We start from the raw sequence: 113580 nt of genomic DNA on the forward strand, positions 1-113580 counted from the left end.
AGCGGACGGCTTCTTCCAGCGTTTCGGCACTGAGATGGGTGTCGGGGAAGGACAGGACATTGGTCGGTTTGTCCTTACCGCGATATTCCCGATTGAGGTCCTGTATCTGGGGATCGTCTGTCAGCAGGATGCTGATCTCGACGGTTGCTTTCTCCATCGGTTCAGCGGCAAGAATGTCCGGCAAGGCCTGTGTCAGGCATGATTGGACAATCGTCTGGACACGGTGTTCGTCGGCAGCGCTGTCCTGTTCCCAGTTGCCCTGCTCCACTGCAATGGCAATGTCACAGGTGAAGGGTAAGTCGGCCAACCCGGTTGGCGCAGGGTCTTGATGTGTCAAAGTCGTATCAAATACTGTGAGATCATATCAGGGTAAATGAGGGGCGTTGCCCCCCGGTTCAAGAGGTCGGGTGCGGAATTCAGCCGGATTTGGTTTTCAAATTCAGCTTTTTCTCCCGTTCATGCTCGCCGTAAGCGCGGACAATGCGGGTTACCAGCGGGTGTCGGACTACGTCGGTTTCGCCGAAATTGATGAAGTCCACGCCTTTCACGCCTTTCAGGATTGTCACCGCTTCCTGCAGGCCGGAGCGAACGCCCAGCGGCAGGTCCACCTGTGACAGGTCACCGGTAACCGCCATGCGGGAATTCTCGCCCATTCTGGTCAGCAGCATTTTCATCTGGACCGGGGTCGTGTTCTGGGCCTCGTCCAGAATGATGGCGGAGTTGGCCAGTGTCCGGCCCCGCATGAAGGCCAGTGCGGCCACTTCAATCTCGCCATTTTCAAGGCGTTTGACCACTTCCTCGGCGGGCAGCATGTCATAAAGGGCGTCATAGAGCGGGCGAAGATACGGGTCGATCTTGTCGCGCATGTCACCGGGCAGGAAGCCCAGCTTTTCCCCCGCTTCGACGGCCGGGCGGGCCAGAATGATCCGGTCCACCTGATTCTGGATCAGCATGGAGACGGCCACGGCGACGGCCAGATAGGTCTTGCCTGTACCCGCCGGGCCAAGACCGAAGACCAGTTCATGTGTCTGCAGGGAATTGACGTAATAGGCCTGATTGCTGGAACGCGGGGTGATCCGGCGTTTCTTGGTAACAATCATTGTGCCGGTTTCCGCAACCGATCCCCGCTTGCCGTCAGAGGCAGGCCCGCCGCGCACCATGCGAATGGCCGCATCCACTTCCGCCTCGGTCACATCCAGACCCTTTTGCAGACGCTCGTAGAGATCTTCAAGAACCTGACGGGTCATGACTTGCGCGTCGGCATTGCCGGCGATGGCAAGTTTGTTGCCCCGCGGTGTAACCGATACCTCAAGCCCCTGTTCGATGCGGGCAAGGTATCTGTCATGCTCTCCGACCACCTGTGCCAGCAGGTGATTGTCTTCAAATTCTATAACGGTCTGTTGATCGTCTTTTTCTGAAGCGGCCTTCTTGTTCGGGCGAGGGGGTTGTTGCGACACTTCTGCTCCTGTGTTCACGCGGCGTCGGCTACGCCACCGGATTTAAGTTTTCCGCGCAGGGAATTGGCGTTGCCTTCCTCGATAATGACCGTGGCGACGCGTCCGATCCTGTGCGGCGGGGACTGAAGGTAGACGGACTGCATATACGGGCTGCGCCCGATAAGCTGGCCTTCCTTTTTCCCTTCCCGTTCCAGAAGTACAGGGATTTCTTTACCCTTAAATGACTGGTTGAAGGCAAGTTGCTGTTCGTTCAGCAGGGCCTGCAGGCGGGCCAACCGTTCGGACTTCACATCCTCGGGGATCATCTGGCCTTCCAGTGCCGCCGCCGGGGTTCCGGGGCGCGGGCTGTATTTGAAGCTGTAGGCCTGGGCATAATTGACATCCCGGACAAGCTGCAGGGTGTCTTCGAAATCCTGATCCGTTTCACCGGGGAAGCCGACAATAAAGTCCCCGGACAGGGCCAGATCGGGACGATAGCTTCTCAGTTTCTCGATAATGCGGCGATATTCCGCGCCGGTGTGGCGACGGTTCATGGCTTCGAGGATACGGTCTGAACCGGCCTGAACGGGCAAGTGCAGATAGGGCATCAGGATATCCACATCCCGATGGGCCCGGCACAGATCCTCTGTCATTTCCAGCGGGTGCGACGTGGTGTAGCGGAGGCGCTCAAGGCCGTCTATCTCGGCCAGCATCTGGATCAGCTCGGCCAGCGAGGCGGCCTTTCCGTCTTTCCGAAGCCCGTGATAGGCATTGACGTTCTGACCCAGCAGGGTGATTTCACGGGTGCCGCCCGCGACCATGCGTTTTGCTTCGGAAAGGATGTCGTCGGTGGCGCGGGAAAATTCGGCGCCGCGTGTATAGGGAACCACACAGAAGGCGCAGAACTTGTCGCAGCCTTCCTGAACGGTGAGGAAGGCGCTCAGTTTGGTGTCGATGGCTTCTGCCGGAAGATGGTCAAACTTGGGTTCAACCGGGAAATCCGTATCCAGAACCTGTCCGGCCCCGCGGCTTGCCGCCGCCAGCATCTCGGGCAGTTTGTGATAGGATTGCGGGCCAAAAACCATGTCCACAAAGGGCGCCCGTTTCATGATTTCCTCGCCTTCGGCCTGCGCAACGCAGCCCGCAACAGCAATGATCATGTCCCCGTCGCCGGTTTTCTTGCGCTCTTCCCGCATTTTCCGCAGCACGCCCAGTTCGGAAAATGTCTTTTCCGAGGCTTTCTCGCGAATATGGCAGGTGTTCAGGATCGCCATGTCCGCAGATTGGGGCTTATCGGTCAGGTCATATCCAAGGGGGGAAAGGATATCGGCCATACGGTCAGAGTCATAGACATTCATCTGGCAACCGTATGTTGAAATATAAAGTTTCTTGGTCACAATTCCTCGCTGACCACTGTAAATACCAACTGGGTTTTTTGTCCGCAAACCCTCAGAAAAGCGGACGCAGCGCCTCTCCTATCAGGTTTCTATGCAAGAATGAAGAAATAGATGGGGAAAGTCAATCTGATGACAACCCCGCATGTTTCCGGCTTCCGCCCTGATTACTGTTTTTCCGGTCGTCCTGTCAATGCGCGGGCCAGTCCCTCGGACACCGTGTTCTGGCAATCCCGCGCCATTTCCTTGCGCGACGCATACTGGTCAATGGTGACCGGCTCATGGAAGCGCAGTTCCGCCGTTACCCGTCCGGCATTCAGGAATTGCCAGACATGGCTGATCAGTTCCTCGTCGCCAACCCACGCCACAATCCCCATGGTGCTGCGGGTCATCATCAGGTTGTCCATCTGGGAAAAGGCAAGGGTAACGGGCTGCACCGTCAGCGGCATATCCCCGTTATGGCCTTCGGCAAGGGCAAAATAGGCGCTTTTGAAATTCTGCAGGACAATACCGTTTGAAGAGGTGCCTTCGGGAAACAGGAAGATGCTGTCGCCCTGCTCCAGATGGATCTGCATGTCGTCCTTGTGGTTTTTCACCGCCGGGCGGGTGCGGGCAATGAAAATGGTCTGCTGCAGTTTGGCGAGCCAGCCGATAGCGGGATAGCCAGCCACTTCCTTCTTGGCCACAAAGCTGCCCTTCAGGGCCTTGCCGATGACGGGAATGTCCAGCCACGAGATATGGTTGAAGACAAACAGGGTCGGGTGCTTTTGCGAGGGTGTCCCATGAATGACCAGCTTGACCCGGAACAGGCGGCACAGGCCGCTATGGAACAGTTGCGGCAGCACATAACGGTGCCGCGGCGCGACCGTCAGCATGACAACCTGCAGCGGAGCCATGATCAGGACCCAGCCAAACAGGCAGAGCAATGTAAAGGTTGAACGAAGTGCGCGCATGTTACCGAAGGCTTGAAAAATGCGGGAATGTCACTCTAGAAGTCCCGCTTGTGCAGCCCTGTCTGGTGAATGTTTACGACGGATTCTTCCGGGCAAACGGCTTTCTGCTTGTGGCCTTCAATGGGCTTTCCATACAGTTCCAACCGGTGATCAACCAGTTCAAAGCCCAGTTCCTCGGCAATCTGCTTTTGCAGTTCCTCGATCTTGTCGCTGGTGAATTCAATGACCTGTCCGGTCTGGACGTTGATCAGGTGGTCATGATGCTGGTCGGAGACTTCCTCGTAACGGGCGCGTCCGTCACCAAAGTCATGGCGTTCCAGAATGCCGTTTTCCTCAAACATGCGCACGGTCCGGTAGACCGTTGAAATGCTGATCGTTTCATCTGCTTCAGAGGCGCGTTTGTAGACAAGCTCAACGTCAGGATGATCATGAGATTCGGACAACACGCGGGCAATGACCCGGCGCTGTTCAGTCATCCGAAGTCCCTTTTCAACACAGAGTTCTTCCAAACGTGATGGCATTCTGGCCTCTATATATACGCAATTGAAGGATTAACCGGCCCGGAGTCTAGACGAAATTGTCTGGGGGAACCAGTAAAAGAAACAATTACTTGGAGGCTGCCTTTTTCCGTCGGGTCCCGAGACCGATTTTCTTGGCCAGGTTCCGCCGCTGCGCCGCATAGTTGGGCGCAACCATGGGATAATCGGACGGCAGGCCCCAGCGTTGGCGGTATTCTTCCGGTGTCATGTTATAGGCTGTTTTCAGGTGCCGTTTCAGCATCTTCAGCTTTTTGCCATCCTCAAGGCAGACGATGTAATCCGGGTGAACGGATTTGCGGACAGAGATGGCAGGCTGCGGCCGATCTGTGACCGGTTCGGAGGTTCCAACGGTCGACAGCGTGGAATACACTTCGCGGATCAGGTTGGAAATCTCGCTGGCTTCGACAGCATTTCGGGACAGATGTGACGTGACAATGTCTGTCGTGAGAGCAAGAAGTTCCATTTTCTCGATTTTGTCAGACACTTTATCCAGTCCTCCGTCAATTAATTTCGCTGTCTTAATAGTGTATGTTGGTTATATGTGCAATAGATGTGTAAGAATAAAGGGGCTAGCCGAAAAAATTACTCATTTTTTAAAGCATGAATACACAAGTTGTTGCTTGAATACCTGCAAAGAGTGAGGGTGGGGACTGTATAGGACAGAGTGCCGCCTCCCTGAACGAGACCGGCGAAGAGGCAGGTCAGGCGCCGGTTTCAGGCTGCCCGGTTTTTCGTTCCATGATCAGGGCATTGACGGGCTGTCCGTCCTCCCGATAGTAATTCTTTCGTCTGCCAATAATGCTGAACCCCCTGCGAAGATAGAGATTTTGCGCCGGGATATTGGTCTCGGAAACCTCCAGAAACAGGGTTTCGGCCTGTTGCTGGCGAAGATAGCCCAGGGCTGATAGCAGCATGAAGTCCCCCGCACCGGTGCCCCGGTTGCCGGGCAGCACCCCAAGGGTCAGGATTTCCGCCTCGTCGATACAGACCCGGTAGACACCGAAGGCGACGGGCCGGGGATCGGGACCGCCGGTTTCAATAATCTGGGCGATGGTGCCGGGCACGGTCAGCAGTTGCCTGAAATCCTGTTCATTCCACGGCGTGGGAAAGCAGGGGCTGTGCATGTCCGCCAACAGGCGGGCCGGGGACGGGTCGGAAAAGAAGCGGCTTTCAAAGCTTGTCATGAAGCTTTTACCGGGTCTTTGCCGCCGGGCAGCTTGGCATCCGGCGCACGCAGATATACGGGCATGGGCGGGGCGACCGGGGCTTGGGGAATGCCGCGATGTTCGGCGATGCGGGCAATGATGCGGGCATCGGGATCAGGGTCGGTGTCCAGAATGTCCATATGGGGCGGAATTTCACCGGCTGATGCCAATAACGGCGCGCCGCCGCCGATGATGACACCGGGGCCGTCCGCAAACAGGGATGCGGCGCCCTTGATCGGGGTTGCAACCGCCGGGCCGCAAGGCGTCGGCAGAAGGGCGCCCGCCTCATATCGGAACGGCTGGGCATAGACTTCCTTGCGGCGGGCATCGGCTGTTGCCCACACGGTTTTTCCATCAAGGCTTGCGGCGGGGACAGCGGCGGCCAGTGCCTCAAGGGTGGTAATGCCAAGGGCGGGTTTGCCTGCTGCCAGCGCAATGCCACGGGCGGCGGCCAGCCCAATGCGAAGCCCGGTGAATGTACCGGGGCCGACCGAAACGGCAATCAGGTCCAGATCCGCGAAGGAAAGGCCGGCTTCCTGCATCAGGGAGCGGATCATGGGCAGAAGGGTTTCCGCATGGCCGCGGGCCCGCTTTTCATGAACATGCGCAAGTAGTGCCCCTTCGCCCGTAATGGCGACGGAGCAGGCATTCAGGGCAGTGTCCAATGCAAGTATCTTCATTGCTTTCCATAAACTGTCGCGGTACGCTCTCGGCTCTGGCAGAGGTACGATGGATGGCATGTATTTTCAAGCAATCTGTGCCTTCTGCCTGTGATAAAAGCAGAATTCACAGAAGTGCAGGGTATGAATCTCGTAGAAATCAGTCCGGGGGACTTCGACGTTGAGCTGGATATCCGGTATGCGTCAGACAACAATTTTACCGGTGCCCCCGTTTATGGTCGGGCTGCCTGTTTCCTGAACGAAGAAGCGGCAGAGCTTCTGGCGGAGGCCATCAGACTGGCCGCAGCACAAGGATACCGGTTGCGGCTGTTTGACGGGTTTCGTCCAACCGAGGCCGTGCAGAAATTGTGGGATCACACACCCAACCCGGATTATCTGGCACCGCCCAGCAGCGGATCACCCCATGCCCGGGGCGCCGCCATTGACCTGACCTTGCTGGATGAGCAGGGACAAGAGCTGGACATGGGAACCGGATTTGATGACATGACGGTTCTGTCCCATCACGGTGTCACGGATATTTCCGCAGAGGCACAAAAAAATCGGGCGATCCTGCTGGGCATCATGACGGCAGCGGGATGGGATTTTTACCGGAATGAGTGGTGGCATTACCAGTTGTTCCGCCCCCGCCGATACCCGACCCTGTCTGATCAGGCGGCGGGAACCCGGATGATGGATCCTGAAGAATTTCAATCGTAACTGACAAGTCGAACAAGTGATTTACAAAATGAGACAGATGAAGGGAATTTTGGCCCGTATTGCAGGAAAATGTGCCGGATCGGCACGCCTGTTCCTGACCGGGGCTCTGGTTGCGTCCGCCGTTCTGGCCGTGCGTCCGGCCGTGGCGGCAGACTGGGCCAGTGTCATGATGTATCACCGGTTTGGTGAGAATAAATATCCCCAGACCAATATTCGCATTGAGCAGTTCCAGGCCCATATCGACGAACTCAAGAACGGGGGCTATTCGGTGTGGCCCCTTGGCAAGATCGTCGATTATCTTGCAAGCGGGACACCGCTTCCAGACAAGACCGTGGCCATCACTGTGGATGATGCCTACAAGTCGGTTTATGAAAATGCCTTTCCCATGCTGAAGGAAGCCGGGTTCCCGTTCACGGTCTTTGTTGCGACCAACAATGTGGACAGGCGCCTGCCCGATTACATGACATGGGATCAGATCCGCGAGATCGTGGCCGGCGGGGGCTATATCGGCCACCACACGGCCAGCCACGCCCACCTTCCGGCGCTCGGCGAGGATCGCATCCGTCAGGAAATTGCCACGGCCAGCGACAGGTTTCAGGCCGAGCTGGGATTTGTGCCGGGTATTTTCGCCTACCCCTATGGGGAATACGGGGCGGATATCAAGCGGTTGGTTGCCGAGGCCGGTTTCAAGGCGGCCTTTGGCCAGCAATCCGGCGTCGCCTATTCCGGGCATGACCGTTACTCGCTGCCGCGCTTTGCCATGAACGAAAATTACGGGGCGATCGGGCGGTTGCGCCTTGCGGCCAACGCCATGCCGCTGCGGGTGCGGAATGTGACCCCATCGGACAATATTCTGGATCGCAACCCGCCAGCCTTCGGGTTTTCGCTGGATGAGGACTATCCCAATGCGAAGCAGTTGGCCTGCTACGCGTCAAACCAGACGGGCGGCGCGGTGCCCATTGAATGGATCGGGGAACGGCGTGTTGAAATTCGCCTGAATACGGCCTTCAATCCGGGACGGGGACGTATCAACTGCACCCTGCCGGGGCCGGAGGGACGGTTCCGCTGGTTCGGTAATCTGTTTTATATTCCAGGGAGGTAAGCAGGATGAAGGCAACTGGACGATTGGCTGAAACCCTTGCCCGGGGCGGCAAGGCCACAGGCTGCTGGCTGTTTTCCGGATCGGCAGAAGCCGCCGATATTCTGGGGGCCAGTGGTTTCGACATGATCCTGATCGATCATGAACACGGGACCGGCACCTTGCCGGAGGCCATCAACCAGTTGCGTGCGGTGCGGGCCGCAGGCGATTCCAGTGCCCTGATCCGGTTGACCTCTCACGATCCGGCGGATGTGAAGCGGGCGCTGGATGCGGGGATGGAGGGGATCATGTTCCCCTGCGTCAATACCGCGGCGGAAGCCCGCGCCATTGTCGATGCCTGCTATTTCCCGCCAAAGGGCAAGCGCGGCGCCGGTATGGGGGCAACACGGGCCAGCGGGTTTGGCCTTTGGACACAGGAATATCTGTCCGGGTTCGAACAGAAGCTGTTTGTGATCTGCCAGATCGAAAGCGCCGAGGCGGTGGGAAATATCGAGGAAATTGCTGCCGTTGACGGCGTCGATATGCTGTTTATCGGTCCGGCGGACCTGTCCGGCAGTATCGGAAAGCTGGGGCAGTTTGACGACCCCGAGGTCAAGGCCCTGTTCGAGGAGGCGCGAGACCGCATCCGGGCCACGGGCAAGCCGCTTGGCTGTGTGTCAAAGGGGCCGGAAAACACCTTGCAGATGTTTGCGGAAGGCTTCGATCTTCTGCTCTGTGCGTCGGATACAGGCTTTATGGCTGACGGCGCGGGGCGTCTGCTGGATCAGTTGAAGACCTGAACCACCTGTTCCGGGGCCAGTTCGGCATCATCGAACTGGGTCAGGCGGTTGACCTCCATGAGGGAGCGGATGGTCTCCACATAATCCTCTCCCCGTTCTGAGTAGGAGAGGAGCGAGTCGGCCAGTTCATAGCCGCTGGCCGTATCATTCCCGATCAGAAGACGGCTGCGTTCATCCCGGAATTCCGCATAGGCGGGATGACTGTTCAGGTTGTGGACATATTCACGAATGGATTGTTCCAGTGTGGCGAAGGTCTTGACCTCGTATTTCTGGCCATCGGCGCGTCCGTGCGGAACAATACCGTTGCCTTGTGCCCAGACACGCTGTCCGAACAGGGCGTTGCCTTCCCGCGCAAAGCGAGACGTTCCCCACCCGGATTCCTCGATACTCTGGGCAAGGGCGAGAGAGACGGGCACGGGCTGAATGCGTTCCAGAAGCTCTGCGGTTTTGGTGGGGGAGGTTTCGTAGTAACTGGCGGTGTTCTTGAGCCAGCTTGCGTCCCCTTCCGACAATTCATGCCCTGCGATTCTGGCGCGGACAATCTGGACAAGGCGGTTGCGGCGGCTGGTGATTTCCTCATTGACCTTCAGCACCAGTGGCAGGGCCACGGACAGGAACAGCCGCTTTTTCTCTTTCACATCGGTCAGGTCAAGAATGCCGACCGGAATATGTTCAACAAAATATCGGGGAACAGGGGCCCCGGCCCGGATGTCCGCAAGGTCAAAGGACGCATCATCAAGGCTGTCTGCCAGCGAGGCGACGTTTACATGATGGGGTTGCTCGATATAAGGCAGGTCATCCGGCCGAAGCAGCGGCAGGGGAATACCCGCAAGGCTGTTCCGTTCTGTCTGTGCCCGACCCGAAATTTCGCTGTCCGACAAGGCGGCGGTGGCCGTCATGGTGTCGTGGGTACCGAATTCCGTGATTGCATAAAGGCCGGCCATTCCAAGGGCAAGAAGGGTTGCTACCTTGCTGGAGCCGAGAGCATTTGTAATCTGACGCATTTCCTGTTTTGAGCAACACCGGTGCCAATTCTTTGGCGACTCTGATCGTTTTACGACATACAGTGTCTTTTGCCCACTCCACATACCATATACTGTGTGTTTTTGCCGTGATTATCACTTTTACCACGGTCAGAGAGACGGACTATGTATTAAAGAAAGGTTAATTGCAAGTCCTGATTGAAAACCAAAAAAATATATAATTTTCAACAATTTATATCTTTTTTTGCGGGACTGAGAAGGCAGGGGTGGCCGGGAAAGGGAGAATCTCCGTTTCCCTAGCTGACAGCATCAAGTTGCTGGTCATTCAGGTTGCCCGGGACAACCGTTATGGGGATGGCGAAGGTGCCGGACATTTCCCCGACAAGGCTCTTGACCAGCGGGCCGGGCCCCCCGGTATCGGGTGAAGCGGCCAGAACCAGAATACGGATATCCGGGTCTTCCTCGATCAGTTGAAGAAGCTGTTCCTTTGTATTGCCTTCGCGGATGGCAAATTCGGGAATGATGTTGGTGTCTTTGCGGATTTGCTCGGCCAGGGATTGCAGCAATTCTTCCGCGGCTTCACGGGCTTCGTCCCGCATGACCTGTTCGACCCCCATCCAGTGCTGGAAGTCCGGCGGCTCGATCACATTGAGAAGCGTAACGCCGCCGCCCACATGCCACGCCCGGCGGCAGGCAAAGCGGATTGCCGTTTTACATTCGGGTGTATCGTCAACAACCACCAGGAACTTGTTTCGACGCTTGGAACCGTTGTTCTGTTCGGTCATGCACGCTCCGTCATTCGTTGTATCCGTCGATTATCCTGCCACCGAATGGTGACTTATTTCAAGAGAATGTTGCTGATCTCGCGAAGCTGGGTGCGGGCACGCAGCAAATAGAACCCTTGCGCGGTCAGGTGATTGGGGAACAGCTGGCCATCGGTTTTTGCATTGGAAATGACCATCGGATCCAGTTCCACAACGGACCGGAAGCTGTCCAGCATCTGGGACCAGGCATTGCCCAGTTCCCGCTCGCGGATCAGCCCTTCATAGTCCTGTGACAGGCCCTGCAGGATCATGTAGTAGGCATAGCCCTGCCCCTTGAAGCCGTAAAACAGGTCATCGGCCTGAAAATCGATATAGGCGCCGGAGGTTTCGGCAATATGCTTGTCGATGGTAGCGGTGGAGGACCCGATATCAAGGGCAATCCGGTCCAGCGTGGCCAGCAGGTTATCCCCGCGCTTTTCGAAAACGGCGCGGCCTTCGGCAAGGCGCCGGTTGTAACTGTTCAGCGAGACGCGGGCCTTTTCATACTGCTTTTCCGAGGCGGCTGTCGGCAGCAGGGAAACCGTCGGGTCCCAAACCCATTTGGTGCCGGAATATTGCAGCAGCCCGGCGGCTTCCTGCAGGTCCGGGTCGGTCTGGCTGGAACCACGGGTCCGGCCGATCTGGTCGGTCAGTTCAAAGGTGAAGCGGGCCAGCGCGGACACAATGCCCTGCTGGTAGTTGGGCATGTTGTCCAGCAGTGCGGCAGGCATGAAGAAAGGATCGTTCGCCGTCCAGCGGTTGTCATTGATTTCCCGGTCGATCAGGCCGGCCACCATGGCAACGGTCTGGCTTCCCCCGGCGACCCGGTTTTCTTCAGACGGGGTGAATTTCAGGTCGTCGTCGATCTTGTGAATCCAGATCATTCCGCCGACATAATACAGCAGGATTGCCAGCACCAGACCGTAGGCGATCTTGCGACCGCCCCGGCCCAATCGGGTGCCTCTTGTCTTGACGGGAGAACCGCCTGTTCCGATTTCACTCATATCCCATGCTCTTTCATTTGCCGGACAAACCTTGATGTATGGTCAATTCTGGATCGTTACAAGCGGTACCCGCCAATCCCGGTGTCAGGGAACGATAAAGCCGACCGTTTCCTTGACTTCCCGAATGATCGGGGCAGCGATGGCCGCAGCCCGTTCCGCACCGTCCTTCAGGATGGCATCCACCTGTGCCTTGTCATCCATCAGGCGTTTCATTTCCTCGCCGATGGGGCCAAACTGTTCAACCGCAAGGTCGGTCAGGGCCGGCTTGAAGGTGGAGAACTGGGACCCGGCATATTCCTTCAGGACATCCGCCTTGCTGACATTGGCCAGCGCGGCATAAATCCCGACCAGATTGTCCGCTTCCGGGCGGTCTTTCAGGTCGGCCGGATCTTCGGGAAGGGGATCGGCATCGGTCCGGGCCTTTTTCAGTTTCTTCGCGATGTCGTCACGGGAATCCATCAGGGTGATCCGGGAATAGTCGCTGGGATCAGACTTGGACATTTTCTTGGAGCCGTCCCGCAGGGACATGACGCGGGTGGCCTCTCCAAAGATCAGCGGCTCCACCAGCGGGAATGTTTCGGTGCCGTAATCATTGTTGAATTTCTGGGCAATGTCGCGGGTCAGTTCCAGATGCTGTTTCTGATCTTCGCCGACCGGTACGTGGGTCGCTTTATAGGTCAGGATATCGGCGGCCATCAGGGACGGGTAGGCATACAGGCCAAGAGACGCGTTTTCGCGGTTCTTACCGGCCTTTTCCTTGAACTGTGTCATGCGGTTCATCCAGCCGATCCGGGCGACGCAGTTGAAAATCCACGCCAGTTCGGCATGGGCGCTGACGCTGCTTTGGGAAAAGATAATGGACCGTTTCGGGTCGACACCGGATGCAAGATAGGCGGCGGCCACCTCGCGGATATTGTTCCGAAGCTGCTCCGGCTCTTGCCAGACGGTAATGGCATGCATGTCAACGGCGCAATAGATGCATTCATAGTCTTCCTGAAGACCCACGAAGTTGCGGATTGCACCCAGATAGTTGCCAAGATGAAGGTTACCGGACGGCTGTACACCGGAGAAAATACGAGACATAAAACGCTCCTCACGCTTTGGACACGGGCCCGGCACGAACCGGGGACGGGGTGCGCGGGCGGCGATAATTCTAAGAGATCAAGTCCGGGATTTATTGCAAGGCAGCCTTGCCCCGTCAACTTATTATACCGTTATCAGGTGGTTTTGCGCCTTAGCAGCAGGGATTTGACCTCGCGGATGCGGGCCGCCCCCAAAACGAACGCCGCACAGAAAAACAGGGTCGCCCCCCCGACCACAAGCCCCCCAAGGGCCAGCACCCGTTGGGTGAGGGACCCGGACAGCCAGCCGGCCAGATACTGTTCGCCAAGATAGAGGCCCGCCGCCATGATGGCCGAGGCCAGAAGCATCGCGGCAACCCGCAGGAACAGACGGCGGTCCGCCTTGTAATGGCCCTTTCGGGACAGCAGAAACCACAGCATCGCCGCATTGGCCCACGCCGACAGCGAGGTGGCAAGGGCAATGCCTACATGATTGAGGCTGCCGATCAGCAGCAGGCTGAGCGCCACATTGAGCAGCATGGACAGGATGCCGATAACCACCGGTGTGGTGGTATCTTCGCGGGCGAAAAAGCCGGGGGCATAGACCTTGGTCAGTACATAGGCGGGCAGGCCGCTGGCAAAGGCCACAAGGGCGGCGGCGGTGGTCTGGCTGGCCGCCGCGTCAAAGGCGCCGCGCTGGAACAGGACCGAAATCACCGGCAGCGAGATGGTCATCAGGGCCGCCGCAGCCGGCAGGGTGAACAGCATGGAGAGTTCCACCGCCCGGTTCATGGTGTGGGCGGCGGGGCCTTCTTCTCCGGCCCGTAACTGGCGGGACAACAGGGGCAGTAGAGCGGTGCCCATGGCAATCCCGATCACCCCAAGCGGCAACTGATAAACCCGGTCGGCATAATAGAGATAGGAAATGGAGCCGGTGGCCAGAAGCGAGGCGATAATGGTGCCAACCAGAATATTGATCTGCAACACCCCGGCCCCCAGAAGACCCGGCAGCATCAATTTGAACAGGCGGCGGATTTTGGGGGTCAGGCGGGGCCGCTGCAGGGGCAGGCTGACACCGGCCCGGCGGCAGGCAACAATCAGGAACAGGACCTGGGCAACACCGGCTGCGGCAACCCCCCAGGACAGGATCAACCCTGCGTCCGTATCCGCCCCGGACAGGGAATAGACAAGACAGCCGATCAGGATGATGTTCAGCAGGATCGGGGCCGCCGACATGGCGGCAAACTTGTAATAGGCGTTGAGGACCCCGCCCAGCAAGGCAACCACCGCCATGCAGGCCAGATAGGGAAAGGTGATCCGGGTATAGTCCACCGCCAGTTCAAACCGCAGGCCGCCCGGCTCGAAACCGGGGGCAAGATACTGCATCAAAAAGGGCATGAAGATCATGAACAGGGCGGAAAAAAGAAACAGGAACCCGGTCAGGAACCCAAGGGCGTGAGAGGCAAAATCAAGGGCTTCCTTTTCGCTTTTGCCTTCAAGCTGGCGGGCAAACATGGGAACGAACGCCGCTGAAAACGCGCCTTCAGCCACCAGTCTGCGAAACATGTTGGGAATTCGGAAGGCCACAAAAAAGGCGTCGGAGATAGGGCCTGCCCCGATCACGGCGGCCACAAGAATGTCGCGCACGAAACCGAGAATACGGCTGATCATGGTAAACCCGCCGACGGTAGCAACTGATCTGAACAAGCTCACTGTGTTTTTTCCACCTGTGATTTTTTCGATTTGGCGGACTTTTTGCGGGGTTTTTCCGGCTCGCTCAAGACCTCAATCAACTTTTCCTCAATACTTCTTAACTTCACATCATTGGTGATTTTAAGGCCGAACATGTCTTTGACATAAAAAACGTCAACGGCCCGCTCTCCATAGGTGGCGATATGGGCGGATGAAATGGACAGGGACAGGGTGAACAGGGCGCGGGTCAGTTCCGCCAGCAGGCCGACCCGGTCGCGGCCATGCACCTCGATCACCGTATGGATGTTGGATGCCTTGTTGTCGATCATGACAGCCGGTTCCACCTTGAAGACCCGGGTTCTGCTGGGCAGGCTGGAATGTTCGCGGGTGGTCAGTTCGATATGGGCCTTGCGCTTGCCCTTGAGGGTGTCCTCAATGGTGGCCCGCAGCCGTTTCATGCGGTCCCCCTGATCGAACACGTTGCCCTCCATGTCCTGAATGACAAAGCTGTCAAGGGCCATGCCGTCAACGGTGGTGTGGATTTTGGCATCCACGATACTGGCACCGGACAGGGACATGGCGGCGGCAATGCGGGCAAACAGGCCGGGATGGTCGGGGGTATAGACGGTGACCTCGGTGACCGACTGGAACTGGTCACTGACGGCCTCGATGGTCAGGGTGTCATCCGTGCGGTCGGCAGCCCGCATCAGTTCGGCATGATGCTTGTGGATTTCCAGACTGTTGGACACCCAGTAGGATTCGTAGAACCGGGCCAGATGGGCGTCCCGTTCCTCGTCCGACCAGTCGGTCAGGGTTTCGGCAAGGCGCCCCTTGTTGTAATCGGCCCGCTTGGTGCGGCCATCGGAAATGTGACCGCCCGTCAGCGCCGTTTCACTGGCATAATAAAGATCCCGCAGCAATTGCCCTTTCCAGCCGTTCCAGACATTGGGCCCGACCGCCCGGATATCCACCACCGTCAGGATCAGCAGCAGTTTCAGACGGACCGGGCTTTGGATGATCTGGACAAAATCGGCAACGGTCTTGGGGTCGCTGATATCCCGCTTGAAGGCAAAATTGCTGAACAACAGATGGTATCGCACAAGCCAGGCGACGGTTTCCGTTTCGGATGCGGTCAAGCCCAGCCGGGGACACAGCCGTTTGGCAACATCCGCGCCCAGAACCGAATGATCGCCGCCGCGCCCCTTGGCAATGTCATGCAGCAGCACAGCCGTATACAGAACACGCCGCGAGACAATCTTTGGCATGATCCGGTGACTGAGGGGATGTTCCTCGGACAGCAGGCCATCCTCGATATGGGACAGGATGCCAATGGCCCGGATGGTATGCTCGTCCACGGTATAGACATGATACATGTCATGCTGCATCTGGGCGACAACGCGTCCGAAATCGGGGATGAATTTGCCAAATACGCCCGCCTCGTTCAGGCGGCGCAGGGTGGTTTCCGGGTCCTTGCGGCTGGTCAGCATTTCCATGAAAAGGCGGTTGGCCTCTTCATTCTGGCGGAGCTTGCGATTGATGAGCTTGAGGTTGCGGCGGATCAGGCGAAGCGCGTTCGGGTGAACGTCAAGCCCCCGGTTCTGGGCCACATGAAACAGGCCAAGGATCTTGACCGGGTCGGAAAAAATATCTTCTTCAGAGAGGAAATCAAGTCGCCCGCCTTCGGCGCGAAAGCCGTCCACTTTTCGTTTCAGAAGGCCGATGCGGGGCAGGGACAGCCGGCTTTTCTTCTGGTGCATGGCTTCCAGATTGGCGCAGAAAATTCGGGTCAGGTCGCCGATATCCTTGGCAATCAGGAAGTAATGCTTCATGAACCGTTCGACGCCAAGGGTGCCCGCGTGATCCGTATATCCAAGCCGGGCGGCCAGTTCCCCCTGTACATCGAAGGTCAGCCGTTCCTCGGGCCGGTTGGTCAGGTAATGCAGGTGACAGCGCACGGTGCGCAGGAAGTTTGACGCCTTGGTCAGGCGTTGCCGTTCCGAGCGGGTGAAAACCCCGCGCCGCTCCAGTTCCGACACCTCGGTGGTGCTGTACAGGAACTTGGCAAGCCAGAACAGGGTTTGCAAGTCGCGAAGGCCGCCCTTGCCTTCCTTCAGGTTGGGTTCCACCACATAGCGGGAATTGCCGTATTTCTTGTGCCGTTCGTCCCGTTCATGCAGCTTGGCCTCGATGAACTGCTTGCCGTTCCCGGCGACGATCTCCTTCATGAACTTGTTTCTGAGCTCCGTCGCCAGTTCCTTGTCGCCCCACAGATAGCGGGCTTCCAGCAGAGCGGTCTGGATGGTGATGTCCTGACGGGACAGCCGGATACATTCATCCGTGGTGCGGGTGGCATGGCCGACCTTCAGCCCCAGATCCCACAGCATATAGAGGGTGAATTCAACGACTTGCTCACTCCAGGCGGTTTGCTTGTAGGGGAACAGGAACAAGAGGTCCACATCCGAGTGGGGGGCCAGTTCGCCGCGTCCGTACCCGCCAACCGCCAGCAGGGAGAGTTTTTCCGATGGTGTCGGGTTGCTGAGGGGATAGATATATTCGGTGGCCACGTCGTAGATGACCCGGATGATCTGGTCCATGAGGAAACTGGCCGCATGCATGGACGGGCGACCCTTGTTGTTTTCCATGAAGCGCCGCTTGATTTCGTCCTGTCCGCTGGCCAGAGCCTGTTTCAGCTTTTTCAGGACGGCATTGCGAAATTCCATGCTGGTCGGGGCAAAGTCATCCACCAGCAAGGCGAGATCGGAGACCAGTGTCTTGCGGTCTATGATGTCACGTTGGTTGGGGACTTTTGCCATGCCAGTATTCCCGTATTCCTTGCCAGAAGAAAGATAATCATCCGCTACAGGGATGTTATAGCACAAGAAAGTGGTTTGGCAGCATTCCCGTATGGTCTTGGCGGAATTATCCGGGGGATGGGCGGATGGGCCCGGCAGTGCCGGGCCGCTTCGGCAGCAGGTCAGGTGATGGTCTGGCCACCATCAATGGTCAGGGTCTGACCGGTCATGAAGGTGCCGGCGCTGGACGCCAGGAACACGGCAGCACCGGCGATTTCCTCTGGCTGGCCAATCCGTTGCAGCGGAGCGCGGGAAGTGGCGCGTTTCAGGATTTCCGGGTTTTCCCACAGGGCCTTGGCGAAATCGGTCTGGATCAGGCCGGGGGCGATGGCGTTGACGCGGATGTTGTCCGGGCCATGTTCCACGGCCAGATTGCGGGCCAACTGCATGTCCGCAGCCTTGGAAATGCTGTAGGCACCCAGAACCGGGGACCCCCGCAGACCGCCAATGGAGGAAACGATGATGATCGCGCCATCCTTGCGGGCCTTCATTTCCGGCAGGACCATGTTGCACAGCCAGTGGTTGGACTTGATGTTGGCATCCATGATCTTGTCAAAGGCATCATCCGGGATATCCATGGAAGAGCCGAAGAACGGGTTCAGGGCCGCGTTACAGACCAGAATATCAATCTGTCCCAGCTTTTCATGGGCTTCATCGACCAGATTCTGAAGGGATTCCTTGGAATTGATGTTGCAGGGGATGACGATTGCCTTTCCGGCGCAGCCTTCCGGCAGGCTGTCATTGATTTCCTTGGCAACCTCTTCGCACACTTCGGCCTTGCGGCTGGAAATGGTGACTTTTGCACCGGCCAGTGCCATCTGATGGGCAATCGCCTTGCCAATTCCCTTGCTGGAACCGGTAATGATGGCGTTTTTTCCTGACAGATCAAACATTAGGGACGCTCCTCTTTTTCTTTTTTATTTCTGCTTTTCGGCAAAAGATTAATCTTCTGCCGAAAGTTTGTCACGTCCCTGTTGCAGGGGCAGGCTGTTATTCGTCAGGCAGCAGGCCTTTCAGTTCATACAGCAGGGCCAGCGCATCGCGGGGTGTCATGTCATCCACATCGACGCCGCGCAGCCGGGTTTCCGCCTCGGACGGGATGGCGATAGCCTCGGGCTCGGGGGTTTCCTCGACCACACTGGCGAACAGCGGCAGGTCATTGGCGATGCGGTTGGTCTTGGCGTTCTGGCCGTTTTCCTCCAGATGGGACAGGACACTTTCCGCCCGCTTGATAACGGCCTTCGGAAGACCCGCCAGTTTGGCGACCTGAATACCGTAGGACCGGTCCGCCGATCCTTCTCCGACCTCATGCAGGAAAATCACGTCACCTTTCCATTCTCGAACCTTCATGCTGTGGTTCGACAAGGACCCCAGTTTTGTCGAGAGAACGGTCAGTTCGTGATAGTGGGTGGCAAACAGCCCCCGGCAGCGGTTGATGTCGTGCAGATTTTCCACGGTCGCCCACGCGATGGACAGACCGTCGAACGTGGCGGTACCGCGGCCGATTTCGTCCAGAATGACCAGGGCCCGCTCTCCCGCCTGATTGAGGATCGAAGCGGTTTCCACCATTTCCACCATGAAGGTGGACCGGCCCCGGGCCAGATCGTCCGCCGCGCCAACGCGGCTGAACAGGCGATCGACAATGCCGATATGGGCCCGGACCGCAGGCACATAGGCGCCCATTTGCGCCATGACCGTGATCAGGGCATTCTGGCGCAGGAAGGTACTTTTACCGGCCATGTTGGGACCGGTCAGCAGCCACAGCCGGTTGTCCCCGCCAAGGGAACAGCTATTGGCCACAAAGGTTCCGTCGCCACTGGCTTCAAGGGCGGCTTCCACCACGGGGTGACGCCCGCCTTCAATATGGAATTGCAGGCTGTCATCCACCTCGGGACGGCAATAGTTCCGCTCCTTGGCGATTTCCGCATGACTGGCGGCAACGTCAAGGGCGGCCATGGCCTCGGCCGCCTGCAGGATGTTGCGGCCCCATTCGGTGACCCGACCAACCAGAATGTCATAAAGTTCCAGTTCAAGCGCCAACGCCCGGTCGGCCGCACGGGAAATCTTGTCTTCCAGTTCACCCAGTTCCACAGTGGAATAGCGGATCGCATTGGCCATGGTCTGGCGGTGGATGAAATCCTCGCCCATATTATCGGCGAAACGGGGGGTGACCTCGATGAAATAGCCCAGCACATTGTTGTGCTTGACCTTCAGCGAGGGGACCTTTGTCATCTCCGCATATTTGGCTTGCAGGTTGGCGATATGCCGGCGGCTTTCATCCCGCAGGGTTTTCAATTCGTCCAGTTCAGGGCGATATTCGCGGGCAATAAAGCCGCCATCGCGGGCCTGAAGCGGCAGTTCCGGGGACAGGGCGCGGAACAGTTCATCAACCAGTTCGGCGTGAAAACCCAACCGGTCCGCCGCATGATCGATCCCCGGAACATCCGACGCATCGGTCAGGCAGGCGCGCAGATTGGCGGTTTCGGCCAGTGCATCCCGAATGGCCGCAAGGTCGCGGGGGCCGCCGCGACCAAGGGTGATCCGGGTCAGGGCCCGTTCCATGTCGGGACAGCGGCGCAGGATGTCGCGCAGGGTTTCGCGGCGGGCATCATCGGCAAAGAAATAGTCCGTCATTTCCAGACGGTAATGGATGTCGGCGGGGCGGGTCAGGGGGCTGGCGATATCCGCCGCCAGACGCCGGGCGCCTGCGCCGGTGATGGTGCGGTCCAGCGTGGCCAGCAGGCTGCCCTGCCTGTCGCCGCCCATGGTCCGGGTCAGTTCAAGGTTGCGGCGGGTGGCGGCATCAATGGCCATCACATCGCCGCTGGCCTGCTGCAGGGGCGGCTTGATCATGGGGAACTTGCCCTTCTGGGTCAGTTCCACATAATCGACAAGGGCCCCGCAGGCCGCCAGTTCAGACCGGCTAAACTGGCCGAAGGCGTCCAGTGCGGACACTTCAAACAGGTCTTTCAGGCGCTTTTCGCCGTTCTGGCTGTCAAACCGGACGGAGGGAAGCGGGGTCAGTTGGCTGCCCCAGTCGGTGAACAGATCCTCCATGCCTTCCTCGTCCATCCATCTGTCAGAGACAAGGATTTCGCCAGGATGCAGACGGGACAGATGGGTGGCGATATCCTCGAACCCTGCCGGGCTTGAGAAAAACTCGCCCGTCGACATGTCGAGCCATGCGAGCGCATAGTCCTTTCCGGCCCGTGCCACCGCCACCAGAAAGTTGTGGGAGCGGGCATCCAGCAGGCTGTCTTCGGTGATGGTACCGGGGGTGACCAGTCGCACCACATCCCGCGCCACCACGGACTTGTGACCGCGCTTCTTGGCTTCGGCGGGACTTTCGGTCTGTTCCGCGACCGCGACCCGGTGACCCTTGCGGATCAGGCGCAGCAAATACCCTTCGGCAGAATGAACCGGAACGCCGCACATGGGGATATCTTCCCCTTCGTGCTTGCCCCGTTTCGTCAGGGCAATATCCAGCGAGGCGGCGGCGATTTCCGCATCCTGAAAAAACAGCTCGTAGAAGTCCCCCATCCGGTAAAATAGTAGACTGTCCGGATGGTCCGCCTTGATGGCCAGATACTGCGCCATCATTGGGGTTACTGACTTATTCTGTTGCGACTTGGTTTTTACTACTGTAGGCATGGATGAAAACTATCATAGCATCCGGTTTTGCCAACCGGTTTGTCAGAAATTATTTTGAAAGTGCCGGGTCGGGCGCGAGAAGAGTATTTGGCGAGGAATTATTAAAATGAGCGACAATCGGGAATCCAGTCAATATGACGAGGCATTACGATATCATGCACAAGGCAAACCCGGAAAGATGGAGATTGTAGCGACCAAGGCTGTCGCGACGCAACAGGATCTCAGTCTGGCCTATTCTCCCGGTGTGGCGGCGCCCTGTCTTGCCATCGCCGAGGACCCGGATGCTGTTTATGATTTTACCACCAAGGGCAACCGGGTGGCCGTCATTTCCAACGGGACGGCAGTTCTGGGACTTGGCAACCTTGGGGCGCTGGGATCGAAGCCGGTGATGGAAGGCAAGGCGGTCCTGTTCAAGCGGTTCGCCGACCTGGACTGCTTCGACCTGGAACTGGATACCGAGGATGTGGACGAATTCGTCAACTGCGTCCGCTTTATGGGGCCCAGCTTCGGCGGGATTAACCTTGAGGATATCAAGGCGCCGGAATGCTTCATCATCGAACAGCGCCTGCGCGAGGAAATGGATATTCCCGTTTTCCATGATGACCAGCATGGCACGGCCATCATTTGCGCCGCAGGTGTAATCAACGCGCTGGACCTGACCGGCCGGGATATCAAGAACACCAAAGTCGTCGTCAATGGTGCGGGTGCCGCCGCCATCGCCTGTCTCGAACTGATCAAGGCCATGGGCCTGCCGCACGAAAATGCGATCCTGTGTGATACCAAGGGTGTGATCTACAAGGGCCGTGAAGATGGCATGAACCAGTGGAAATCCGCCCATGCGGTGGAGACCGAGCACCGGACACTGGAAGAAGCCATGGTGGGCGCCGATGTGTTCCTTGGCCTGTCCGTCAAGGGGGCCGTGACCAAGCAGATGGTCAAGGAAATGGCTGCCAAGCCGATCATTTTCGCCATGGCAAACCCGGACCCGGAAATCCGCCCTGAGGATATCGCCGATGTGCGCGGGGATGCCATTGTGGCCACCGGCCGCTCCGACTATCCGAACCAGGTCAACAACGTCCTTGGTTTTCCGTATATTTTCCGGGGGGCGCTGGACGTTCGGGCCACGACCATTAACGAGGAAATGAAGATCGCCGCCGCCGAGGCGCTGGCCGAACTGGCGCGCGAAGACGTGCCGGACGAGGTGGCCGCAGCTTACAAGGGCAACCGCCCGGTCTATGGCCCGGATTATATCATCCCGGTTCCGTTTGATCCGCGCCTGATCAGCCATGTTCCAACTGCGGTTGCCAAGGCCGCCATGGAAACCGGTGTGGCCCGCAAGCCCATCGTTGATGAAATGGCCTATCGGAATGAACTCAGGGCCCGTCTGGACCCGACCGCCGGTTCTCTGCAGATGATCATGGACGAGGTTCGCGCCGCACCGCGCCGCGTTGTTTTCGCAGAAGGCGAGGAAGAAAAAGTCATCCGCGCCGCCGTCGAGTTCCGCAAGGCCGGTTACGGCGTTCCGGTTCTGATCGGTCGCAAGGACATCATCGAGGAAACGATGACATCCCTTGGTATCGACACCCTTGACGGGATCGAGATTTATAACGCCCGCGAAATGGAAGACCGAGAGAAGTATCACAACTTCCTCTATGAGCGGCTGCAGCGCAAAGGCTATCTGTTCCGGGATTGTGTCCGGCTTGCCAATCAGGACCGGAATATCTTCGCGTCCTGTATGGTGGCGCTGGGCGATGCGGATGCCATGGTTACAGGCGTGACCCGGCGTTTCTCCGTTGCTTACAAGGATGTGCGCAAGGTCATCGATTCCAAGGAAGGCCAGAAGACAATCGGTGTGTCCATTGCCGTTGGGCGCGGCCGGACGGTGTTTATTGCCGATACGGCCGTTACCACCATGCCCGACGCCGAGGATCTGGTAAGCATCACCAAGGAAGCCGCAGAAGTTGCCCGCCGCCTTGGTCATGAGCCGCGTGTGGCCCTGTTGTCCTACTCCAACTTCGGCAATCCGGCCCATGTCACATCCGAGCGGATCCGCGAAGCGGTGCGCCTGCTGGATGCGGAAGAGCAGGATTTCGAGTATGATGGCGACATGTCTGCGGATGTGGCCCTGAACTCGGATATCATGGCGCTGTATCCGTTCTGCCGCCTGTCCGGTCCGGCCAACGTTCTGGTCATGCCGGGCCTGCATTCTGCCCATATTTCTTCCAAGCTGGTACCGGTTCTGGGCGAAACACGGGTCATCGGCCCGCTGCTGGTCGGACTGGAAAAACCGGTTCAGATCGTGCCGATCGGGGCAACCGTTTCCGATCTGGTCAACATGGCGGCGCTGGCTGCCCACGAAGCCGGACAGTAAACCGCTTCGGCCTTGGCCGATCGTTTCTGACACCTGTGAAACAGCCGCTTCCCTTGGGGGCGGCTGTTTTTCGTTGTGGCTCCCACCACTTTTCCGAATTGGCCCTTTCAGATGGCCGTCTTTGCCGCCAAAAAAGGTGCCACTGAATTTCTTTTTCAAGGATAGGCCATGACCTGGATTGCACCGGTAACCCTTTCTGATGATCGGGTTGAACTGATCCCCCTGTCTGCCGACCATGCGCCTGAATTGCGTCTGGCGGTCCGGGACGGGGACCTTTGGACCCTCTGGTATACGTCGGTTCCCGACGAGGCCGGGATGGATGCCGAGATTGCCCGCCGCCTGCGCTTGCAGGAAGAGGGGACCATGTTGCCCTTCGCGGTTCGGGATAAAAAGACGGGTACCCTTGTGGGCATGACCACCTTCATGAATATCGAGGCGGACAAGCAACGGGTTGAGATCGGATCAACATGGTATGCCAGATCGGTACAGCGAACCGGCCTCAACACCCATTGTAAGCTTTTGCTGCTGGAGCATGCCTTCGAGGCGCTGGACTGTATTGCGGTCGAGTTTCGCACCAATTTCTTCAACCGTCAGAGCCGCACCGCCATTGAGCGGCTGGGGGCCAAGCTGGACGGGATTTTAAGGGCCCATCAGAAGATGGCCGACGGGGCCCTTCGGGATACCTGTGTCTACAGCATCGTGGCCAGCGAATGGCCCGCTGTCCGAACCCATCTGCGCTACCAGATATCCCGTTATCCGGCCTGACCGTTACCCGGCCTGATCGGTTTCCAGACGACGGCGTAATTCCGTCTTCAGAACCTTGCCATAGTTGTTCTTGGGCAGTTCGGTCAGGAAGATATAATCCTTGGGGCGCTTGAACCTTGCCATATGGGTCAGGCAGAAGCTGTCCAGATCAGCCGGTGAGGGCGGCGAGGCGGGATTGGTGCCAACCACGAAGGCAACGGCCTCCTCGCCCCAGTCGGGATGGTAGCGGCCGACAACGGATACTTCCGCAACGGACGCGTGGGTCAGCAGCACTTCCTCGATTTCACGGGGATAGATATTGGTGCCGCCGGAAATGATCAGGTCTTTTGAGCGGTCTTTCAGGGTCAGGAAACCATCCGCATCGAAACAGCCCATATCGCCCGTGTAAAGCCAGCCGTCCCGGATGGTGTCGTGGGTGGCGGCCTCGTTCTTCCAATAACCCATCATGACCACATCACCCCGGACAACAATTTCCCCGACCTCACCGACCGGGCAGGGAGTGCCCGCATCATCCACGACCCGAACCTCGACGTCTGTGCGTTCCGTTCCAACAGATGCCAGCCGTTCCGAGCGGCGGGGATGATCCGTGTTGCCCAGTTCCCAGTTGCTGAGGGCGGTGATGGTCATGGGGGCCTCGCCCTGTCCGTAAATCTGGCAGAAGCGGTTGCCGATGGCATCAAGGGCTTTTCGGATATCGGCCTCGTACATGGGGCCGCCGCCATAAACGATCATCTTGATGTTGCTGGTATCAGCCCCCTTGAAGGCGTCGCTGCCGATCAGGCGGTGGATCATGGTCGGGGCAAAGAAGAAGCAACAGTTGGTGTAATGTTGGATCAGCTCCAGCGTTTCCGCCGGGTCGAACCCGCCGCTATCCGGTGTGACCTGAATGCCGCCCTTGGCAAGAACCGGCAGGCCATAGAGGCCGGAGCCGTGGGTTTGCGGCGCCGCGTGAATAATGGCATCACCGGGATTATGGCCGGTGACATCCGCAAAATAGCTGAGCGTGGCCGCCAGAAGATTGCGGTGGCTGAGCATGGCGCCCTTCGGCTTGCCGGTGGTCCCTGACGTATAGAACAGCCAGGCCAGATCGTCCGGGGCGGTATCGGCCAGCGGCTGCGGGGCCTGCTGCTTCATGCGCTCAAAGGCGGCGCTGGTGATATCCACAATGCGGGGGGCGGATGTCAGGCCAGCCAGTTCCTTGGCCAGTTCCGGTGTGGCAAAGCACAGGCGGCTGTCCGAATTTTGCAGGATATAGTCAAATTCCGTCAGATGCAGTTTGGCATTGACGGGAACGGCCACCAGACCGGCCCGCCAGATGGCGAACAGGGCGATCCAGTATTGCGGGTGGTTCTTCATGATCAGGGCCACCCGGTCCCCCGGCTGCAATCCGCATTCTGTCAGCAGCGCCCCGGCAAGCCCGGCCGAGGCGGCCTCAAATTCCCTGTAGGTGGCGACGGTGGATGTACCGTGGGCCAGTGCCGGATAAGTCGGGTAGTTCCGCGCTGTGCGGGTCAGCAGGTTTGCAATATTCATGGGTCTCTCCTCCCGGACCGTTTTTCGGCCTCTTGTTATGGAGACGTTCCCGCGGGCTGTTCCACCTCTTCGGGACGCGTCCTGTTTCCTTTTCTTGTCAATATCCATAGTAACAGAAGTCCGGGTATTGCCGCTACGGTTGTGAGGAGGAAAAATTCGATCCAGCCCAAATTTTCCGCCAGCCACCCGCCGGGGGATGAAAACCAGATACGGGCCGTTGCCATGAAGGAGGAAAGCAGCGCGTATTGGGTGGCCGTATAGGAAATGTTACACAGGCTGGACAGATAAGCGACAAAGGCCGCAGTTCCCATACCACCCGCCAGATTTTCAACACCGACGGTCACGGCAAGGACGCTGATATCATTGCCGGCGAGGGCCTGAACCGCAAACATCAGGTTGGACCCAAGTTGCAGGAAGCCGCAAATCCACAGGGTCCGATACAGCCCGCTGGCCGCCATGAGCCAGCCACCGATCGCCAGTCCGATGAAGGTCGCCGCCGTGCCGTACACCTTGCTGACATTGGCGATATCGATCTTGGTAAAGCCCAGATCATAGAAGAACGGTGTGCTCATCACTCCGGCCAGACTGTCGCCGAATTTATAGAACATGACGAACAGCAGGACCGTCAGCCAACCGGGACGGCTGATGAATTCCGTCAGCGGATGGATCACCGCATCCTTGATCCAGTGGATATAGGCATCCAGACGATTGGCCCCTTGCGGCAGCGGGGTCTGGGTGATGTCTTTATGCTCTGCCGGTTCTCTTGAGGCCAGAATGGTAATCACGCCCACAAGCACACATCCCGACATCAGGGCATAGGTCATGTCCCAACTGACGAAGGTGGCCAGATAAAGGGCCCCGGCCCCGGATACCAGCATGCCGATCCGGTATCCGAACACAATGGCGGCGGCCCCGGCGGCCATGCTGCGTTCATCACAGATTTCAACCCGGTAGGCATCAATCACGATATCCTGACTGGCCGAAAAGAACGCCACCAGAAAGGCAAACAGGACCGTCAGTTCAATGGACCGGGTGGGGTTTGCCATCCCGAGCCCGATGATGGACAGCATCAGCCCCACCTGTGTCAGGATCATCCAGCCTCGCCTGCGCCCCAGAAGCCGGTGCAGCACCGGCAGTTTCAGTTTGTCAATCAGCGGCGCCCACAGGAATTTGAGGGCATAGGGCGTCGCCACATTGGCCAGCAACCCGATAGAGGTGAGGGAGATCCCTTCCTCGCGCAGCCACAGGGACAGGGTGGTGCCGGTCAGGGCAAGGGGCAGGCCGGATGAAAAGCCAAGGAACAGGATTGCGAGAACACGGGGGTCTCGATAGATGGACGCGGCCTCAAGCCAACGGGATACGTGCACGGGAATTAGGCTTTCTTCAGGTAATCGGGGGCCGGGACATGGTCCCGCTTTTGAACGCGGGCGGCTTCGTCATGGGTCAGGATGCCATTGATACAGGTAAGTCCCCGCGCCAGCCAGCCATTGCGGCGGCAAGCCTCAAGAGGGCCGTGTTCGGCAATGGCCCTGATATGGGGCAGCAGCGCAGCGGCATATCCGGCAGAGGAGGTCGCCGGAACCGCCCCCGGAATATTGTCGACGCAGAAATGACGGATACCATCGACGCTGTAGACCGGATCGGCCCAGCTTGTCGGGCGGCTGGTTTCAACGGCCCCGGCCTCGTCACAGGAAATATCGACAATCACGGCGGTGGGTTTCATGCGGGCAAGATCGGCGCGGCTGATCAGGTGGTCATCGCGATGCTTGGGCCACAGGACACAGTTGACCACCAGATCCATGTCAGGCAGCAGGTCCGGCAGGTCACTGATCTCGCCGGATCGATAGGTGGCATGATGCCAGTCCAGTTCCGCCTGTTTGCGGGCACCGGGGTGGATATCAAGGCCCGTTACATCCAGCCCGAGCGATATCAGGGTGCGAAGGGCCCCCCGTCCCACCTGCCCAAGGCCAAGGACCACGGCCTTCGTTGCCGGGGCGCCGAAATGGGCCATGAAATGGCGACCGGTTCCGCCATGGGGGGCCAGTGTGAGGCGCACCCCTTCAAAAGCCCCGACCTCACCGGCAAGGGGACAGTTGGGAGAGCCAAATTCGTGGGTATCCTCGGCGGCGATGGCGATCAGGCCAACCTCCAGAAGCCGATCCAGTTGAGGACGGTCATTGGCGGAATGAATATTGGTCAGAAGGATGTGGCGTTTTTCCAGAAAGGGGAATTCCGGGGGCAGGATTTCCTTGACCTTGACGATCAGGTCCGCCTGTTTGAAAACCTCTTCACCGCTCTCCAGTATTTGCGCGCCGGCGGATTGGTAATCCGCGTCATTTGCGCCGGAAAGCCTGCCTGCGCCTGCCTGAACATACAGATCATGACCCCGCGCCGTCAGGTCTGAAACCTGCGGGGGAAGAAGGGCGACCCGCCCTTCCTGCGATTTTATTTCCGTCGGAACACCGATTTTCATGCAACATACCTGATCAAGCAAGAAGACTGTCCATGACCTTAGAACATGTTTTTCTGAAATGGAACCTTTCGGCGAAACCTGTTCACGGGAAAGTCCGCTCCAGCGTCTAGCTGTCAGATTTTTGCAGGCTTTCCTTTGCCTTCTGCAACTCTTCGGTGGTTCGGACCAGTCGTTCGGCCAGAACCCGCATCATTTCGATGGACATTTCCGGGAATTCGCGGATCAGGCGCAGGAACAAATCCTTGGTAATGCGCAAGGTTGTCAGTTCTGTGGCGGCCTGAATGGTTGCCGTGCGGGGAATGTTGATCAGGATGGCAATCTCGCCCACCACATCATTCTTGGACAGGGTGGCCACTGTCATCCTGCCGGACGGGGTGTTGACCTGAACGTCGGCCTTGCCACTGATGATGACATAGGCGGCGTCGCCCATGGTGCCCTGCTCGCAGACCAGATCGCCGGGTTGGAAGGTGACCCGTTCGGACGTGAAGGCCAGAAGTTTGACTTTCGACGGATCCACCTTGGCAAACAGGGGAATCTGGCGCAGGGTTTCGACTTCTTCTCTCAAAGTCACGATGGTGTCTCCTTCCCCGGTAATCAGCTACGCGGTTAGTTTTTGAAAGGCGGGATTTCCGGCTTTCAGGTCTTCATAAGACCCGGAGTCGATTATTTTTCCGCCGCCTATAATTAATATATGGTCGAAAAGATAGGCCATTTCAGGTTTTTCAAGGGACCACAAAACAGTCCGTCCCTCAAATTCATTGAGGATATTCTCAAGAATTTTCTGCTGGGTCCGGGCATCGAAAGAGGCGGTGGACTGGCTCATGATCAGCAGGTCCGGCCGCTTGATGATGGCCCGAGCGATACAGAGCTTCTGCCGCTGGTTTTCATTCAGGCGGCTGCCCGCCGCCCCGACATTGTAATTCAACCCCACCCGGATGATGGTTTTCTTCAGGTCCAGTTCGTTGACAACCGAGGAAAGCAGGGCGCCGATTTTCTCGGCCGCCTGGGCAAAGCCGAAAGCGATCTTGCCGAACAGGATATTGTCCTGAATGTTCGCTGCCAGATTGTAGGCATTGGCATCAAAGAAGGCGACGCTGTCCTTCAGGTGGTCCGGCAGGTTTTCGGCAAACAGTTTGCGGGCGGCAATGATGCTGTCCTGCACCTCGTCTGTCACGACGCCAAGGCGGTGGCGGGACGGAATGACCTTGAAGGGAAGCGACAGGAATTTCAGCCGGTCTTCCTCGCGCATATGCGAGATGTCTTCCAGACTGGTCCGGTTGAGGATGGCCTGATATTCCGGCAGTTCCTCGGAGGAAATGAAGCTGTAGAGCTGGAAAAACTCGTGGTCCGGGGGCAGGTCGGCAAACAGTTCGACCATCAGGCTGGCCACCTGATACCCCATTTTCAGGAAGGTATCTGTCAGGTTACTACGATCGAGGATTTTCTGGACATAGGCATTTTCCGCCAGTCGCTCCAGATCGAAGGCATTGCCGACCGGGGTGCCGAACAACAGGTTTTCCCCGATGGTGGCGTTGGTGTTGTATTTATCCGGCTGGAACGCCTCGACAAGGTCTTTCAGGCCGGGGTCGGCCTCCAGTTTCTCGTAAAATAACCGGCGGGCCGCCAATATCTGCCCGGCGGTCTCGTGGTCTTCGTCCGGGTCCAGTGAACTGCGGAGGCCGAACTGATAGACATCATTATCCAGTTCCACCATGGACAGGACCTCGATGGCCTTGTGATCAAGCGCGTGTTTGTCTGTCACACCGGCACTTTCGTAATCGATCCAGTCCGCGCCGTAATCGTCGGTCGAGTTTCCGGTGATCCGGACTTCTTGACGGTCTTTCTCCCGGAATTCCGCTTCCTCCTCGTCATGATCAAGCTCTTGCTCATGCAGGGGGCGGTGCTTCAGGCCAAAGAACAGGTTCTCTCCAAGGGTGGTGTTGAACACATAACCGCTTTGCCCCACATAGGAAATCCGGCGTCCGGTAACGGCCTCGGGTGCGGCGCGCAGGTCCACTTCACCGGCCCGGATGGTTCCCCGGTGCGGGTCGATCAGGCGTGCCAGAACCTGTGTCAGGGCCTCCCGGCCGGAACCGGCAGAGCCCACAAGGGCGACCCGTTTGCCAAGCGGAAAGCGAACGTTCAATCCTTCCAGTTGCGGAGAGCCCGTGTCATCGGACAGGACAATATTGTGGGCAGCAAGCTCGCCGGTGAGGTGGGGGATGGTCTCCGGCTCGTTGGTCTGGTGGGTTTCCTCGCGCATGCCGGCGGGTTCGAACTGTTCGACGACCTGTTCATACTTGATGCGGGCATCTTCCCGGCGCTGGTAATAGGCCAGCAGTTCCTTCCACGGGGCGGCCATTTCCTTGTGGGCCGAAATGGCCGCCACAAGGGTCCCGATTTCCAGATTGCCCTGAATGACCATGGTGCCGCCAAAGGCATAGAAGAAGAACGGTCCCAGCTGCTGGATGAAGTTGTTGAGAAACTTGATGATGAATTTCAGGACATAAATCCGGTAGCGCACATTGAACACAAGGCCAAGCTGGCGGGTGAACAGGGCCCGGAAATAGTTGGATGTGTCATGGACGTGAACTTCCTGAACGCCGGAGACTGTCTCCCCGATCCGGTCCGACATGATCCGCACCAACCGGACCCGTTCCTTGCCCAGCAGGTTCACCTTCTTCTGCATTTTCGGAATGAAATAGGCCTGCAACGGATAGAGCGCAATGGCCGCAAGGGCCATATAGACATTCTGGACAAGCAGGAAACTCATGATCACGATCAGATATCCGCCCTGAAAGGCCGGAAGGGCGAAGGCTTCGCCGATGAACCCGCCAAGGGGTTCAACCTCGGCCGTGATCATGGGGATGATTTCGCCGGGGCTTTTCTTGCGGAATGTGGGCAGGGGAAAGCGCAGGATACGGCTGTACAGTTCGTAGCGCAGCCGCCGCAGCATTCTTTCGCCGGAAATCCCCTGATAGACATTGATGATATATTTGAAGGTCTGGTTGATGATCACCAGCACCAGAAACAGGCCGACCGAGGCATACAGAAACTCGGTCTGGTCCAGTTCAACGCCGTAATATTCAATGGGAAAGATGATGTCCTTGGCCTGAATGGCCTGATCAATGATGATCTTGGGAAGTTCCAGATAGTAATACAGAAAGGGAAAGGAGGCGCAGGAAAGAAGGGTCAGGATGATTTGCTGCTTTTTACTGTGGCGCAGAATATATTTGTAGATACTGTGTTCCATCCAAAGATATCCGTTCCTGTTGCGCGTGCGCCGGGTTTCTCCCCACCTTTACTGGAAGAGATACTTTTCCATAAATACCACCGCCCCAGCAAGCGGCAAATGTATAACGGTGGACACAAACAGGCAAACCAGCGAGCGGAACCGGAAAAAGGCCGGTTATTGCCGGTTGAATTTCCGGCCCCGTGCCCTTACTAGAGGAAGCAGAGGAATTGGAGCAAAGCGGAACAGGACCCGGAATGGTATGAAAACGAAATCAGTGATTGCGGTTGTCCTGAAAGGCTATCCCCGCCTGTCGGAAACATTCATTGCCCAGGAATTGCTGGCGCTTGAGAAGCGGGGGCACCGTCTGCAACTGGTGTCGCTGCGACATCCGACGGATACGACAACCCACCCTGTCCATGACGAGATTACGGCCCCGGTCAATTACCTGCCGGAATATCTGTATCAGGAACCCTTGCGGGTCCTGAAGGCGTGGTGGAAAGTGCGCCGCTATCCCGGATATAAAAAGGCCTTTCGCACCTGGAAGCAGGATTTTCGGCGGGACCGGACCTCCAACCGGGGGCGTCGCTTCGGTCAGGCGCTGGTTCTGGCGGCGGAACTGCCGGAAGAAACGGGGCTTATCTATGCCCATTTCCTGCACACACCGGCCTCGGTTGCCCGCTATGCCAGCATGATCCGGGAGGTGCCGTGGACCTGCTCGGCTCATGCCAAGGACATCTGGACCTCACCGGAATGGGAATTGTCGGAAAAGCTGGACGATCTGGACTGGCTGGTGACCTGCACCTCGACCAATGTGACGTATCTGAAAGGACTGGCCAGCGACCCGGCGAAGGTTGAGCTGCTGTATCATGGACTGGATCTCAGCCGGTTTGACCGGCACGTGGAGCGCGTTCACCAGCGGGATGGCAGTGGCCCTGACCAGACGGTTCAGATTTTATCCGTGGGGCGGGCCGTGGCCAAGAAGGGATATGATGATCTGCTTGTTGCGCTGAGCCGGTTGCCGGACAGCCTGTCCTGGCATTTTACCCATATTGGCGGCGGGACGCTGCTCGCGGCCCTTCAGAAGCAAGCCGCCGACCTTGGCCTTGCGGAGCGGATCACATGGAGCGGATCGCAACCCCAGCACGCGGTTCTGGACGCCCTGAAAGGGTCCGATATTTTTGTTCTGGCCAGCCGGATTGCCGAGGATGGTGATCGGGACGGGTTGCCAAATGTGTTAATGGAGGCGCAAAGTCAGGGGGTTGCCGTGGTGTCCACACGGGTATCGGCGATCCCGGAACTGATTACCAGCGGCGAACAGGGCCTTCTGGTGGAACAAAGGCAACCGGAGCAGTTGTCCGAAGCACTGGAAACCCTGATCCGTGACCCGGAAATGCGGGATCGGTTCGCCCGGTCCGGCGAGGCCCGTTTGCGGGAACATTTTGACGCGTCAAAGCTGGTTGTTAAACTGTCTGACAAATTGAAAGAGCATCCATCTGTCAACTAAGGGGCGGGTTCTTGAAAATTGCCTTCTATGCGCCTTTGAAATCACCGCGGCATCCACAGCCGTCCGGGGACAGGCGTGTGGCCCGGTTGATATCTGCCGCGCTGGAGGAGGCCGGCTTTGACGTGGAGCTTGCGTCCGAGCTGCGCACCTTTGATCGGCAGGGGGATGGTGCCTTTCAGCAGGCGATACGGGAGAAAAGCCGGATTGAGGCGGAACGCCTGATTGCCCGGTGGTCGGGCGCCGGGGCGGCGGACCGACCGGGGGCGTGGTTTACCTATCATCTGTATCACAAGGCACCGGACTGGATTGGCCCGGCGGTGGCGGCCGCCCTTGATATTCCCTATCTGGTGGCGGAGGCGAGCGACGCCCCGAAACAGGAAAACGGTCCCTGGCATCTGAACTATGAGGCGGCCCGGTCGGCACTTTTGCAGGCCAGCCGGGTGTTCCACATGACCCGGCATGACCGGGCCTGTCTTGAGCCGGTGGTGGGGGCGGATGCCGGGAAACTGGTCTTTCTGCCGCCCTTTCTGGGGACGGAAACGGGGGATGAAGGCGGACCGGACCTGCAACGGGACGGGGTCAAGCCCGCCGCGGGACGCTTTGATCCGGCCCGCAAGACGCTGCTGTCCGTGGCCATGATGCGGCCGGGGGATAAAATGGTGTCTTACCAGCAACTGGCGGAAAGCCTGCAGTTGCTTGACCGCACGGACTGGCAAATCCTGATCATCGGGGACGGCGAGAAGGAACAGGAAGTCCGTACGTTGTTTGAACCCGTTCGGGATCATGTGGTCTGGATCGGCAAGGTGGAACGGAACCTGTCCGCCTGGTACCGGTTGGCCGATCTTTATGTCTGGCCCGCCCATGGGGAAGCCTATGGCATGGCCTTTCTGGAAGCCCAGCGGCAGGGCCTGCCGGTGGTCGCGGGGGCGATCCGGGGTGTTCCCGATGTGGTGAAGGGGGGCGAAACCGGCTTGTTGACACCGCCGGGTGATCTGCCGGCCTTTGCCGCGGCGATTTCCCGAATGCTGTCCGATGACGCGCTGCGGACCCGTATGGGGCAGGCGGCGCGCCGGTTCGTCCGGGAAGAGCGGACAATCCAACAGGCGGCGTATTTGCTGAAAACAGAAATAACCGAGGTGCTGTCATGATCCCCCTGCTTTTGGTGCGGCACGGAAAAACGGCGTGGAACCTGCAGAAAAAACTTCAGGGGCGGCGGGATATTCCCCTGTGCCCGGAGGGGATGCAGGAGTTGTCGCGGCGCGGCCTCCCCGCCGGTTTCGAGGCTTATAACTGGGTTTCCAGCCCGCTTGTCCGGGCGCAGGAGACAGCGGTTCTGCTGGGGGGACGGGATATTCGGGTGGAGCCGACGCTGATTGAAATGGATTGGGGGGACTGGGAAGGCTTTACCATCCCCACCCTTCGGGAGCGCCTTGGCGACGCCATGGAGCAGAACGAGGCGCGGGGGCTGGATATGCAACCCACGGGCGGCGAAAGCCCCCGTATGGTGCAGGAACGGTTGCGGCCGTGGCTTGCCGCGCTGGACGCCCCCACCGTCGCCGTAACCCATAAGGGTGTAATCCGGGCCATTAAATCGCTTGCATATCAATGGGATATGAAGGACAAATTTCCCTTGGAATTTGACTGGAGCGCGGCTCATCTTTTTGACATTGACGGAAAGGGTGAGGTGCATCCGGTCCGTCTCAATATCAGTCTGGAAAATACATGACCGAACCAGCCGAGCGCCCCAAAATCCTGTTTTATGTACAGCATCTGCTGGGCATTGGTCACCTGCGCCGCACGGCCACCCTGTCCCGCACATTGGTACAGGCCGGGTTTGATGTGACGGTGGTGTCCGGGGGGCACAAGATCGGTGTCGATCTTGGCGGGGCACGCCTTGTCCAGCTTCCGGCCACCCGCGCCACGGACCTGTATTTCAAGCAACTGGTGGACGAGGAGGGCAACGACATTGATGACGGTTGGCGGGAAAACCGCGCCCGTCTGTTGTTGCAGACATGGCAGGACCTGCAACCGGATGTCCTGATTACCGAACTGTTTCCGTTCGGTCGCCGCCAGATGCGGTTTGAACTGCTGCCCCTGCTGGATGCGGCGAAGGCGGCTGCGCGGCCGCCGCTGATCATTTCGTCGGTCCGGGATATTCTGGTGGCCCAGACCAAGCCGGGACGCAATGATGAAATGCTGGGGCTGGTAGAGCGCTATTTCGATCATGTTCTGGTGCACGGCGATCCCGACCTGATTTCACTGGACCGGACCTTCCCCCATACGGAACGGATCCGGGACCGGATCGCCTATACGGGATATGTGGTGGACCAGAGCGGCGTGAAGGGCGGCGATGATGCCCCCGGTGCGGGAGAGGTGATTGTTTCAAGCGGCGGCGGGGCTGTCGGGGAGACATTGCTGAAAACCGCCATGGCCGCACGGCACCTGACGGCGGCTCGGGATCGGGTCTGGCGGGTGATGGTCGGGACAACGGTCGATCAGGCAACGTTTGATGATATCGCCGGGCAGGCCCCGGAAGGTGTGATTGTCGAGCGGGCGCGCCCCGATTTCACCACCCTGCTGATGAATTGTGCCCTGTCGATCAGTCAGGGCGGTTATAATACGGTCATGGAAATTCTGCATGCCGAGTGTCGGTCGGTGATTGTTCCCTATGCCGGCGGGCTGGAAACGGAACAGACCCTGCGGGCTGAACTGCTGGCCGCCAAGGGGGTGCTGCATGTGGCCGATGAAACAGGTTTGACACCTGAAATACTGGCTGCCCGGGTGGATGAGGCGTTGCAGGGCCCACCCACCAGCGCCCGGATTGATGTGGGCGGCGCGGCCCGGACAGTTGACCTTCTGAACCACTGGCTGGATAAGCGCCCATGAACTACTGGACCGCCCTTGAGGAAGAACTCAACCGTTGGGAGGAAGAAGGGCGGGTCGCCACCTTCTGGTGGCGGGATGATGACCTGAACGAGCCGACAGAGGCGCTGGATCGTCTGTTGTCCTTGCGGTCCCATTTCGGCATTCCCCTGACGCTGGCGGTAATCCCGGACCGGGTGGACCCGGTGCTGGCTGACCTTGTGGACGGGTGCCATGTGGTGCAGCATGGCGTTTTCCATCGGAATTTCGCCGAAGAGGGCGAGAAAAAATCTGAATTTCCGCCGTCCCGCGATGATGAGGAGGTGCTGGAGGATATCCTGCAAGGACAGGCCCGCCTCAAGGATGTGTTCGAGGAAGATTTCCTGCCGGTTTTTGTCCCGCCGTGGAACCGCATTGATGATGCCTATCTGGCGGGGCTGACGCAGCATGGATTTGTCGGCCTGTCCCGGTATAAAAGCCGCCGTTTCCCGTTGCCGGTCCCCGGTCTGGCCGAGGTGAATACCCATGTTGATCCCATCTTCTGGAAAGGCGATCGGGGGGCTGTGCCGGAACAGGATGTCCTGCGGCTGGTGACCGAGCATCTGATGGCCCGCCGTCAGGGGCTGGCGGACCCGTGGGAGCCGACCGGCCTTTTGACCCATCATCTTGTCCATAACGAGGATGTCTGGACGCTGTGCTTCAAGCTTCTTGATTTTCTGAACGCACGCCGCGCTGTCCGCTGGCTGACCCTGCCGGGAGCCATGGCGCTGATCGATGATTTTCCCGGCGTTCTTCCCGATAAAGGATAGGATGGATGGCCCTGTCTGAAGCCGGATCACCGCATCCGGAAGAGAAGGTGTTCAGGTATTCTCCGCAAGAAATCCGGAAAGAATATATTCGGATGGGCGGCGGAATTATTGCCACATTACTTCCCCTCTTGTTGTTGGGGCCGTCATCTGTCATTCTTTACCTGTTGGGAAGTATGTTCTGCCTGTTTGTGGTCTATGGAATTCGAACGTTTTTCCGTAGCCGGGCCCGGATCAGGATTACGGCGCAGGCTGTTGTCTGGGACGGGGTGCAGGTCAGATCATTGAATTGGGAGGCACTTGAGGCTGTCAGGCTACGCTATTTTTCGACACGCAAAGATGGGGAAAAAGGCTGGTTTGATCTCAGGTTGAGCGGGAATGGCGTCCGTTTGAAGCTGGAATCCGGGATTGAAGACTTCGATGAACTTGCGGTGATCTGCCTGCGAGCAGCGCGACAGAAGGGGCTGAGCTTTGATCCGGTCACGGCGCGCAACGCGGCGGCGCTCGGATTTATGGATCACAACGCCGAGGCGGCCTCTGGATCATCAGAAGGTTTTCAGGTGGAAAAGAGTAACTGATGTCAAATGTGTTGCTTGTTCGTGATTTGAAGGTCGAGTTTCGGGTCGCTGAAGGAACCGTAAAGGCTGTCGACGGCGTCAGCTTCCGTGTGCCGGAAGGCAAGACGGTGGCGCTGGTCGGGGAATCCGGCTCGGGCAAGTCGGTGATCAGTCAGGCCATCATGTCCATCCTGCCGCGCACCGCCCATATCACCAAGGGCGAGATCATCTTCTTTGATCCCATGAAGCCCGGCAACTTCTACGATATCGCCAAGTTGAAACCGGACAGCCGGGAAATGCGCAGCATTCGGGGCGGGCGGATCACCATTATCTTTCAGGAGCCGATGACCTCCCTGTCGCCGTTGCATACCATCGGCAACCAGATTTCCGAAGCCCTGCATCTGCATCACCGCAAGACGAAAGAGGAAGGGCTGGAACTGACGCGGGACATGCTGCGCCTTGTCGGTTTCCCCAATCCGGAAGAAGCCGTTCACAGTTACCCGTTTGAACTGTCCGGCGGGCTGCGCCAACGGGCCATGATTGCCATGGCGATGATCTGCCATCCGGCGCTTCTTATCGCCGACGAGCCGACCACAGCCCTTGACGTGACCATTCAGGCGCAAATTCTGGACCTGATGCAATCCCTGCAGAAACGTCTGAAAATGGCCATTCTGCTGATTACCCATGATCTTGGGGTGGTGGCCAGCATGGCCGATGAAGTGGTGGTCATGTATCATGGCAAGGTCATGGAACAGGGGGCGCTGGAAGATATCTTCAAGGACCCCCGGCACCCGTATCTGAAGGCCCTGCTGAAGGCGGTGCCCCGCTTCCACATGAAGGAGGGGGAGCGCCTGACCCCGATCCGCGAGATCATGCGCGATCGTAACAGCCGCTTTCTGGAGCAGGCCAATCCCCGCGGGGCGATTGGCAAGGAAGAAAAACCCATTCTGGAGGTCAGCAAGCTGACCAAGACCTTCGAGACCCGTAAGGGAACCTTCTTTGGCAGCGGCAAGAAGCAGACCGTGACCGCGGTGGATCAGGTCAGTTTTTTCATCAAGACCGGCGAATGCCTTGGGCTGGTGGGCGAATCCGGCTGCGGAAAGACGACCCTGTCCAAGATGATCATGCGGGCCATTTCCGCCACCGATGGGTCCATTGCCTATAATGACCGGGGGCGGGATCTGGACGTGTTGTCCCTGGAAGGGCAGGACCTGTTCGATTATCGCAACAAGGTTCAGTTCATTTTTCAGGACCCGTTTTCGTCGCTTAATCCGCGCATGACCGTCTTCGATATCATTTCGGAACCACTGGTAATTCACAATATCGGCACCCAGCGGGAGCGGGAGGAAACGGTCAAGGAACTGATGAACCTTGTCGGGTTGGATGTCCGCTTCCTGCGGCGGTATCCGCATTCTTTCTCGGGGGGGCAGCGGCAACGGATCGGCATTGCCCGGGCGCTGGCCCTGAAACCGGATCTGCTGATCTGTGACGAGCCGGTATCCGCGCTCGATGTGTCCATTCAGGCGCAGATCCTCAACCTGTTGAAGGATTTGCAAAAGGAACTGGGGCTGACCTATCTGTTCATTTCCCATAATCTGGCCGTGGTGGACTATATCGCCGACCGGATTGCGGTCATGTGTCAGGGCCGTCTTGTGGAAACGGCACCCCGTGATGAGCTGTTCCGCAATCCCGTGCATCCCTATACCAAGCGGCTGCTTGCCGCCGTGCCGGAGCCGGACCCCAATTACAGACTGGATTTTTCCCATCTGGTGTCGGAAAAAGCCTCCAATCCCGGCTTGTGGCCCCATCCCTTTACGGTGGATCAGGATCGCAGTCCTGTTATGATGGATATCGGGGAAGGGCATTTCGTCCGTGTCGAGGAAGGAACATCGATTTCGGAGCTGCAGGCATCATGATCAGGCTTTTATTGGGCATTTCACTCTTGATTGGCGGGGGGCTCCCGGCCGGCGCCGCCATGGCGCAGGAGCCTGCCAGTATTCCCTTTTTCCAGCAGGCCGTGGCTGACGGCACGTTGCCGCCCATGCAGGACCGCCTGCCCGAGACCCCGCTGGTTGTTCCCCTTCTGGACGGACAGACCATTGGCCGGTATGGGGGCGAGCTGCGATCCCTGATCGACCGGCCAGCCGATGTCAAACTGATGTTTGTCTACGGCTACGCCCGGCTGGTGGGTTATAATACGGCGCTGGAAATCGAGCCGGATATCGTTGAAAAACTGGATGTGGAGGAAGGGCGCATCTTTACCTTCACCCTGCGGCGTGGGCATCGCTGGTCCGACGGCGCCCCGTTCACGTCCGAGGATTTCCGCTACTGGTGGGAAGATGTGGCCAATAACCGGAAACTGTCACCGGCCGGGCCGCCCGCGGCCCTTCTGGTGGATGGGGAAATGCCGGTGGTGACCTTCCCGGACGAGGTGACGGTGCGCTATGAATGGTCCATGCCGAACCCCAATTTCCTGCCCCATCTTGCGGGTGCGGCGCCGCTGGTGATCTACCGCCCCGCCCACTATCTGAAACCCTTCCATGAAGAGTATGTTGACCTGTCGGGCATGAACAAGGTGCAGCGGATCAAGTTCAAGGCCTGGGCGTCCAAGCATAACCGGCTGGACAATGTCTACAAGTTCGACAACCCGGACCTGCCGACTCTGCAACCCTGGCAGAACACAACCTCGGCCCCGGCCAACCGGTTCGTCGGGGAGAGAAACCCCTATTTCCACCGGGTCGATGCGGAGGGGAAGCAGCTTCCCTATATTGACCGGATGATCCTGTCCGTTTCGGAAGGCAAGCTGATTTCCGCCAAGGCCGCCGCCGGGGACAGTGACCTGCAGGCGCGGGCCCTGAACCTGAAGGACGCCACCTTCCTGAAAGAGAATGAAAAGCGTTCCGACTACAAAATTTTGCTGTGGCCGACTGTGCGGGGGTCTCATATCGCCCTCTATCCGAACCTGAATGCCAGTGATCCCATGTGGCGGGACCTGATGCGGGATGTGCGGTTCCGGCGGGCCCTGTCGCTGGCCATTGACCGCGAAGAGATTAACGATGTTCTGTTTTTCGGGCTGGCGTCGGAAGGCAATAATGCGGTCCAGAAACAAAGCGTGTTCTACAGTGAGGATCTCAGGACACGCTGGTCCGGTCTGGATCTTGAGAAGGCCAGTGCCCTGTTGGACGAGATTGGCCTGACGGCAAGAAACAAGGAAGGCATTCGCCTGCTGCCGAACGGGGAGCCGTTGGCCATTATTGTGGAGACTGCCGGCGAAAGTACCGAGCAGACGGACGTTCTGGAACTGATCCGGGATTCCTGGCGCGAGGTGGGGGTGAAGCTTTATACCAAGCCGTCGCAGCGTTCCGTCTTCCGAAACCGCATCTTTTCCGGGGAAACCATCATGTCCGTCTGGTCCGGGTATGAGAACGGCGCCCCCACACCGCGGTCCAGCCCGGCCATTCTGGCACCGACCAGCCAGCAAAGTTATCAATGGCCGAAATGGGGCCAGTTCTTTGAAACAAAGGGGCGGTCCGGTGAGGCACCGGATATGCCGGCGGCCATTCGGTTAAATGAGCTGTATGCGGAATGGCTTTATGCCGGAACGGATGAGGCGCGATCCAGAATTTGGCGGGAAATGCTGGATATCCATGTGGATCAGCAATTCAGCATCGGGCTGGTCGGGGGCATCCTGCAACCGATCGTGGTCAAAAATCATCTGAAAAATGTCCCGGAAAAGGCCATTTTCAACTGGGATCCGGGGGCGCATTTCGGCATCTATCATCCTGACCTGTTCTGGTTTGATACGCAGGCGGAATGAAATTTGGGGGCTATGCGGGGGTAACCCTTGCGGGCAAAAAGGGAAAGCAGGGGCTGCGGGGATTGGCCGGGCTGATCGCGAATAGGGGAAGGCACTGAATGTTCACGTATTTTGTACAAAGGGTATTGGTCATGATCCCCACATTGTTGGTGATCAGTATCCTGACATTTGTGATTATCCAGCTTCCGCCCGGGGATTATCTTTCCAACCAGTTGCAGGAGTTGAAGGCGCAAGGGGAATCCGCGTCCGCCGTTGCCAAGATCGCCTTCTATCGGGAGCAATACTCTCTCGACAAGCCCATGATCGAGCAATATGCCATCTGGATGGGCTTCTGGCCCGGCCCGAACGGCTTTTCCGGCCTTTTGCAAGGGGACTGGGGGCATTCCTTTGCCTATGACCTGCCGGTCAGCGAGGTTCTGGGGGACCGGATGCTGCTGTCCTTCGTGGTCAATTTCTCGACGGTTATCTTCATCTATCTGGTGGCTTTTCCCATTGGGGTCTATTCGGCAACCCGACAATATTCCATCGGCGACTATGGTTTTACCCTGATCGGGTATCTGGGGCTGGCAACGCCGAACTTCCTGTTGGCCATGGTGCTGCTCTATTATTTCAACGTCTATTTCGGCATCTCGATCGGCGGGTTGATGGACGAGGAATATATCGATCAGCCGTGGTCCATGGACAAGATCATGTCGGTGCTGGATCACATGATCATTCCGGTGATCGTGATCGGGACCAGCGGTACGGCGGCCATGATCCGGCGCTTGCGGGCCAACCTGCTGGATGAACTGCAGAAACAGTATGTGACGACCGCCAAGGCCAAGGGCGTGCCGCGCATTCGGGCCCTGGTCAAGTATCCGATCCGCATGTCCCTGAACCCGTTCATCGCCGATATCGGCAACCTGTTGCCCGATGTTATTTCCGGCTCGGTGATCGTGAGTGCGGTGCTCAGCCTGCCGACGGCGGGCCCCATGTTGTTGGAGGCGCTTCGCAATCAGGATCAGTATCTGGCCGGATCGTTCCTGATGTTTTTGGCGCTTCTGACGGTGATCGGCATGTTTATTTCCGATCTGTTGCTGGCGGCCCTTGATCCGCGCATCCGTCTTTCCGGGGGGGCGACGAAATGAGCGAGATTCCAAGCCGCGACAGAAACGGAAAGCTGGAACACTGGCATTCAAATGCCCCGTTCGATCCCTATTCGGTCGAAAAGCTTTCGCCTGAGCAGGAGAAATTCTACATGGCGTCCCAGTGGCGCATGATGTGGTGGAAGTTTTGTCGGCACCGGGTGGCCGTGATCAGCGGGATCATTCTGCTGCTGTTCTATGTGTCGATCCTGTTTTCCGAATTTTTGGCGCCCTATAACCTGCATTCGCGGGATACCAAGCATATCTTTGCGCCGCCCCAGTCGATCCATATCTTCCATGAGGGCGAATTACGGGCGCCGTTTGTGTACGGGTATCGCCAGAAGCTGAATCTTGACACCCTGCGGCGGGAATACCGGGAAGATACCAGCCGGATTTATACGCTGCGGTATTTCTGCCGGGGCGACAGTTACAAATTCTGGGGGATGTTCGAAACCAACGTCCATCTGGTCTGCCCGGACGATCAACGCCGGGCCACCTTCTTCTGGCTGGGGACGGACCGTCTGGGCCGGGATATCCTGTCCCGGATTATCTATGGGACCCGGATATCCCTGACCATCGGGCTGATCGGCATTTTGATCAGTTTCACATTGGGGATCATTCTGGGCGGGATATCCGGTTATTACGGGGGCTGGATCGACAATGTGATCCAGCGATTGATCGAACTTCTGAAGTCCCTGCCGCAACTGCCCCTGTGGTTGGCGCTGTCGGCGGCCCTGCCGGTCACATGGTCGCCCATATTGGTGTTCTTCGGATTGACCATTATTTTGGGCTTGTTGGACTGGCCGGGACTGGCGCGTGCGGTGCGATCGAAATTCCTGTCCCTCAGGGAGGAAGATTTTACAACGGCGGCCCAACTGATGGGGGCCAGTCCGTCGCGCATTATCGGGCGGCACCTGCTGCCGTCCTTTGCCAGTCACCTGATTGCCAGCGCCAGCCTTGCGGTGCCCAGCATGATCCTTGGCGAAACGGCGCTGTCCTTTCTGGGGCTGGGACTGCGGCCGCCCATAACCTCGTGGGGGGTATTGCTGAACGAGACCACCAATATCAACGCGGTGGCGACAACGCCGTGGCTGATGTATCCGGTGGTGCCGGTGATTATCATCGTGCTGGCGTTCAACTTCCTTGGTGACGGGCTTCGGGACGCGGCAGACCCCTACAAGTAGGCGTGCTATCCGGTGGGGCCTGTTTCCACCAGATCAAGGCCGTCTTTCAGGACCACAAGATCGATGGGGCCGTTGACGCCGTCCACAACACGCCCGGTTCTGACCTCCGGGGTCAGGACCGGGGCATATCCCTGTGCCAGTGCCTTTTGATAGGTTTCGTCGGTGACAAGGACGGTGGCGGCTTCCTGCTTTGCATGTTTATCGAGCTTGGAGGCCAGATTCACCGGCTCGCCAATGACTGTATATTCAAGCCGACTGTCATCACCCACGGCCCCGAACAGGATAGGGCCTGAGGTCGCGGTAAAACGGACAATAACCGGGGGCTGACCGTTCTGTTGCCGGGTTTTTGTCCACTGGTTGATCTCGTCGGTCATGGCCTCCAGCGCGGACAGGCAATCGGCGGCATAATGGTCTGTCTCGACGGCGGCCCCAAAGGTGGCCAGAATGCCATCACCCAGAAATTTATCAATTGTCCCGCCATGCTTCTGGATCAGGGGGACCAGTCGGGATTGATATTCGGCCAGAAGGGAAATGACTTCGTTGGCCGGATGCTCCGTGGAAAAGCGTGTAAATCCGGCCAGATCGCAATGCAGGATGGCGGCCCGGCGCATCTGTCCCGTTCCGGGCTTGATCCAGCTTTCCGAATGGGTGATCTTCTCGGCGATTTCTGGCGAGAAGAACCGGGAGAGATCGGCCGCCGCCGTTGCCTGAACGACCGAGTTCACCAGCAAACGCCGGGCCCTGAAAATGGCGAGGCCAAGGATCAGGGTAACCACCAGAATGCTGATGATCTTGTCGAATTCCGCGCCCAGAAGAATTTTGTGGGACATGGTATAAAGCACATAATCCTTGGTGATCTCGGACATGCCATTGTCCAGAAAGACGGCATATCCCACAAGGCCAAGCCAGCCAAGGGCCGCCATGACCCCGGCCAGCAACAGGTATCCCACTTCGAACCGCAAGGCCCGCAAGGCGATGAAGATAAACACATACAGAAGGGTCGGGGCCTTCAGATAGAAAGAGGCGGGTTGCTGATACTGGATGTGGAAGCTCCAGATCAGGAACATCAGCAGACACATATCCGCAATGACGGACAGGGTCAGGAACCAGCCCGGCAATCGGGACAGGGTGGCAACCACAATTCGAATGACGGAGAACAGAAAATAGGCGGACAGGGCGTAGGGGACAGGCGCGAACAGCGCATCGGCAGTGAAGGTCTTGGGCGACAGGGCATAGAGAATCCAGAACACAAGAACCAGAAACAACTGCACCCAGGCAATCAGGATTTCCGCCTGATCCTGTTGTTTTCGAACGGCAACCTGAACCCGTTCCGGCAGGTGTCCGTCCGTGGTTTCGCCGAAAACGGCCTTTCTGATCAGTTCAATCATACGGGATATATGGCTCCCCCATCCTTCATGATGCCGTCACAGAATATCATATTTTCGTTATTCGCGTTTGATCATCCAGATACTTGTTTCAAACGCCCCGTCCTGCAGGGGAAGATCGCTGATCCCGCTTTGATGGAGGCGTTCTGTCATGTAACGACTTATATAGGCGCTGGAAAACAGCAGATCATAGCCGCGCCCGAGAAACAGGGGGGCGACAACCTGTTGTTCGTTATATCCCCGCCAGTCCCAGCTTGCGGGATAGTCATCGGGCAGGAAAATGTCATGAACATGCAGGATCACGCCGGCGGGCAGGCGGGGCAGGATATCCAGAAACAGGATATCAACATCGGTGCCCGGCATGGCGATATGACTGGAGTCGATAAACAGGATATCCCCGGCTTCAAGGGTCTCGAACAGGGACCGGTCGCATTGTTGCAAGGTGGTGTTCACAAGGGTCAGGGGCAGGCTGCTGATATCGGCGCGGGGGGCCGGATCAATGGCCGTGAACTGACAGTCCAGATTGCCATCCCGGATGGCCTGCATCATGAAGCGGGTGGAGTGGCCCGACCCCACTTCGATGATCCGCTTGGGCCGCTCCTCGCGCACCATGGTATAGGCGGCGGCGGCGTCAAGCCGCGGAAACCAGTCCTGTTCGAAACGGGGCAGGGGGGGTGTGGTGCCGGAAAATTTCCGCAGGTCTTCCAGACGGGCCTCAATGGCCTCAAGAAAGGAGGAAAAGGCCCCTTCCTGTTTCTGCATTTCCTGCCGAAGCGCCGCGTAAGGTTTGCGGTCCTCGGGGCGGGGATGGGTGTCCGCATACCGGTAGGGAATGAAAAATCCCTGCTTTTTGAGGCCGAGAAGGGTGGAAAGGCCCATTTTCAGACGTCGCATACTGATCCTTCTTCCGGTTGGTATGTGCAGGAATTGTTGGTAAGGGGCGGCAGAGCCTTTGTCAAATGCTCTCAAGCTATGCTACCACAAAGAAAAGTAATAATTCAGGGAAGTCCCCATGACATCGTTTTTCTCAACCAAACGCGACGATTCCGTTCTCACCATCACACTGGACAAGCCGAAACAGCATAATGTCCTGAACCCGGAGGAAATGGCCGCCCTGCAGCAGGCCTTTGAACAGGCGGCAGAGGATGCTGCCTTGCGGGTTGTGGTCCTGACCGGTGAGGGGCGGAGTTTCTGTGCCGGCGCCAATCTGGGAGAACTTGGGGACTATGATTTCGGGGCCAACCCGCTGGAAAACCTGACCAATGCCATTGAGGCAACGCCGGTTCCGGTGATCTGTTCCCTGAACGGCGGTGTTTATGGCGGCGGAACCGACCTTGCGCTGGCTTGCGATTTCCGCATTGGTGTGGAAAGCATGAAATGCTTTGTCCCGCCGGCCCGCATCGGCATTCACTATCACCCGACCGGCATGGTGCGGGCTGTCTCCCGGTTGGGTCTTGGACCTGCCAAGCGCCTGTTCCTTGCGCTGGAGACCATGAGCGCCGCAGAACTGAAGACAATCGGGTTTCTTGACTATCTGGTCAAGGACGAGGATTTGGCTGCCCGAACCGCGAGCCTTGCCGCCGATATCGCAAAGCTGGCCCCGCTCAGCATTCGCGGGATGAAGGCCACCTTGAACGATATTGCCCGCTACAGCTTTGATGAGGCCGCCGCCCGCGAGGCGCAGCTTGCCTGCCTCAAATCCGAGGATTTCAAGGAAGGGCAGGCGGCACTTGCGGAAAAGCGCCCGGCCAAATTTACCGGAAAATGATCTGGGGGCCCAAGATCAGGGGCGTGGGCTCCGGGCTGTGTGATCAGGTAATAGCGAACCGTTGCAGGGTATCCGCAAGGTCAGCACCGAACTGGGGGCCACGCCGGATCACCCCAACAGTCATGGGTAGGGCCTTGAGGTCCGGGTGGTTCGGCTCCAGACTGGTGAGGACGGCAACGGGAATTCCCTTTGTGGCTGGCATACTGGTCAGGGCACAGGCCAGATCGATCCCGCTAAGCCGGGGCATGACGGCTGTTGTAATAACCAGATCGGGCTTGGTTTCCAGAATGATTTCAAGCGCTTCCAGCGGGTTGAGAACCGTCGTCACCCGATAGCCGCAGGCCGCCAGTTCCCGTTCGACCACACGGGCAGCTGTGCGCTGGGGCAGAACAAGGGTAACCTCGGTATTGGTGACCGTGATATCGGAAACATCGAAGCTGCTTTTGTGGGGCAGTTCGCGAACGACGCTGGCGATTTCCTCGGCCTGCAGGTGTTCACCGTCCAGCAGGGCGCTGATGCGGTCGCTAAACCGTTGCAGGTCGGTGACATTCTGTTCGTTGATTTCGCTGGCATTGGCCAGATATTCATCAAGACGCAAGCTGAGAGGGGTCAGGCCGGGCACATTGACAGAGCGGGCCTTCAGTCGCAGGTTTGAAGCGTCCTGTGCCAGTAGTTTTGCGGCTTCCTTGCCATCCAGTGTACCGCCCCGGATTTGCTGAAGCCGGATTTCCAGACTGGAAACCACATCGCGGGCCTCATCGCGGGCTTCACTTTCATACTGTTCTTCCAGTTCGGCTTCGGACAGGATTTTCATAACGTTTTCTCTTCTACTAAACCTGATGCGGAGACCCTACGGTCACAGTGTTAAACAACTGTTAAGAATTGCAAAATCAGGATGGTAAAAGAGGGGGCTGGAAGGGAGGCGGGACTGGGGCGAAGCAGAGGCATCCGCCCCGCCCCAAACCGGATCAGAGAATGAACTTTGACAGGTCCATATTCTGGGTCAGTTCGCCCAGATGCTGTTTTACATAGGCGGCGTCAATTTCAATGCTGGCACCCGCGGTATCCGGGGCGGTGAAACTGATTTCATCCAGAATGCGTTCAAGGATCGTATGCAGGCGCCGGGCGCCGATATTCTCGACCGTGGCATTTACCTCGGCCGAGATGGAGGCGATTTCCTCGATGGCGTCGTCCGTGAAACTGAGGGTGACCCCCTCTGTTTTCAGCAGGGCCACATATTGCTTGATCAGGCTGGCTTCCGGCTCGGTCAGGATGCGTTTGAAATCATCCTTGGTCAGGGCACGAAGCTCGACCCGGATCGGCAACCGTCCCTGCAATTCCGGCAGCAGGTCGGACGGCTTGGCAATATGGAAGGCACCGGAGGCAATGAACAGGATATGGTCGGTGCGGACCGTGCCATATTTGGTGCTGACAATGGTTCCTTCAATCAGCGGCAGCAGGTCGCGCTGTACGCCTTCCCGGCTGACATCGGCACCCTGACGGTCGCTGCGGGCGCAAATCTTGTCAATTTCATCCAGAAAGACAATAGCGTCATTCTCGACCAGATGAATGGCGTCCTGAACGACCTTTTCCTCGTCCAGCAGTTTGTCGCTTTCTTCCTGAATCAGGACCTTGTAGCTTTCGCGGACGGACATTTTCCGGGACTTTGTGCGCTGCGGGCCCATTTTCCCGAAGATGTCGTTCAGGTTCAGCATGCCCATCTGGGCGCCGGGCATCCCCGGAATTTCGAAAGTCGGCATGCCGCTGCCGCTATTGTCGGCGACGTTCAGTTCCACTTCCTTTTCATCCAGTTCGCCCTGCCGCAGCATCTTGCGGAATTTCTGGCGGGTATCGCTTGATGCGTTCTCGCCGACGAGGGCGTCAAGAACCCGTTCCTCGGCAGCGATTTCCGCCTTGGCCACAACCTCCTGACGCTGCGTTTCCCGAACCATGTTGATGGCGATCTCCATCAGGTCGCGGATAATCTGTTCCACATCGCGGCCCACATACCCGACCTCGGTAAATTTGGTGGCTTCCACCTTCAGGAACGGGGCATGCGCGAGCTTGGCAAGGCGGCGTGAGATTTCGGTCTTGCCGACACCGGTCGGGCCGATCATCAGGATGTTCTTCGGCAGGACTTCCTCGCGCAGGCCTTCGTCCAGTTGCTGGCGCCGCCACCGGTTGCGAAGGGCGATGGCAACGGAACGCTTCGCCTCTTTCTGACCAACGATATGCCGGTCGAGCTCATAAACGATTTCGCGGGGGCTAAGGTCAGACATGATTATTCAATACTCTCGATGGTGAAATTGTTGTTGGTGTATACGCAGATATCGGCCGCAATACCGAGGGCCTTGCGGGCAATTTCCTCGGCTTCCAAACCGTCCACGTCGACAAGGGCGCGGGCCGCAGACAGCGCATAGTTGCCGCCGGAGCCGATGGCGATAATCCCGTCTTCCGGTTCCAGCACATCCCCGTTTCCGGTCAGGATCAACGAGACTTCCTTGTCGGCCACGGCCATCATGGCTTCAAGGCGACGAAGATACTTGTCTGTCCGCCAGTCCTTGGCCAGTTCCACACAGGCCCGTGTCAGGTTGCCGGGATGCTGTTCCAGCTTTCCTTCCAGCCGCTCGAACAGGGTGAAGGCATCGGCGGTGGCGCCGGCAAAACCGACGATAACACTGCCGTCGGCGCCAATCCGGCGCACCTTGCGGGCATTCCCCTTGATAACGGTCTGGCCGAGGGAGACCTGGCCATCACCGGCGACAACAACCTTGCCGTTCTTGCGGACGGACAGAATGGTTGTGCCGCGCCAGCTTGTTTGTTTTTCAGACATCGCTTTTCTTTTAATGCTTGTGTGGTTGGATTGATCTACTGAATGACGATGTAACTATTTTCAGCCGAGGGTCAAGGTTCTCTCTCGTTCTTCCGGCGGTTTGGGCGGGGGGCTTGTCACAGATCCCTGTGTGGTACGTCCTGTTGAAGAACAGAGGTCAATCCCACAACAGGAGGGGAACTTGAACAGTGTTGAAGGGAAGGGACGGTCAATGAATACAGAGAAGAATCTCAGGGCGATCTTTGAAATTCTGTCCTATTTGCATGTCGATGCCGTGCAGGATGGATATCCTGATCTTGCGGAACGGCTGGAGTTCACAATGAACTGTGCCGAACGCCACCTGAAAGAGCTGAAACAGGCGGAGGCGGCAGTACCGGAACTGCCCGTCTGATTGGGACGCTTTTCCGCGGGAAATGCGGTCTTTGCTTGGATTTGTGGTTGCTACCTGCTATATCCACGCCATTGATCACAGGCAACTTGCGTTACCCGGAAGGAAGTTTCATGCGTGAGGGTAGTACCAAACGGACAACCAAGGAAACGCAGATTGAGGTTTGGCTCGATCTGGACGGTTCCGGAAATTATGATGTCGAGACAGGTATCGGCTTTCTTGACCATATGCTGGAACAGTTGTCCCGCCACAGTCTGATGGATTTGAAGGTCCGGGCAAAAGGCGACCTTCATATCGATTATCACCACACGACAGAGGATACCGGCATTGCCATCGGAATGGCCTTCAATCAGGCCCTTGGCGACATGAAGGGTATCCGCCGCTACGCGTCCGCCATGATTCCCATGGATGAAACCCTGACGCGGGTCGCGCTGGATGTGTCCAACCGCCCGTACCTGATCTGGAAGGTGGATTTCACCCGCGACAAGCTGGGCGACATGGATACGGAGCTGTTCAAGGAATGGTTCCAGGCGTTTGCCCAGGCGGCAGGCATCACCCTGCATGTGGAAACCCTGTATGGTGAAAACAATCACCATATCATCGAAAGCTGCTATAAGGCGCTGGCGCGGTCCTTGCGGGATGCGGTCGAGATCGACCCCCGTAAATCCGACGCGGTTCCGTCCACCAAGGGAGTTCTTGGCGGAAGCCTGTAAGGAACGGCTGGCGACAACGTCATGCAAAACTATACCGCCTATTACCATACACAGCGCCCGCTAGACGGTGCCGGTATCGTGGTTGTGAAGGACGGGTTTTGCTGGTTTGCGTTGCTTTTGCCTTTTCTTTGGGCAGTTTGGCACAGACTCTGGCTGGCCTTTATCGGGTTTCTGCTTGTCAGCATGGCCGTGAAAACGGTGCTGGACGTTACGGGGGCCACGGGGCCTTTCCTCTGGTTTCCCGAGGCGGCCCTTGGCTTGATCTTCGCGCTGGCGGCGCAGGAATTGCGGCATATGAAGCTGATGCGAGACGGGTACCGGGAACTTGGCCCCATTTGTGCAAATGGACGGGACGAGGCAGAAAGCCGGGTTCTGGCTTTGCTGTCTCGCAAGATGTCTGAAAACAGGAATGACCCCCTCGCTTACGAGGGTTAGAAATGGATCATTGGTATGATTGCGATCATTGATTATGGATCAGGGAACCTGAGGTCTGCCGCGAAAGCCTTTGAACGGGCCGCCCGTGAAAGCGGTGTTGGCGCAGAGGTTGTGGTGACGAGCGATCCGGATGTGGCGGCAAAGGCCGACCGGATTGTCTTGCCGGGCGTGGGCGCGTTTCGGGACTGCCGGGAAAACCTTTTTTCCCTGTCGGGAATGGCCGAGGCGCTGGAAGAGGCCGTAATCAGGCGCGCCGTCCCGTTCTTCGGGATTTGCGTCGGCATGCAGCTGATGGCAAGCCGCAGCCTTGAATATGGCGAGACGGAAGGCTTTGGCTGGATCAAGGGGCAGGTTGAAAAACTGGTGCCGAACGATCCAACCCTGAAAATACCGCATATGGGATGGAATGACCTGACCCTGACCGGGGACCATGTTCTTCTGGACGGTCTGTCCACCGGGGATCATATGTATTTTGTGCACAGCTACCACATGATCCCGGACGTGTCCGGGCAGGTTCTGGCAACGGTCGATTATGGGGGAGCGGTCACGGCCATGGTTGGCCGGGACAACATGATCGGAACCCAGTTCCACCCGGAGAAAAGTCAGGCAGCCGGTCTTCGGCTGATCGCGAATTTTCTGAACTGGAAGCCGTGAACAGGGGGAAAGAGATGGGGATGAACAGCGGGAGTGTGATCCAGCAGCCGGTCATCGAGCTTATGCAGGAACTGTCTGCGTCGGACATGGATGATTTGTGTCAGGCCACCGAAGAGGCCATTCTGGACGGGAACGGGTTCGGGTGGCTGACACCGCCGGATCGTTCCTTGCAGGAAAAATTCTGGCGCGGTGTTTTGCTTGTTCCTGTGCGGGAACTTTATTGTGCCCGCTTTGAAGGGCGTATTTGCGGAACCGGGCAGATGGTCAAACCCTTTGCCAACAACGAGGCCGGGGCCCATATCGCCCAGATTACCACCTTTTTCGTGGCCCCCTATGCGCGCGGCCACGGATTGGCCATTGGCCTGCTTGAGGTGATCGAGCAATCTGCCCGCAGGCAGGGATTTACCATTCTGGAAGTGGACGTTCGCGAAACCCAGAAGGCGGCTATTTCCCTAATTGAAAACTGCGGCTATGAAAAGTGGGCGGAAAAAGATGATTATGCCTGGAACGGGGAAAAGTTCGTTCGGGGCTATTACTACAAAAAGAAACTGGAGGCTGTAGAGCAGTCATGAACCTGTATCCGGCAATTGATTTGAAAGATGGAAACTGCGTCCGGTTGCTGCGCGGTGAAATGGACGCGGCAACCGTGTTCAATACGGACCCCGGCGCACAGGCGCGGGCCTTCAAGGATGCCGGGTTCAAGCGGATTCATCTGGTTGACCTTAACGGGGCGTTCGAAGGAAAGCCGGTCAATGCCGGCGCCGTGGAACGTATTCTGGACGCCACCGATGTCCCGGCCCAACTGGGCGGTGGCATTCGCGACCTTGCAACCATCGAAATGTGGCTGGACAAGGGGATTTCCCGGGTCATTCTGGGAACCATCGCCCTTCGGGACCCTGAGATTGTCAAGCAGGCCTGCAAGGCCTTTCCGGGGCATGTGGCCGTCGGGATTGATGCCCGGGATGGCATGGTTGCCGTGGAAGGCTGGGCGGAAACCAGTGAAACCTCGGCGCTTGATCTGGCCCGCAAATTCGAGGATGCCGGTGTTGAGGCGATCATCTATACGGATATCGACCGGGACGGCGCCTTGCAGGGTGTGAATGTGGAGGCGACCGCCGAACTGGCGTCCAACATTTCCATTCCGGTCATTGCGTCCGGGGGTGTTGCTTCCATCAAGGATATCGAAAATCTTCTGGCCGTACAGGACAGCGGGATCGAGGGCGTGATTATTGGCCGGGCCCTGTATGACGGGCGGATCGATCCGGCGGCGGCCCTGAAACTGGTGGAGCAGGCCAATGCTTAAGGCGCGTGTTATCCCGTGTCTGGACGTCAAGGACGGACGCGTGGTCAAGGGTGTGAACTTCGTTGGCCTGAAAGATGCGGGCGATCCGGTGGAACAGGCCCGCATTTATGACGAGCAGGGCGCGGATGAACTGTGCTTTCTGGATATTACCGCCAGTTCCGACAACCGGGATACCATCTATGATGTGGTGCGCCGCACTGCAGAACAGTGCTTTATGCCCCTGACCGTTGGCGGCGGCGTCCGTCAGGTCGAGGATGTGCGGAAACTTCTGCTGGCGGGGGCGGACAAGGTGTCCATCAATACCGCCGCTGTTCACCGGCCCGAATTTGTCCGCGAGGCGGCGCAGAAATTCGGTAACCAGTGCATTGTTGTGGCGGTGGATGCCAAACAGACCGGTCCCGGTAAGTACGAGATTTTCACCCATGGCGGCCGCAATGCAACCGGTATCGATGCGGTCGAGTGGGCCCAGCGTATGGCGGAATACGGGGCCGGTGAAATCCTGCTGACCTCGATGGATCGGGATGGCACCCGCGAAGGGTTCAACATTCCGCTGACCCGCGCCATTGCCGATGCGGTTCCGGTGCCGGTCATTGCGTCCGGCGGTGTTGGCAATCTGGATCACCTTGCAGAAGGGGTTCTGGAAGGTCATGCGGCGGCGGTTCTGGCCGCGTCCATTTTCCATTTCGGGGAATACAGCATTCGCGAGGCCAAGGAAGCCATGCGCGATGCCGGTATTCCGGTCCGTCTGTAGGAGGCCTGAATGAGCAACTCACCGGAAGTTCTTGAGGCCCTGTTCCAGACCATCAGGGACCGCAAGGGGGCCAATCCCGAAACGTCCTATACAGCCAGCCTGTATGCCAAGGGCACAAAGAAAATTGCCCAGAAAGTGGGTGAGGAAGGGGTCGAACTGGCGCTTGCGGCGGTTCAGGGGGACCGCGATGAGATTGTCTCGGAAAGTGCGGACCTGTTTTACCACATGTTCGTTCTGTGGGCCGATGCCGGGGTTGAGCCTAGCGAGATTTACGCCAAACTGGCAGAGCGGGAAGGTCTTTCCGGCCTCACAGAAAAAGCCTCAAGAAATAAAGGGTAAGGAATAATCATGGCCTATGACAGCGAGAACATTTTTGCGAAAATCCTGCGCGGGGAAATCCCCAACCAGACCGTCTACGAGGATGACGGCATTCTTGCTTTTCACGATATAGCGCCGAAGACACCGGTTCATGTGCTGGTTATCCCCAAGGGCGCATATGTGGATATGGACGATTTCACCGCCAATGCCCCGGCAGAGGTGATCAGCGACTTTTTCCGCAAATCTGGCCAGATTGCCCGCGACCTTGGCGTGGTGGAAGGCGGCTATCGGATCGTGACCAACAACGGCGAAAATGCGGGCCAGATCGTTCCTCATTTCCATATCCATATCATGGGTGGCCAGAGGATCGAGGAAGGCAGCATGGCGAAGGGCATGCCCGAGGCCTGAGCCTTGCCTGACCCAGACCCAGACCCAGACTCAGTCTCCGGTCGCCTGTTGTCCTGTCAGCGATCTGGCAGCGTGCGGGCGTCCTTGATGATATGAACGGTCAGGGGGTCCTTGCGTCCCCTGATCTCCACCTTGCGCTGTTCCGATGGGCCTGTGAAGCCTGCCCTCCGGGCCACCTGATCCGAGAAAACAAGCTCGCGGTCAAAATCCTTGCTGAGGGCTTCAAGGCGACTGGCAGTGTTGACCGCATCGCCGATGGCCGTAATGGATGTGGCCTTGCCATACCCCATTTCCCCGACAATGACGGACCCCACATGAATGCCGATCCCGATCCGTAACGGGAACGCCAGATGCGATTTCAGGCTGCGGTTCATGATATCCAGTTCATCGGCCATGGAACGGGCCGCATTCAGGGCCTTGCGGCAGGCACTTTCCGGGGTGTCTTCCAGACCGAACAGGGCCATCACCCCGTCGCCGATAAACTTGTCCAGATGACCGCCGTTCTTTTCGATGGCGTCCCCCATATGCCGGAAATACTGGTTGATGACGAAAACCACGTCATAGGGAAGTTTGTCTTCTGAAAATTGGGTGAAGGCTCTGAGGTCGGCAAACAGGATGGCGATGATTCGCTCCTGCCCCTGCAGATAACCGGGCCGGGGGAAGCCCTGCCGGGGGGTGGCCTTGGCGGGCAGCAGGGGCGCCACGGCAAGGTTTGCAACCGGTTGCAACTGACAGGCCAGCCGGGTGCCTTCTGCGGCGCCAACCCGTTTCAGGACGGCCAGTTCCTGATCCGACGGGGGCGGCAGGCTGTCTGCGCCTTCGGAAATATGGACCCGGCAGGTGGAACAGCGGCCCCGCCCCCCGCATACGGATGCATGCGGGATGCCGCCCAACCGGCTTATCTCCAGCAGGGTGGAGCCGACCGGGCCGGAAATGCGCTGGCCATTGGGGTAATGAATGGAAACCATCCGCTGCCGGCGGAAATGGATGATCCAGAAAACCCGGCTTGCCAGCAACCCGAGCAGGATCAGGATCAGAATTGTCATCCCCCCATCCCGGAGGGCGAAGACCCATTGCACGGTTTCTGCGTTGGCCCCGGTGGAGGCCAGAAAGGCGGTTCGCCAGTCCGCGTTGGTGGACAGGGCCTCAACCTCTCTTGCGGCTTGCAGGAAGCCGGTCAGGGCCAGAAGCGGCAAGATAAGGGACAGGCTGTAGAGAGAGGGATAAGCCCGTTCATACCACGGTTTCAGGCGCAGCCAGAAATGCAGGCCAAGGCATCCGTGAAACCACGCCACCACCAGCCCCAGTGACTGGATCAGGGAATAGAGGGGCGCCCCCACCCATATATTGTATAGCACATAGGTATAGCTGTCCGTGACCCCGAAGGCCTCGTGCACGAAACGGGTGCCGATTACATGCAGGATGATCAGCGGCGGAATGGCAAGACCAAGCCCGATCTGGAGGATTTCCTTGGCCGGTGTCCGCCGGAAGGATCGTTTCGACAGCAGCTTGTAAAGGGCGAGACAGAGATGGGTCGTCGCCGCCGCGAATAACATGACCGTTCCGGGTACACTGCGCCAGAGGGCGACAAAGGCGGTCCGCCCGGCTTCCATGGCCTCCAGCGACAGAAGGCCCAGAGAATGGTTGAGCAGATGCAGGGTGAGGAACAGCATCAGCACAAGGCCGCTGAACAGGCGAAGGGATTCCGGCCGGAGAAACTGTTTCATCCGGCGGGTCGGACTCTGGTCTTCCGCCTGTTCACTTGTCGTCATCCCCGATCCTTTCCGGTTCCTGCAAAGAGTCGAGTGAGAGAGCCGCGCAGCCCCCTGTCCCTTCCGGGGAGGGGTTAGCCGAGCCGACTTTCCAGCAGTTTTTTCAGGTTCTGTTCCGGGCGGGCCCCCACATGGCTGATGATTTCACCTGCCGCAAGCGAGGCAATCCGCCCGCTGTCGGCCAGACTGAACCCGTTGGTGAAGCCATAGAGGAACCCGGACGCATACAAATCCCCGGCGCCGGTTGTGTCGACAACATCGACGGACAGATCAGCCGGGACTTCCACCAGAATGTCGCCGTTCAGGATCAGTGAGCCTTTCTCGCTTCGGGTCACGCAGGCAATTTCCACCTTGTCCCGAATGGACTGGACGGCATCCTCGAAGCTGTCGGTCTGATACAGGGATTTCAGTTCATCCTCGTTGGCGAACAGGATATCCACGCCGCCATGGATGAAATCGATGAATTCCTCGCGGTAGCGGTCCACGCAGAAACTGTCAGACAGGGTGAGGGAGACCCGCTTGTCGGCCTCATGGGCGATCCGGGCGGCCTTTCGAAAGGCTGCCTTGCCGCCTTCCGGGTCCCACAGATATCCTTCCATATAGGTCACTTCCGACGCGGCGATCATTTCGGGGTCGATATCATCCGGTCCCAGTTCCACGCAGGCCCCAAGATAGGTGTTCATGGTCCGGTGGGCATCCGGTGTGACCAGAATGAAGCTTCTGGCGGTCGCGGCCCCGTTTTCACTCATGGCCGTATCGAAGGTGACACCCGTTGCCCGGATATCGTGGGCGAAAATGGCGCCAAGCTGATCATTGCGAACCTTGCCGATATAGTTGCTGGCCCCGCCGAGGGATGCCACACCGGCAGCCGTATTGCCTGCTGATCCGCCAGAGATTTCAACGGCGGTTCCCATCTTGGCGTAAAGGTCCTCTGCCCGGGCCTCGTCAATCAGGTTCATGGAGTTCTTGACCAGACCCTCCGTTTCAAGAAAGCTGTCTTCCACTTTCGTGATCACATCAACAATTGCATTGCCGATGCAGGTCGTGTCAAATCGTAGTCCGCTCATTGGGTATCCTGTCAGTGATGATAGGGGACGGAGTATACTGTTTCCACAAGGGAGGGCAAGCAAGGGCTGACGATAACAGCTCTTTTGCCAGACATAAAAAAATGAATGAACTGATCAAGTTAACGGCGGTCGAGGCCGTGGAAAAGCTGAAGGCGGGCGAGGTTTCCCCTCTGGAGTTGATTGACGCATCCGAGGCCCGCATTCTGGAAACCGATGATGCGGTAAACGCCCTGCCCATTCGTTGTTTCGACCGGGCGCGGGAGCATGCCGGACGCCTGATGAAAGAAACCGCGCCCGAGGGCGGCGCTCCTTATCTTTACGGCCTGCCCATCGCCATCAAGGACCTGACGCCTGTAAAGGGGGTGCGCTTTACCCTTGGTTCGCCGATTTTTGCAGATCAGGTCGCCGCGCGATCCGATATCATGGTGGAACGGCTGGAGGCCCGCGGCGGCATCGTCGTTGCCAAGGCCAACACGCCCGAATTTGGCGCCGGCGCCCAGACCTTTAACGAGGTGCTGGGCACGACGACAAACCCGTGGGATACACGGATGACACCGGGCGGATCGTCCGGCGGGTCCGCTGCGGCCCTTGCCGCCGGTCAGGTCTGGCTGGCACAGGGCAGTGACCTTGGGGGTAGCCTGCGCATTCCGGCCAGTTTTACCGGTACGGTTGGTCTGCGACCCTCTCCGGGGCGGGTGGCCAGTGGCCCCGGTTTGCTGCCGTTTGGTCTGAATTCCGTGGAAGGCCCCATGGGGCGGACCGTTGCCGATGTGGCCCTGATGCTGGACATGATGGCGGGGGAACATGTGGCCGACCCCATCAGCCTGCCCGCCCCGGCGGTTCCGTATTCGGATTGCCTGACGCAGACCCCCAATTTTGGCAAGGTGGCCTACAGCCCGAACCTTGGTCAGTGCCCGATTGATGGCGAGGTTGCCGCGATCTGTGCGGAGGCGGCCAAATCCTTCGCTGCCTTTACCGGCGGCGTCGAGGAAGACTGCTTTGACCTGACCGGAGGGGATTTCATTTTCCAGACCCTGCGCGCCGCCCAGTTTGCTGCGGCCCATGCGGAAAAGTTGAAAACACATCGGAACCAACTGAAGCCGGATGTGATCTGGAATATCGAGGCGGGCCTCAAGCTGACCGCCGAGGATATCGGCCGGGCCCAGCGGGAGCAAGGGGCGCTTTACGGTCGGGTTGCGGACTTCTTTGGCAGCTATGACCTGTTGATTGCCCCAACCGTCATGGTGCCGCCTTTCGATCACACCATTCGCTCCCTGACCGAGGTGGAAGGGGTCAAGTTTGACAACTATGTGGCGTGGCTCGCCATGACCTATCTGCTGACCATTACCGGCTGTCCGGTGATCTCGGTGCCGTGCGGCTTTACCCGGTCGGGCCTGCCGGTCGGATTGCAGATCATGGCACCGCCTCACCGCGAGGATCGGGTCCTTCAGGCGGCCCATGCTTTTGAGCAGGCCCATGATTTCGCAGCCCGCGTTCCCGTGGACCCAATTTCCGGAAAATGACAGGAAAAACATTGCGTAAGGGCTTTTCAGCGCCTACATGGAACACAGTTTTTTTGAACAAGGGGGCAAATCGTGATTTCAGCCATTAACAAGGCCATCGCCCAGATGAGTGATCCGGCGTTCCGGTCGGTTCTGATCCGGTCCATACTGTATTCCGTCGCAGCACTGTTCGTGACCTTAATCGTGATCCTGCAACTGGCATCGCTGATCCCGCCGACCGACTGGGAATGGGTCAATACCATTATCGACTGGCTGGCCGGGTTTGGCGCGTTCCTGATTGCCCTGTTCCTGTTTCCGGTGACCATGAGTGCGGTGATCGGTATCTTTCTGGATGATATCGCCGATGCGGTCGAGGCCAAGCATTACCCGACCGATCCCGCGCCCCGGCAAATCCCCCTGTGGAGCAGCATCTGGGATTCCGTCAAGTTTTTCGGGGTGATCATTGCCTGCAATATCGTCGCCCTGCCGCTTTATCTGATCCCGGTGGTGAACCTGTTTGTCTATTACACCCTGAACGGATATCTGCTCAGCCGTGAATTCTTCCAGCAGGTTGCTGTTCGCCATCACGATATGAAGGTGGTCAATGGCTTGCGGAAGTTCGAGTATATGGAAATTTTCCTGACAGGGGTGGCGATTGCCTTCTTCATGACAATCCCGATCCTGAACCTGATCATTCCCATCGTGGCCACCGCGACCATGGTCCATTTGTACAAGGACCGGGCCAGAAAGGTGGTCTCCACCTCAAAGGATGTCTCCCTGTGAGGGGCGGCTTCCTGCGCACCGGGGGGCTGGTCATGGGCTGCGTGCTGTTTCTGGCGGCGTGCGGCACAACCGAGAGCCGGGATACCAACCTGTCGGCGCGGCCAGACCCGATTGCAAAAACCGGCGGTGCCGATGCGGCTGCAGGCAGCGCCAAGGCGGACCGGAAAGGCAGGGACAGCGTTTCTGCCCTGCCGAAGGAAGGCCGAGGGGTAACGAAACGGCTTGGGAGCATGCGACTGCCCAAGATTAAGTCCCTGATGGGGAAAAGCGGGGCGGATATTGTGACGCTGCTCGGGGAACCGCGCCTCAAGCGGCAGGATGCCCCGGCTGAAATCTGGCAATATCTGACCTCAGAATGCGCCCTGCACCTGATTTTCTATCCCAAGGGCGGAAGTAAGGCCGGGGGTAAGGCAGGGTCGCTTGTGGTTCAGCATATCTCTGTGAATGATCGGGAAACGGTGAAACAGATCAACGCGGACCAGTGTTTCGGCAGCCAGCTTGAACAGGCTGAAAAACCCGAGAAGGACGCCCTGTCCTAGGCCGCGACGGTCTTCCCCTTGAAGCCGCACAGGTCAGACACAATACATTTGTCGCATTCCGGTTTCCGCGCCTTGCACACATACCGGCCGTGCAGGATCATCCAGTGGTGGGAATGGCGCAGATATTCCTTGGGAATACGCTTGGCCAGCTTCTTTTCCACTTCCAGCGGGGTTTTCCCCTTGGCCATGCCGGTTCTGTTGCCCACCCGGAACAGGTGGGTGTCGACTGCAATGGTTGGCTGTCCAAAGGCGATATTCAGGACCACATTCGCCGTTTTCCGTCCCACTCCGGCCAGTTTTTCCAGTTCCTCGCGGGTTTGGGGAACCTCACTGCCATGGTCGCGGATCAGGGCTTCACACAGCTTGATCACGTTCTTCGCCTTGGTCTTATACAGACCAATGGTCTTGATATAATCGCGGACCGTATCCTCGCCGAGGGCGAGCATGGCCTCGGGCGTATCAGCGATGGCAAAAAGCGGGCCGGTTGCCTTGTTGACCCCGACATCGGTTGCCTGTGCGGACAGGACCACGGCCACCAGAAGGGTGAACGGATTGACGTAATCCAGCTCCCCTTCCGGTTCGGGATTGGCTTCGCTCATACGGCGAAAAAATTCTGTGATTTCTGCTTTTTTCATAACTATATTTTGTTACATAGCCTCTGGTGCAAGGCAATGAAGATTTTCAGGGGCCGGGCGGAGAAACGGTTTTGGAACGGATCGAGCGACAGGACGAGACGGAAGAGAAGGCCCTCTATTCCCTGTTCCTGTATCCGCATCGCAGCCTGTCGCCTCAGGAGTTCCATATGCTGATGGCGGTGATCCTTCTGGGCAGTTTCATCGCCGGGATGGTTTTCCTGTTTATGGGGGCGTGGCCTGTCTTCGGCTTTTTTGGTCTGGATGTACTGGCGATATACGGGGCCTTTCATTTCAATTTCAGGGCGGCCCGCCGCGAGGATATTCTGGAAATCCGTCAGGATGCGCTTGTGGTGCGCCATCTGGCACCGGATGGGTCCGAACAGTGCCGCCGCTTTCAGGCCTACTGGTCGCGGGTCCTTCTGGAAGGGCGGTCCCTGTTTGTGGTTTGCCGGGGCGAGAGGGAAGAGATTGGTGCTTTTCTGGCGGAGGCCGAAAAAACAGAGGTGAAGGAGGCCCTCACCTCTGCCTTGCAGGATTACCGGTCCGGCAGGCTTCAGTCGCCAAGCCCCAGCACGTCCATCATGTCATAGGTGCCAGCAGGCTTGTCCTTGGCCCAAAGAGCGGCCCGGACGGCACCGCGGGCGAAGATGGCCCGGTCGCCAGCCTTGTGGCTGATCTCGATAATCTCGTTGTCGGCAGCGAACATGACTGTATGGTCGCCGACCACATTGCCGCCCCGAAGAACCGCATACCCGATATCCCCGCGCTTGCGTTCGCCGGTAATGCCGTCGCGTCCCCGGTCGGCAACCGCGTCATGATCAACATTGCGGCCTTCTGCGGCGGCCTTGCCAAGAAGAAGCGCGGTGCCGGACGGCGCATCCACCTTGTGACGGTGGTGCATTTCCAGAACCTCGATATCGAAATCCTCGTCCAGAATGGCCGCGACCTTTCGGGTCAGTTGGGCCAGAAGATTGACCCCAAGGCTCATGTTGGCACCCTGCACAATCACGCCGGAAGACCCCGCCGCATTGATTTCGGCCTGTTCCTCATTGGTCATGCCGGTGGTGCCGATCACAAGGATCTTGCCTTTTTCAGCGGCCAGTTTGGCGTGCTGAACCGTGGCCTTGGGTGAGGTGAAGTCAATCACCGCATCCACCGTATCAAACAGGGCGGCGGTATCGTCCGTGACAACGGCATCCAGTTTGACCTGACCGGCCAGCGGTCCCAGGTCTTCGCCAAGGAAGCTGGAGCCGGGGGCTTCGGTTCCGCCCGCTACCGTGCAACCGGCTGTTTCAGATACCTGTTTGATCAGCATCCGGCCCATTCGGCCCGCACATCCGATAATACCGATTTTCATGTCACTCATTCTATCCGCCCTTGAAACAAAAATTATGCTTCGGATGTAGCATAGAAGCCCCCCGCTGGCGAGGGGGGCTTTCAGCAGGAGCCTAGTCCTTCAGGTCGGCCAGAAATTCCTTCACCCGCGAGAAAAAACCTTCCGACTCAGGATTGTGCTTTCCCTTGCCTTCCTGTTCGAACTCGCGCAGCAGTTCTTTCTGTCGCTTGGTCAGGTTGACCGGCGTTTCCACAATGGTGTGAATATACATATCGCCATGTTCGGACGATTGCATGATGGGCATGCCCTTGCCGCGCAGACGGAATTTCTGCCCGGACTGGGTTCCCGGCGTGATGGAGACCTTGGCCCGGGCCCCGTCAAGGGTTGGAACCTCAAGATCGCCGCCAAGGGTGGCGGTGGTCATGGGAATGGGAACCCGGCAATGCAGGTTCTGGCCGTCCCGCTGGAAGATGCGGTGGCTGGCAATGGTCAGGAAAATATAGAGGTCGCCCGGCTCACCGCCCTGCATCCCCATTTCCCCTTCGCCGGACAGGCGAATGCGCGTGCCTTCATCCACACCGGCTGGAATGTTGACGGACAGTTTCTTTTCCCGCTCGATCCGGCCATCACCGCGGCAGCTCGGGCAGGGTTTTTCAATCACCCGCCCTTGTCCGTGACAGGACGGGCAGGTCCGTTCAATGGTGAAAAAGCCCTGCTGCGCCCGCACCTGACCATGACCGGCACAGGTTGAGCAGGTCACGGGGGAGGAGCCTTCGGCCGCCCCGGTGCCATCACAACTGTCGCAGCTTTCGGCAGACGGGATGCTGATCTCGGTCTGTTTGCCGTGATAGGCTTCCTCAAGGGAGATTTCCATGTTGTAGCGGAGGTCGGACCCCCGGCTGCGGCCATCGCGGCCCCGGCCCCGGCGGCCGCCCATGAAATCGCCGAACAGGTCCTCGAAAATATCGGAAAATCCGCCGGCACCCATGCCGCCGAACCCGCCGCCGCCCATACCGCCCTGTTCAAAGGCAGCGTGACCATACTGGTCATAGGCAGCGCGTTTCTGCTCGTCTTTCAGGATTTCATAGGCTTCGTTGACTTCTTTGAAGGCGGCCTCGGCCTGTTCATCTCCGGGGTTGCGATCGGGATGATATTTCATCGCCATCTTGCGGTAGGCTTTTTTCAGCGCCGCGGCGTCATCCGATTTGCTGGCGCCCAGAACTTCGTAGTAATCGCGTTTTGCCATAAGGTCCTTCCCAACCAAATGCCGCCCCGGATCGAAGTCTCAAGCCGGGGCGGTCTGTTCAAGAACAAGGGTGCAGTTTAGTGTTCCGCACTGACCTTACTTGTCTTTTTTCTCTTCATTGACTTCCTCGAAGTCGGCGTCGACAACATCTTCATCGTTTGAGGAAGATGTGCTGCCTTCCGCGTCGGAGCCAGCTTCGGCGGCGCCTTCGGTCTGGCTCTGGGCGTAAACAGCTTCACCCAGTTTCATGGATGCCTGTTGCAGGGCTTCCATCTTGGCCTTGATGCCTTCCACATCGTCGGAATCCTTGGCTTCGGTCAGTTCGGTCAGGGCGGTTTCAACCGGACCCTTCACGTCGTCACCAACCTTGTCACCCATTTCATCCAGCGTTTTGCGGGTGGCGTGGATGAGGCTTTCCGCCTGGTTCAGGACTTCAACCTTTTCCTTGCGGGCCTTGTCTTCCGCCGCATGCTCTTCGGCATCCTTGACCATCTGTTCGATGTCCGCATCGCTAAGACCGCTGGACGCCTGGATCTGGATCTTCTGTTCCTTGCCGGTGCCCTTGTCTTTCGCGGATACGTTGACGATACCGTTGGCATCGATGTCGAAGGTGACCTCGATTTGCGGAATGCCGCGCGGTGCGGACGGAATGTCTGTCAGGTCGAAATTGCCCAGCAGTTTGTTGTCCGCTGCCATTTCCCGTTCACCCTGGAAGACCCGGATGGTCACCGCAGACTGGTTGTCTTCAGCGGTTGAGAAGACCTGGCTCTTCTTGGTCGGGATGGTGGTGTTGCGGTCGATCAGGCGTGTAAACACACCGCCCAGGGTTTCAATACCAAGGGACAGCGGGGTTACGTCCAGCAGCAGAACGTCTTTAACATCCCCCTGCAGAACGCCGGCCTGAATGGCGGCACCCATGGCGACAACCTCGTCCGGGTTCACACCCTTGTGCGGCTCACAACCGAAGAAGGTTTTCACGGTTTCCTGAACCTTCGGCATACGGCTCATACCACCAACAAGGATAACCTCGTCGATTTCGCCTTTCTGCAGACCGGCATCTTTCAGGGCCTTTTCGCAAGGCAGCAGTGTCCGCTTGACCAGATCGTCAACCAGATTTTCGAACTGGGCGCGGGTCAGCTTCAGCTGCATGTGCTTCGGACCGGACGCATCAGCGGTGATGAACGGCAGGTTGATTTCGGTCGCCTGTGAAGAGGACAGCTCGATCTTTGCTTTTTCCGCCGCTTCCTTCAGGCGCTGCAATGCCATCTTGTCGTTGCGGAGGTTGATGCCGTTTTCTTTTTCAAACTCGTTGGCAAGATAATCGACCAGTTTCAGGTCGAAGTCTTCACCGCCCAGGAACGTGTCACCGTTGGTGGAGCGGACTTCGAAAACGCCATCGCCGATTTCAAGGATGGATACGTCGAATGTACCACCGCCAAGGTCAAAAACCGCAATGGTCTGATCTTTCTTGTCCATGCCATAGGCAAGGGCAGCGGCTGTCGGCTCGTTGATGATGCGCAGGACTTCAAGGCCCGCGATCTTGCCGGCGTCCTTGGTGGCCTGACGCTGGGCGTCGTTGAAGTATGCCGGAACGGTGATGACGGCCTGTGAAACGGTTTCACCCAGATAGCTTTCAGCGGTTTCCTTCATCTTTTGCAGGATGAAAGCGGAAACCTGGCTTGGGGAATACTGTTTGCCGTGGGCTTCAACCCATGCGTCGCCATTGCCTGCCTTAACGATGTTGTAAGGCACCATTTCCTTGTCTTTTTGGGTCGTCTTGTCGTCATAGCGACGGCCGATCAGACGCTTGATGGCGAACAGGGTGTTTTCCGGGTTGGTAACGGCCTGACGCTTTGCGGCCTGACCAACCAGTTTTTCGTCGTCGTCGGTAAAGGCAACCATGGAGGGGGTCGTGCGCGCGCCCTCGGCGTTTTCGATTACCTTTGAATTCTTGCCTTCCATAATGGCAATGCAGGAATTGGTGGTACCAAGGTCAATACCAATAACTTTAGACATGTTATCCTCTTCTATATAGGCAGATCACCGCAGCCATCAGATGCACCACAATGATCCCCGGGATTGCAAATATTAACTCGTGCTAGCGAATATATAGGTTCCTTCCGAAATCTGTGCAAGGGCTGGAATCGGACGAATTGGACGGAGTGGGGAATTTTTTTATACAAGGGAAAGATGGTATGGTCCGGGCAGAATTTCCTGTCCCGCCGGTAAAAGGCTTTACCTTGTGACAGCGGTTTGATACTGCAGATTGATCCCATTGCGTGATACGAGGTGGCCGTGGCCCAACTTTCAGCAGATACTGGCGCCAAAAAAGCGGCGGCCCCCGATGGCAAGGCACAGCTTCATGGTCTGCTTGCGGGTCTTGGCGCCTTCACCTGCTGGGGCGTTTTCCCGCTTTATTTCCGCGAGCTTGGTGCCTTTTCCGCGCTGGAGATCATCGCGCACCGGATTGTCTGGTCCTTGCTGCTGGTTCTGCTCATCATTCTGGTGACCGGGCGGTTTGCCAAGGTGCGGGCGGCCTTTTCCAACCGGTCGGTTCTGGCCATTTTCAGCGCCAGTACGGTTCTGATCGCCATCAACTGGCTGACCTTCGTCTGGGCGATTACCAATGGCTATGTTCTGGAAACCAGTCTGGGATACTATATCAACCCGCTGGTCAACGTCCTGCTGGGGGTCCTGTTTCTGGGCGAGCGCCTGAACCGATGGCAGGGGCTTGCTGTTGCGCTGGCGTTGGTGGCCGTGCTGCAGATGACGATACAGGCCGGAAGTTTCCCGTGGATTTCCCTGATGCTGGGTTTTTCCTTCGGGTTTTATGGCCTGCTTCGGAAAAAGGCCCCTGCGGAATCCGTGGTTGGGCTGACCGTGGAAACCGCCCTTCTGGCGCCCATATCCGCCCTGTATCTGGTGTATCTGTTCGCAGCAGGGGACCTGCAGAACGGAACCATCGCGGCGGGCGGCTTTTATGAGGCCGGGGATCTTCTGTTGTTGATGGGGACAGGGCTGATCACGGCAATTCCGCTGATCCTGTTTGCGGTGGGGGCGCAGCGTCTTCGCCTGTCAACGGTGGGCTTGCTGCAATATATCGCGCCCACCATGCAATTCTTTCTGGCGATTTACGTGTTCGATCAGCCGTTCGATCCGGCCACATTGATTGCTTTCGGATTAATCTGGACCGGCCTTGTGATATATTCATGGGACGGGCTTCGCAGGCGATAGGCATTCCGGGCCCGCAATTGGCAGGGCAGGCCCATGACAGTGATCTCGGCAAGTTACAAGACAGATATTCCGGCCTTTTACGGGAACTGGTTTTCCCGGCGGATGGCTGCGGGATGGGTTGCCGTGCGGAACCCGTTCAATGGTCACCTGTCCAAGATTTCCCTGCGCCCGGACGCGGTGTCCGGCTTTGTTTTCTGGACCCGCAATGCGGGGCCGTTCCTGCCTGTCCTGAACGCGCTGGTGGCGGGTCGGTTCCCCTTTTATTTCCAGTTCACCATTACCGGTTATCCCCGCCTTCTAGAGCCGTCGGTCCTGTCGCGGGATCAGGCGATTGATCAGGTTTTGCGGCTGGCGGAACGCTATGGCCCTGCGGCCGTTGTCTGGCGGTATGACCCCATTCTTCTGTCAGACCTGACGCCCGAAGCGTTCCATCAGCAGACCTTTGCAGACATATCAGCGGCCCTTGCCGGGGCGGTGGATGAGGTGGTGGTGTCCTTTACCCGGTTTTACCGCAAGACATCGCTTAATCTGCGCCGGGTGGAAGCGGGTGCGGGACTTGCCTTTCGGGACCCGGATGCCACCGAAAAACAAGCCCTTCTGGATCGGCTGTCGTCTGTCGCTGCGGCCCATGGGCAGACCCTGACCCTTTGCACGCAACCGGAGCTGGCCGGGCCGGCGGCGGCTTGTATCAGTGCGGACCGGTTGGCGGCCATGGGCGGGACGGGATTTTCGCGAAAGATACAGGGCAATCGGGATGGCTGCCTGTGTGTCCAGTCGCGGGACATCGGTGCCTATGACAGTTGTGCGCAAGGCTGCGTCTATTGTTATGCGGTGCGCCGGGCGGAAAAGGGGCAGGCCTTTGTCCGGCATCATGATCCTGCTGCGGCGGAACTTTTGTGATCACAGGAAGGCGGGAGGCAGGCAAAAAAAATGCCGCCCGGTCAGGCGGCATTTTCATGAATTGGATCGTAAACAGGTCAGGCTGTCTCGTCGACATGAACGGCTTTTTTCTTCTGCCCGCCCTTGGCGACGCCAACCATGGCCGGACGCAACAGGCGATCCGCGATCACGTAACCGGACTGAACAACCTGAAGAACGGTGCCGGGTTCCACATCCGGGTTTTCAATTTCGAACATGGCCTGATGCAGGTGCGGGTCAAATTTCTTGCCCTCTGCGTCGATCCGCTCAACCTTGTGCTTTTTGAACACGTTCAGAAGGCCGGATTCGGTCATTTCAACGCCGGTTGTCAGGTTCTTGACCGCTTCATCCTCGCGGGCCTCAGCGGGAATGCTGTCCAGGGCCCGGCGCAGGTTGTCGGACACTTCCAGCATGTCGCGGGCAAATTTGGTCACCGCATAGTTATGGGCGTCTTCCTTGTCTTTTTCCGCACGGCGACGGGTGTTTTCCACCTCGGCCATGGCGCGCAGCAGCTTTTCCTTCAGGCTGGCAATTTCCTCGGCCTGCGCATTCTCAGCGGATTGCTCGGCTGCGTCACCCCCATTGGTCTTTTCCGCTTCGGACAGGGCTTCGGCAGCGCCGGCGTCAAGGTCTTCCTGGTTCAGCTCTTCCCTGTTGAGAGCGTCTTCATTTTCCAAGTTGCCATTGGTCTCGGCATTCTTTTGAGAGTTGGTCGTACTCATTGCGTTTTTTCCTAACTGCACAAAATCTAATCCAGCAACCTGCCGATCACCCGGGCGGTGTAATCCACCATCGGTATGATACGGGCATAGTTCAGGCGGGTCGGGCCGATCACCCCTACCGCGCCAACCACCTGGTTGCGACTGTTCTGATAGGGAGAGATAATCATTGACGTGCCGGAAAGCGAGAAAAGATTATTTTCCGCTCCAATAAATATTCGGACACCGTCACCGCTTTCCGCCAGTTCCAGTAACTTAAGCCTTTCCCTGCGGGCTTCAAGACTGTCGAACAGTTCCTTGATTTTTTCAAGATCCTCAAGGGCCTGAACGTCCTGTAGCAGGTTGGCATGTCCCCGGACAATCAGGGTTTCCTTGCCGCCCCAACTGGCCAGTCCCGATTCCACGACGCTGCTTGTCAACTCGTCAAGGGCGGCCTGATGACTTTCCAGTTCCTTCCGGATGTCCTCTCTGGCCTCGCTCAGGGTTTTTCCCATCAGCCGCTGGTTCATGTAGTTGGAGGCTTCCTGCAGGGCGGAAGGAGACAGGCGGGCGGGGAGTTCAATGGTTCGATTCTCAACCAGACCATCGGCGGTGACGATAATCACCAGCCCCCGTCCCACCCCAAGCTGGACAAATTCAATCTGGCGAATGGGGCTGTCGCTTTTCGGGGCCAGAACAAGGCTGGCGCAGTTTGACAGGCCGGACAGCATGGAGGAGGCCTCGGTCAGGGCTTCCTCGATATTCTTGCCGTTCATGGAGCATCGGGCCTTGATGTCGGCGCGTTCCGCTTCGGTCAGGTTGCCAACCTCAAGCAGGCCATCGACAAAAAACTGCATGCCTGCCTGTGTGGGCAGGCGGCCTGCGGACACATGCGGGGCATAGAGGAGGCCGGCATCCATCAGGTCCGCCATCACATTGCGGATGGACGCCGGTGACAGGTCAAGCGTCCCCAGCTTGGACAGGGTCCGTGAGCCCACCGGCTCCCCTGTGGCCATGTAGGTTTCCACGATAACGCGGAAAATCTCGCGGCTGCGTTCGTTAAGCTCCTGTATCATCTTCAATCTGTCTCTTGATCCGGGGCGGTCCCGGCTGAATTCTTCCAAAATGTAGTGATCGCGAAGCCTTGCGTCAATTGGGCGCACAAGGTACAAGGTCTCAAATATCTAACATTCAATTGAAGGAATTTTCATGCGCCCTTCAGGCAGAACCGCCAGTCAACTCCGCACCGTTGAAATGGAACCGGGATACGCTATCAATGCGGAAGGATCCTGCTTCGTCAAATTTGGAAATACCCATGTTCTGTGCACGGCCAGTGTGGAAGAACGTGTCCCGCCGTTTCTCAGGAATACGGGCAAGGGCTGGGTTACGGCTGAATATGGCATGCTGCCCCGCTCCACGAATTCCCGCATGGGCCGCGAGGCTGCCCGTGGCAAACAGCAGGGGCGGACCGTTGAAATCCAGCGTCTGATCGGTCGTTCCTTGCGGGCGGTTGTCGATATGGAAGGGTTCGGTGAACGCCAGATTACTGTGGACTGCGACGTCATTCAGGCCGATGGCGGCACCCGCACGGCGTCCATCACAGGGGCGTATGTGGCGCTCTATCAGGCGTTTCAGAAGCTGGTCGATGACGGCAAGATTCTTGAGGTTCCCATGAAGGGGCAGGTTGCGGCCGTGTCCTGCGGCATCTACGAGGGGCAGCCGGTTCTGGACCTTGACTACAAGGAAGACAGTAACGCCCAGGCAGACGCCAATTTTGTTCTGACCACGGACGGCCGGATCATTGAGATTCAGGGCACCGCCGAAGAAGACCCGTTCACCGAGGAGCAGTTCGCCGCCCTGTTCTCGCTTGCGAAAAGCGGGGTCAAGGAACTTGGCAAAAAGCAGAGAGAGGCTTTGGGGCTGTGAGTGAGCATCGCCAGTTCAGTGGGACCCAATTGATTGTCGCCAGTCACAATCAGGGCAAGGTGCGGGAAATCCGTGACCTTCTTGAAGGATATGGTGTCGAGCCGGTTTCCGCTGGCGAGTTGGGCCTGCCTGAACCGGTCGAGGATGGCGATACCTTTATTGCCAATGCGGAAATCAAGGCGCTGGCCGCGGCCAAGGCGTCCGGCATGATCGCGCTCAGTGACGATTCCGGGTTTGCCGTGGATGCCCTGAACGGGGATCCGGGTATCTATTCTGCCCGTTGGGCCGGGCCGGAAAAGGATTTCGGCCTTGCCATGCGGGCGGTCGAGGACAAGCTGGAAGCATGCGGCGCGGTGGATGAAGTACAGCGGACCGCGTCCTTTATCTGTGCCCTGACGCTGGCTTGGCCGGATGGTCATGTGGAAAGTTTCGAAGGGCGTGTTAAGGGGCATGTGGTCTGGCCGCCTCGCGGGGACAAGGGGTTCGGATATGATCCGGTCTTCCGGCCCATTGGTCAGGATGTGACCTTTGCGGAAATGGACCCCGCCGAAAAACATGCCATCAGCCACCGGGCAGATGCGTTTCGGCAGTTGATTGATGCCTGTTTCAAGCAATCATAACGTTCCCGATCGCGGGTTCGGGGTTTATTTCCATTGGCCGTTCTGCCGCAAGAAATGCCCTTACTGCGATTTTAACAGCCATGTGCGCGAGGCGGTGGACCAGAAGGTCTGGACCGACGCCCTGTTAAGGGAACTGGACTGGTTCGCCAGCCAGTGCCCGTCGCGCCCCGTTACCAGCATTTTCTTTGGCGGGGGCACCCCGTCCCTGATGGCCCCGGAAACCGTGGCGGCCCTGATCGACGGGGTTCGCCGTCATTTCCCGCTGTCCGATACACTGGAAATCTCGCTGGAAGCCAACCCCACCTCTGCCGAGGCGCAATCCTTTAAAGGATACCGGCAGGCCGGGGTTAACCGTCTTTCCATGGGGGTACAGTCCCTGCATGACGAGGCGCTGGCCTTTCTCGGGCGGGAGCATTCGGTTGCCGAGGCCTTGGCCACCATTGAACTGGCCCGCGATATTTTTCCCAATATCTCTTTTGATTTGATTTATGCCCTGCCGGGCCAGTCGGTGCAGGAATGGACGGCGGACCTTAAACAGGCCCTGTCCATGGCGGGGGATCATCTGTCGCTGTATCAACTGACGATCGAACCGAATACAGGCTTTGCCGGGGCAGTCCGGCGCGGGGAATTTTCCCTGCCGCCTGAAGAAAATGCCGATGCCCTGTATACGGTTACGCAGGAAATCTGCCTGCAGGCCGGGTTGCCCGCCTATGAAATATCTAATCACGCCCGCCCCGGATTTGAATGTCGGCACAACCTGACATACTGGCGGTACGGGGATTATCTGGGGATCGGCCCCGGGGCCCATGGACGCAGTGACCGGCAAGGTGTTCGAACCGCGTTCTCGCAGGTGAAAAAGCCGGAAAAATGGCTGGAGGCGGTGTCCCGGTCCGGTCACGGCACAGAGGTCGAGACCGGTATTCCAGACCCGGAAGACCGGGCCGAGGAAATGCTTCTGATGGGGCTGCGCCTTAGCGAAGGGGTCTGGTTCCGGAATTTTGAACAGGTGGTTGGCCAGCCCTTTTCCAGCATGATCCGCCCGGAGCGGGTCGAGCGTCTGGTGGCGGGCGGTTTCCTGACCCATGATGCGGGCAGGATTGTGGCAACGGATCGGGGACGGTCCGTCCTGAACGGCCTGCTGGGGGAACTGCTCGGCTGAGCAGCTCCCGCCAGCGAGTTAGTTCAGTAACGGCTCGAAACTTGTCGGGGCCGGTTCCAGCAGTTCCAGCCGGTTTGTGCCAACCCGCATGATGGCAAAGGAGCGTTCCGCCACGCCGGTCGCGGAAAAGCGGAACAATCCGTCATATCCAGAAAAACCAGCCGGATTTTCAATGGCCGCTGCCGAGAATTTTGTGGGCTTCAACGGGATGTTCTGAACGGGGGTGCTTGCTACCGGTGCATCTGTAAGGCCGGTGTCCGCCGGGACCGGGGCGCCCAAGGCGTCCGTTTTGGTCGCTGTGTCCGCAGTGTCGGGCTGTTCCGGGGACGGGGCGGCCTCGATCGCCGGCTCACGGGCCAGCAGGCCGGCAAGGGCGGTCGCATCATATCCAAGGCTGGAAATCCGCGGCGGAACATATCCATACAGGCTTTGGAAACGGCTTTGGAAGGCTTGCGCATTTTCCGGGTCGGGGGCAGCAAACCAGCCGCCGACAAGGGCGGGTTCGGTGGTCAGGGACCGGTCGGCCCACAGGCCGGTGCCGATGAATTGGACCTTGGTTGGGTCAATGTCGTAATAGGACAGCAGCGGCGCCAGTTCGCGCAGGCGTGCCCCGCCTTCCGGCAGGATAAGGGCGTCGAAATTCACCTCGCCATAGGTATCCATTTTCTTGAGCAGTTTCAGCCTTGATTGCGAGGCGGCACTGGTTTGCTTTTCCAGTTTGGCGATTTCCTGTTTGAGCAGCCAGCGGCGGGAATCGTAGTTGGCAATTTCCTTGGCGATGTCATGCAGTTCGGGGGCGCCCGGTGGCAGGTCGGTCGGGTAGCTTCGAACCTTGCCAACCTCGACGCGGTATTTAAGGGCCGCGGCCTCCACATTTTCCACAACCGTCGATCCGAAGGGGGATTCCGGTGCCAACACTGAAAAACGGGTCAATCCGTTGCGATAGGCAAATTCCATGACGCGGTCGATCTGCTGACCGACGGTCAGGCCCATCAGGTAGACGCCATTGCCGGCCACCCGTGTATCTGTGGAAAAGGCGATGACGTTGATGTTGTTGGAAGCGGCCACGGGGCGAACGGCATCCACACTGGATGCAAACAGCGGCCCCAGGATCACTTCGGCGCCTTCACCGGTGGCCTGAAGGGCGGCTTCGGTGGCCCCGTCCGGGGTTCCTTTGGTGTCATAGGGCAGGAGTTTCAGGCTTTTGTTCCCCTGATCGAACAGGGCCATATAGGCCGCCTTCAGCATACTGTCGCCAATCCCCTGATGAGGGCCGCTGAGAGGCAGCAGGATGGCAATGCGGACCGCTTCGGCCTCGGCAGGGGGGCGGAGGCTCAGCAGGGGTTGCTGGGTGACGGGCCCATACTCGAACTCGCCGTTCTGCAGGGCGTCCTCTGCGGCCTGCTTTTCGGCGGCATCGCTTGCCGCTTCGCCCGCTTTCTCGCCTTCAGCCGGGATTGCCTCTTTGGTGGCCGTCGGAGTTGCGGTATCCTGTCCGTTCGGAGAGCCGAAGGGGAGGGTTTGACAGCCTGCAAGGATAAAACAGGACATCACGGCCACAAGGATGGCAGGGGTGGGCCTGCTTTTGTGGGGGGATGCGGAATTCATGGGACTGCAAAGGTCTGGCAACTGTCTTACTCCCGGATGCCGGTTTCTCAATGAAGGCAAAAGGATATGATGCCCGGCCCAACACGGGCAAGTATATAAGTGAATATTGGCGAAATTGAAGCAGAGGGGGAGGCGGGTTTTGTCAGGACAATCACGAAGAATACAGAAGAAGCGGCGTCAGCGCGCCCACTTGAAAGGACGGCTGGCCGAGCATCTCGCCGCCCTGTTCCTGCGGCTCAAGGGCTACCGGATATTGGCGCGGGGGTATCGCCGCCCGGTGGGGGAGGTGGATATCATTGCCCGGCGGGGCACGGTGCTGGTCGCGGTTGAGGTTAAATCACGCCCCACCCTGGACGCGGCCCTTCACGCCCTTCACAACAAACAGCGCCGCCGGATCGCAAGGGCGATGGAGGCCTATCAAGGCAGCCATGCGGACTGCGCCGATCTGGATATCCGGTTCGATGTGGTGTTGGTGACGTCGCTGGTGAAGGTTCCGGTGCATCTTGAGAATGCGTGGTAGAGTCGCGCCTTTATCCGGTCAAAAATCCGGTCTATAGTCCCGGAGATTGATGAGTTCGGTTAATCTGTAGCAGGATTGTATAACAATGAAGTTTTTTGGTTTTGTCGCTGTTGGTGGGGCCCTTTTGTTCGGTGCGGCCGGTTGTACGCCGGTTGGTATGGTCATCGGCGGTGCGGCGACGGCGGGTGTTACTGCCGCGCAGGAGCGGTCCATGGGCAACGCGGTGGATGACGCCGGTATCAAGGTCCAGATCCTCAATGACCTGTTGCAGGAAAATGAGAAATTGTTCGCGGATGTGTCCACTTCGGTTGTTGAGGGACGGGTTCTGGTAACCGGTGAGGTGCCAACTCATGGCGACCGGGAAAAGGCCTCGGAAATCATCTGGAAGATCGACGGGGTTCGGCAGGTCCTGAACGAATTGCAGGTCGGGGACCGGGAAACGGTCAGCTCCGTTGCCTCCGATAGCTGGATTTCCACCAAGCTGAAGGCCCGCCTGCTTCAGGATCTGGATGTGAGGCATATCAACTATTCCATCGATACGGTGAACCAGATCGTTTATCTGTTCGGGATCGCGCAGGACCAGTCGGAACTGGATCGGGTTTTCCGCCACGCAAAGGATATTTCCGGCGTGCGCAAAATCATCAGTCACGTGGTTTTGAAAGGCAGCCGCTGAACGGGATATCGAAACGGTCTTGTAACGTCTGTCTGAAAGGAATAAACCAGATCAGGGTGTTACAGATTTTGACAAGTTGACAGGATAGAAAAATGAGCCTTGCCGTAGCCATCCAGATGGACCCGATTGAAAGTGTGGATATCAATGGGGACAGCACATTTGTGCTGGCTCTTGAGGCTCAGGCGCGGGGCCATGCCCTGTTCCATTACGGGCCGGAAGACCTGTCCTATCTGGACGGACGGATCATTGCCAGTGCGCGTCCCCTGTCCGTCCGTCGCGAACACGGCAACCACCACAGCCTTGGCGCTGAGGAGCGGATTGATCTGGCCACGATGGATGTGGTTCTGATGCGGCAGGACCCGCCGTTCGACATGTCCTATATCACCGCGACGCATCTGCTGGAGCAGATCCATCCGCAGACCTTGGTGGTTAACGATCCGGTCAGTGTCCGCAATGCCCCGGAGAAAATCTTTGCGACCCAGTTTGAAGGCCTGCTGCCGCCCACACTGATTTCGTCCAACCTGAAGGAAATCAAGGCGTTTCGCGAGGAATACAAGGATATCATCATCAAGCCGCTTTACGGCAACGGAGGCGCGGGCGTTTTCCACCTGAAGCCTGAGGATGAAAACCTGACGGTTATCCATGAACTGTTCACCCAGTTTTATCGGGAACCGATGATTGTCCAGAAATACCTGCCGGAAGTCCGTCAGGGGGACAAGCGGATCATCCTTGTGGACGGGGAACCGGTGGGTGCGATCAACCGTGTGCCGCAGGTGGGCGAAGCCCGCTCCAACATGCATGTGGGCGGGGAGGCTTTGAAATCCACCCTGACCGCCCGCGAGCAGGAAATCTGCGAAGCGATCGGCCCGGCCCTGAAAGAACAGGGACTGATCTTTGTCGGGATTGATGTGATTGGCGATTACCTGACGGAAATCAACGTGACCTCCCCGACCGGACTGCAGGAAATCAACCGCTTCGACGGTGTCAATCTGGAGGCGGTCATCTGGGATTGTATCGAGGACAAGGTGCACCGTTCCCGTAATTGATTATTTTTTCATAAAATAGAATTACCGTCATTTTTCTACGTGCTATGATTGTCCGCAAGCAGGGAACATCCTTGGGGGGACAGGATGCAGGCGCGTATCGCAACAGTTGCTTTTCAGGGGCTTGAGGTTCGTCAGGTCCATGTTCAGGTATTGATTTCGTCCGGCTTGCCAGCCTTTACCGTGGTGGGCCTGCCGGACAAGTCCGTCGCGGAAAGCCGCGAAAGGGTGCGGGCCGCGCTGACCTCGCTTGGGCTTGGATTGCCCGCGAAACGCATTACCGTCAATCTGGCCCCGGCAGACCTTCCCAAGGAAGGCGCCCATTATGACCTGCCAATCGCCGTTGGCCTGCTGACCGCCATGGGGGTTCTCCCCGCCGAGGAAATGGACGGCTATCTGGTTATTGGGGAACTGTCCCTTGACGGGGCCTGCAACCCGGTGTCTGGCGTCCTGCCCGCCGCGGTGGAGGCCAATGCGCAGGATATGGGGATCATCTGTCCTGCCGCGTCGGGGCGTGAAGCCGCCTGGGCCGGAAATCTGGAAGTGCTGGCCCCCCGTGATTTGCTGGGACTGATCAATCATTTCAAGGGATCGCAGGTTCTCTCCCCACCGGAGCGGGGGCAGGTCAGGGATGCCGGCGACTACCTGAAACTGGAGGATATCAAGGGGCAGGAAAGCGCCAAGCGGGCGCTGGAAGTGGCCGCTGCCGGGGGCCATAACCTGTTGATGAGCGGGCCGCCGGGATCGGGGAAATCCATGCTGGCCGCGCGCCTTCCGGGCATCCTGCCGCCCCTTGATGTGTCTGAGGCGCTGGAGGTCAGCATGATCGCCAGTGTGGCCGGGGAGTTGAAGGACGGCACCATCAGTATGATGCGTCCCTATCGGGACCCCCATCATTCCACATCGGTTGCCGCCATGGTGGGCGGCGGCCGGAATGCAAGGCCGGGCGAGGTGTCGCTGGCCCATCTTGGGGTGCTGTTTCTGGATGAGCTGCCCGAATTTGGCCGGCAGGTGCTGGAATCTTTACGCCAACCCGTCGAGGTCGGGCGCGCCGTTGTGGCCCGTGCCAATGCCCATGTGTCATACCCGGCCAGAATGCAGCTCGTGGCGGCCATGAACCCGTGCCGCTGCGGCCATATTGATGATGCGGAGCAAGCCTGTGCACGCGCCCCGAAATGCGCGGCAGACTATCGCGCCAGAATTTCCGGTCCCATGCTGGACCGTATTGATATTCATATCGACGTTCCGGCGGTGTCGGCCCTTGACCTGACCTTGCCGGCCCCGCGCGAGACATCGGAAATGGTGGCGGCTCGCGTGGCGCAGGCTCGCCAAATCCAGCGACAGCGATATCAGGACCTGTCCGTTGAGACCCCGATCCGCACCAATGCGGAGGCCGAGGGACGACTGTTGGAGGAGGTGGCGGCCCCCGACGCTGCGGGGCGGGAGCTGCTGACGGAGGCGATCAGCCGGTTGAAACTGTCTGCCCGGGGATATCACCGGGTTCTGAAAGTTGCACGGACCCTTGCCGATCTTGAAGGAGCGGCGGAAATCGGCCATCCCCATATCGCGGAGGCCCTTGGATATCGCCGCCTGCTGTCAGGTATGGGCACCTGATCGGGCCCTATTTCCGGACGTCCAGTTTTTCCAGATTGCTGCGGGCGGTGTCCCCGGCGGGGGTATGGGGCGCGTATTCCAGCACTTTCAGCCAGTCCTGCCGGGCCTGATCGTCATTTCCGGCAAGGCGGTGTAAAATGCCCCGCTCCACAAGGGCATCCACCAGATCGGGCTGCAGCGAGAGGGCCAGTTCCACATCCTCCATGGCGCGGATATTGTCGCCAAGCTGCCGCCATGCAGCGGCCCGGAAGGTCAGGGCGTCACTCCGCGACGGGTCAAGGCGCAGGGCCAGATCAAAATCGTTGAAGGCGTCCTGATAGTTTTCGGCTTCGGCCAGAATGCGCCCCCGGTCCACCAGCAGGTCCGTATTGTCAGGTTCGATTTCAAGGGCTGCTGTGGCCACCGCATTGGCGCGGGGGTAATCCCCGGCCAACAGCCATGTATTGGCGGCCTGACTGAGTGTGGGCACAACCAGAGGCGAGCCGCTTTCGCGCATGTCTTGCGCCAGTTTCTCCAGCCGGGGGGCCGCGATATGGTATTTTTTCATGCCGATCAGGGCAAGGGCGGCACAGTGACGGGCCGGAAATCCGCCGCCCTGATCCCGCCAGCTGAGGGCGGATTCAAAGGCCAGTTCCGGCTGTGTCCGGGTCAGTTTGATACAGGACTTGTATTCTTCGCCTTCCTCGCGGGCTTCTGCCAGCACGGGGGGCAGAAGCAGAACGGAAAGGGCGAAAGCGGTGAGACCGGCCTTGAGTTTCATGGAAGTCATGGTGCACTTAATTCGGAATTATCCAACAGGGATCACATGTTTGTCGTCTATAGATGGTTATTTTGTGACATTCGGGAAAAATCCTGAAATCATAAAAAGAAACATCGGCAGGTAGAATTGCCATAAAACGGTCCAAGTTCATACCTAATTGCAAATTACTTGCATTTGGAGATTCCAAGATGAAAAAACTGATTGTGACGATTTTTGCGGTTCTGGCGTTTGCTCCGGCGGCCTATGCCGATATGAACGGGCATCCGGGACACGGGCATCCGGGGATGGGCCATCAGGATCGGGTGGTCCTGAACCTGAAAACCCAGGGGTGGGTGACCACGGAAACGGCGCGGGTTCATGTCAATTTTGACATCACCCAGCAAAAGGAAACCGCCGCAGAACTGAAGCAGCAGATCATGGCGGCGCTGGACGGACTGGCCGGAAAGGCGCAGTGGTATATTACCTCCAGCAATGAAAACAAGGACCGTACAGGCCTGACCCGGTGGATGGTCTCCGCCGAGGCCCGGGTGGGTGAGGAACACGTTTCCGGTCTTGCCGACCGGGCGGAAAAGGCAAGCCGTCCCGGCTTCAAGGTGAATGTGGGCTATGTGGATTTCTCACCCTCGCAGGCGGAATTTGAAGCCTTGCGCGGTGAATTGCGGGAAACCATTTATACCAATGCCGTCATGGAGGCAGAACGCCTGAACCGGGTCTTCAAGGACCGCACCTACAAGGTGAGCATGGTTGATTTTCTGGAACGTCAGGCCATGCCGGGCGCCCCGGCACCGCGGGTGATGCACAGCATGAAAATGGCTGAATCCGATGCGGTCATGTCCAGTGGGGGCAGCGCGTCCAACGGCGCGACTGAACTTGCGGTTTCCCGTCGGGTCAACATGTCTGCTACTGTTATCTTGACGGCACAGGACAAGAAAGAAAACTGAAGGTGAATTTATGGATGTGAAGCTGTTGTCTTTTGGGTTCGGGTTTACGGCGGAGGAAGTGGCCCGCCAGAACCCGGGCTGGAGTGTTCTCGGGACCCGACGTCATGTGCCCGAAGACAGCTCTTCCATCCCGGACAATGTCAGCCTGTTGACCTTTGACGGGCTGACACCAATCCCTGATTTTGCGGAGCGGGCGGCAGACATCACCCATATTCTGCTGTCCATCCCACCGACCGATCAGGGGGACCCGGTGCTGTCCGTCATGGGCGAGCAACTGGCGCGATTGCCTCATCTTCGCTGGGTTGGCTATCTGTCAACAACGGGGGTTTACGGCAATCTGGACGGCGGCTGGGCCGATGAGGAAACGCCTTATAATCCCAGTGGTGTTCGCGGAAAGCGGCGGGTGGATGCGGAACTGGCCTGGCTTGCTGCCGGTCTGGATCAGGGCCTTCCGGTTCATGTCTTCAGGCTTCCCGGCATTTATGGGCCGGGCCGCAACCAGCTTGTTTCCCTGCAGCAGGGCAAGGCCCGCCGGGTCGTCAAGGACGGGCAGGTCTTTTCGCGCATTCATGTGTCGGATCTGGCGTCGATCCTGTCGGCCTCCATGCGCCAGCCGTCGCCGGGGCGGGCCTATAATGTGGCCGATGACCTGCCGGCCCCGCCGCAGGATGTGGTGTCATACGCCGCAGAATTGCTGGGAATGGACCCGCCGCCGGTCCAGGATTTTGACAGCGCGGACCTGACCCCCATGGCCAGAAGCTTTTATTCCGACAGCAAACGTATTAGAAATGACAGGATAAAGTCCGAACTTGGGGTTAAACTGGCCTATCCCACCTATCGGGAGGGGCTTGCGGCCTTGTACCGCAGGGACTTTTGACAAACAGGGTTTATAACAGGCTGATCAGTCAACGCAGGAGTTTGAATGCCAAGGGTGAAATGTTTCGATCGGGAAGAGGCACTGCAAAATGCGATGCAGGCTTTCTGGCTGAAGGGGTTTGAGGCCACTTCGGTTCAGGATCTGGTCGATTGCATGGGGATCAACCGTGGCAGTCTTTATGATACGTTCGGGGACAAGCGAAACCTGTTTCTGGAAGTGCTGGATCACTACAGCCAGACCTCATTGAAACTGGCGGAGGGGATGCGGGCCGACGGCAATGCGCGGGAACAGATTTCCGCGTTTCTGCATGGCTTCATGCAGCGGAACCTGGATGATCAGCAAAACCGGGGCTGTCTGGTAACCAATACGGCGATCGAGCGCAGCCACTATGATGAAGAATGCGCGGTCCGGGTCCGGCGGCACATGGGAACGCTGGAAGCCGCGTTCGAGGCGGCCATCCGGCGCGGCCAGCATGCCGGGGATATCGTCAGCACGCAGGACGCGGCTGTTCTTGCAGCCTTCCTGATCGGAGTGTTGCAGGGCATTCGGGTGATTGCCAAAGTGAACCCTGATGAAAACAAGCTGCGCCCCATGGTGGATATGGCGCTTGCATCTCTCGATAACTAACCGGAAGCAGGAGGGGCGATGGAAACCAGTCTGACGTTATGGACATCGCTGCTGGGGGCAGGCATTTATCTTTGCCTGATTGCAATTCCGTGGGCGGCCCGCAGGGTTCGGGCTTTCCTCATGATTGTTGGCTTCGGGGGCGTGGCTGTGTTGCTCGGCTTTGATGCCTATGTGGGCTTTTCTCATCAGGATATCGGTCTGGCCCTCAACCTGATGCTGCTGACCCTGACCAAGGCCGTTTTCTTTTTTGGCCTGAGCTGGCTGGTGGAACGGGTCGTCGGGGCATTCTTTTTTAAAAAATAGGACCTGTTCAGGAAACAGGCCCGGCTTTTTCAAAAAATAGGACCTGTTCAGGAGACAGGACCGCCGCCCTCAGCTTGACGGGCTGTCCCCGATATAATGACGGAGCAGGGCTTTCGCATCCTCGGAATCCCATTCCGCCGGTCCGACCAGACGGCCGATCTCGTTGCCTTGCCGGTCCACGAGGATACTGGCAGGCAGGCCAAAGACGCCCGCTGCCCGGCCCGATTTTACGGTTTTGTCATTGAGCGGTTTCAGGTGCTCGATTTTGAGGGCGGTCAGGAATTTCTCGACCTTTTCGATCCCCTGCAGGTCCTGCCCGATGGCCAGAACCTCGAACTGATCCGACCCAAGTTCTGCCTGCAAGCGGTCCAGACTGGGCATTTCCTCCCGGCAGGGGGCGCACCATGTGGCCCAGAAATTCAGCAGCAGAACCTTGCCTTGATATTGTCCGAGAGTGTGGGTATTGCCTGTATTGTCAACGAATTGAAAATCTTTCAGGGGGCGGGGTTCGTCCAGAACGGCGAAATTTTGCATATGGCCGGTGACCAGATCCGCGGCCTTTTCAGAGAAAGCTGTTGATGAAAAGCCACCAAACCCTGTAAATGTAAGCAGAATCAGAAGAGAAAACTGTCGAAGCATTCCGGTTTTCATATCAAGAATTGTCCAGTTACTGAAGAGAGCCCGAGATTATGAGCGCAAATGAGCTTTGGGGTGGCAGATTTGCCAAAGGTCCCGCCGAAATTATGGAGCGTATCAATGCCTCCATTGGCTTCGATAAGCGACTTTATGCACAGGATATAGCCGGTTCCATGGCCCATTCAAGCATGTTGATGGAACAGGGTATTATAAGCCGGGAAGATGGCCAGAAAATTCAGGAAGGATTGCAGACAATTCTTCGTGAGATCGAGGCCGGAAACTTCAAGACGGACCCCAAACTGGAAGACATCCACATGCATGTGGAAGCGCGCCTGCGCGAATTGATCGGCGATCCGGCCGGTCGTCTGCACACGGCCCGCTCCCGCAATGATCAGGTGGCCACCGACATGCGGCTGTGGGTCCGGGATACCATGGATCATCTGGACGGCGAGCTGGCCGATCTGATTGATGCCCTGTTGTCACAGGCGGATGCCCATGCGGATACGGTCATGCCGGGCTTCACCCACCTGCAGGCGGCCCAGCCGGTGACTTTCGGTCATCACATGCTGGCCTATGTGGAAATGTTCGGCCGGGACCGCTCCCGGCTGCGGGATGCGCGTGCGCGCCTGAATGAAAGCCCGCTTGGTTCTGCCGCGCTGGCAGGGACCTCGTTCCCCATTGACCGGGAAATGACGGCAAAGGCCTTGGGCTTTGACCGGCCGACAGCCAACTCCCTTGACGGGGTGTCCGATCGGGATTTCGCGCTGGAGTTCCTGTCCTTCGCGTCGATCTGTTCCATGCACCTGTCCCGTCTGGCCGAGGAAATCGTGATCTGGTCCAGTGCCCAGTTCCGCTTTGTCGAATGTTCCGACAGCTTCTCCACCGGCTCGTCCATCATGCCGCAGAAGAAAAACCCGGATGCCGCAGAACTGATCCGCGGCAAGGCCGGCCGCAGCGCCGGTGCCTTCAACGCCCTTCTGATGATGATGAAGGGGCTGCCCATGACCTATGGCAAGGATATGCAGGAAGACAAGGAGCCGGTTTTCGATGCGGCTGACAACCTGCAGCTTTGTCTGGCGGCCATGAGTGGCATGATGCGGGATATCACGGTCAATGTGGATGTGCTGAAAGCCGCTTCGGGGGCCGGTTTCTCAACCGCGACGGATTTGGCAGACTGGCTGGTTCGCTCCCTCAACATGCCGTTCCGCAGCGCCCACCATGTCACGGGCACCCTTGTGAAGATGGCCGAGGAGCGCGGCGTCGGTCTTGAAGACCTGTCGCTTGCGGACATGCAAACCGTTGAGGCCGGGATCACCGACGATATCTTCTCGGTTCTCGGGGTGGATAATTCCGTTGCCAGCCGGGTCAGCTATGGCGGGACGTCCCCGGTTCGGGTCCGCGAGCAGATCGCCCGCTGGAAACAGGCCCTCAAGGACATGGCAAAATGAAAAAGATGATCCTTTCCCTTGTCGCGGTCACCCTGCTGGCTGGTGGGGTTGCGGCCTGTGGCAAGAAATCGGCGCCGGTGTATAAAAAACCTGCCGAGCAGACACAAACAAAGACCAAGTTGCAATAGACAGGACGTCTTCATGGACCATTTCAATTACCGCAACGGCGAGCTGTATGCGGAAGATGTACCCGTTGCCAAAATCGCAGCCGAGGTGGGAACCCCGGTATATGTGTACTCAACGGCCACACTTGAACGCCATTTCAATGTTTTCTCGCAGGCTTTCGACGGGGCCAATGCCCTTGTCTGCTTTGCGGTCAAGGCCAACTCCAACCTTGCGGTTCTGAAAACCCTGGCGCGGTTGGGCGCGGGGGCGGACGTGGTTTCCGAAGGGGAGTTGCGGCGCGCTCTGGCGGCGGGAATCCCGGCGTCCAAGATTGTGTTTTCCGGTGTTGGCAAGAAACCGTCCGAGATGGAACTGGCCCTTGAGGTTGGTATTCACCAGTTCAACGTGGAATCCGAACCGGAAGTCCATGTGCTGTCCGATGTGGCCAGCCGCATGGGCAAGACCGCGCAGATTGCGTTTCGGGTCAACCCGGATGTGGATGCCAAGACCCACGCCAAGATTTCCACCGGCAAGGCGGAAAACAAGTTCGGTGTTCCGTGGCAGGATGCGTCCCGCATTTATGGCGAGGCAGCGAAACTGCCGGGGATCGAGATCAAGGGTGTAGACGTGCATATCGGCTCCCAGCTCACCGATCTTGAGCCCTTTGCGAACGCTTTTGACCGGGTTCGTGAACTGGTTCAGCAGCTCCGCAGCGAAGGCCATGACATCACACGGGTCGATCTTGGCGGCGGTCTCGGGATTCCCTATGACGGAAATATTCCGCCCAGCCCGGTCTCCTATGCCAATGTGGCCCTGAACAGCATCGGAAATCTGGGGTGCCAGTTGATTTTCGAGCCGGGCCGATTAATTGTTGGTAATGCGGGTATTCTGGTATCCGAAGTGGTGTATGTGAAGCAGGGTGCCGAACGTAAATTCGTCATTCTGGATGCGGCGATGAACGATCTTGTACGCCCGGCCATGTATGATGGGTATCATCAAATTGACACAGTCAGAGAGCCAGATGGCAGTGTGTCGCTTGAGGCGGCAGATGTTGTCGGCCCTGTGTGTGAGACGGGTGATACCTTTGCCCGCGGCCGTGACCTGCCGCCGGTGGCGGCAGGGGATTTTGTCGCTTTTCGGAGTGCCGGTGCGTATGGGGCGGTGATGGCCTCCACCTATAATACGCGTCCGCTGGTGCCGGAAGTGCTGGTCAACGGGGATCACTATGCGGTGATCCGGGCGCGGCCCGAACTGGACGCGCTGCTGGAACTTGATACAATACCGGACTGGCTGGAAAGCTAGGAAAACCCTTTCCTGCTTCCCGGCATAAAGGGAGAGCATGGAGACGAACAAGGACAGGTTTGACGGCAGGGTGAAGCGCCAGATTGTTCTGGCGACTGTCAGCCTTGCGCTGGAACGGGCATGGCGTTCGTTCCGATACCTGTTCTGTCTTGTCCTGCTGTTCCTTGCCGTTACCTTTTTTGGAATGTGGGACGGGTTGCCTGCCAGTTTGCATCTGGCGGGGCTCGTCCTTTTTCTTGGGGCGCTTTGCTGGGCGCTGTATCGCGGCATTTCGCGATCCGGGTGGCCGACGGAAGCGCGTGTTCTGGCGTTTCTTGAGGCGCGCAACCGCTTGCCCCATCGCCCGCTCCGCTCCCTTGGGGCGGAACCTGTCTTTCAATCGGGCCAGCCCCCTATCTCCCGGCATTTATGGGACCTGCATGTACAGCGCCAGAAAAAGCTGCGACAGGCCGTCCGGGCAGGATGGCCCCGTTTCAATCTGGCCGCGCAGGATCGTTATGCCCTGCGGTCCCTGTCCATTCTGTTGCTGGTTCCGGCCGTGCTGGCGACGGGGCCGGATGCGGGGCGGCGATTGGGGCAGGCTTTTGTGCCGGCGTTTACCAGTTCTGATCTTCCGGTCGAGGCCCATGTCTGGGTGACGCCGCCGGAATATACGGGCAAGCCGCCGGTCCTTCTGTCACGGGGTGAGGATCTATCACCATCAGAGCCGGACAGGGTTATTGAGGTGCCGGAAGGCAGCCGCCTTGTAGCCCGTGTATCGGGCGGCAATGAGGATGTCCCCGTTCTGGATATGGCAGCGAAGGAGTTTGCCTTCCAACCGGTTGAGGCCCGCAGTTTCGAACTGGAAATGCCGTTGGACGCGGACGGGCCGATGACCTTGTCGAAGGGCGGGCGCGAATTGGCGCAGTGGACCCTGAAAATCATACCGGACCTGCCGCCCACCGTGACATGGCCCGCCCCGCCCGAAGTGACGGACCGGTCCGCCTTTCGCCTGTCCTATCAGGTGGCGGATGACTATGGCGTCTCCAGTCTGGAAGGGGTGATCCGCCGGGATCGGGACAACCGGGTGATCTCCCTGCAATTGCCGGTTGCCACCGGTACGAAACAGTATACCGGGAAAAGCTACCACGACCTGACGGCCCATCCGTGGGCGGGGTTGCCGGTCAGTCTGGTGCTGGAGGCAAAGGACGGCATGGGCCATGTCGGGCGCTCCGGTGTGATTCAGATGGTGTTGCCGGAACGGGTGTTTACCCATCCGCTGGCGCAGGCCCTGATTGACCAGCGGAAAAAGCTGGTCGTTGATCCTGATAGCCGGATGGCGGTGGCCATTGCCCTGTCCGCCTTGTCCCAGCTTCCCGAAAGCCTGAACAACGATTTCACAGTGCTTCTGATGTTGTCGGTTGCCCGCTCGACGCTGGTCTACGGGCAGGGGGGCAACACCAACGATCAGGTGATCGAGATGCTGTGGGATACGGCGCTTCGTATCGAGAACGGGGACCTTTACGCGGCTGAATATGCCCTTCGGGAAGCCGAACAAAAGCTGATGGAGGCCTTGAACAGCGACGCCAGCGACGAGGAAATCCGCAAACTGGTTCAGGAATTGAAGCAGGCAATGAACCGCTTTCTTGAGGCCATGGCCGAAAACCGCCAGCCGGGCGAGCAGACGGCGGACAACCCGTCACAGGATGGCCAGTTGGTCAACCAGCAGGACCTGCAGAATTTGCTGGATCAGATCGACCAGTTTGCCCGCTCCGGCGCACGGGATGCAGCCCGCCAGTTGCTGAGTGAATTGCAGGATATTCTGGAGAATCTCAAAACCGCTGAAGGGCGGGCTCCCTCGCAGGCCATGCGGGAAGGGCAGGAGATGCTGCGCCAGCTTGGTGATCTGATGCGCCGTCAGCAGGATGTGATGGATCAGACCTTCCGCCAATCAAGACAGGGGACACAGCCACCTGACGGGCAGTCCGGCCAGATGCAGGGCCAACAACAGGGACAGCAGCAGGGCCAGCAACAGGGGCAAGGCGCGGAAGGGTCGGACCGGTATTCCGATATGGCCCGTCAGCAGGAAGCCCTGCGTCAGATGCTGGGCGAGATGATGAGCCGGATGGGCATGAACGGCGAAATTCCGGCGCCCTTTGGCCGGGCTGAACGGTCCATGAACGAGGCCCGCAAGTCCCTTGAGCAGGGGCAGGGCCGGGGCGCAACCGGGGCGCAGGGCGAAGCGCTGGATCATTTGCGTCAAGGGGCTGAGGGGCTGGCCGAGCAACTGATGCAGGGAATGCAGGGCAGTGACGGTCAGGCCTTGAGTTCAGGGGAACGTGGCATGGGCCGGGACCCGCTCGGGCGGCCATTGCCTCCGACACCGGGGCAGGGCGGTAATGTGGACAGTGACAGCCGCTTTGCCATTGGGGCGGATATCAGCCGGGCCCGTCTGATCCGGGATGAATTGCGCCGCCGCCTGTCCGATCCGGGCCGCAGCCTGCTGGAAAAGGATTATCTGAAACGCCTGATGGAACGGTTCCGGTAACGGCGCCGGTTGCGGTTTTCGAAACGCCTTGCTTTCCTGACCTCACCACGCTTTATCTTGCGGGAACCCGCATGTTGGCTTACATCTGCGCGAACGGCAATCACGGGCAGGAGCGAGGCTCACCACAATGGATCATCCTTTTTCACAGTATATCCGGGCCCTTGGCAAGGGGCCGAAAATGTGGCGCGACCTCACCTTTGAGGAGGCCGAGGGCGCCATGACCCTGATCCTGACGGGGGACGTGGACCGGCTACAGGTCGGGGCCTTCCTGATGCTGCTGCGCCGCAAGGGGGAGACCGCAGAGGAACTGGCCGGGATGGCCGCCGCCGTGCGGGCGGATGCCGGATGCCGGACCGCACCGGGGATTGCCGACTATGACTGGCCGTCCTATGCCGATCGTCACCGCCAGCAGCCATGGTTCATTCTGGCGGCGATCCTGTTGGCGGATCAGGGGCATAAAATCCTCATGCACGGGATTGAAGGATATGCCGACGGGTTGGCGCCCACCCGGCCGGGCCTGCGTCTTTTTGGTATTCCACAAGCGGACGGGCTAGACCATGCCGAGGCCCTGCTGGAGAAAGACAATCTTGTGTATGTGGGGCTGGAAACCTTCAGTCCCCGGCTTCAGGCGCTGTTTGATCTTCGGCCCCTTTTGGGGCTGCGGACGGCGGTTAATACCTTTGCCCGCGACCTCAACCCGCTTCATGCACCCTGTCAGCTTCAGGGCGTTTTTCACCCGCCCTACAAGGCAGCCCATTTGCAGACGGCCAGACTGCTTGGCCAACGGAATGCCATGGTCTTCAAGGGCGGCGGGGGCGAGGTCATGCGCAACCCCATGAAACCGGCATTGGTGGATGCACTGGTTGACGGGCAGGAAACCGTTCTGGAATGGCCCGCGCTGACAGCGGACAAGGGATATAAATGGCGGGACGAGGATTTACATCCCGCCCAACTGGTGCGCATGTGGCGCGGGGAACTGGACCTGCCGGTTCCCGAGCTTGGGATTGTCGGGACCCTGTCGGTTGCCCTTAAAATGAAGCGGTCGGACTGGTCCCTGCAACAGGCGGACGAACAGGCCCTTGCCCTTTGGCAGGGACGAGACCGCAACCGGTTCAGTCTATAACGCGGGTAAATACAAACTCGGTTTCGGACGACTGATCCGGCTGGAACGCATATCCGGCACTGGTGAAATCCTTCAGGCCTTCAGGCCGATCAACGCGGGTTTCACACAGGTATCGGGCCATCATGCCCCGTGCCCGTTTTGCGGAAAAACCAATGACTTTTGCGGCGCCGCCCTTGATCTCTTTAAAGACGGGGGTGACAACTGGAACGTTCAGGGCCTTCTTGCTAACCGCCTTGAAATATTCGTTGGACGCGCAGTTCACCAGAACCGGACTGCTATGGGCAGAGAGTTCCCGGTTCAGTTCATCAGCCAGCAAGGTTCCCCAGAAATCATAGAGGTTCTCGCCCCGTGGATTGGCAAGGCGGGTGCCCATTTCAAGGCGATAGGGCTGGATCAGGTCAAGCGGGCGCAGCAGACCATAAAGGCCGGACAGAATCCGCACATGATCCTGCGCATAGGTCAGGTCATCTGCCGCCAGTGTCTTGACGTCGAACCCGGCATAGGTGTCCCCGTTGAAAGCGAAAATAGCCTGTTTCGCGTTGTCCGGCGTAAAGGGAAAGCCCATGGCCTGAAAACGCTGGAAATTAAGCTGGCCCAGATCGTCACTGATCTTCATCAACCGTTTCAGGTCATCGGCGGTCAATGTCTTTGCCGTTTCCAGAAGCGCGGCGGCATCAGCCTCAAAGGTCAGGCGTGTGAATGTGTCAGGCAGGTTATCCCGATCAAAATCCATCTTTTTGGCGGGTGATACAACGGCAAGCATGGGCAATCCACTTAAACTGTTCCGGGTTTCGTTTCTGCCTTTCTTTATGGCGTCTGGGACGGGGGTCCGTCAATAGGGGCCTGCCACCAGACATCCGGCCCGGTGCCATAGAAGGACGGGGTTTCCGGCAGCCCGATTGACGCAGCATGGGCCAGCCATTGTTCGTTATTGTGATACAGCGGGATCACATAGTGACCGGCCCGGAGAATACGGTCGAGGGTCCGGGTTGCAAGGATCAGGTCGTCTCGCGTGTGGGCGGCGCTGATCCGCTGGATCATGGCATCCACCGCGTCCAGACGAATACCCGGATAATTTCGGGTGCCGGGGGTGTCAGCAGCGGATTGCCCCCAATAAAAGGCCTGTTCGTTCCCCGGGGACAGGCTTTGCGCCCAGTCGGTGACGATCATGTCAAAGTCATACTGGTTGATCCGGTTCTGGTAGCTGGCGCTATCCACAAGGCGGATATCCGTCTCAATCCCCAGCCGTTGCAGATTGACCCGAAACGGGTGCAGCAATTTCAGATACTGACTGTCATTCAGCAGGATTTCAATCTGGAACGGGCGACCTGTCTCGCGGTGGGTCAGTCGTCCGTCCTGAACCTGCCAGCCTGCCTGCAGAAGATGTTTTCGGGCCTGCCGAATGGCGCGCCTGTCTCGCCCGCTGCCATCACTGACGGGCGGGCGGACGGCGGTTCCGAAGGCACCAATGGGCAGGGTTTTCTTGAACGGGGTCAGCAGGGCCTTTTCTTCGGGGGAGGGTCTGCCCCGGGCGGCAAGGTCGGAGTTTTGGAAAAAGCTGCTGGTCCGGGAGTACAGACCATGCAACTGATTCCGGTTCATCCATTCAAAATCCAGCAGATAGCCCAAGGCCTCGCGCACCTTTCGATCCTGGAAAATGGCGCGCCGGGTATTGAACACCAGACCCCGCATGGGGGCCGGGGTCTGTTTCGGGATCACAGTGGTTTGATAGCGGCGGTTGGCCCGGTCCGTTTCATTCAGGGACAGAACCCAGCGGGTCGGGTCTGTTTCAAAACGGGCATCAAGATCACCGGCCTTGAAGGCCTGCAGGGCCACATCCGTATCCCGGAAATAGTCCCATCGGATCGCTTCGAAATTGTGGCGGCCCTGATACTGCGGCAAATGCCATCCCCAGAAATCGGGATTGCGCCGATAGGTGATGCTGCGTCCGGGCTCCGCCGCCTGAAGGCGATAGGGGCCGGACCCCACGGGCGGGATCAGGGATGTGGTTTCAAACGGGACCCGTTGGAAAAACCGTTCGGACAGAACGGGCATTAACCCCATGATGAGCGGCAACTCCCACACCGCTTCGCCGTCAAAGGTCATCTTCACCGACAGCGGGCCTGTCCGTTCAATGGCGGCGACACGGGAATAATAGTGCCGGTGATTGGGGCGGCCCTTGTCCCGAAGGGTGTTTAGGGAAAAGATCACATCTTCCGCCCGGATGGGGGAACCATCCGAGAAACGGGCGTCCGGGTCCAGATGAAAGATCACCCAACGTCGGTCCTCGGCCATCTCAACCCGTCTTGCAATATTGGCATAAAGCGAGAAGGGTTCGTCCCGGGACCGGCTGAGCAGGGACTGGTACACCAGCCCGAGGCCGCGGGCCGCAACACCCTTGACCAGAAAGGGGTTGAGGCTGGGAAAGCTGCCAATGGCACCAAGACGAAGGGTGCCGCCGACCGGGGCCTTTGGGTTTACATAATCGAAATGCGAAAATCCGGGCGCATATTTAAGGTCCCCGTGCATGGCGATGCCGTGCAATTCTGCCGTCGCCCCAGTGCGGGGATGCAGCAGGGCAAGGAACAGCAGCGGGAGCAGCAGCAGGCGAAACAGGCTTTTGGGGGCGGCAGACGGCACGAATATTATTCCTTCGGCGACAGGGAGGCGAGAATAACCGCCAGTTTATCCACCAGTTGTGGCATATCTTTTTCATGGGTGCCGGCAAATCCCATGATCAGGCCGTTTGCTGGCGTCGGGTTTTGATAGAAACCGGACAGGGCGCGCAGCATCATGCCGTGCTTTTGGGCTTCCGCCTCGACTCTTTTATCGGGGATACGTCGGTCAAGGCGGACAACCAGATGCATGCCGGAGGCTTCGGGTTCAACCGATACAAGGGGGCCAAGTCGATCCCGCAGCAGGGTGATCAGGATCTTCTGCCGCTGTTCATATAACAGGCGCATGCGCCGGATATGACCAGACAGATAGCCTTCGGAAATGAAATCGGCGAGGGCCGCCTCGGGAACCGAGGGGGAGTGCCCGTCAATATTGCGCCGAATGGCGAGAAACACGTCAATCAGGTCAGGGGGAACCACCAGATACCCGACCCGAAGACCGGAAAACATGACCTTGCTCATGGTCCCCACATAAAGAACCCGATTGTCCGTATCCAACCCCTGCAAAGAGGACAGCGGCCGGCCCGTATAGCGGTACTCGCTGTCATAATCGTCTTCCAGAATGAACCGGTTTTCTTCTTTTGCCCATTGCAGCAGGTCCAACCTGCGGGGCAGGGACATGGTCTGTCCCAGCGGGTATTGATGCGACGGCGAGATGCAGGCGAGCCGGGCGTCCGGGGACATTTTTCTTGCCGCAGCAAGGTCGAAGCCTTCCGCATCGACCGGGACCGGAACGGGGGTCGCCCCCGATGACAGGATGGCATCGCGGGTGCCGGGATATCCCGGCTCCTCCATCCAGATGGGGTCACCCGGCTCGGCAAAGGCCTTGATAACCAGATGGATGGCCTGTTGCGAGCCGGACAGGACAATCACCTGTTCCGGGTCACACCGTACCGCCCGGGATTGCCCCAGATGATTGGCAAGCGCCTCGCGCAGGACCTTCGATCCCCCGACCGGGTTTCCCACCAGATATTCCCGTTTGGGATTGCGCCAGTGTCGCGCCAACAGCCGCGCCCAGTCTTCATAGGGGAACAGGCCGAGCTCTGGTGTGCCGGGCGCAAAGGCCCGCCCCTGATAAAGCCGCGGCGACGCCGTGGGCAGCAGCATTCTGGCGACGCGGGACAGGGGAATGTCGCGGGGGCCGTTTTCCGGCCGATCCCCCGACTTCATGCGGGTCAGCAGGTCGTCCGGCAATTGGCGAGAGACAAACGATCCGGCGCCAACGCGGCTTTCCATATAGCCTTCTGCCGTCAGTTGATCAAAGGCGCTCAGGACCGTGTTGCGGGACACATCAAGGTCTTTGGCCAGCATCCGGCTGGATGGCAGGCGGGTGCCAGATGTCAGGCGGCCTTCCAGAATGGCATCCCGCAGCTTCAGGAAAAGCTGTTGATGCAGCGGGGCAGGATCGTCACCATCCAGTGACAGGGCGGCCAGATAGGCATTTTTCATGCGTTTGCTCATGGAAAAGTGGTACCTTATTCTCTGGTAATGTGCAATTTGTTGAGGGCCAATCTGTTCTTGAGCCCGTTTGGCGCACAGGGTGCGGAGCAACAGAATGGCAGAAGAAAAGTGGATATGAGGACAAGAGCACAGAGGAGAATGGCAGAGAAATCCGAAACAGCCTATTTTGCAGCCGGATGCTTCTGGGGCGTCGAGGCCGGGTTTCGCGCTCTTCCCGGTGTGGTCTCAACCGGTGTTGGCTATATGGGTGGCGATGTGCCTTTCCCCGATTATGACGCCGTCTGTTCCGGGCTGACCGGTCATGCGGAAACCGTGGCTGTTGATTTCAATCCGGCCCTGATTTCCTATTCGGATTTGCTGGATCATTTCTGGGCCAGCCATAACCCGACCCGGAAAAACCGTCAGGGGCCGGATGTGGGGCCGCAATATCGCTCGGCCCTTTTTCCCATGAATGACCGGCAGATGGCGGAAGCACAGGCGTCGCTGGCATTGCAGCGATCCAGATTATGGTTCTGGCAGCGGATTTTTACGGAGATTTCACCGGCAGGCGATTTTTATCCCGCCGAGGAATGGCATCAACAATATCTGGAAAAGCGGGGGCGGGGTATTCCCGTTCAGGGGTGATCAGGCCACCCGTTCGCGAAATCCCTGAAACCCGAGAATGGTGGCCGTCAGGCCGTGGGTGGCACGATAGGCATTGGTCACATCGCGATAGATATTCTCGGGCGCCATCGGTTCTGCATCGCCTGTATGCAGATTGTTGGGGTTTTCCTGTTGGGCAAGCTGCTGGGTCAGGAACGCGGCGGAGCTTTGGCCGAAATCCAGTGCCGTGAAGCCGCTGGGGCGGGCCGCCCGGTCTGAAGAGCGGGGAGAGGCAGCAGATGCCGTTTCCCGCGGGTTTGTGTCATTGTCGCGGGCAAAGGCGATCCGTTTGCGATCGTTATTGACGCCGGTTTGAATGTCAGAGGCTTGCGTCCGCCGCTCGTCAGGGCGGAACGGCTGTGCTTCGGGAAGGGGGGCAGCAAGGGGCGACCGGTGAATTTCCGGCGGAATCATCGCTTTCGCGGGATATGCTGCGGATCTGACCATGTCCATCTATACGAACAACCCTTGCGACCGGCCGGGCGGCCGGACTGGAAACGTGATTGGTTAATTCTAAACTGTGGCTCGCAGAATGAACTGGTCCGTGACGTTCTGTCACAGACCCTATTCTGGGAAACAAAAATTAACAAAATCTTACCGGCTTCCGGATGGAAGGGGCACCAGATTGATTTAATGGATCGGTGCCCGATTGCAAGAGGAAGACAAATGCCGCGCGGGCGGGATTATTTCTTGTCCCCCAGTTCGTCCAGACGCTTCTGCATCAGGGCCATCTGTTCCCGCATTTCCTTCATCATTTCGGTGGTGGCGTCGCTGGCCGGGGCGGCCGGTTTTTGCGGCTCCGGTTCCGGTTCGGCGGAGGGGGCCTCAAAGGCGGACGGGGAAAACAGTTTCATGGCCTGACTGAACATGGCCATGTTCTGGCGTCCCATTTCCTCAAACTGCCGATAGAGAGGGTTGTCCCGCAGATTTTCCGGCAGGGCCTGACGCATTTTTTCCTGATTGCTGGCAAAGGACCGCATGGACATGTCCAGATAATCCGGCACGACAGATTGCAGGCTGTCGCCATAAAAGCGGATCAGCTGCCGCAGGAAATTGATGGGCAGCAGGTTTTGCCCTTTTGCCTCTTCTTCAAAGATGATCTGTGTCAGGACGGACCGGGTGATGTCGTCGTTGGATTTCGCGTCATAGACAACGAAATCAATGCCGTCCTTTACCATCTGGCTCAGGTGATCCAGGGTGACATAGGAAGAGGTCGCCGTATTGTACAACCGCCGATTGGCGTATTTCTTGATGACAATGGCGTCCTTGTTTTCAGAACTTTTCTCTACCAAACTCTTACAACCTCTCCTGTTTAGTGCGCCGCACAGTTCGTATTGTGCAATGCCGTTAAGAATTTGGCAATCATAATCCTTATTTGCGGAAAGGGTGTGCTGGTCCTGCAGCCAGAGCCGGTCTATACTGGACCCATGTCCGAGAAACCGAAAATTGCCGATGTGGCCGCAACCTATTTCCATCTTTGGCAGCAACAGGTTACCCTGATGGCGCAAACGGATGAGGCCGGGTTGCAGGCGCTCATTGAACAGGGGCGCCAGATCGGGGAACATTTGTCCCTAGAGGCCGCGGCACGGTGTGCAGAAAGCGAAGCGGACGCCGATGACTAGCGGGGAGGCATCCGTTCGGCAACGAACCGGCCCCCGGCCCTTGGGGCTGCATCTGGGGTTGGCGCAGGCGACCCTCGCCAGTTCGCTGGCGGCGTTGGTTCCGGTTCGCGAAGGGCATTTCCCGTGGATGGCGGACCTGGCGGAAGACGCGGATCGATTGCGGCAGGACATGGCCGGGTTCGCGGTGGAGGACCTGCTGACGGAAATCGGCCAGCACGGGCATCAGCAAATTGGGGGTATGCTGCGGGGCATACAGAAATATCATGCCCACCCCTATCGCCGGACAGAGCGCGACGTGCCCGTCCTGTGGTCTGAGGGGGGCAGCCGCCTGCTGGACTACGGCACCGAAGATCAGCCGGACACCGGCCCCGTTGCCCTGATCATTCCGTCCCTGATCAACCGATCCTATATTCTGGACCTGTTTCCGGGGCGCAGTTTTGTGGATGCGCTGGCGGCGCAGGGCATCCGTCCGCTGCTGATGGATTGGGGCGAGGTTACCGACGTGGAGCGGGACTACGGATTGGACGAGTATGTCCTGAACAAGCTGGAGCCCGCAGCCGAAGCGGTTTTTGAGGCCTGCCCGTCAGCGCCGGTTCATCTTGTGGGCTATTGCATGGGCGGTACGCTGGCCATGGCGCTGGCGACCCGGATGCAAGCCCGGTTTGCCTCATTTGTGGCACTGGCGGCACCGTGGAATTTCCATGAAGGCTTGTCGCAGGCCGGACGCCTTTTCCTGGGGGAGAGGCAGGTCTGGGAGCGGGTGCTGGGCGCCTTTGGGGAATTGCCTGTCGATATGTTGCAGGCCTTTTTCGCCAGCCTTGATCCCTCGGTGGTGTTGCAGAAATTTTCCCTGTTCGACCGCATGGACCCTGACAGCCTGCGGGCACAGGAATTCGTCGCCCTTGAAGACTGGCTGAATGATGGTGTCCCGCTGGCCGCAAAAGTGGCCGAGCAGTGCTTTCGCGAATGGTATGGCAGTAATCTGCCCTATGGCGGGGCGTGGCGGATTGGCGGAAAAATCGTCTCTCCCGAAATATTAGAAATTCCTTCTATGATTGCGGTGCCAAAATCGGATAAGATTGTTCCGCCGGGGTCCGCGTTGGGGCTGGCCGGACAGATACCGGGCGCCCGGATCATCTACCCGCCGTCCGGCCATATCGGCATGGTGGCCAGCCGTCACGCACAAGACGGCCTGTGGCGTGACGTCATCCGCTGGGTGACGCAGTAACGGCGTTCAAGTCGCTTTTTTGCCGCAACTGCTAAAAATATGTTGCGATGCGATAAATATAAGGTTATTTCGTAAATATAGTCCATTTCGTAAGAAAAATTTCTCAATTTGTGATAATTTTGAACTTAAATTATCATGCAAGCAGCAGAGGAGGCAGCTCATGGATGTGGTGATTGCAGGTGCGGTAAGAACGCCTGTTGGTTCTTTCAATGGTTCTCTTTCATCCCTTCCCGCCCATAAACTGGGCGAGGTTGTCATCAAGGAGGCCCTGAACCGCGCCCGGACAGACCCGTCCGAGGTGTCCGAGGTGATCATGGGGCAAATCCTTGCTGCTGGTGCTGGACAGAATCCGGCCCGTCAGGCGTCCATCAATGCAGGCCTTCCCGCAGAGGTTCCTGCATGGGGGATCAATCAGCTTTGCGGGTCGGGCCTTCGGGCCGTTGCCCTTGGATATCAGGCCGTCCTGAACGGCGACAGTTCCATTGTCGTTGCGGGCGGGCAGGAAAGCATGAGTCAGGCACCCCACTGCGCCCATCTTCGCGATGGCCAGAAGATGGGGGGGCTGGAACTTGTCGATACCATGCTGACAGATGGCCTGATCGATGCCTTCCACGGTTATCACATGGGCAAAACCGCCGAGAATGTCGCGGCCAAATGGCAGATTACCCGTGAAGAACAGGACGCCTTTGCCGCCGCTTCCCAGAAAAAGGCCGCCGCCGCACAGGAAAGCGGCCGGTTCCGCGACGAGATTATCCCGGTCACCATCACGACCCGCAAGGGCGAGACGGTTGTCGATCAGGATGAGTATATCCGCGGCGATACGACGGCGGAAAAACTGTCCGGGCTGCGCACCGCCTTCCAGAAAGAGGATGGCACGGTGACCGCCGGGAATGCGTCCGGTATCAATGACGGGGCGGCTGCCGTGGTCCTGATGTCCTCTGCCGAGGCCGAAAAACGGGGCGTGACCCCGCTGGCCCGCATTGTCTCATGGGCACAGAGCGGCGTCGATCCGGCCATTATGGGTTCTGGTCCCATTCCGGCCAGCCGCGCTGCCCTTGAAAAGGCCGGTTGGACGGTTGGTGATCTGGACCTGATCGAGGCCAATGAGGCCTTTGCCGCGCAGGCCTGTGCGGTGAACAAGGATCTTGGTTGGGATGTGGCCAAGGTGAATGTCAATGGCGGGGCCATTGCAATCGGGCACCCCATTGGTGCTTCCGGGGCGCGGGTTCTTGTAACCCTGCTGCATGAAATGCAGAAACGCGACGTCAGTAAAGGGCTGGCAACGCTGTGCATCGGGGGTGGCATGGGCATTGCGTTGTGTGTTGAACGATAGAAAAAAATAACAATAAAAACAAACACTAGGATGGGAAAATAGGGATATGAGCAGAGTAGCAATCGTTACCGGGGGGACACGTGGAATTGGCGAGGCTATTTCCATCATGCTGAAGGAAAAAGGGTATCAGGTTGCAGCCAACTATGGTGGCAACGATGAACGGGCGCAGGAATTTTCCAAGCGCACGGGGATACCCGTCTATAAATGGGATGTGTCTGATTACAAGGCGTGCGAGGAAGGGGTCGCCAAGGTGAAGGAAGACCTTGGGCCGGTCGAGATCCTTGTCAACAATGCGGGCATTACCCGGGATGGAACCCTGCATCGCATGGATCAGGAAAGCTGGCAGAAGGTGATTGATACGGACCTTGGGTCCTGTTTCAACATGTGCCGCGCCGTCATTGAGGATATGCGCGCTGCCAAGTTTGGCCGGGTTGTGAATATCGGGTCCATCAATGGTCAGGCAGGCCAGTATGGACAGGTGAATTATGCCGCTGCAAAATCCGGTATTCATGGCTTTACCAAGGCCATGGCGCAGGAAGGCGCCGCGCAAGGCATTACCGTAAACGCCATTGCCCCCGGATATATCGATACGGACATGGTGGCCGCCGTGCCGCCGCAGGTTCTGGAAAAGATCGTTGCGAAAATCCCGGTGGGCCGTCTTGGCAAGGCGTCGGAAATTGCCCGCGGGGTCTGTTTCCTGGTGGCGGATGACGGCGGGTTCATTACCGGCTCCACCCTGTCCATCAATGGCGGTCAGCACATGTATTGACCGGTTTCGTCCGGGGGCGGTAGCCCTTATGGCCTGCCCTCGGACCCCGGATTTTCTGTCGGAACGATCCCGTACCGGCACAGAAAGGCACGCGTTTCCCTCCCCCGATCGCGTGCCTTTTTTATTTTCCCCTTTCCTGATTCATTCTTTCCTGTTTCATCCTTTTCTTTATCATCTTTGAAGTTTCGGTTTTGCTGTTATTCTGGGCGCCGGTACCCGGTCTCTGTTCCCTGTCTGTCGTTTATCTGGATTAACAGCGTGATGTTTGGTTCTGCTTCTGCTTCCCGAATTTCCCGGCCGCTTGCCACCGGCGCCGGCCTGTCGGCCATTCTGCTTTGGGCGTTGCTGGCCCTGTTTACGGTTTACACCGGACAGATCCCCCCGTTTCAACTCACCGCCATGACCTTTTTTGTCGCCTTCTGTCTGGCCTTGGCCAAGTGGCTGGTCAAGGGGGACAATATTGGTGCCCTTTTCCGGTTGCCGGGGCGGTTGTGGATGCTGGGGGTCGGCGGGTTGTTCGGCTACCATTTCTTTTATTTCATGGCGCTGAAGAATGCCCCGGCGGCGGAGGCCGGACTGATCGCCTATCTCTGGCCGTTGTTGATTGTCCTGTTTTCAACCCTTCTTCCCAATGAACGCCTGCGGTCCTTTCATGTGTTGGGCGCCTTGCTCAGCCTGATCGGGGCCGGGGTGCTGGTGACCAAGGGGCAGGGGGTGGCCTTCGACAGCCGTTACGGCCTGGGCTATGGCGCGGCGCTGGTCTGTGCGTTTATCTGGTCCGGCTATTCGGTCCTCAGTCGTCGCTTTTCCCATGTTTCAACGGATGTGATCGGTATTTTCTGCGGTGTGACCTCGGTGCTGGCGCTGATCTGTCATCTGGCGTTTGAACAGACCCTGTGGCCGTCCGGACTTGTGGAATGGCTGGCGGTACTCGGGCTTGGAATTGGCCCGGTCGGGGCCGCCTTTTTCCTGTGGGATGTGGGGGTCAAGCATGGGGATATTCAGGGGCTGGGCGTCTTGTCCTACCTGTCGCCGCTGCTGTCCACCCTGTTGCTGGTTGGCATGGGGGCCGCCGTTTTTTCGTGGTCCTTGGTGGCGGGGTGCCTGTTGATCACCCTTGGGGCGGCGGTCGGCTCCCTGAATATCTTCAGGGAGCTTGTCGGTAAACGGTCCTGATCAGGGGATCAGATTACCACTCGCCCGTATTGGGCATGCTGGCCCACGGTTCCTGCGGTGGCAGGGCATCGCCTTTTTGCAGCAGTTCGACAGAAATATTGTCCGGGGAGCGGACAAACGCCATGCGGCCGTCGCGGGGCGGGCGGTTGATGGTGACGCCCTGATCCATCATGTGCTGGCACAGGGCATAGATATCCTCAACCTCATAGGCGAGGTGACCGAAGTTGCGCCCGCCGGAATATTCCTCCGGGTCCCAGTTATAGGTCAGTTCCACCTGCGCTTCTTCCTGTCCTTCCGGTGCCAGAAAAATCAGGCTGAACCGTCCGGCCTCGACATCCTTGCGCTTGATTTCCTTCAGGCCCAGCTTATTACAATAAAAATCAAGGCTGGCCTCCAGATCGGATACGCGCACCATGGTATGAAGATATTTCATGACAAAGTCCTTTTGTTTAAATGAAGGATGCTTCCGGCTGGAAAACATCTGTCAGGGACGATGCTGCCCCTGACGATTGAAATTCGGTCCATACTAGACCGGCGGCCCCCTTTGCCGTCAACCGCTTCCGGTGGTTTTGGGCAGGGGGTTAGAAACTGTCCTTTCGGGCGCGGGTTTCGGCAAAGATGTCGATCAGGTCCGCCCCGCCCATGCCAAGGGTTTCCTGAAGATCGGGGCTGTCCGGCCGCAGGAACGGGTTGGTGTTCTTTTCCTCTCCAAGGGTGGAGGGAACGGTTGGCTGTCCCTTGGCCCGGAGGGCCAGAATATCCTCGAAGCGTTGCTGCAGGGCCGCGTTTTGCGGTTCCACAGACAGGGCAAAGCGGGCATTTGCCTCGGTATATTCGTGGGCGCAATAGACTTTCGTGCGATCGGGAAGGGTCAGGAACTTGCTCAGGCTGTGCCACATCTGGGCCGGGGTGCCTTCAAACAGGCGGCCGCAGCCAAGGGCAAACAGGGTATCCCCGCAGAACAGGGCGTCCGAGCCTTCGAACCAGTAGGCGATATGACCCAGCGTATGGCCAGACACCTCAAAAATCCGGGCTTTCTGGGTTCCGAACTCGAAGATATCCCCGTCTTCAAGCTGGATGTCGATGCCGGGAATGCGGTCCGCATCGGCTTTTGAGCCGACAATAATGCAGCCGGTTTTTTCCTTCAGTTCCAGATTGGCGCCGGTGTGATCGAAATGGTGGTGGGTGTTCAGGATATGGGTCAGGCGCCAGCCCAGTTCGTCCAGTTTTTCCTGTACGGGTTCCGCAACGGCGGGGTCCACGATGGCAACCGCGTCTGAATCAGGATCCTTGATAAGATACAGGTAGTTATCGTTCAGAACGGGGATCTGGTGAATTTCCAGTTTGCTCATATCTTGTCCGATTTTTAATTGTTTACGCTTTCTGCTTTGCCGGGCAGTATATCATTATGATGAGACCGGATGTCATAGAATTACGGAAATTTTATCACACCCATCTGGGTCAGGTGGTGCGCCGTCTTCTGGTGCGCAAAATCCGCAAAATCTGGCCGGATATCTCCAACCTGCGACTTTTGGGGCTGGGCTATGCCACGCCCTATATGTATCCGTTCCGGGCCGAGGCGGAACGCACCCTTGCCCTGATGCCGGCGGAGCAGGGGATTATTCACTGGCCCCATGACGGGCCGGGGCTGGTCGGATTGGCCGAGGATACGGAACTGCCGCTTCCCGACAATTCCATTGACCGGGTGGTCTGGGTTCATGGTCTGGAATTTGCGGAAACCACGGACCTTGTCTTACAGGAAATCTGGCGTGTTCTCACCTCCAGCGGCAAGCTGCTGGTCATTGTGCCGGTGCGGCGCAGCATCTGGTCACGGATGGAAAATACGCCGTTTGGCTATGGACATCCGTATAGTGACACCCAGTTACGGCGGATCTTGAAATCGAACATGTTCACCGCGGGCGAGGTGCATGGCGCCCTCTATTTTCCGCCGTCGCGGTTGCGGCTCAACCTCCGGGCAGCCCAGTTGCTGGAACGGATCGGGGAAAAATGGTGGGCCGGTTTCAGTGGTGTGCGGCTGATCGAGGCCGAAAAACAGATTTTCGCCATTCCCGAACAGGTTCAGAAAAAACGCCGCCGTCGTCGCCCCGTGATCGCCCCGGCCGCCCGGCCGATCAGCGCGGCGGAAGCCCCGAACCGAATGCCCTGCAGCAAACAGGGGTGATCTGGAAAAGCGGGATCAGTCCTGTCCGTTGGACAGCAGGAAGACGCACTGGACCCCAAAGAAGTTGGCCCGGTTTTCGCCGACGCTGTCTTTCATGACCTTGCCGTTATTGTCCACGACAATGGATTTTTCGATGGTCACGCCAATCTCGTCACACAGGGCCATAAAGTCCCGCAAGGTGCAGAAGTGAATGTTGGGGGTTTCGTACCACGCGTAATCCAGTGAACTGGTCATGGGCATCCGGCCCTTGAGGGCCAGATAGGCCCGGCATCGCCAGTAGGCAAAGTTGGGGAAGGAGACAATGGCCTTCTTGCCCACCCGCAGCAATTGTTCCAGCACCAGCTTGGGGCGGTGTGTCGCCTGCAGGGTCTGGCTCAGGATGGCGTAGTCAAATCCCTTGGCGGGGTAATCCACAAGGTCCGTGTCCGCATCGCCCTGTACCACCGAAAGTCCCTTGGTCACGCAGGCATTGACGCCAGCCTGACTGAGCTCCATGCCCCGGCCATCCACATTCTTGGCGGAAATCAGGTGGGACAGCAGGGTCCCTTCGGCGCAGCCTACATCCAGCACCCGGCTGTTTGGCTCGATCATTTCGGCAATCAGTTGCAGATCGACGCGAATATCCTGGGGGCGGGACAATCTTGCATTTTCAAACATCAGGCAATCCCCCGGCTTTTGGCTGTTGATTCAAGAAAGCCGCCAATGGTCGTCAACATTTCAGGCGTTTCCAGCAGGAAGGCGTCATGCCCCTTGTCGGTTTCAATCTCGACAAAGCTGACATTGGCCGCCGCCGCATTGAGCGCCCGGACCACGTCCTTGCTTTCCGAGGTGGGGAACAGCCAGTCGCTGGAGAAGGAGACAACGCAGAACCGGGTGTTTGTGCCTGCGAAGGCCTTGGCGAGCGAGCCGCCATGATCACTGGCCAGATCAAAATAATCCATGGCCCGGGTGATATAGAGGTAGGAGTTGGCGTCGAACCGGTCGACAAAATTGATCCCCTGATAGCGCAGATAGCTTTCCACCTGGAAATCGGCGTCAAACCCGTAGGTCAGGTCTTCACGGTCCTGAAGGTTGCGGCCAAACTTCCGGTGCAGGGCCGATTCCGACAGATAGGTCACATGGGCCGCCATCCGGGCAACGGACAATCCGGCGCGGGGCTTGCGGCCACTTTCATAATAGTTTCCGCCCTGCCAGTCGGGGTCCGCCATGACGGCCTGCCGGCCAACCTCGTGAAAGGCGATATTCTGGGCGGAATGCTTGGCCGCCGTGGCAATGGGAACCGCGCTGAAACAGCGTTCAGGATAGGCGCTGGCCCATTGCAGGACCTGCATGCCCCCCATGGAGCCGCCCATCACCGCGAACCAGTCGGGAATTTCCAGATAGTCCTGCAGCAATGCCTGTGCCCGGACCATGTCGCCGATGGTGATCATGGGCAGGTTCAGGCCATAGGGTTTTCCCGTATCCGGGTCGATATCCAGCGGGCCGGTGGTGCCCATGCAGCCGCCAAGAATATTGCTGCACACAATGAAATAGCGGTCGGTATCAAGGATTTTCCCCGGCCCGATCATGAAGCTCCACCATCCGTCCTTGCCGGTGATCGGCTGGCGACTGGCGGCATACTGATCCCCCGTCAGGGCATGGCACAGCAGAATGGCGTTGCTTTTGTCCTCGTTCAGGGTCCCATAGGTGTTATAGGCCATGGAAATGTCACTCATCATCGCCCCGCAATCCAGTGGCATGGGCTGCTCTGTTCCCAGTATCACGGAATGGTGTTTCGGCTTTGGCGGGATAATTGACACGGTCGCAACTCTTTTGAGCAAATGGGGTTAGAAAAATCTTTGTTTTCGGCTACTTTGCTGTTAGCTAGTTCTGATGGGTCGCATATGTCAACGAATTCTTTGCGTTTTGATATACGCGCCCTCCTTTTCTGCCGTGACGTATCGTATTTCAGGTGTGTAACGTGACACAACAAAATAAAAAACTAGAAGAATTGCGGGCTGAAATCGACCGGTTGGACGATGAGCTTCTTGGCGTTCTCGAAAAACGTGTTTCCATTGTAAGCGATATTGCTGCTGCGAAGAAAGATGATGGCCGGAGTCTGGCTTTCCGGCCGGGACGCGAAGCGCAGGTACTGCGCCGTATTCTTGAGACACATTCCAGCGACCTGCCGGGCGCTGTGATCGCCCGGATCTGGCGTGAAATGATTTCCGCCGTCTGCCGGTTGCAGAAACCCCATCGGGTGTCTGTCACCGCCCCGGAGAAATCCGTCGGCTACTGGGATCTGGCCCGCAGCCATTTTGGTTCTGCAACGCCCATGTCCCTGCATGTGTCCCCAACCGTGGTCCTTCGCGAAGTGTCCACCGATCCGGCGACCCTCGGGGTTCTGCCCTGGATGAATGCGGAGAAGGATAGCTGGTGGGTGCATCTGGCACAGGGCGGGGAAACCGTTCCGAAGATTTTGGCCGCACTGCCCTTTTCCCCCAATCAGGGCGGCGCGTTTGAGGACCTGAACGCCCTTGTTATCGGTCAAAGCCAGCCGGAGCCGTCCGGTAATGATACCTCCCTCATGGTGCTGGTCACCAGCGAGGAGGTCAGCCGCGCCCGCCTCAACGACATTATCGGCAAGGCGGACTTGCCCGGCCATTGTATTGATTCCCGTTCCCCGGAAGTTGAAGAAGGGGACTGGCTCCACCTGTTTGAAATGCCGGAATTCGTCTCGGACGATGATGAACGGCTTTCCCGGCTTATGGCACTGGCCGGTGAAGGGGCGATCAAGGTTGTCATCCTTGGCGCCTACGCCGTCCCGTTGTCCGAAGCCTGATGATGCGAACTCCCTGACGCGAAAGTACCAAGACCATGTCTACCCTGACCCCAACTCCCAAACCCGGTATTCTGGATATCACGCCTTATGTGGGCGGCAAGTCGTCCGTTGAAGGCGCGACAAAGGTGGCGAAACTGTCTTCCAACGAGACGCCCCTTGGCGCCAGCCCCAAGGCCCGCGCCGCCATTCGGGACCTTGGCGACAGTTTGCAATTCTATCCCGATGGGGGCTCCCGCGCCCTCGCGGAGGCCATTGCCGAGGTTCATGGTCTGGACGCCAGCCGTCTGGTATGCGGGAACGGTTCGGATGAAATCCTGTCGCTGATTGCCAGCGCCTATGCCGGTGAGGGGGACGAGGTTCTGTTCTCGGAACATGGTTTCCTGGTGTATGAACTGGCGGCGCTGGCCAATGGTGCCGTGCCGGTCAAGGCCCCGGAAACCGACCTGACAACGGATGTGGACGCGCTTCTGGCGGCGGTTACGGACAAGACAAAAATTCTCTATCTGGCCAATCCGAACAACCCGACCGGGACCTATATTCCCTTCTCGGAAATCGAGCGCCTGCATGCCGGGCTGCGCGGGGATATTGTTCTGGTGCTGGATGCGGCCTATGCGGAATATGTGCGGGCCGAGGATTACGCCGCCGGGGAAAGTCTGGTGGAGCGGTCCTCCAACGTGATCATGACCCGGACCTTCTCCAAGATTTATGGTCTGGCCGCCTTGCGGATCGGCTGGGGATATGGTTCCCCCGAAATCATCGACGTGCTGCACCGTATCCGGGGGCCGTTCAACACCAACGCGCTTGCCCAGATCGCCGGGATCGAGGCTGTTCGGGATCAGGAATTTGTCGAGCAGGCAAGACAGCATAATGACAAGTGGATCCCGATCCTGACCCAGAGCCTCCGCGGCATGGGCCTGAAAGTTCCAAGCAGCGTCGGCAACTTCGTCCTGATGGATTTCGCCGAGACCGGCAAGTCCGCCAGCGATGCTGAACAGTTCCTGAACAAGCGCGGTCTGATCCTGCGCAGCGTGGCTTCTTACGGGTTGGATAGCTGTTTGCGCATGTCCGTGGGAACCGATGACGAGAACCGCGCGGTGATCGACAGTTTACGAGAATTTTTGGAAAGTTGAGATGGGACAGGAACGCCCCGAAAAATTTAAACGAGTTGCCATTATCGGCATTGGCCTGATCGGGTCCTCCATCGCCCGGGCAGTCCGGCTTCACGGTCTGGCGGACGAGGTTGTCTGTGCGGCCAAGACCCACGACACCCGGCGCACCGCGCTGGAGTTGAAAATTGTCGATCACGCCTATGAAGACCCGACCGAGGCCGTAAAGGGCGCCGATCTGGTTATTCTGTGTACACCGGTCGGAACTTACGGGGCAATTGCCCGGCAGATTGGTCCGGCGCTGGAGCAAGGCGCGTTGCTGACCGACGTGGGGTCGGTGAAAAGCAAGGTTGTCGAACTGGTGGAACCGCATGTGCCGGACGGAGTGGATTTTGTTGCCGCCCATCCGGTGGCCGGGACGGAAAAATCAGGCCCCGCCGCTGGTTTCGCCGATCTGTTCGCCGGGCGCTGGTGCATTCTGACGCCGTCTGAAAAATCAACAGAGGCGGCCATCGCGAAACTGGATGCCTTCTGGACGGCCATCGGCAGTAACGTCGAGAAAATGAGCCCCGAGCATCATGATCTGGTGCTGGCCATCACGTCCCATGTTCCGCACCTGATTGCCTATAATATTGTGGGAACGGCGGATGATCTGCAGGAAGTGACCCAGTCGGAAGTGATCAAATATTCCGCTGGTGGTTTCCGTGACTTTACCCGGATAGCCGCGTCCGACCCGACCATGTGGCGCGATATCTTCCTGAACAACAAGGAAGCGGTGCTGGAAATGCTGGGCCGCTTTACCGAGGATTTGACAGCCCTGCAACGGGCCATCCGTTGGGGCGAGGGCGACACGCTGTTCCAGATGTTCTCTCGCACGCGGGCCATTCGCCGGCAGATCATTGATGCCGGTCAGGAAACCGCCGAGGCGGATTTCGGTCGGACCGCCTATCCGGAAGACGACTAGGCGGAGCCTTCCGCTGCCCTATGGGTAAAGCGGCGGAATTCTCATCAGGAAGAGGGGCCCCACATAGAGGCTTCCTTCCTGCAGGCTGATGGGCAGCTCAAGATACCGGTCCCCGTTCTTTTTGTCTTTGCGGGTCATCAGGTTCAGGGCGTATCCGGCGGTCTTGGCGGCCTGTTCATCCAGCCGTCCATTCTGGTGCAGGGTTCCCAGAATACTGTTGATCCCCACGATGCGGCTGGTAAAGGCGCCGATCATGCGGAATTCATCATCAAGGGCAAGGGTGCCTGTGGCATCCACCTTCACATCCCCCCAGCGGGTCTCAAGGGCCTGAATATCCAGAATGCCCCCCTTGTCCCGCCATTTCGCCGCACTGTCCCGGTCGAACAGGTCGGCAGGCTCCCCTTCCATCACGGCGGACAGGCCGAAATGCTCCAGCGTTTCCGCCAGCGGAATATCCTCCTTCAGGCCGGGGACAATGGTGTCCCCCCGCAGGGAAATCTGCGTGCCCGGAACTTCGGGGTGCTTGTCATCGGATGTGGTGATTTCCCGGACAATCGGCCGGGTATGCAGTTGCAGGCGCTCTGCTGTCAGGGGGCCACGCCACGACGGGCGGGCCTCAACCGTTTTCAGGTCGATGGACAGGGTTTTAAGGCGGCCTGACGTTTCGAAGGTGGCGCTGCCAAGGGCTGTTTCCGCTGACCAGAGGGTGCTGTAGTCCGTGTGGTTTTGGGACCAGTTGACCTGATTTTCACCGCCCACGCCAAAAATGACATGGGTCAGTTTCCACGGCTGGGCGATGGCCCAAGCCGTTTCAAAGCGGACCTCGGGTGCGTTGTCCGCCTGTGGGTCGGCCATCTGGAAATTGGCAATATCCATGCGGATGCGATAGGGGAAACCGGACGTGGTGACAGGCCCGTGATTGATGTCAAACCCTTCAGCCTGACGGGCGGTTTTCCAGCGATGGAATTCCTCGACCCCGGTATCGGCAACCGTATTCCACCAGTAGTAATATCCGCCTGAAAGAGCGGCAAGGGCGATCACTCCCGTTCCAAGAATACGCATCTGCTCCCGTCCTGCTGTCCTGATGCTTGAGCTTTGGAGCAGCACTCTATAAGGTTACGCCCCTGACTGTCACTGACTTTCCGAACCGACTGGAACATTTCCCCCATGACCCCTGTTGAGGCCACAAACCATCGCACCGTCGCCCTGGCGTTGATGCCGGCGGTTTTCGTCTTTCTGTGGAGTACGGGTTTCATCGGCGCCAAGCTGGGCCTGCCCTATGTGGAGCCCATGACCTTCCTTGGGCTTCGCTTTGCAATCTGTACCCTGCTTCTGGTGCCGGTGGTGCTGCTCACCCGGACCCGCTGGCCGGACCGCCTTGCCGATTGGGGACATATCGGGTTTGCCGGTCTGCTGATGCATGGCGGCTATCTGGGGTTTGTGTTTATGGGGATCGGGCTTGGCGTGCCCGCCGGTACCGCCGCGCTGATCGCCGGGATCCAGCCCTTGCTGGTTGCCGCGCTGGCCGGGTTGTTCCTGGGCGAGCGGGTAACGGGTCGGCAGTGGCTGGGATTGTTGCTGGGCCTTGGCGGCGTCATTCTGGTGGTGGCGGATAAACTGTCGCTGGGCGAGGGCAGCGTGCTTGGCATTGGACTTTGTTTCGCGGCCCTGTTCAGTATCGCGTTTGGAACCCTGTACCAGAAGAAATATTGTTCAGGCATGAGCCTGAAAAGCGGTAACCTGATCCAGTTTTTTGTGGCAACGGTCTATTTCGGGCTGGTCGCCTGGGCGTTTGAGGACATGTCTGTCAATTGGTCCGGGGAACTGGTCTTTGCGCTGGTCTGGCTGGTCTTCGTCCTGTCGCTTGGGGCGATAACGCTCCTGTATATCCTGCTTCGCAACGGGGCGGCGGCCAATGTGTCCAGCCTGTTCTTCCTTGTCCCGCCCTGTACGGCCGTTGTGGCCTATATTCTTTTTGACGAGGTGCTGGCAGGTTGGTCGCTGCTGGGGATGGTGGTCACGATTGCCGGCGTGGCGCTTGTCAACATGAAGCAAACCAAGGTGAAGTAATGCGGAGATATGATCTCGTTCTGGAACCTGACCTTCCTCCTGTGGATTTTCCCCTGCCGCCCTTACCCCCCGGAGAGGACCTTTGGGTGTTCGGCTATGGGTCGCTGATGTGGCGACCGGGCTTTGATCACAAGGGGATCATGGATGCCCGCCTGTTTGGGTATCATCGGTCTTTCTGTGTCTCGTCGGTGGTGCATCGGGGCACGCGGGACAATCCAGGGCTGGTGCTGGGGCTGGACGCAGGCGGTTCCTGCCGGGGCAAGGCGATCCTGTGCCCCTCCGATATTCGCGAGCCGGTGATTGACTATCTGTATCGCCGGGAAATGGTGACCAGTGTCTATGTGCCGAAATTCGTAACCCTTGAATTGCTGGAGACGGGTGAGCGGGCCACCGCCCTGACCTTTGTCGCCGATCCCAGACACGAACAATATTGCGGCCGTCCCACGATCGAGGAAGCGGCGCGGATTATCGCCTCCGCCTCGGGCAGAGGGGGGCCAAACCGGGATTACCTGAAAAGCACCATCGATCATCTGGACGAGTTCGGTATCCGCGAAGGCCCCCTGCACAAGATCATGACCCTTGTGGAACAACACGAGCGGGACGGCTGAAGGGGCCATCCCGTCTGCTTTGCCGCGTCAGCTACATTTTGAATAGCCGCAGGAGGTGCACATGTTGCATCCTTCGCTGCGGATCAGGGAGGCTTCGCCGCATTCCGGGCATTGCCGCAGCAGGCCGGACAGGGGTTTGTCCGGGGCGCCGGGGGCGACTTTCCGGTGAGCCTCCGTCTCCTCGCCGGTGCCGGCGGGGTCGGGCAGGAAGCCGATCCGGATCAGGTGGGTTTCCACCACATCCCCGATGGCGGCCAGCAGGGACGGAACATATTTCCCCTGCATCCACGCACCGCCGCGTGGATCAAAGACCGCCTTTAACTCCTCGACCACGAAACTGACATCGCCGCCGCGCCGGAACACCGCCGAGATCATGCGGGTCAGGGCCACGGTCCACGCGAAATGCTCGATATTCTTGGAGTTGATGAAAATCTCGAACGGGCGGCGGCGGCCTTCCTGAATGATGTCGTTCAGGGTGATATAGATGGCATGATTGCTTTCCGGCCAGCGCAGCTTGTAGGTTTGCCCCGGCAGGGTGCCCGGCCGGTCCAGTGGCCGGGTCATGTAGACAATACCGCCCGCCTCGAAGCTGTCCTTCGGTTTGGGGGGCGGTTGATCAAGGGGCAGGCTGGCCTGATTGCCCTCGGCGGTTTTGGCGGGGGTTTCAAGCACGGCCCCGGTGATGTCATTGGGGCGATAGGTCGTGCACCCCTTACAGCCGCGATCAAAGGCCTCCATGTAGATGTCCTTGAAGGCGTCAAAGCTGATATCCTCAGGGCAGTTGATGGTCTTGGAGATGGAGCTGTCCACATGCTTTTGAACCACGGCCTGCATTTTTACGTGGTCCATGGGGGTGAGCACCTGCGCATCCACAAAATAATCGGGCAGGGGGGTGTCCTCTCCTTTCAGGCGGCGGAACAGGCGCAGGGCGTAATCCGACACCTCTTCGCTTTTTCGGCTGCCATCCGGCATCAGCACATTCCGGGTATAGGTGAAGCTGAATACCGGCTCAAGACCGCTTGAAATATTGTCGGCCAGCAGGGAAATGGTGCCTGTGGGCGCAATGGATGTGACAAGGGCGTTTCTGATACCGTGTTTTGAAATGCCGTCCCGGATATCCGGGGCCAGCGACTGGATATGCGCGCCCGCCAGATATTTTTTCTTGTCGAACAGGGGAAACGCGCCTTTTTCACGGGCCAGATCAATGGACGCCAGATAGGCAGACCGGCTGACCTGTTTCAACCACCCGTCGGTTGCCGCGACAGCGTCCCCGGAGCCATAGCGGATACCGCACAGGATCAGGGCATCGGCAAGGCCCGTGACCCCAAGGCCAATGCGCCGTTTCTGTTCGGCTTCATGGGCTTGCGCGGGCAGCGGAAAGTTGGAGATATCGATCACGTTATCCATCAGGCGGATAGCGGTTCGAATATCCGCATCCAGACTGTCCAGATCAAGGTGGGCCGTGCTTTCAAACGGGTCACGAATATAGCGGGTCAGGTTGACGGACCCCAGCAGGCAGGCCCCATAGGGCGGCAGGGGCTGTTCCCCGCAAGGGTTGGTTGCCGAAATGGTTTCGCAATAGGCCAGATTGTTCATCTGGTTGATGCGATCAATGAAGATCACGCCGGGTTCCGCAAAGGCATAGGTGGACCGCATGATGTCATTCCACAAATCCCGTGCCGGAACGGTTTTGTAGAGGGTGCCGTCAAAGGACAGGTCCCACGCATCGTTGTCCTTGACCGCCTGCATGAAGGCATCGGTGACCAGAACCGACAGGTTGAACATGCGCAGGCGGCCGGGGTCCTGCTTGGCCTTGATAAACTCTTCAATATCGGGGTGGTCGCATCGCAGGGTGGCCATCATGGCCCCCCGGCGGGACCCGGCGCTCATGATGGTGCGGCACATGCTGTCCCACACATCCATGAAACTGAGCGGGCCGGACGCATCGGACCCCAATCCGTGCACGGGGGCCCCCTTCGGGCGCAGGGTCGAGAAGTTATAACCGATCCCGCCGCCTTGCTGCATGGTGACGGCGGCTTCTTTCAGGTTGTCGAAGATGCCGGACAGGTCATCCGGGATATCCCCCATCACGAAACAGTTGAACAGGGTGACCTTGCGGCCCGTACCTGCCCCGGCGATGATGCGCCCGGCGGGCAGGAACTTGTAATCCTCCAGCAGGTCATAAAACCGCCCGGACCAAAGGGCGGCGTCCTGTTCAGGGGCGGCCAGCGCATCGGCGATCCGATGCCAGGTATCCTCGACAGAGCGTTCCTGAACAGCACCATCCGGAGATTTGTAGCGGTATTTCATATCCCAGATTTGCCGGGAAATGGGGGCTACGGTAGACATGAGCACTCCTTACCTCGAAAGCGTACAGGGAAGGAATAGTATATATGATTTTTATAAAATAATAAAACGGGGGTCTTTTTTGGATCAGCGCGGCGATTGGGTGAGGATTGCGTCAATCCGGCCCTGCTGTTTCAGGCGGACAAGACCGGTATCCAGAAGGCGGCAATAGCGCTTGGTGTCCGGGTGGTTACGGCTGAACGCCACATAAATGTCGCTGGTTTCCCCGTCGAAGGCGCGGGCAATTTTCTCACTGCCGGGGACACGGGGCAGGGTCTGGTTGGCAATGGTGTCGAACATGATGATGGCATCCACATGCTTGCGGATCAGCATATTGATCAGGCTTTCCTGTGAGGCGACCCGGATGGGCAGGATATCCTTGTTGTTCAGAATATACGGGCCGTATTCATACCCGATGATCATGCCAACGCGTTTGCCCCCGCCCACTTCGGTGAACTGCCGGGCTTTGAGGGGGCGGTCCGTATTGTGGAAATAGGCCGTTGTGGCGGAAAACAGCTTTTCCTTGCAGAAATGGAAACGGGCTGCGGTGGACGGCTCCCGCGTTACATTGAAGGCGCCAAGCAGCCTGCCTTCTTCCACTTCTTTCAGCAGGCGGGCATAGGGCGCCACGTAATAGTCCACAGACACACCCTGTGCGGCGAAAGCCTCCCGGACGATCTGGTTGGAAAGACCCGTTCCATCTGCGTTTGAGAAAGGCGGCCAGCTATCCTCGGCCCCCAGCCGGATATGTTCTCCAGACCAGACGGTTGTCGCGGGCCATAACAGCAACGCCGCAAGTAATATCAGTACTCTTTGTCTCAGCAGTTCGCCCCTTCTTCTGCCGGTGAGAATATATATTTAAGCACCGATCTTACGCCAACAGAAAGCAGAAATAAAAGCCTAGGCCAGAAAAAAATATCGGGTTTCCTGATCCGTTTTTCCGGATGGGGCGTACCAAGGGACATGATAACCAAACTGGGAGAAAACAAGATGCGTTCCATTCATGCGTTGAAAATGCTGGTTGTTGCCATTCCGATGTTTATTGCTGCCTGTGCCAGCCAGAGCCAGGCGACCGATCAGAAGGATATTGTCGATACCGCCGTATCTGCCGGGACTTTCAATACCCTTGTTGCGGCAGTTCAGGCAGCGGATCTGGTGGATACCCTGAAAAGCGAGGGGCCGTTCACCGTGTTTGCCCCGACCGATGATGCCTTTGCCAAACTGCCGGAAGGCACGGTTGACATGCTGCTGAAGCCGGAAAACAAGGACAAGCTGGTGGCGGTTCTGACCTATCACGTTGTTCCGGGCCGGATCATGTCTTCTGATATCATGGGCAAAAAGGCGTCTGTGGAAACGGTACAAGGCAGCGCTCTTGCCGTGGATGCCACCAATGGGGTCATGGTCGATAACGCCATGGTTATCGCTGCCGATGTCGAGGCCAGCAATGGTGTGATCCATGTGATTGATACGGTTGTCCTGCCGAAATAACAGGCATAAATCCCTCAGTAAAAAAGGCGCTCCCGATCGGGGCGCCTTTTTTCTTGCGGATGTATCTGCGGCGGTCCGACGGATCAGACGTTATAGGTATTACGGGCTTCCTGAACCAGGGCATCGGTCCGTTCCTCGATGGTGCTTTCCAGCCGGGTCATGAAATCCTTGCGTTTCAGGCCGGGTTCGATGGCCGGCAGGAATTCGATGGTCAGGGTGCCCGGCTTGCAGATGAATTTCTTGCGCGGCCAGAACAGGCCGGTATTCAGGGCCACAGGCGTCACCGGCAGCGCCAGTTTGGAATAGAGCGCGGCAATCCCCTGATGATAGGGGAGCTTGCTGTCGACGGCGCTTCGGGTGCCTTCCGGGAAAATGACGATGGGCCGATCATCGGCAGAGGCTTCCTCCGCCTTTCTCAGCATGGCTTTCAAGGCCGCCGCATGGCCCTTGCGGTCAACGGGGATCATCTTGGTCTTGCGGCAGTACCAGCCATAGATGGGAATGTGCAGCAGTTCCTTTTTCAGGACCATGGCCGGATCATCCGCGATCAGGTGAAAGACCATGGTTTCAAAGGCGGACTGGTGTTTGCTGGCAACCAGCCCGGCCCCCGTTGGCAGGTTTTCCCGCCCCCGGATTTCGACTTTCAGGTTACAGATCACCCGCATCAGGAAGACGATCCCCCGGCTCCAGATCCGCTGGCCAAAGACCAGCCATTTCCGCGGAAACAGCAGGGCCGGCAGAAACAGCAGGTTCATGAAGGCCGACCAGATCCAGAAACAGATAAAAAACAAAGCGGAGCGCAGGGCGGTCATTTGGGGTCTCCATCCATTGCCAGGCCTTCCAGCCGGGCGCGCAAAAGGCTGACGATATATTTGTTGAATTCGCCGGACAGCACATACAGGGCCGCCGGGCGGCGCCACCATCCGGTCAGGGTGGGCGAGTCGACTTCCGGAACATAGGCGACAAGGGTCTTGTCGGGCATCTGGCGTTTCATTTCTACCAGACTTCGAGGCATGTGATAGGCGCTGGTGACCACCAGCAGGGCCTCAAAGCCATGCTCACTGGCCCAGAGGGAGGCCTCATAGGCATTGCCGACCGTGTCCTTGGCAAGGCGTCCCAGATCGACGCAGCAATCCATGATATTGTTGCTCTCTCCCAGTACCCGCTGCAACTCGTTGCGGGTCACCTTGGCATTGACGCCCGAGATCAGCAGCCGTTTGCCGGTGCCGCTGTTCAGCAGTTCAAAGCCCAGTTTCAGGCGGGCAGGGGTGCCCGTCAGGATGACAATCCCGTCGGCGGTCCCCCGGTTTGCGCCGCTATATCCGTTCACTTGCGAAATGTAGTACAGGAAGCCGCCAGTCCAGATGATGGACAGCCCCAGCAGTAAACGAATCCAGAAACGCGGCCTGAAAATCATGGGGTGAAACGCCCTTCCCCGATAAAGGTAACGGCCTCGGTCAGGTCGCGGGCGATGGAAACAGGCAGAAGCGCCCGGTCCAGCCCTTCCGACTGGGTTGCCCGTCCCTTGCCGGT

At 58.3% G+C, this 113580-nt stretch carries 112 protein-coding genes (2 of these 112 only partly in view); 60 read left to right on the plus strand and 52 right to left on the minus strand.

Annotation, left to right across the window (positions count from 1 at the left end):
• The 8 genes from ybeY to tsaB all read right to left on the minus strand — a co-directional run.
• Positions 1-337, minus strand: partial view of an rRNA maturation RNase YbeY gene (gene ybeY, locus FQB27_RS02165; RefSeq protein ID WP_206374204.1) — the 5' portion only. Its footprint begins 257 nt before the window's first position; only the first 337 of its 594 coding nucleotides appear in the window; the start codon lies at positions 335-337; its stop codon lies beyond the left edge, outside the window.
• Positions 338-416: 79 nt separating this feature from the next.
• On the minus strand, positions 417-1457 hold the full coding sequence (locus tag FQB27_RS02170; RefSeq protein ID WP_169559224.1) for a PhoH family protein: 1041 nt from the start codon (positions 1455-1457) through the stop codon (positions 417-419).
• A gap of 14 nt (positions 1458-1471) precedes the next feature.
• Entirely contained in the window at positions 1472-2833 is a 1362-nt protein-coding gene (gene miaB / locus FQB27_RS02175; RefSeq protein ID WP_169559225.1) for a tRNA (N6-isopentenyl adenosine(37)-C2)-methylthiotransferase MiaB, read from the minus strand.
• A gap of 164 nt (positions 2834-2997) precedes the next feature.
• Positions 2998-3783 (minus strand): lysophospholipid acyltransferase family protein, encoded by a 786-nt coding sequence (locus tag FQB27_RS02180; protein WP_169559226.1) that lies wholly within the window; start codon positions 3781-3783, stop codon positions 2998-3000.
• Between the two features lie 35 nt (positions 3784-3818).
• Positions 3819-4304, minus strand: coding sequence for a Fur family transcriptional regulator (locus FQB27_RS02185; protein WP_169559227.1), 486 nt, complete (start codon positions 4302-4304; stop codon positions 3819-3821).
• 85 nt (positions 4305-4389) lie between these two features.
• A complete protein-coding gene (locus tag FQB27_RS02190) occupies positions 4390-4785 on the minus strand; it encodes a Ros/MucR family transcriptional regulator (RefSeq protein WP_206374206.1) in 396 nt (131 codons plus the stop codon).
• A gap of 238 nt (positions 4786-5023) precedes the next feature.
• Complete coding sequence (locus FQB27_RS02195; protein ID WP_169559229.1) at positions 5024-5506, minus strand: GNAT family N-acetyltransferase; 483 nt, start codon at positions 5504-5506, stop codon at positions 5024-5026.
• Positions 5503-6207: a tRNA (adenosine(37)-N6)-threonylcarbamoyltransferase complex dimerization subunit type 1 TsaB gene (gene tsaB / locus FQB27_RS02200; protein WP_206374208.1), complete on the minus strand. Its 705-nt coding sequence runs from the start codon at positions 6205-6207 to the stop codon at positions 5503-5505. The genes FQB27_RS02195 and tsaB overlap by 4 nt, the downstream gene beginning before the upstream one ends.
• Positions 6208-6330: 123 nt before the next feature.
• Here tsaB and ddpX point away from each other — a divergent pair, with 123 nt between their 5' ends.
• The 3 genes from ddpX to FQB27_RS02215 are packed head-to-tail and all read left to right on the plus strand — an operon-like array spanning position 6331 to position 8781.
• Positions 6331-6903 (plus strand): D-alanyl-D-alanine dipeptidase, encoded by a 573-nt coding sequence (gene ddpX, locus FQB27_RS02205; RefSeq protein ID WP_169559230.1) that lies wholly within the window; start codon positions 6331-6333, stop codon positions 6901-6903.
• Between the two features lie 28 nt (positions 6904-6931).
• Positions 6932-8005, plus strand: a complete 1074-nt coding sequence (locus FQB27_RS02210; RefSeq protein ID WP_206374210.1) for a polysaccharide deacetylase family protein — start codon at positions 6932-6934, stop codon at positions 8003-8005.
• A gap of 5 nt (positions 8006-8010) precedes the next feature.
• On the plus strand, positions 8011-8781 hold the full coding sequence (locus FQB27_RS02215; protein WP_169559231.1) for an HpcH/HpaI aldolase family protein: 771 nt from the start codon (positions 8011-8013) through the stop codon (positions 8779-8781).
• Here FQB27_RS02215 and FQB27_RS02220 read toward each other — a convergent pair.
• The 8 genes from FQB27_RS02220 to mutS form a co-directional block, all read right to left on the minus strand.
• Complete coding sequence (locus tag FQB27_RS02220; RefSeq protein WP_169559232.1) at positions 8766-9785, minus strand: glucosaminidase domain-containing protein; 1020 nt, start codon at positions 9783-9785, stop codon at positions 8766-8768. The two genes, FQB27_RS02215 and FQB27_RS02220, sit on opposite strands and share 16 nt — an antisense overlap.
• Before the next feature lie 275 nt (positions 9786-10060).
• On the minus strand, positions 10061-10549 hold the full coding sequence (locus tag FQB27_RS02225; protein WP_169559233.1) for a universal stress protein: 489 nt from the start codon (positions 10547-10549) through the stop codon (positions 10061-10063).
• A 53-nt stretch (positions 10550-10602) separates the two neighbouring features.
• Positions 10603-11571, minus strand: a complete 969-nt coding sequence (locus FQB27_RS02230) for a DUF2333 family protein (RefSeq protein ID WP_169559234.1) — start codon at positions 11569-11571, stop codon at positions 10603-10605.
• Between the two features lie 84 nt (positions 11572-11655).
• Positions 11656-12654: a tryptophan--tRNA ligase gene (gene trpS, locus FQB27_RS02235; protein ID WP_169559235.1), complete on the minus strand. Its 999-nt coding sequence runs from the start codon at positions 12652-12654 to the stop codon at positions 11656-11658.
• Positions 12655-12788: 134 nt separating this feature from the next.
• Positions 12789-14345: a murein biosynthesis integral membrane protein MurJ gene (gene murJ / locus FQB27_RS02240; RefSeq protein WP_169559236.1), complete on the minus strand. Its 1557-nt coding sequence runs from the start codon at positions 14343-14345 to the stop codon at positions 12789-12791.
• Positions 14342-17137, minus strand: a complete 2796-nt coding sequence (locus FQB27_RS02245; protein WP_169559237.1) for a [protein-PII] uridylyltransferase — start codon at positions 17135-17137, stop codon at positions 14342-14344. Before FQB27_RS02245 ends, murJ begins: the two co-directional genes overlap by 4 nt.
• 161 nt (positions 17138-17298) lie before the next feature.
• Entirely contained in the window at positions 17299-18069 is a 771-nt protein-coding gene (locus FQB27_RS02250; RefSeq protein ID WP_169559238.1) for an SDR family NAD(P)-dependent oxidoreductase, read from the minus strand.
• A gap of 97 nt (positions 18070-18166) precedes the next feature.
• Positions 18167-20776: a DNA mismatch repair protein MutS gene (mutS, locus tag FQB27_RS02255; protein ID WP_169559239.1), complete on the minus strand. Its 2610-nt coding sequence runs from the start codon at positions 20774-20776 to the stop codon at positions 18167-18169.
• Positions 20777-20933: 157 nt separating this feature from the next.
• On the opposite strand from mutS, the gene FQB27_RS16865 reads away from it, so the two are divergent.
• Together FQB27_RS16865 and FQB27_RS02265 are read left to right on the plus strand one after the other, a co-directional pair.
• Positions 20934-23198 carry an NADP-dependent malic enzyme gene (locus tag FQB27_RS16865; RefSeq protein ID WP_169559240.1) on the plus strand — a complete coding sequence of 755 codons (2265 nt, stop codon included), beginning with the start codon at positions 20934-20936 and terminating at the stop codon, positions 23196-23198.
• Positions 23199-23366: 168 nt separating this feature from the next.
• Complete coding sequence (locus tag FQB27_RS02265; RefSeq protein WP_169559241.1) at positions 23367-23963, plus strand: GNAT family N-acetyltransferase; 597 nt, start codon at positions 23367-23369, stop codon at positions 23961-23963.
• 3 nt (positions 23964-23966) lie between these two features.
• Here the strand turns inward: FQB27_RS02265 and FQB27_RS02270 are convergent, their stop codons facing one another.
• The 5 genes from FQB27_RS02270 to FQB27_RS02290 form a co-directional block, all read right to left on the minus strand.
• Positions 23967-25496, minus strand: coding sequence for an AMP-binding protein (locus tag FQB27_RS02270; RefSeq protein ID WP_169559242.1), 1530 nt, complete (start codon positions 25494-25496; stop codon positions 23967-23969).
• 35 nt (positions 25497-25531) lie between these two features.
• A complete protein-coding gene (locus FQB27_RS02275) occupies positions 25532-26863 on the minus strand; it encodes an AmpG family muropeptide MFS transporter (RefSeq protein ID WP_169559243.1) in 1332 nt (443 codons plus the stop codon).
• A 5-nt stretch (positions 26864-26868) separates the two neighbouring features.
• Entirely contained in the window at positions 26869-27969 is a 1101-nt protein-coding gene (locus tag FQB27_RS02280) for an alanine dehydrogenase (RefSeq protein ID WP_169559244.1), read from the minus strand.
• A gap of 106 nt (positions 27970-28075) precedes the next feature.
• The gene (locus tag FQB27_RS02285) at positions 28076-28540 is read right to left on the minus strand and encodes a cyclic nucleotide-binding domain-containing protein (protein WP_169559245.1); all 465 of its coding nucleotides are present in this window, start codon (positions 28538-28540) and stop codon (positions 28076-28078) included.
• Positions 28541-28567: 27 nt separating this feature from the next.
• Entirely contained in the window at positions 28568-31222 is a 2655-nt protein-coding gene (locus tag FQB27_RS02290) for an ABC transporter transmembrane domain-containing protein (RefSeq protein WP_169559246.1), read from the minus strand.
• Positions 31223-31463: 241 nt separating this feature from the next.
• On the opposite strand from FQB27_RS02290, the gene FQB27_RS02295 reads away from it, so the two are divergent.
• From FQB27_RS02295 to FQB27_RS02340, 10 genes are all read left to right on the plus strand, one after another.
• The gene (locus FQB27_RS02295; protein WP_169559247.1) at positions 31464-32708 is read left to right on the plus strand and encodes a glycosyltransferase family 4 protein; all 1245 of its coding nucleotides are present in this window, start codon (positions 31464-31466) and stop codon (positions 32706-32708) included.
• Between the two features lie 77 nt (positions 32709-32785).
• Positions 32786-33856: a glycosyltransferase family 4 protein gene (locus FQB27_RS02300; protein WP_206374212.1), complete on the plus strand. Its 1071-nt coding sequence runs from the start codon at positions 32786-32788 to the stop codon at positions 33854-33856.
• Positions 33853-34434, plus strand: coding sequence for a histidine phosphatase family protein (locus FQB27_RS02305; protein ID WP_169559249.1), 582 nt, complete (start codon positions 33853-33855; stop codon positions 34432-34434). Before FQB27_RS02300 ends, FQB27_RS02305 begins: the two co-directional genes overlap by 4 nt.
• Positions 34431-35594: a glycosyltransferase family protein gene (locus FQB27_RS02310; RefSeq protein WP_169559250.1), complete on the plus strand. Its 1164-nt coding sequence runs from the start codon at positions 34431-34433 to the stop codon at positions 35592-35594. Before FQB27_RS02305 ends, FQB27_RS02310 begins: the two co-directional genes overlap by 4 nt.
• Complete coding sequence (locus FQB27_RS02315; RefSeq protein ID WP_169559251.1) at positions 35591-36379, plus strand: polysaccharide deacetylase family protein; 789 nt, start codon at positions 35591-35593, stop codon at positions 36377-36379. Before FQB27_RS02310 ends, FQB27_RS02315 begins: the two co-directional genes overlap by 4 nt.
• Before the next feature lie 5 nt (positions 36380-36384).
• Positions 36385-36954 (plus strand): hypothetical protein, encoded by a 570-nt coding sequence (locus FQB27_RS02320; protein ID WP_169559252.1) that lies wholly within the window; start codon positions 36385-36387, stop codon positions 36952-36954.
• The gene (locus tag FQB27_RS02325; protein WP_169559253.1) at positions 36954-38849 is read left to right on the plus strand and encodes an ABC transporter ATP-binding protein; all 1896 of its coding nucleotides are present in this window, start codon (positions 36954-36956) and stop codon (positions 38847-38849) included. Before FQB27_RS02320 ends, FQB27_RS02325 begins: the two co-directional genes overlap by 1 nt.
• On the plus strand, positions 38846-40750 hold the full coding sequence (locus tag FQB27_RS02330) for an ABC transporter substrate-binding protein (RefSeq protein WP_169559254.1): 1905 nt from the start codon (positions 38846-38848) through the stop codon (positions 40748-40750). The genes FQB27_RS02325 and FQB27_RS02330 overlap by 4 nt, the downstream gene beginning before the upstream one ends.
• Before the next feature lie 98 nt (positions 40751-40848).
• Positions 40849-41877, plus strand: coding sequence for an ABC transporter permease (locus tag FQB27_RS02335; RefSeq protein WP_169559255.1), 1029 nt, complete (start codon positions 40849-40851; stop codon positions 41875-41877).
• Complete coding sequence (locus tag FQB27_RS02340) at positions 41874-43058, plus strand: ABC transporter permease (protein WP_169559256.1); 1185 nt, start codon at positions 41874-41876, stop codon at positions 43056-43058. Before FQB27_RS02335 ends, FQB27_RS02340 begins: the two co-directional genes overlap by 4 nt.
• A gap of 5 nt (positions 43059-43063) precedes the next feature.
• On the opposite strand, the gene FQB27_RS02345 is transcribed toward FQB27_RS02340, so the two are convergent.
• Positions 43064-44446 (minus strand): adenylate/guanylate cyclase domain-containing protein, encoded by a 1383-nt coding sequence (locus FQB27_RS02345; protein WP_169559257.1) that lies wholly within the window; start codon positions 44444-44446, stop codon positions 43064-43066.
• 57 nt (positions 44447-44503) lie between these two features.
• Positions 44504-45337 carry a class I SAM-dependent methyltransferase gene (locus FQB27_RS02350; RefSeq protein WP_206374214.1) on the minus strand — a complete coding sequence of 278 codons (834 nt, stop codon included), beginning with the start codon at positions 45335-45337 and terminating at the stop codon, positions 44504-44506.
• Between the two features lie 118 nt (positions 45338-45455).
• On the opposite strand from FQB27_RS02350, the gene FQB27_RS02355 reads away from it, so the two are divergent.
• Positions 45456-46211, plus strand: coding sequence for an enoyl-CoA hydratase/isomerase family protein (locus FQB27_RS02355; RefSeq protein WP_169559258.1), 756 nt, complete (start codon positions 45456-45458; stop codon positions 46209-46211).
• A 43-nt stretch (positions 46212-46254) separates the two neighbouring features.
• Here FQB27_RS02355 and FQB27_RS02360 read toward each other — a convergent pair whose 3' ends face one another.
• From FQB27_RS02360 to hslV, 3 genes are all read right to left on the minus strand, one after another.
• On the minus strand, positions 46255-47025 hold the full coding sequence (locus tag FQB27_RS02360) for a response regulator (RefSeq protein WP_169559259.1): 771 nt from the start codon (positions 47023-47025) through the stop codon (positions 46255-46257).
• 154 nt (positions 47026-47179) lie between these two features.
• Positions 47180-48490, minus strand: a complete 1311-nt coding sequence (gene hslU / locus FQB27_RS02365; RefSeq protein ID WP_169559260.1) for an ATP-dependent protease ATPase subunit HslU — start codon at positions 48488-48490, stop codon at positions 47180-47182.
• 2 nt (positions 48491-48492) lie between these two features.
• A complete protein-coding gene (hslV, locus tag FQB27_RS02370) occupies positions 48493-49044 on the minus strand; it encodes an ATP-dependent protease subunit HslV (RefSeq protein ID WP_169559261.1) in 552 nt (183 codons plus the stop codon).
• 211 nt (positions 49045-49255) lie between these two features.
• Here hslV and FQB27_RS02375 point away from each other — a divergent pair, with 211 nt between their 5' ends.
• The 9 genes from FQB27_RS02375 (at position 49256) to FQB27_RS02415 (ending at position 54014) form a co-directional block, all read left to right on the plus strand.
• Positions 49256-49435, plus strand: coding sequence for a hypothetical protein (locus tag FQB27_RS02375; protein WP_169559262.1), 180 nt, complete (start codon positions 49256-49258; stop codon positions 49433-49435).
• 110 nt (positions 49436-49545) lie between these two features.
• A complete protein-coding gene (gene hisB / locus FQB27_RS02380) occupies positions 49546-50145 on the plus strand; it encodes an imidazoleglycerol-phosphate dehydratase HisB (protein ID WP_169559263.1) in 600 nt (199 codons plus the stop codon).
• 21 nt (positions 50146-50166) lie between these two features.
• A complete protein-coding gene (locus tag FQB27_RS02385) occupies positions 50167-50580 on the plus strand; it encodes a DUF2628 domain-containing protein (RefSeq protein WP_169559264.1) in 414 nt (137 codons plus the stop codon).
• Positions 50581-50595: 15 nt separating this feature from the next.
• Entirely contained in the window at positions 50596-51234 is a 639-nt protein-coding gene (hisH, locus tag FQB27_RS02390) for an imidazole glycerol phosphate synthase subunit HisH (protein ID WP_169559265.1), read from the plus strand.
• 20 nt (positions 51235-51254) lie between these two features.
• Positions 51255-51806, plus strand: coding sequence for a GNAT family N-acetyltransferase (locus FQB27_RS02395; protein WP_169559266.1), 552 nt, complete (start codon positions 51255-51257; stop codon positions 51804-51806).
• Positions 51803-52537, plus strand: coding sequence for a 1-(5-phosphoribosyl)-5-[(5-phosphoribosylamino)methylideneamino]imidazole-4-carboxamide isomerase (gene hisA / locus FQB27_RS02400; RefSeq protein WP_169559267.1), 735 nt, complete (start codon positions 51803-51805; stop codon positions 52535-52537). The genes FQB27_RS02395 and hisA overlap by 4 nt, the downstream gene beginning before the upstream one ends.
• Positions 52530-53288, plus strand: a complete 759-nt coding sequence (gene hisF, locus FQB27_RS02405) for an imidazole glycerol phosphate synthase subunit HisF (protein WP_169559268.1) — start codon at positions 52530-52532, stop codon at positions 53286-53288. The genes hisA and hisF overlap by 8 nt, the downstream gene beginning before the upstream one ends.
• Positions 53289-53297: 9 nt before the next feature.
• A complete protein-coding gene (locus FQB27_RS02410; protein WP_169559269.1) occupies positions 53298-53627 on the plus strand; it encodes a phosphoribosyl-ATP diphosphatase in 330 nt (109 codons plus the stop codon).
• A gap of 9 nt (positions 53628-53636) precedes the next feature.
• The gene (locus FQB27_RS02415; RefSeq protein WP_169559270.1) at positions 53637-54014 is read left to right on the plus strand and encodes a histidine triad nucleotide-binding protein; all 378 of its coding nucleotides are present in this window, start codon (positions 53637-53639) and stop codon (positions 54012-54014) included.
• Positions 54015-54070: 56 nt separating this feature from the next.
• On the opposite strand, the gene FQB27_RS02420 is transcribed toward FQB27_RS02415, so the two are convergent.
• Both FQB27_RS02420 and FQB27_RS02425 read right to left on the minus strand, forming a co-directional pair.
• The gene (locus FQB27_RS02420) at positions 54071-55786 is read right to left on the minus strand and encodes an adenylate/guanylate cyclase domain-containing protein (protein WP_169559271.1); all 1716 of its coding nucleotides are present in this window, start codon (positions 55784-55786) and stop codon (positions 54071-54073) included.
• Between the two features lie 74 nt (positions 55787-55860).
• On the minus strand, positions 55861-56853 hold the full coding sequence (locus FQB27_RS02425) for an adenosine kinase (RefSeq protein ID WP_169559272.1): 993 nt from the start codon (positions 56851-56853) through the stop codon (positions 55861-55863).
• A 101-nt stretch (positions 56854-56954) separates the two neighbouring features.
• Here FQB27_RS02425 and FQB27_RS02430 point away from each other — a divergent pair, with 101 nt between their 5' ends.
• The 3 genes from FQB27_RS02430 (at position 56955) to FQB27_RS02440 (ending at position 59677) form a co-directional block, all read left to right on the plus strand.
• A complete protein-coding gene (locus FQB27_RS02430; protein ID WP_169559273.1) occupies positions 56955-58376 on the plus strand; it encodes an amidase in 1422 nt (473 codons plus the stop codon).
• 72 nt (positions 58377-58448) lie between these two features.
• Positions 58449-59138, plus strand: coding sequence for an EI24 domain-containing protein (locus FQB27_RS02435; RefSeq protein ID WP_169559274.1), 690 nt, complete (start codon positions 58449-58451; stop codon positions 59136-59138).
• Positions 59135-59677, plus strand: coding sequence for a hypothetical protein (locus FQB27_RS02440; RefSeq protein WP_169559275.1), 543 nt, complete (start codon positions 59135-59137; stop codon positions 59675-59677). Before FQB27_RS02435 ends, FQB27_RS02440 begins: the two co-directional genes overlap by 4 nt.
• Here FQB27_RS02440 and nth read toward each other — a convergent pair.
• Positions 59674-60312, minus strand: a complete 639-nt coding sequence (gene nth, locus FQB27_RS02445; protein ID WP_169559276.1) for an endonuclease III — start codon at positions 60310-60312, stop codon at positions 59674-59676. The genes FQB27_RS02440 and nth overlap by 4 nt on opposite strands.
• Before the next feature lie 26 nt (positions 60313-60338).
• On the opposite strand from nth, the gene FQB27_RS02450 reads away from it, so the two are divergent.
• Entirely contained in the window at positions 60339-60902 is a 564-nt protein-coding gene (locus FQB27_RS02450; protein ID WP_169559277.1) for a DUF2244 domain-containing protein, read from the plus strand.
• Here FQB27_RS02450 and dapB read toward each other — a convergent pair.
• From dapB to dnaK, 3 genes are all read right to left on the minus strand, one after another.
• Positions 60866-61669, minus strand: coding sequence for a 4-hydroxy-tetrahydrodipicolinate reductase (gene dapB, locus FQB27_RS02455; protein WP_169560042.1), 804 nt, complete (start codon positions 61667-61669; stop codon positions 60866-60868). The two genes, FQB27_RS02450 and dapB, sit on opposite strands and share 37 nt — an antisense overlap.
• A gap of 91 nt (positions 61670-61760) precedes the next feature.
• Positions 61761-62894: a molecular chaperone DnaJ gene (gene dnaJ / locus FQB27_RS02460; protein WP_169559278.1), complete on the minus strand. Its 1134-nt coding sequence runs from the start codon at positions 62892-62894 to the stop codon at positions 61761-61763.
• A 96-nt stretch (positions 62895-62990) separates the two neighbouring features.
• Positions 62991-64910 carry a molecular chaperone DnaK gene (dnaK, locus tag FQB27_RS02465; RefSeq protein WP_169559279.1) on the minus strand — a complete coding sequence of 640 codons (1920 nt, stop codon included), beginning with the start codon at positions 64908-64910 and terminating at the stop codon, positions 62991-62993.
• 279 nt (positions 64911-65189) lie between these two features.
• Here dnaK and rarD point away from each other — a divergent pair, with 279 nt between their 5' ends.
• Both rarD and FQB27_RS02475 read left to right on the plus strand, forming a co-directional pair.
• Positions 65190-66128, plus strand: a complete 939-nt coding sequence (gene rarD, locus FQB27_RS02470) for an EamA family transporter RarD (RefSeq protein ID WP_169559280.1) — start codon at positions 65190-65192, stop codon at positions 66126-66128.
• Positions 66129-66161: 33 nt separating this feature from the next.
• Complete coding sequence (locus FQB27_RS02475) at positions 66162-67028, plus strand: DUF1848 domain-containing protein (RefSeq protein WP_169559281.1); 867 nt, start codon at positions 66162-66164, stop codon at positions 67026-67028.
• Between the two features lie 77 nt (positions 67029-67105).
• Here FQB27_RS02475 and grpE read toward each other — a convergent pair whose 3' ends face one another.
• The gene (grpE, locus tag FQB27_RS02480) at positions 67106-67768 is read right to left on the minus strand and encodes a nucleotide exchange factor GrpE (RefSeq protein ID WP_169559282.1); all 663 of its coding nucleotides are present in this window, start codon (positions 67766-67768) and stop codon (positions 67106-67108) included.
• Positions 67769-67794: 26 nt separating this feature from the next.
• Entirely contained in the window at positions 67795-68820 is a 1026-nt protein-coding gene (hrcA, locus tag FQB27_RS02485; RefSeq protein ID WP_169559283.1) for a heat-inducible transcriptional repressor HrcA, read from the minus strand.
• A gap of 133 nt (positions 68821-68953) precedes the next feature.
• Between hrcA and rph the strand changes: the two genes are divergently transcribed.
• Genes rph through hemW form a run of 3 tightly spaced genes read left to right on the plus strand, consistent with a single transcriptional unit; the run spans position 68954 to position 71449 of the window.
• Positions 68954-69670: a ribonuclease PH gene (rph, locus tag FQB27_RS02490; protein WP_169559284.1), complete on the plus strand. Its 717-nt coding sequence runs from the start codon at positions 68954-68956 to the stop codon at positions 69668-69670.
• A complete protein-coding gene (rdgB, locus tag FQB27_RS02495; RefSeq protein WP_169559285.1) occupies positions 69667-70290 on the plus strand; it encodes an RdgB/HAM1 family non-canonical purine NTP pyrophosphatase in 624 nt (207 codons plus the stop codon). The genes rph and rdgB overlap by 4 nt, the downstream gene beginning before the upstream one ends.
• Complete coding sequence (gene hemW / locus FQB27_RS02500) at positions 70268-71449, plus strand: radical SAM family heme chaperone HemW (RefSeq protein ID WP_169559286.1); 1182 nt, start codon at positions 70268-70270, stop codon at positions 71447-71449. The genes rdgB and hemW overlap by 23 nt, the downstream gene beginning before the upstream one ends.
• An 18-nt stretch (positions 71450-71467) precedes the next feature.
• Here the strand turns inward: hemW and FQB27_RS02505 are convergent, their stop codons facing one another.
• Positions 71468-73057, minus strand: a complete 1590-nt coding sequence (locus FQB27_RS02505; RefSeq protein WP_169559287.1) for a penicillin-binding protein activator — start codon at positions 73055-73057, stop codon at positions 71468-71470.
• 139 nt (positions 73058-73196) lie between these two features.
• Here FQB27_RS02505 and FQB27_RS02510 point away from each other — a divergent pair, with 139 nt between their 5' ends.
• From FQB27_RS02510 to FQB27_RS02525, 4 genes are all read left to right on the plus strand, one after another.
• Entirely contained in the window at positions 73197-73577 is a 381-nt protein-coding gene (locus FQB27_RS02510; protein ID WP_277346004.1) for a YraN family protein, read from the plus strand.
• An 85-nt stretch (positions 73578-73662) separates the two neighbouring features.
• Positions 73663-74250, plus strand: a complete 588-nt coding sequence (locus FQB27_RS02515) for a BON domain-containing protein (protein WP_169559288.1) — start codon at positions 73663-73665, stop codon at positions 74248-74250.
• A 92-nt stretch (positions 74251-74342) separates the two neighbouring features.
• Complete coding sequence (gene gshB / locus FQB27_RS02520; RefSeq protein WP_169559289.1) at positions 74343-75296, plus strand: glutathione synthase; 954 nt, start codon at positions 74343-74345, stop codon at positions 75294-75296.
• 84 nt (positions 75297-75380) lie between these two features.
• Positions 75381-76907 (plus strand): YifB family Mg chelatase-like AAA ATPase, encoded by a 1527-nt coding sequence (locus FQB27_RS02525; RefSeq protein ID WP_169559290.1) that lies wholly within the window; start codon positions 75381-75383, stop codon positions 76905-76907.
• Between the two features lie 7 nt (positions 76908-76914).
• On the opposite strand, the gene FQB27_RS02530 is transcribed toward FQB27_RS02525, so the two are convergent.
• The gene (locus FQB27_RS02530) at positions 76915-77676 is read right to left on the minus strand and encodes a tetratricopeptide repeat protein (protein WP_169559291.1); all 762 of its coding nucleotides are present in this window, start codon (positions 77674-77676) and stop codon (positions 76915-76917) included.
• A gap of 179 nt (positions 77677-77855) precedes the next feature.
• Between FQB27_RS02530 and FQB27_RS02535 the strand changes: the two genes are divergently transcribed.
• The 4 genes from FQB27_RS02535 to FQB27_RS02550 are packed head-to-tail and all read left to right on the plus strand — an operon-like array spanning position 77856 to position 80415.
• A complete protein-coding gene (locus tag FQB27_RS02535; protein WP_169559292.1) occupies positions 77856-78608 on the plus strand; it encodes an SIMPL domain-containing protein in 753 nt (250 codons plus the stop codon).
• A gap of 10 nt (positions 78609-78618) precedes the next feature.
• Positions 78619-79485: an SDR family oxidoreductase gene (locus FQB27_RS02540; RefSeq protein WP_169559293.1), complete on the plus strand. Its 867-nt coding sequence runs from the start codon at positions 78619-78621 to the stop codon at positions 79483-79485.
• Between the two features lie 45 nt (positions 79486-79530).
• Positions 79531-80112, plus strand: coding sequence for a TetR/AcrR family transcriptional regulator (locus tag FQB27_RS02545; RefSeq protein ID WP_169559294.1), 582 nt, complete (start codon positions 79531-79533; stop codon positions 80110-80112).
• Between the two features lie 18 nt (positions 80113-80130).
• On the plus strand, positions 80131-80415 hold the full coding sequence (locus FQB27_RS02550) for a hypothetical protein (protein WP_169559295.1): 285 nt from the start codon (positions 80131-80133) through the stop codon (positions 80413-80415).
• 69 nt (positions 80416-80484) lie between these two features.
• On the opposite strand, the gene FQB27_RS02555 is transcribed toward FQB27_RS02550, so the two are convergent.
• Positions 80485-81054, minus strand: coding sequence for a TlpA family protein disulfide reductase (locus FQB27_RS02555; RefSeq protein WP_169559296.1), 570 nt, complete (start codon positions 81052-81054; stop codon positions 80485-80487).
• A gap of 50 nt (positions 81055-81104) precedes the next feature.
• Here FQB27_RS02555 and argH point away from each other — a divergent pair, with 50 nt between their 5' ends.
• The 5 genes from argH (at position 81105) to FQB27_RS02580 (ending at position 87556) form a co-directional block, all read left to right on the plus strand.
• Positions 81105-82499: an argininosuccinate lyase gene (gene argH, locus FQB27_RS02560; RefSeq protein WP_169559297.1), complete on the plus strand. Its 1395-nt coding sequence runs from the start codon at positions 81105-81107 to the stop codon at positions 82497-82499.
• The gene (locus FQB27_RS16770; protein WP_169559298.1) at positions 82496-82627 is read left to right on the plus strand and encodes a lipopeptide; all 132 of its coding nucleotides are present in this window, start codon (positions 82496-82498) and stop codon (positions 82625-82627) included. Before argH ends, FQB27_RS16770 begins: the two co-directional genes overlap by 4 nt.
• Positions 82628-82640: 13 nt before the next feature.
• Positions 82641-83906, plus strand: coding sequence for a diaminopimelate decarboxylase (lysA, locus tag FQB27_RS02570; RefSeq protein ID WP_169559299.1), 1266 nt, complete (start codon positions 82641-82643; stop codon positions 83904-83906).
• A gap of 37 nt (positions 83907-83943) precedes the next feature.
• Positions 83944-86433: a TIGR02302 family protein gene (locus tag FQB27_RS02575; RefSeq protein ID WP_169559300.1), complete on the plus strand. Its 2490-nt coding sequence runs from the start codon at positions 83944-83946 to the stop codon at positions 86431-86433.
• Positions 86434-86560: 127 nt separating this feature from the next.
• Positions 86561-87556, plus strand: a complete 996-nt coding sequence (locus FQB27_RS02580) for a glycosyl transferase family protein (protein ID WP_169559301.1) — start codon at positions 86561-86563, stop codon at positions 87554-87556.
• Here FQB27_RS02580 and yaaA read toward each other — a convergent pair.
• The 3 genes from yaaA to pdxR are packed head-to-tail and all read right to left on the minus strand — an operon-like array spanning position 87546 to position 91692.
• The gene (gene yaaA, locus FQB27_RS02585) at positions 87546-88319 is read right to left on the minus strand and encodes a peroxide stress protein YaaA (protein WP_169559302.1); all 774 of its coding nucleotides are present in this window, start codon (positions 88317-88319) and stop codon (positions 87546-87548) included. The two genes, FQB27_RS02580 and yaaA, sit on opposite strands and share 11 nt — an antisense overlap.
• 44 nt (positions 88320-88363) lie before the next feature.
• A complete protein-coding gene (locus tag FQB27_RS02590) occupies positions 88364-90196 on the minus strand; it encodes an extracellular solute-binding protein (protein WP_169559303.1) in 1833 nt (610 codons plus the stop codon).
• Between the two features lie 5 nt (positions 90197-90201).
• Positions 90202-91692: a MocR-like pyridoxine biosynthesis transcription factor PdxR gene (gene pdxR, locus FQB27_RS02595; RefSeq protein ID WP_169559304.1), complete on the minus strand. Its 1491-nt coding sequence runs from the start codon at positions 91690-91692 to the stop codon at positions 90202-90204.
• A gap of 138 nt (positions 91693-91830) precedes the next feature.
• On the opposite strand from pdxR, the gene msrA reads away from it, so the two are divergent.
• Entirely contained in the window at positions 91831-92316 is a 486-nt protein-coding gene (gene msrA, locus FQB27_RS02600) for a peptide-methionine (S)-S-oxide reductase MsrA (protein ID WP_169559305.1), read from the plus strand.
• On the opposite strand, the gene FQB27_RS02605 is transcribed toward msrA, so the two are convergent.
• Together FQB27_RS02605 and phaR are read right to left on the minus strand one after the other, a co-directional pair.
• Positions 92317-92787 carry a hypothetical protein gene (locus FQB27_RS02605; protein WP_169559306.1) on the minus strand — a complete coding sequence of 157 codons (471 nt, stop codon included), beginning with the start codon at positions 92785-92787 and terminating at the stop codon, positions 92317-92319.
• A 230-nt stretch (positions 92788-93017) separates the two neighbouring features.
• Complete coding sequence (phaR, locus tag FQB27_RS02610; RefSeq protein ID WP_206374223.1) at positions 93018-93626, minus strand: polyhydroxyalkanoate synthesis repressor PhaR; 609 nt, start codon at positions 93624-93626, stop codon at positions 93018-93020.
• 96 nt (positions 93627-93722) lie between these two features.
• Here phaR and FQB27_RS02615 point away from each other — a divergent pair, with 96 nt between their 5' ends.
• The 5 genes from FQB27_RS02615 to yddG all read left to right on the plus strand — a co-directional run bounded on the left by FQB27_RS02615 (position 93723) and on the right by yddG (position 98462).
• Complete coding sequence (locus FQB27_RS02615; protein ID WP_169558827.1) at positions 93723-93956, plus strand: hypothetical protein; 234 nt, start codon at positions 93723-93725, stop codon at positions 93954-93956.
• Positions 93949-95184 (plus strand): alpha/beta fold hydrolase, encoded by a 1236-nt coding sequence (locus FQB27_RS02620; protein ID WP_206374225.1) that lies wholly within the window; start codon positions 93949-93951, stop codon positions 95182-95184. The genes FQB27_RS02615 and FQB27_RS02620 overlap by 8 nt, the downstream gene beginning before the upstream one ends.
• A gap of 160 nt (positions 95185-95344) precedes the next feature.
• The gene (locus FQB27_RS02625; protein ID WP_169559308.1) at positions 95345-96517 is read left to right on the plus strand and encodes an acetyl-CoA C-acetyltransferase; all 1173 of its coding nucleotides are present in this window, start codon (positions 95345-95347) and stop codon (positions 96515-96517) included.
• A 46-nt stretch (positions 96518-96563) separates the two neighbouring features.
• A complete protein-coding gene (gene phbB / locus FQB27_RS02630; protein WP_169559309.1) occupies positions 96564-97286 on the plus strand; it encodes an acetoacetyl-CoA reductase in 723 nt (240 codons plus the stop codon).
• 261 nt (positions 97287-97547) lie between these two features.
• A complete protein-coding gene (yddG, locus tag FQB27_RS02635; RefSeq protein WP_240953380.1) occupies positions 97548-98462 on the plus strand; it encodes an aromatic amino acid exporter YddG in 915 nt (304 codons plus the stop codon).
• 13 nt (positions 98463-98475) lie between these two features.
• Here the strand turns inward: yddG and FQB27_RS02640 are convergent, their stop codons facing one another.
• The gene (locus FQB27_RS02640) at positions 98476-98895 is read right to left on the minus strand and encodes a VOC family protein (protein WP_169559310.1); all 420 of its coding nucleotides are present in this window, start codon (positions 98893-98895) and stop codon (positions 98476-98478) included.
• 148 nt (positions 98896-99043) lie between these two features.
• Positions 99044-99814 (minus strand): hydroxyacylglutathione hydrolase, encoded by a 771-nt coding sequence (gene gloB / locus FQB27_RS02645; RefSeq protein ID WP_169559311.1) that lies wholly within the window; start codon positions 99812-99814, stop codon positions 99044-99046.
• Positions 99815-99870: 56 nt separating this feature from the next.
• Between gloB and FQB27_RS02650 the strand changes: the two genes are divergently transcribed.
• Positions 99871-100644: a class I SAM-dependent methyltransferase gene (locus FQB27_RS02650; RefSeq protein WP_206374229.1), complete on the plus strand. Its 774-nt coding sequence runs from the start codon at positions 99871-99873 to the stop codon at positions 100642-100644.
• Between the two features lie 15 nt (positions 100645-100659).
• Here FQB27_RS02650 and metW read toward each other — a convergent pair whose 3' ends face one another.
• Together metW and metX are read right to left on the minus strand one after the other, a co-directional pair.
• On the minus strand, positions 100660-101301 hold the full coding sequence (gene metW, locus FQB27_RS02655) for a methionine biosynthesis protein MetW (RefSeq protein WP_169559312.1): 642 nt from the start codon (positions 101299-101301) through the stop codon (positions 100660-100662).
• A complete protein-coding gene (gene metX, locus FQB27_RS02660; RefSeq protein WP_284347781.1) occupies positions 101301-102443 on the minus strand; it encodes a homoserine O-acetyltransferase MetX in 1143 nt (380 codons plus the stop codon). The genes metW and metX overlap by 1 nt, the downstream gene beginning before the upstream one ends.
• 161 nt (positions 102444-102604) lie before the next feature.
• Between metX and FQB27_RS02665 the strand changes: the two genes are divergently transcribed.
• Genes FQB27_RS02665 through FQB27_RS02675 form a run of 3 tightly spaced genes read left to right on the plus strand, consistent with a single transcriptional unit; the run spans position 102605 to position 105535 of the window.
• Positions 102605-103465 (plus strand): chorismate mutase, encoded by an 861-nt coding sequence (locus FQB27_RS02665; protein WP_169559313.1) that lies wholly within the window; start codon positions 102605-102607, stop codon positions 103463-103465.
• A 35-nt stretch (positions 103466-103500) separates the two neighbouring features.
• Positions 103501-104595, plus strand: a complete 1095-nt coding sequence (hisC, locus tag FQB27_RS02670) for a histidinol-phosphate transaminase (RefSeq protein WP_169559314.1) — start codon at positions 103501-103503, stop codon at positions 104593-104595.
• Between the two features lies 1 nt (position 104596).
• Positions 104597-105535 (plus strand): prephenate/arogenate dehydrogenase family protein, encoded by a 939-nt coding sequence (locus tag FQB27_RS02675; RefSeq protein WP_169559315.1) that lies wholly within the window; start codon positions 104597-104599, stop codon positions 105533-105535.
• Between the two features lie 18 nt (positions 105536-105553).
• Here FQB27_RS02675 and FQB27_RS02680 read toward each other — a convergent pair whose 3' ends face one another.
• Complete coding sequence (locus FQB27_RS02680) at positions 105554-106597, minus strand: DUF2125 domain-containing protein (RefSeq protein WP_169559316.1); 1044 nt, start codon at positions 106595-106597, stop codon at positions 105554-105556.
• Positions 106598-106702: 105 nt separating this feature from the next.
• Between FQB27_RS02680 and FQB27_RS02685 the strand changes: the two genes are divergently transcribed.
• Together FQB27_RS02685 and FQB27_RS02690 are read left to right on the plus strand one after the other, a co-directional pair.
• Positions 106703-107605 carry a DMT family transporter gene (locus FQB27_RS02685; protein ID WP_169559317.1) on the plus strand — a complete coding sequence of 301 codons (903 nt, stop codon included), beginning with the start codon at positions 106703-106705 and terminating at the stop codon, positions 107603-107605.
• Positions 107605-108213 carry a gamma-glutamylcyclotransferase gene (locus FQB27_RS02690; RefSeq protein WP_169559318.1) on the plus strand — a complete coding sequence of 203 codons (609 nt, stop codon included), beginning with the start codon at positions 107605-107607 and terminating at the stop codon, positions 108211-108213. Before FQB27_RS02685 ends, FQB27_RS02690 begins: the two co-directional genes overlap by 1 nt.
• 27 nt (positions 108214-108240) lie before the next feature.
• Here the strand turns inward: FQB27_RS02690 and FQB27_RS02695 are convergent, their stop codons facing one another.
• A complete protein-coding gene (locus tag FQB27_RS02695; RefSeq protein ID WP_169559319.1) occupies positions 108241-110562 on the minus strand; it encodes an adenosylcobalamin-dependent ribonucleoside-diphosphate reductase in 2322 nt (773 codons plus the stop codon).
• 84 nt (positions 110563-110646) lie between these two features.
• Positions 110647-111348, minus strand: a complete 702-nt coding sequence (locus FQB27_RS02700) for a substrate-binding periplasmic protein (RefSeq protein WP_169559320.1) — start codon at positions 111346-111348, stop codon at positions 110647-110649.
• A gap of 246 nt (positions 111349-111594) precedes the next feature.
• Between FQB27_RS02700 and FQB27_RS02705 the strand changes: the two genes are divergently transcribed.
• Positions 111595-112047, plus strand: coding sequence for a fasciclin domain-containing protein (locus FQB27_RS02705; protein WP_348540523.1), 453 nt, complete (start codon positions 111595-111597; stop codon positions 112045-112047).
• An 83-nt stretch (positions 112048-112130) separates the two neighbouring features.
• On the opposite strand, the gene FQB27_RS02710 is transcribed toward FQB27_RS02705, so the two are convergent.
• The 3 genes in view from FQB27_RS02710 to FQB27_RS02720 are tightly spaced (each overlapping or abutting the next) and all read right to left on the minus strand, a layout consistent with a single transcriptional unit that may run on beyond the window.
• The gene (locus FQB27_RS02710; protein WP_169559322.1) at positions 112131-112859 is read right to left on the minus strand and encodes a lysophospholipid acyltransferase family protein; all 729 of its coding nucleotides are present in this window, start codon (positions 112857-112859) and stop codon (positions 112131-112133) included.
• On the minus strand, positions 112856-113464 hold the full coding sequence (locus FQB27_RS02715; protein WP_169559323.1) for a YdcF family protein: 609 nt from the start codon (positions 113462-113464) through the stop codon (positions 112856-112858). The genes FQB27_RS02710 and FQB27_RS02715 overlap by 4 nt, the downstream gene beginning before the upstream one ends.
• On the minus strand, positions 113461-113580 hold the end of the coding sequence (locus FQB27_RS02720) for a D-glycero-alpha-D-manno-heptose-1,7-bisphosphate 7-phosphatase (RefSeq protein WP_169559324.1). Its footprint extends 432 nt past the window's final position; only the last 120 of its 552 coding nucleotides appear in the window; the start codon falls outside the window, past its right edge; the stop codon is at positions 113461-113463. The genes FQB27_RS02715 and FQB27_RS02720 overlap by 4 nt, the downstream gene beginning before the upstream one ends.

This window comes from Sneathiella chinensis (assembly GCF_012720115.1).
GTDB classification, from domain to species: Bacteria; Pseudomonadota; Alphaproteobacteria; order Sneathiellales; family Sneathiellaceae; genus Sneathiella; species Sneathiella chinensis.

Coding starts and splice junctions, on each gene's coding strand:
- FQB27_RS02180 (WP_169559226.1), bottom strand. CDS start 3,783: ATGCGCGCACTTCGTTCAACCTTTACATTGCTCTGCCTGTTTGGCTGG.
- FQB27_RS02185 (WP_169559227.1), bottom strand. CDS start 4,304: ATGCCATCACGTTTGGAAGAACTCTGTGTTGAAAAGGGACTTCGGATG.
- FQB27_RS02190 (WP_206374206.1), bottom strand. CDS start 4,785: ATGGAACTTCTTGCTCTCACGACAGACATTGTCACGTCACATCTGTCC.
- FQB27_RS02195 (WP_169559229.1), bottom strand. CDS start 5,506: ATGACAAGCTTTGAAAGCCGCTTCTTTTCCGACCCGTCCCCGGCCCGC.
- tsaB (WP_206374208.1), bottom strand. CDS start 6,207: ATGAAGATACTTGCATTGGACACTGCCCTGAATGCCTGCTCCGTCGCC.
- ddpX (WP_169559230.1), top strand. CDS start 6,331: ATGAATCTCGTAGAAATCAGTCCGGGGGACTTCGACGTTGAGCTGGAT.
- FQB27_RS02210 (WP_206374210.1), top strand. CDS start 6,932: ATGAGACAGATGAAGGGAATTTTGGCCCGTATTGCAGGAAAATGTGCC.
- FQB27_RS02215 (WP_169559231.1), top strand. CDS start 8,011: ATGAAGGCAACTGGACGATTGGCTGAAACCCTTGCCCGGGGCGGCAAG.
- FQB27_RS02220 (WP_169559232.1), bottom strand. CDS start 9,785: ATGCGTCAGATTACAAATGCTCTCGGCTCCAGCAAGGTAGCAACCCTT.
- FQB27_RS02225 (WP_169559233.1), bottom strand. CDS start 10,549: ATGACCGAACAGAACAACGGTTCCAAGCGTCGAAACAAGTTCCTGGTG.
- FQB27_RS02230 (WP_169559234.1), bottom strand. CDS start 11,571: ATGAGTGAAATCGGAACAGGCGGTTCTCCCGTCAAGACAAGAGGCACC.
- trpS (WP_169559235.1), bottom strand. CDS start 12,654: ATGTCTCGTATTTTCTCCGGTGTACAGCCGTCCGGTAACCTTCATCTT.
- FQB27_RS02245 (WP_169559237.1), bottom strand. CDS start 17,137: ATGGCAAAAGTCCCCAACCAACGTGACATCATAGACCGCAAGACACTG.
- FQB27_RS02250 (WP_169559238.1), bottom strand. CDS start 18,069: ATGTTTGATCTGTCAGGAAAAAACGCCATCATTACCGGTTCCAGCAAG.
- mutS (WP_169559239.1), bottom strand. CDS start 20,776: ATGATGGCGCAGTATCTGGCCATCAAGGCGGACCATCCGGACAGTCTA.
- FQB27_RS16865 (WP_169559240.1), top strand. CDS start 20,934: ATGAGCGACAATCGGGAATCCAGTCAATATGACGAGGCATTACGATAT.
- FQB27_RS02265 (WP_169559241.1), top strand. CDS start 23,367: ATGACCTGGATTGCACCGGTAACCCTTTCTGATGATCGGGTTGAACTG.
- FQB27_RS02270 (WP_169559242.1), bottom strand. CDS start 25,496: ATGAATATTGCAAACCTGCTGACCCGCACAGCGCGGAACTACCCGACT.
- FQB27_RS02280 (WP_169559244.1), bottom strand. CDS start 27,969: ATGAAAATCGGTGTTCCGACGGAAATAAAATCGCAGGAAGGGCGGGTC.
- FQB27_RS02290 (WP_169559246.1), bottom strand. CDS start 31,222: ATGGAACACAGTATCTACAAATATATTCTGCGCCACAGTAAAAAGCAG.
- FQB27_RS02295 (WP_169559247.1), top strand. CDS start 31,464: ATGAAAACGAAATCAGTGATTGCGGTTGTCCTGAAAGGCTATCCCCGC.
- FQB27_RS02305 (WP_169559249.1), top strand. CDS start 33,853: ATGATCCCCCTGCTTTTGGTGCGGCACGGAAAAACGGCGTGGAACCTG.
- FQB27_RS02310 (WP_169559250.1), top strand. CDS start 34,431: ATGACCGAACCAGCCGAGCGCCCCAAAATCCTGTTTTATGTACAGCAT.
- FQB27_RS02315 (WP_169559251.1), top strand. CDS start 35,591: ATGAACTACTGGACCGCCCTTGAGGAAGAACTCAACCGTTGGGAGGAA.
- FQB27_RS02320 (WP_169559252.1), top strand. CDS start 36,385: ATGGCCCTGTCTGAAGCCGGATCACCGCATCCGGAAGAGAAGGTGTTC.
- FQB27_RS02325 (WP_169559253.1), top strand. CDS start 36,954: ATGTCAAATGTGTTGCTTGTTCGTGATTTGAAGGTCGAGTTTCGGGTC.
- FQB27_RS02330 (WP_169559254.1), top strand. CDS start 38,846: ATGATCAGGCTTTTATTGGGCATTTCACTCTTGATTGGCGGGGGGCTC.
- FQB27_RS02335 (WP_169559255.1), top strand. CDS start 40,849: ATGTTCACGTATTTTGTACAAAGGGTATTGGTCATGATCCCCACATTG.
- FQB27_RS02340 (WP_169559256.1), top strand. CDS start 41,874: ATGAGCGAGATTCCAAGCCGCGACAGAAACGGAAAGCTGGAACACTGG.
- FQB27_RS02345 (WP_169559257.1), bottom strand. CDS start 44,446: ATGATTGAACTGATCAGAAAGGCCGTTTTCGGCGAAACCACGGACGGA.
- FQB27_RS02350 (WP_206374214.1), bottom strand. CDS start 45,337: ATGCGACGTCTGAAAATGGGCCTTTCCACCCTTCTCGGCCTCAAAAAG.
- FQB27_RS02355 (WP_169559258.1), top strand. CDS start 45,456: ATGACATCGTTTTTCTCAACCAAACGCGACGATTCCGTTCTCACCATC.
- FQB27_RS02360 (WP_169559259.1), bottom strand. CDS start 47,025: ATGAAAATCCTGTCCGAAGCCGAACTGGAAGAACAGTATGAAAGTGAA.
- hslU (WP_169559260.1), bottom strand. CDS start 48,490: ATGTCTGACCTTAGCCCCCGCGAAATCGTTTATGAGCTCGACCGGCAT.
- hslV (WP_169559261.1), bottom strand. CDS start 49,044: ATGTCTGAAAAACAAACAAGCTGGCGCGGCACAACCATTCTGTCCGTC.
- FQB27_RS02375 (WP_169559262.1), top strand. CDS start 49,256: ATGAATACAGAGAAGAATCTCAGGGCGATCTTTGAAATTCTGTCCTAT.
- hisB (WP_169559263.1), top strand. CDS start 49,546: ATGCGTGAGGGTAGTACCAAACGGACAACCAAGGAAACGCAGATTGAG.
- FQB27_RS02385 (WP_169559264.1), top strand. CDS start 50,167: ATGCAAAACTATACCGCCTATTACCATACACAGCGCCCGCTAGACGGT.
- hisH (WP_169559265.1), top strand. CDS start 50,596: ATGATTGCGATCATTGATTATGGATCAGGGAACCTGAGGTCTGCCGCG.
- FQB27_RS02395 (WP_169559266.1), top strand. CDS start 51,255: ATGAACAGCGGGAGTGTGATCCAGCAGCCGGTCATCGAGCTTATGCAG.
- hisA (WP_169559267.1), top strand. CDS start 51,803: ATGAACCTGTATCCGGCAATTGATTTGAAAGATGGAAACTGCGTCCGG.
- hisF (WP_169559268.1), top strand. CDS start 52,530: ATGCTTAAGGCGCGTGTTATCCCGTGTCTGGACGTCAAGGACGGACGC.
- FQB27_RS02410 (WP_169559269.1), top strand. CDS start 53,298: ATGAGCAACTCACCGGAAGTTCTTGAGGCCCTGTTCCAGACCATCAGG.
- FQB27_RS02415 (WP_169559270.1), top strand. CDS start 53,637: ATGGCCTATGACAGCGAGAACATTTTTGCGAAAATCCTGCGCGGGGAA.
- FQB27_RS02420 (WP_169559271.1), bottom strand. CDS start 55,786: ATGACGACAAGTGAACAGGCGGAAGACCAGAGTCCGACCCGCCGGATG.
- FQB27_RS02425 (WP_169559272.1), bottom strand. CDS start 56,853: ATGAGCGGACTACGATTTGACACGACCTGCATCGGCAATGCAATTGTT.
- FQB27_RS02430 (WP_169559273.1), top strand. CDS start 56,955: ATGAATGAACTGATCAAGTTAACGGCGGTCGAGGCCGTGGAAAAGCTG.
- nth (WP_169559276.1), bottom strand. CDS start 60,312: ATGAAAAAAGCAGAAATCACAGAATTTTTTCGCCGTATGAGCGAAGCC.
- dapB (WP_169560042.1), bottom strand. CDS start 61,669: ATGAAAATCGGTATTATCGGATGTGCGGGCCGAATGGGCCGGATGCTG.
- dnaJ (WP_169559278.1), bottom strand. CDS start 62,894: ATGGCAAAACGCGATTACTACGAAGTTCTGGGCGCCAGCAAATCGGAT.
- dnaK (WP_169559279.1), bottom strand. CDS start 64,910: ATGTCTAAAGTTATTGGTATTGACCTTGGTACCACCAATTCCTGCATT.
- FQB27_RS02475 (WP_169559281.1), top strand. CDS start 66,162: ATGACAGTGATCTCGGCAAGTTACAAGACAGATATTCCGGCCTTTTAC.
- grpE (WP_169559282.1), bottom strand. CDS start 67,768: ATGAGTACGACCAACTCTCAAAAGAATGCCGAGACCAATGGCAACTTG.
- hrcA (WP_169559283.1), bottom strand. CDS start 68,820: ATGATACAGGAGCTTAACGAACGCAGCCGCGAGATTTTCCGCGTTATC.
- rph (WP_169559284.1), top strand. CDS start 68,954: ATGCGCCCTTCAGGCAGAACCGCCAGTCAACTCCGCACCGTTGAAATG.
- hemW (WP_169559286.1), top strand. CDS start 70,268: ATGCCTGTTTCAAGCAATCATAACGTTCCCGATCGCGGGTTCGGGGTT.
- FQB27_RS02505 (WP_169559287.1), bottom strand. CDS start 73,057: ATGAATTCCGCATCCCCCCACAAAAGCAGGCCCACCCCTGCCATCCTT.
- FQB27_RS02515 (WP_169559288.1), top strand. CDS start 73,663: ATGAAGTTTTTTGGTTTTGTCGCTGTTGGTGGGGCCCTTTTGTTCGGT.
- gshB (WP_169559289.1), top strand. CDS start 74,343: ATGAGCCTTGCCGTAGCCATCCAGATGGACCCGATTGAAAGTGTGGAT.
- FQB27_RS02525 (WP_169559290.1), top strand. CDS start 75,381: ATGCAGGCGCGTATCGCAACAGTTGCTTTTCAGGGGCTTGAGGTTCGT.
- FQB27_RS02530 (WP_169559291.1), bottom strand. CDS start 77,676: ATGACTTCCATGAAACTCAAGGCCGGTCTCACCGCTTTCGCCCTTTCC.
- FQB27_RS02535 (WP_169559292.1), top strand. CDS start 77,856: ATGAAAAAACTGATTGTGACGATTTTTGCGGTTCTGGCGTTTGCTCCG.
- FQB27_RS02540 (WP_169559293.1), top strand. CDS start 78,619: ATGGATGTGAAGCTGTTGTCTTTTGGGTTCGGGTTTACGGCGGAGGAA.
- FQB27_RS02545 (WP_169559294.1), top strand. CDS start 79,531: ATGCCAAGGGTGAAATGTTTCGATCGGGAAGAGGCACTGCAAAATGCG.
- FQB27_RS02550 (WP_169559295.1), top strand. CDS start 80,131: ATGGAAACCAGTCTGACGTTATGGACATCGCTGCTGGGGGCAGGCATT.
- FQB27_RS02555 (WP_169559296.1), bottom strand. CDS start 81,054: ATGCTTCGACAGTTTTCTCTTCTGATTCTGCTTACATTTACAGGGTTT.
- argH (WP_169559297.1), top strand. CDS start 81,105: ATGAGCGCAAATGAGCTTTGGGGTGGCAGATTTGCCAAAGGTCCCGCC.
- FQB27_RS16770 (WP_169559298.1), top strand. CDS start 82,496: ATGAAAAAGATGATCCTTTCCCTTGTCGCGGTCACCCTGCTGGCTGGT.
- lysA (WP_169559299.1), top strand. CDS start 82,641: ATGGACCATTTCAATTACCGCAACGGCGAGCTGTATGCGGAAGATGTA.
- FQB27_RS02575 (WP_169559300.1), top strand. CDS start 83,944: ATGGAGACGAACAAGGACAGGTTTGACGGCAGGGTGAAGCGCCAGATT.
- FQB27_RS02580 (WP_169559301.1), top strand. CDS start 86,561: ATGGATCATCCTTTTTCACAGTATATCCGGGCCCTTGGCAAGGGGCCG.
- yaaA (WP_169559302.1), bottom strand. CDS start 88,319: ATGCTTGCCGTTGTATCACCCGCCAAAAAGATGGATTTTGATCGGGAT.
- pdxR (WP_169559304.1), bottom strand. CDS start 91,692: ATGAGCAAACGCATGAAAAATGCCTATCTGGCCGCCCTGTCACTGGAT.
- msrA (WP_169559305.1), top strand. CDS start 91,831: ATGGCAGAGAAATCCGAAACAGCCTATTTTGCAGCCGGATGCTTCTGG.
- FQB27_RS02605 (WP_169559306.1), bottom strand. CDS start 92,787: ATGGACATGGTCAGATCCGCAGCATATCCCGCGAAAGCGATGATTCCG.
- FQB27_RS02620 (WP_206374225.1), top strand. CDS start 93,949: ATGACTAGCGGGGAGGCATCCGTTCGGCAACGAACCGGCCCCCGGCCC.
- FQB27_RS02625 (WP_169559308.1), top strand. CDS start 95,345: ATGGATGTGGTGATTGCAGGTGCGGTAAGAACGCCTGTTGGTTCTTTC.
- phbB (WP_169559309.1), top strand. CDS start 96,564: ATGAGCAGAGTAGCAATCGTTACCGGGGGGACACGTGGAATTGGCGAG.
- yddG (WP_240953380.1), top strand. CDS start 97,548: ATGTTTGGTTCTGCTTCTGCTTCCCGAATTTCCCGGCCGCTTGCCACC.
- FQB27_RS02640 (WP_169559310.1), bottom strand. CDS start 98,895: ATGAAATATCTTCATACCATGGTGCGCGTATCCGATCTGGAGGCCAGC.
- gloB (WP_169559311.1), bottom strand. CDS start 99,814: ATGAGCAAACTGGAAATTCACCAGATCCCCGTTCTGAACGATAACTAC.
- FQB27_RS02650 (WP_206374229.1), top strand. CDS start 99,871: ATGATGAGACCGGATGTCATAGAATTACGGAAATTTTATCACACCCAT.
- metW (WP_169559312.1), bottom strand. CDS start 101,301: ATGTTTGAAAATGCAAGATTGTCCCGCCCCCAGGATATTCGCGTCGAT.
- hisC (WP_169559314.1), top strand. CDS start 103,501: ATGTCTACCCTGACCCCAACTCCCAAACCCGGTATTCTGGATATCACG.
- FQB27_RS02675 (WP_169559315.1), top strand. CDS start 104,597: ATGGGACAGGAACGCCCCGAAAAATTTAAACGAGTTGCCATTATCGGC.
- FQB27_RS02680 (WP_169559316.1), bottom strand. CDS start 106,597: ATGCGTATTCTTGGAACGGGAGTGATCGCCCTTGCCGCTCTTTCAGGC.
- FQB27_RS02685 (WP_169559317.1), top strand. CDS start 106,703: ATGACCCCTGTTGAGGCCACAAACCATCGCACCGTCGCCCTGGCGTTG.
- FQB27_RS02690 (WP_169559318.1), top strand. CDS start 107,605: ATGCGGAGATATGATCTCGTTCTGGAACCTGACCTTCCTCCTGTGGAT.
- FQB27_RS02695 (WP_169559319.1), bottom strand. CDS start 110,562: ATGTCTACCGTAGCCCCCATTTCCCGGCAAATCTGGGATATGAAATAC.
- FQB27_RS02705 (WP_348540523.1), top strand. CDS start 111,595: ATGTTTATTGCTGCCTGTGCCAGCCAGAGCCAGGCGACCGATCAGAAG.
- FQB27_RS02710 (WP_169559322.1), bottom strand. CDS start 112,859: ATGACCGCCCTGCGCTCCGCTTTGTTTTTTATCTGTTTCTGGATCTGG.
- FQB27_RS02715 (WP_169559323.1), bottom strand. CDS start 113,464: ATGATTTTCAGGCCGCGTTTCTGGATTCGTTTACTGCTGGGGCTGTCC.